The 112878-nt window shown below is 65.6% G+C and carries 104 protein-coding genes and 3 pseudogenes (1 of these 107 only partly in view); 34 read left to right on the plus strand and 73 right to left on the minus strand.

Annotated features, from left to right (window positions below):
- The first annotated feature begins 46 nt into the window (after nt 1-46).
- From AC1DZT_RS12370 to AC1DZT_RS12380, 3 genes are all read left to right on the plus strand, one after another.
- Nucleotides 47-1027, plus strand: a complete 981-nt coding sequence (locus AC1DZT_RS12370; RefSeq protein WP_478006948.1) for an adenosine deaminase — start codon at nt 47-49, stop codon at nt 1025-1027.
- Nucleotides 1028-1046: 19 nt separating this feature from the next.
- The gene (gene upp / locus AC1DZT_RS12375) at nt 1047-1682 is read left to right on the plus strand and encodes a uracil phosphoribosyltransferase (RefSeq protein WP_478007401.1); all 636 of its coding nucleotides are present in this window, start codon (nt 1047-1049) and stop codon (nt 1680-1682) included.
- Nucleotides 1683-1749: 67 nt separating this feature from the next.
- Nucleotides 1750-2952, plus strand: coding sequence for an SPOR domain-containing protein (locus AC1DZT_RS12380; protein ID WP_478006949.1), 1203 nt, complete (start codon nt 1750-1752; stop codon nt 2950-2952).
- A gap of 115 nt (nt 2953-3067) precedes the next feature.
- On the opposite strand, the gene AC1DZT_RS12385 is transcribed toward AC1DZT_RS12380, so the two are convergent.
- Both AC1DZT_RS12385 and AC1DZT_RS12390 read right to left on the minus strand, forming a co-directional pair.
- The gene (locus tag AC1DZT_RS12385; RefSeq protein WP_478006950.1) at nt 3068-3733 is read right to left on the minus strand and encodes a hypothetical protein; all 666 of its coding nucleotides are present in this window, start codon (nt 3731-3733) and stop codon (nt 3068-3070) included.
- 123 nt (nt 3734-3856) lie between these two features.
- The gene (locus AC1DZT_RS12390; RefSeq protein ID WP_478006951.1) at nt 3857-4888 is read right to left on the minus strand and encodes a hypothetical protein; all 1032 of its coding nucleotides are present in this window, start codon (nt 4886-4888) and stop codon (nt 3857-3859) included.
- A gap of 178 nt (nt 4889-5066) precedes the next feature.
- Between AC1DZT_RS12390 and AC1DZT_RS12395 the strand changes: the two genes are divergently transcribed.
- Entirely contained in the window at nt 5067-5981 is a 915-nt protein-coding gene (locus AC1DZT_RS12395; protein WP_478006952.1) for a DMT family transporter, read from the plus strand.
- 12 nt (nt 5982-5993) lie between these two features.
- Here AC1DZT_RS12395 and AC1DZT_RS12400 read toward each other — a convergent pair whose 3' ends face one another.
- Nucleotides 5994-6572, minus strand: coding sequence for a thymidine kinase (locus AC1DZT_RS12400; protein WP_478006953.1), 579 nt, complete (start codon nt 6570-6572; stop codon nt 5994-5996).
- 242 nt (nt 6573-6814) lie between these two features.
- Between AC1DZT_RS12400 and AC1DZT_RS12405 the strand changes: the two genes are divergently transcribed.
- Nucleotides 6815-7276: a hypothetical protein gene (locus tag AC1DZT_RS12405; RefSeq protein WP_478006954.1), complete on the plus strand. Its 462-nt coding sequence runs from the start codon at nt 6815-6817 to the stop codon at nt 7274-7276.
- A gap of 39 nt (nt 7277-7315) precedes the next feature.
- Here the strand turns inward: AC1DZT_RS12405 and AC1DZT_RS12410 are convergent, their stop codons facing one another.
- Together AC1DZT_RS12410 and AC1DZT_RS12415 are read right to left on the minus strand one after the other, a co-directional pair.
- Complete coding sequence (locus AC1DZT_RS12410) at nt 7316-8638, minus strand: DEAD/DEAH box helicase (RefSeq protein WP_478006955.1); 1323 nt, start codon at nt 8636-8638, stop codon at nt 7316-7318.
- Nucleotides 8639-8852: 214 nt separating this feature from the next.
- On the minus strand, nt 8853-9617 hold the full coding sequence (locus AC1DZT_RS12415) for an NAD kinase (RefSeq protein ID WP_478006956.1): 765 nt from the start codon (nt 9615-9617) through the stop codon (nt 8853-8855).
- Nucleotides 9618-9826: 209 nt separating this feature from the next.
- On the opposite strand from AC1DZT_RS12415, the gene glyA reads away from it, so the two are divergent.
- Complete coding sequence (gene glyA / locus AC1DZT_RS12420) at nt 9827-11122, plus strand: serine hydroxymethyltransferase (RefSeq protein ID WP_478006957.1); 1296 nt, start codon at nt 9827-9829, stop codon at nt 11120-11122.
- Between the two features lie 116 nt (nt 11123-11238).
- On the opposite strand, the gene AC1DZT_RS12425 is transcribed toward glyA, so the two are convergent.
- The 4 genes from AC1DZT_RS12425 to AC1DZT_RS12440 form a co-directional block, all read right to left on the minus strand.
- Nucleotides 11239-11523 (minus strand): hypothetical protein, encoded by a 285-nt coding sequence (locus AC1DZT_RS12425; RefSeq protein WP_478006958.1) that lies wholly within the window; start codon nt 11521-11523, stop codon nt 11239-11241.
- 33 nt (nt 11524-11556) lie between these two features.
- Entirely contained in the window at nt 11557-12234 is a 678-nt protein-coding gene (locus AC1DZT_RS12430; protein ID WP_478006959.1) for a PspA/IM30 family protein, read from the minus strand.
- A 106-nt stretch (nt 12235-12340) separates the two neighbouring features.
- Entirely contained in the window at nt 12341-12940 is a 600-nt protein-coding gene (locus AC1DZT_RS12435; RefSeq protein ID WP_478006960.1) for a TetR/AcrR family transcriptional regulator, read from the minus strand.
- Nucleotides 12941-12994: 54 nt separating this feature from the next.
- Nucleotides 12995-13366 (minus strand): hypothetical protein, encoded by a 372-nt coding sequence (locus AC1DZT_RS12440; protein WP_478006961.1) that lies wholly within the window; start codon nt 13364-13366, stop codon nt 12995-12997.
- Between the two features lie 92 nt (nt 13367-13458).
- Here AC1DZT_RS12440 and AC1DZT_RS12445 point away from each other — a divergent pair, with 92 nt between their 5' ends.
- Complete coding sequence (locus AC1DZT_RS12445; protein WP_478006962.1) at nt 13459-14229, plus strand: alpha/beta fold hydrolase; 771 nt, start codon at nt 13459-13461, stop codon at nt 14227-14229.
- Here the strand turns inward: AC1DZT_RS12445 and AC1DZT_RS12450 are convergent.
- From AC1DZT_RS12450 to AC1DZT_RS12530, 17 genes are all read right to left on the minus strand, one after another.
- Nucleotides 14226-14714 carry a cytochrome b gene (locus AC1DZT_RS12450; RefSeq protein WP_478006963.1) on the minus strand — a complete coding sequence of 163 codons (489 nt, stop codon included), beginning with the start codon at nt 14712-14714 and terminating at the stop codon, nt 14226-14228. The genes AC1DZT_RS12445 and AC1DZT_RS12450 overlap by 4 nt on opposite strands.
- A gap of 112 nt (nt 14715-14826) precedes the next feature.
- Nucleotides 14827-15885, minus strand: a complete 1059-nt coding sequence (locus tag AC1DZT_RS12455; protein WP_478006964.1) for a Gfo/Idh/MocA family protein — start codon at nt 15883-15885, stop codon at nt 14827-14829.
- Entirely contained in the window at nt 15885-16670 is a 786-nt protein-coding gene (locus AC1DZT_RS12460; protein ID WP_478006965.1) for a ThuA domain-containing protein, read from the minus strand. The genes AC1DZT_RS12455 and AC1DZT_RS12460 overlap by 1 nt, the downstream gene beginning before the upstream one ends.
- A gap of 71 nt (nt 16671-16741) precedes the next feature.
- Nucleotides 16742-17746: an ABC transporter ATP-binding protein gene (locus AC1DZT_RS12465; protein WP_478006966.1), complete on the minus strand. Its 1005-nt coding sequence runs from the start codon at nt 17744-17746 to the stop codon at nt 16742-16744.
- A 4-nt stretch (nt 17747-17750) separates the two neighbouring features.
- Complete coding sequence (locus AC1DZT_RS12470) at nt 17751-18584, minus strand: carbohydrate ABC transporter permease (RefSeq protein WP_478006967.1); 834 nt, start codon at nt 18582-18584, stop codon at nt 17751-17753.
- The gene (locus AC1DZT_RS12475) at nt 18581-19549 is read right to left on the minus strand and encodes a carbohydrate ABC transporter permease (RefSeq protein WP_478006968.1); all 969 of its coding nucleotides are present in this window, start codon (nt 19547-19549) and stop codon (nt 18581-18583) included. The genes AC1DZT_RS12470 and AC1DZT_RS12475 overlap by 4 nt, the downstream gene beginning before the upstream one ends.
- 99 nt (nt 19550-19648) lie before the next feature.
- Nucleotides 19649-20935: an ABC transporter substrate-binding protein gene (locus AC1DZT_RS12480; protein ID WP_478006969.1), complete on the minus strand. Its 1287-nt coding sequence runs from the start codon at nt 20933-20935 to the stop codon at nt 19649-19651.
- A gap of 329 nt (nt 20936-21264) precedes the next feature.
- On the minus strand, nt 21265-22236 hold the full coding sequence (locus tag AC1DZT_RS12485) for an ABC transporter ATP-binding protein (RefSeq protein ID WP_478006970.1): 972 nt from the start codon (nt 22234-22236) through the stop codon (nt 21265-21267).
- Nucleotides 22233-23189, minus strand: coding sequence for an ABC transporter ATP-binding protein (locus tag AC1DZT_RS12490; protein ID WP_478006971.1), 957 nt, complete (start codon nt 23187-23189; stop codon nt 22233-22235). Before AC1DZT_RS12490 ends, AC1DZT_RS12485 begins: the two co-directional genes overlap by 4 nt.
- A complete protein-coding gene (locus AC1DZT_RS12495) occupies nt 23186-24157 on the minus strand; it encodes an ABC transporter permease (RefSeq protein ID WP_478006972.1) in 972 nt (323 codons plus the stop codon). The genes AC1DZT_RS12490 and AC1DZT_RS12495 overlap by 4 nt, the downstream gene beginning before the upstream one ends.
- Nucleotides 24157-25167: an ABC transporter permease gene (locus AC1DZT_RS12500; RefSeq protein ID WP_478006973.1), complete on the minus strand. Its 1011-nt coding sequence runs from the start codon at nt 25165-25167 to the stop codon at nt 24157-24159. The genes AC1DZT_RS12495 and AC1DZT_RS12500 overlap by 1 nt, the downstream gene beginning before the upstream one ends.
- Entirely contained in the window at nt 25155-26813 is a 1659-nt protein-coding gene (locus AC1DZT_RS12505; RefSeq protein WP_478006974.1) for an ABC transporter substrate-binding protein, read from the minus strand. The genes AC1DZT_RS12500 and AC1DZT_RS12505 overlap by 13 nt, the downstream gene beginning before the upstream one ends.
- 36 nt (nt 26814-26849) lie before the next feature.
- Nucleotides 26850-27731, minus strand: coding sequence for a proline iminopeptidase-family hydrolase (locus tag AC1DZT_RS12510; protein ID WP_478007402.1), 882 nt, complete (start codon nt 27729-27731; stop codon nt 26850-26852).
- A gap of 381 nt (nt 27732-28112) precedes the next feature.
- Complete coding sequence (locus tag AC1DZT_RS12515; RefSeq protein ID WP_478006975.1) at nt 28113-29060, minus strand: GAF domain-containing protein; 948 nt, start codon at nt 29058-29060, stop codon at nt 28113-28115.
- Between the two features lie 66 nt (nt 29061-29126).
- The gene (locus AC1DZT_RS12520) at nt 29127-31169 is read right to left on the minus strand and encodes a S8/S53 family peptidase (protein WP_478006976.1); all 2043 of its coding nucleotides are present in this window, start codon (nt 31167-31169) and stop codon (nt 29127-29129) included.
- 3 nt (nt 31170-31172) lie between these two features.
- A complete protein-coding gene (locus tag AC1DZT_RS12525; RefSeq protein ID WP_478006977.1) occupies nt 31173-32147 on the minus strand; it encodes a phosphatase PAP2 family protein in 975 nt (324 codons plus the stop codon).
- A gap of 137 nt (nt 32148-32284) precedes the next feature.
- Nucleotides 32285-33928: a tetratricopeptide repeat protein gene (locus AC1DZT_RS12530; protein WP_478006978.1), complete on the minus strand. Its 1644-nt coding sequence runs from the start codon at nt 33926-33928 to the stop codon at nt 32285-32287.
- A 178-nt stretch (nt 33929-34106) separates the two neighbouring features.
- Here AC1DZT_RS12530 and AC1DZT_RS12535 point away from each other — a divergent pair, with 178 nt between their 5' ends.
- Nucleotides 34107-34331 (plus strand): hypothetical protein, encoded by a 225-nt coding sequence (locus AC1DZT_RS12535; RefSeq protein ID WP_478006979.1) that lies wholly within the window; start codon nt 34107-34109, stop codon nt 34329-34331.
- Between the two features lie 146 nt (nt 34332-34477).
- Complete coding sequence (ilvD, locus tag AC1DZT_RS12540; protein ID WP_478006980.1) at nt 34478-36319, plus strand: dihydroxy-acid dehydratase; 1842 nt, start codon at nt 34478-34480, stop codon at nt 36317-36319.
- Between the two features lie 68 nt (nt 36320-36387).
- On the opposite strand, the gene ureG is transcribed toward ilvD, so the two are convergent.
- The 25 genes and pseudogenes from ureG to AC1DZT_RS12665 all read right to left on the minus strand — a co-directional run bounded on the left by ureG (nt 36388) and on the right by AC1DZT_RS12665 (nt 64269).
- Nucleotides 36388-37020, minus strand: coding sequence for an urease accessory protein UreG (gene ureG, locus AC1DZT_RS12545; RefSeq protein WP_478006981.1), 633 nt, complete (start codon nt 37018-37020; stop codon nt 36388-36390).
- Nucleotides 37017-37640, minus strand: coding sequence for an urease accessory protein UreF (locus AC1DZT_RS12550; protein ID WP_478006982.1), 624 nt, complete (start codon nt 37638-37640; stop codon nt 37017-37019). The genes ureG and AC1DZT_RS12550 overlap by 4 nt, the downstream gene beginning before the upstream one ends.
- Nucleotides 37621-38194 (minus strand): annotated as a pseudogene (locus AC1DZT_RS12555) (urease accessory protein UreE); the annotation flags it as partial. The pseudogene AC1DZT_RS12555 and the gene AC1DZT_RS12550, both read right to left, overlap by 20 nt.
- Before the next feature lie 225 nt (nt 38195-38419).
- A complete protein-coding gene (locus tag AC1DZT_RS12560) occupies nt 38420-39055 on the minus strand; it encodes an HNH endonuclease (protein ID WP_478006983.1) in 636 nt (211 codons plus the stop codon).
- 122 nt (nt 39056-39177) lie between these two features.
- Nucleotides 39178-40887 (minus strand): urease subunit alpha, encoded by a 1710-nt coding sequence (gene ureC, locus AC1DZT_RS12565; protein ID WP_478006984.1) that lies wholly within the window; start codon nt 40885-40887, stop codon nt 39178-39180.
- A 12-nt stretch (nt 40888-40899) separates the two neighbouring features.
- On the minus strand, nt 40900-41217 hold the full coding sequence (locus AC1DZT_RS12570) for an antifreeze protein (protein ID WP_478006985.1): 318 nt from the start codon (nt 41215-41217) through the stop codon (nt 40900-40902).
- A 175-nt stretch (nt 41218-41392) separates the two neighbouring features.
- A complete protein-coding gene (locus AC1DZT_RS12575) occupies nt 41393-41698 on the minus strand; it encodes an urease subunit beta (RefSeq protein WP_478006986.1) in 306 nt (101 codons plus the stop codon).
- A 4-nt stretch (nt 41699-41702) separates the two neighbouring features.
- Nucleotides 41703-42251, minus strand: coding sequence for a HupE/UreJ family protein (locus AC1DZT_RS12580; RefSeq protein WP_478006987.1), 549 nt, complete (start codon nt 42249-42251; stop codon nt 41703-41705).
- Between the two features lie 9 nt (nt 42252-42260).
- Nucleotides 42261-42563 carry an urease subunit gamma gene (locus AC1DZT_RS12585; RefSeq protein ID WP_478006988.1) on the minus strand — a complete coding sequence of 101 codons (303 nt, stop codon included), beginning with the start codon at nt 42561-42563 and terminating at the stop codon, nt 42261-42263.
- The gene (locus tag AC1DZT_RS12590; protein WP_478007403.1) at nt 42560-43396 is read right to left on the minus strand and encodes an urease accessory protein UreD; all 837 of its coding nucleotides are present in this window, start codon (nt 43394-43396) and stop codon (nt 42560-42562) included. The genes AC1DZT_RS12585 and AC1DZT_RS12590 overlap by 4 nt, the downstream gene beginning before the upstream one ends.
- Nucleotides 43397-43643: 247 nt before the next feature.
- Entirely contained in the window at nt 43644-44246 is a 603-nt protein-coding gene (locus tag AC1DZT_RS12595) for an Isoquinoline 1-oxidoreductase subunit (protein ID WP_478006989.1), read from the minus strand.
- Nucleotide 44247: 1 nt separating this feature from the next.
- Nucleotides 44248-46515 (minus strand): xanthine dehydrogenase family protein molybdopterin-binding subunit, encoded by a 2268-nt coding sequence (locus AC1DZT_RS12600; RefSeq protein WP_478006990.1) that lies wholly within the window; start codon nt 46513-46515, stop codon nt 44248-44250.
- A complete protein-coding gene (locus tag AC1DZT_RS12605; RefSeq protein WP_478006991.1) occupies nt 46512-46994 on the minus strand; it encodes a (2Fe-2S)-binding protein in 483 nt (160 codons plus the stop codon). Before AC1DZT_RS12605 ends, AC1DZT_RS12600 begins: the two co-directional genes overlap by 4 nt.
- Nucleotides 46995-47204: 210 nt before the next feature.
- Nucleotides 47205-48440, minus strand: a complete 1236-nt coding sequence (locus AC1DZT_RS12610) for an MFS transporter (protein ID WP_478006992.1) — start codon at nt 48438-48440, stop codon at nt 47205-47207.
- A 572-nt stretch (nt 48441-49012) separates the two neighbouring features.
- Nucleotides 49013-51772 carry a winged helix-turn-helix domain-containing protein gene (locus AC1DZT_RS12615; RefSeq protein WP_478006993.1) on the minus strand — a complete coding sequence of 920 codons (2760 nt, stop codon included), beginning with the start codon at nt 51770-51772 and terminating at the stop codon, nt 49013-49015.
- Between the two features lie 172 nt (nt 51773-51944).
- Nucleotides 51945-52367, minus strand: coding sequence for a GlcG/HbpS family heme-binding protein (locus AC1DZT_RS12620; protein ID WP_478006994.1), 423 nt, complete (start codon nt 52365-52367; stop codon nt 51945-51947).
- 200 nt (nt 52368-52567) lie between these two features.
- Nucleotides 52568-54568: a hydantoinase B/oxoprolinase family protein gene (locus tag AC1DZT_RS12625; protein WP_478006995.1), complete on the minus strand. Its 2001-nt coding sequence runs from the start codon at nt 54566-54568 to the stop codon at nt 52568-52570.
- Nucleotides 54569-54572: 4 nt separating this feature from the next.
- Nucleotides 54573-56612 carry a hydantoinase/oxoprolinase family protein gene (locus AC1DZT_RS12630; RefSeq protein ID WP_478006996.1) on the minus strand — a complete coding sequence of 680 codons (2040 nt, stop codon included), beginning with the start codon at nt 56610-56612 and terminating at the stop codon, nt 54573-54575.
- Between the two features lie 164 nt (nt 56613-56776).
- Nucleotides 56777-57889: an alkene reductase gene (locus AC1DZT_RS12635; protein WP_478006997.1), complete on the minus strand. Its 1113-nt coding sequence runs from the start codon at nt 57887-57889 to the stop codon at nt 56777-56779.
- Nucleotides 57890-57983: 94 nt separating this feature from the next.
- The gene (locus AC1DZT_RS12640) at nt 57984-59438 is read right to left on the minus strand and encodes an aldehyde dehydrogenase family protein (protein WP_478007404.1); all 1455 of its coding nucleotides are present in this window, start codon (nt 59436-59438) and stop codon (nt 57984-57986) included.
- 56 nt (nt 59439-59494) lie between these two features.
- A complete protein-coding gene (locus AC1DZT_RS12645) occupies nt 59495-60784 on the minus strand; it encodes an NAD(P)/FAD-dependent oxidoreductase (protein ID WP_478006998.1) in 1290 nt (429 codons plus the stop codon).
- Nucleotides 60785-60806: 22 nt separating this feature from the next.
- Nucleotides 60807-61646 carry an ABC transporter permease gene (locus AC1DZT_RS12650; RefSeq protein ID WP_478006999.1) on the minus strand — a complete coding sequence of 280 codons (840 nt, stop codon included), beginning with the start codon at nt 61644-61646 and terminating at the stop codon, nt 60807-60809.
- Entirely contained in the window at nt 61643-62527 is an 885-nt protein-coding gene (locus tag AC1DZT_RS12655) for an ABC transporter permease (RefSeq protein WP_478007000.1), read from the minus strand. Before AC1DZT_RS12655 ends, AC1DZT_RS12650 begins: the two co-directional genes overlap by 4 nt.
- Nucleotides 62524-63558 carry an ABC transporter ATP-binding protein gene (locus AC1DZT_RS12660; RefSeq protein WP_478007001.1) on the minus strand — a complete coding sequence of 345 codons (1035 nt, stop codon included), beginning with the start codon at nt 63556-63558 and terminating at the stop codon, nt 62524-62526. The genes AC1DZT_RS12655 and AC1DZT_RS12660 overlap by 4 nt, the downstream gene beginning before the upstream one ends.
- Before the next feature lie 72 nt (nt 63559-63630).
- Nucleotides 63631-64269 carry a helix-turn-helix domain-containing protein gene (locus AC1DZT_RS12665; RefSeq protein WP_478007002.1) on the minus strand — a complete coding sequence of 213 codons (639 nt, stop codon included), beginning with the start codon at nt 64267-64269 and terminating at the stop codon, nt 63631-63633.
- 363 nt (nt 64270-64632) lie between these two features.
- Between AC1DZT_RS12665 and AC1DZT_RS12670 the strand changes: the two genes are divergently transcribed.
- The 5 genes from AC1DZT_RS12670 (at nt 64633) to AC1DZT_RS12690 (ending at nt 72064) form a co-directional block, all read left to right on the plus strand.
- Nucleotides 64633-65667: an extracellular solute-binding protein gene (locus AC1DZT_RS12670; RefSeq protein WP_478007003.1), complete on the plus strand. Its 1035-nt coding sequence runs from the start codon at nt 64633-64635 to the stop codon at nt 65665-65667.
- An 84-nt stretch (nt 65668-65751) separates the two neighbouring features.
- Nucleotides 65752-67800 (plus strand): hydantoinase/oxoprolinase family protein, encoded by a 2049-nt coding sequence (locus AC1DZT_RS12675; protein WP_478007004.1) that lies wholly within the window; start codon nt 65752-65754, stop codon nt 67798-67800.
- Complete coding sequence (locus AC1DZT_RS12680; protein ID WP_478007005.1) at nt 67797-69812, plus strand: hydantoinase B/oxoprolinase family protein; 2016 nt, start codon at nt 67797-67799, stop codon at nt 69810-69812. The genes AC1DZT_RS12675 and AC1DZT_RS12680 overlap by 4 nt, the downstream gene beginning before the upstream one ends.
- A 21-nt stretch (nt 69813-69833) precedes the next feature.
- A complete protein-coding gene (locus tag AC1DZT_RS12685; RefSeq protein ID WP_478007006.1) occupies nt 69834-71033 on the plus strand; it encodes an NADH:flavin oxidoreductase/NADH oxidase in 1200 nt (399 codons plus the stop codon).
- 122 nt (nt 71034-71155) lie between these two features.
- Entirely contained in the window at nt 71156-72064 is a 909-nt protein-coding gene (locus AC1DZT_RS12690; RefSeq protein ID WP_478007007.1) for a LysR family transcriptional regulator, read from the plus strand.
- Nucleotides 72065-72085: 21 nt separating this feature from the next.
- Here the strand turns inward: AC1DZT_RS12690 and AC1DZT_RS12695 are convergent, their stop codons facing one another.
- From AC1DZT_RS12695 to AC1DZT_RS12715, 5 genes are all read right to left on the minus strand, one after another.
- Entirely contained in the window at nt 72086-72385 is a 300-nt protein-coding gene (locus AC1DZT_RS12695; RefSeq protein ID WP_478007008.1) for a putative quinol monooxygenase, read from the minus strand.
- Nucleotides 72386-72419: 34 nt separating this feature from the next.
- The gene (locus tag AC1DZT_RS12700) at nt 72420-73103 is read right to left on the minus strand and encodes a type 1 glutamine amidotransferase domain-containing protein (protein ID WP_478007009.1); all 684 of its coding nucleotides are present in this window, start codon (nt 73101-73103) and stop codon (nt 72420-72422) included.
- A 59-nt stretch (nt 73104-73162) separates the two neighbouring features.
- Nucleotides 73163-73576 carry a GFA family protein gene (locus AC1DZT_RS12705; RefSeq protein WP_478007010.1) on the minus strand — a complete coding sequence of 138 codons (414 nt, stop codon included), beginning with the start codon at nt 73574-73576 and terminating at the stop codon, nt 73163-73165.
- A gap of 322 nt (nt 73577-73898) precedes the next feature.
- Nucleotides 73899-75788 (minus strand): Na+/H+ antiporter NhaA, encoded by a 1890-nt coding sequence (gene nhaA / locus AC1DZT_RS12710; RefSeq protein WP_478007011.1) that lies wholly within the window; start codon nt 75786-75788, stop codon nt 73899-73901.
- Nucleotides 75789-75917: 129 nt separating this feature from the next.
- Nucleotides 75918-77552: an FAD-dependent oxidoreductase gene (locus tag AC1DZT_RS12715; protein WP_478007012.1), complete on the minus strand. Its 1635-nt coding sequence runs from the start codon at nt 77550-77552 to the stop codon at nt 75918-75920.
- Between the two features lie 246 nt (nt 77553-77798).
- Here AC1DZT_RS12715 and AC1DZT_RS12720 point away from each other — a divergent pair, with 246 nt between their 5' ends.
- Nucleotides 77799-78965, plus strand: coding sequence for an alpha-hydroxy acid oxidase (locus AC1DZT_RS12720; protein WP_478007013.1), 1167 nt, complete (start codon nt 77799-77801; stop codon nt 78963-78965).
- Between the two features lie 93 nt (nt 78966-79058).
- Here AC1DZT_RS12720 and AC1DZT_RS12725 read toward each other — a convergent pair whose 3' ends face one another.
- From AC1DZT_RS12725 to AC1DZT_RS12750, 6 genes are all read right to left on the minus strand, one after another.
- Complete coding sequence (locus tag AC1DZT_RS12725; protein WP_478007014.1) at nt 79059-80054, minus strand: MDR family oxidoreductase; 996 nt, start codon at nt 80052-80054, stop codon at nt 79059-79061.
- Between the two features lie 86 nt (nt 80055-80140).
- Complete coding sequence (locus AC1DZT_RS12730; RefSeq protein ID WP_478007015.1) at nt 80141-81739, minus strand: fatty acid--CoA ligase; 1599 nt, start codon at nt 81737-81739, stop codon at nt 80141-80143.
- A gap of 45 nt (nt 81740-81784) precedes the next feature.
- Complete coding sequence (locus AC1DZT_RS12735; protein ID WP_478007016.1) at nt 81785-83803, minus strand: M3 family metallopeptidase; 2019 nt, start codon at nt 83801-83803, stop codon at nt 81785-81787.
- A 55-nt stretch (nt 83804-83858) separates the two neighbouring features.
- A complete protein-coding gene (locus tag AC1DZT_RS12740) occupies nt 83859-84650 on the minus strand; it encodes an amino acid ABC transporter permease (RefSeq protein WP_478007017.1) in 792 nt (263 codons plus the stop codon).
- Entirely contained in the window at nt 84651-85436 is a 786-nt protein-coding gene (locus tag AC1DZT_RS12745) for a transporter substrate-binding domain-containing protein (RefSeq protein ID WP_478007018.1), read from the minus strand. It abuts the gene before it with no gap.
- A 69-nt stretch (nt 85437-85505) separates the two neighbouring features.
- Nucleotides 85506-85907, minus strand: a complete 402-nt coding sequence (locus AC1DZT_RS12750; RefSeq protein WP_478007019.1) for a DUF5071 domain-containing protein — start codon at nt 85905-85907, stop codon at nt 85506-85508.
- A 158-nt stretch (nt 85908-86065) separates the two neighbouring features.
- Here AC1DZT_RS12750 and AC1DZT_RS12755 point away from each other — a divergent pair, with 158 nt between their 5' ends.
- Complete coding sequence (locus tag AC1DZT_RS12755; protein ID WP_478007020.1) at nt 86066-86860, plus strand: DODA-type extradiol aromatic ring-opening family dioxygenase; 795 nt, start codon at nt 86066-86068, stop codon at nt 86858-86860.
- A gap of 24 nt (nt 86861-86884) precedes the next feature.
- Here AC1DZT_RS12755 and AC1DZT_RS12760 read toward each other — a convergent pair whose 3' ends face one another.
- From AC1DZT_RS12760 to AC1DZT_RS12780, 5 genes are all read right to left on the minus strand, one after another.
- Nucleotides 86885-87580, minus strand: a complete 696-nt coding sequence (locus tag AC1DZT_RS12760) for a hypothetical protein (RefSeq protein WP_478007021.1) — start codon at nt 87578-87580, stop codon at nt 86885-86887.
- 132 nt (nt 87581-87712) lie between these two features.
- A complete protein-coding gene (locus AC1DZT_RS12765) occupies nt 87713-88768 on the minus strand; it encodes a HesA/MoeB/ThiF family protein (RefSeq protein ID WP_478007022.1) in 1056 nt (351 codons plus the stop codon).
- Nucleotides 88765-89238 carry a dUTP diphosphatase gene (gene dut / locus AC1DZT_RS12770; protein WP_478007023.1) on the minus strand — a complete coding sequence of 158 codons (474 nt, stop codon included), beginning with the start codon at nt 89236-89238 and terminating at the stop codon, nt 88765-88767. Before dut ends, AC1DZT_RS12765 begins: the two co-directional genes overlap by 4 nt.
- The gene (coaBC, locus tag AC1DZT_RS12775) at nt 89231-90439 is read right to left on the minus strand and encodes a bifunctional phosphopantothenoylcysteine decarboxylase/phosphopantothenate--cysteine ligase CoaBC (RefSeq protein WP_478007024.1); all 1209 of its coding nucleotides are present in this window, start codon (nt 90437-90439) and stop codon (nt 89231-89233) included. Before coaBC ends, dut begins: the two co-directional genes overlap by 8 nt.
- A 68-nt stretch (nt 90440-90507) precedes the next feature.
- Nucleotides 90508-91404 carry an RNA polymerase factor sigma-32 gene (locus AC1DZT_RS12780; RefSeq protein WP_478007025.1) on the minus strand — a complete coding sequence of 299 codons (897 nt, stop codon included), beginning with the start codon at nt 91402-91404 and terminating at the stop codon, nt 90508-90510.
- A gap of 82 nt (nt 91405-91486) precedes the next feature.
- Between AC1DZT_RS12780 and cobU the strand changes: the two genes are divergently transcribed.
- The 5 genes and pseudogenes from cobU (at nt 91487) to AC1DZT_RS12805 (ending at nt 95275) form a co-directional block, all read left to right on the plus strand.
- Complete coding sequence (cobU, locus tag AC1DZT_RS12785; protein WP_478007026.1) at nt 91487-92053, plus strand: bifunctional adenosylcobinamide kinase/adenosylcobinamide-phosphate guanylyltransferase; 567 nt, start codon at nt 91487-91489, stop codon at nt 92051-92053.
- Nucleotides 92054-92126: 73 nt separating this feature from the next.
- Complete coding sequence (locus AC1DZT_RS12790; protein ID WP_478007027.1) at nt 92127-92993, plus strand: glutathione S-transferase N-terminal domain-containing protein; 867 nt, start codon at nt 92127-92129, stop codon at nt 92991-92993.
- Between the two features lie 144 nt (nt 92994-93137).
- Nucleotides 93138-94043, plus strand: a pseudogene (locus AC1DZT_RS12795) (YifB family Mg chelatase-like AAA ATPase); the annotation flags it as partial.
- A 61-nt stretch (nt 94044-94104) separates the two neighbouring features.
- Nucleotides 94105-94572, plus strand: coding sequence for a hypothetical protein (locus AC1DZT_RS12800; RefSeq protein ID WP_478007028.1), 468 nt, complete (start codon nt 94105-94107; stop codon nt 94570-94572).
- A gap of 97 nt (nt 94573-94669) precedes the next feature.
- Entirely contained in the window at nt 94670-95275 is a 606-nt protein-coding gene (locus tag AC1DZT_RS12805; protein WP_478007029.1) for a hypothetical protein, read from the plus strand.
- Between the two features lie 254 nt (nt 95276-95529).
- Here the strand turns inward: AC1DZT_RS12805 and AC1DZT_RS12810 are convergent, their stop codons facing one another.
- The gene (locus AC1DZT_RS12810) at nt 95530-96489 is read right to left on the minus strand and encodes an IS1595 family transposase (RefSeq protein WP_478007030.1); all 960 of its coding nucleotides are present in this window, start codon (nt 96487-96489) and stop codon (nt 95530-95532) included.
- Nucleotides 96490-96583: 94 nt separating this feature from the next.
- Here AC1DZT_RS12810 and AC1DZT_RS12815 point away from each other — a divergent pair, with 94 nt between their 5' ends.
- Nucleotides 96584-96865, plus strand: a complete 282-nt coding sequence (locus tag AC1DZT_RS12815) for a DUF6471 domain-containing protein (RefSeq protein ID WP_478007031.1) — start codon at nt 96584-96586, stop codon at nt 96863-96865.
- Nucleotides 96866-97191: 326 nt separating this feature from the next.
- Here AC1DZT_RS12815 and AC1DZT_RS12820 read toward each other — a convergent pair whose 3' ends face one another.
- On the minus strand, nt 97192-97638 hold the full coding sequence (locus tag AC1DZT_RS12820; RefSeq protein ID WP_478007032.1) for a hypothetical protein: 447 nt from the start codon (nt 97636-97638) through the stop codon (nt 97192-97194).
- Nucleotides 97639-98070: 432 nt separating this feature from the next.
- On the opposite strand from AC1DZT_RS12820, the pseudogene AC1DZT_RS12825 reads away from it, so the two are divergent.
- Nucleotides 98071-98676, plus strand: a pseudogene (locus tag AC1DZT_RS12825) (ATP-binding protein); the annotation flags it as partial.
- 6 nt (nt 98677-98682) lie between these two features.
- On the opposite strand, the gene gshB reads toward AC1DZT_RS12825, so the two are convergent.
- From gshB to rsmI, 3 genes are all read right to left on the minus strand, one after another.
- Nucleotides 98683-99633 carry a glutathione synthase gene (gene gshB, locus AC1DZT_RS12830; protein ID WP_478007033.1) on the minus strand — a complete coding sequence of 317 codons (951 nt, stop codon included), beginning with the start codon at nt 99631-99633 and terminating at the stop codon, nt 98683-98685.
- A gap of 68 nt (nt 99634-99701) precedes the next feature.
- A complete protein-coding gene (locus AC1DZT_RS12835; protein ID WP_478007034.1) occupies nt 99702-100091 on the minus strand; it encodes a YraN family protein in 390 nt (129 codons plus the stop codon).
- Entirely contained in the window at nt 100088-100957 is an 870-nt protein-coding gene (gene rsmI / locus AC1DZT_RS12840) for a 16S rRNA (cytidine(1402)-2'-O)-methyltransferase (protein ID WP_478007035.1), read from the minus strand. The genes AC1DZT_RS12835 and rsmI overlap by 4 nt, the downstream gene beginning before the upstream one ends.
- Before the next feature lie 168 nt (nt 100958-101125).
- Here rsmI and AC1DZT_RS12845 point away from each other — a divergent pair, with 168 nt between their 5' ends.
- From AC1DZT_RS12845 to murJ, 3 genes are all read left to right on the plus strand, one after another.
- Entirely contained in the window at nt 101126-102304 is a 1179-nt protein-coding gene (locus tag AC1DZT_RS12845; protein WP_478007036.1) for a penicillin-binding protein activator, read from the plus strand.
- A gap of 61 nt (nt 102305-102365) precedes the next feature.
- Nucleotides 102366-105092, plus strand: coding sequence for a [protein-PII] uridylyltransferase (locus AC1DZT_RS12850; RefSeq protein ID WP_478007405.1), 2727 nt, complete (start codon nt 102366-102368; stop codon nt 105090-105092).
- Between the two features lie 64 nt (nt 105093-105156).
- Nucleotides 105157-106704, plus strand: coding sequence for a murein biosynthesis integral membrane protein MurJ (gene murJ / locus AC1DZT_RS12855; protein WP_478007037.1), 1548 nt, complete (start codon nt 105157-105159; stop codon nt 106702-106704).
- A 15-nt stretch (nt 106705-106719) separates the two neighbouring features.
- On the opposite strand, the gene AC1DZT_RS12860 is transcribed toward murJ, so the two are convergent.
- The gene (locus AC1DZT_RS12860) at nt 106720-107427 is read right to left on the minus strand and encodes a rhomboid family intramembrane serine protease (protein ID WP_478007038.1); all 708 of its coding nucleotides are present in this window, start codon (nt 107425-107427) and stop codon (nt 106720-106722) included.
- 83 nt (nt 107428-107510) lie between these two features.
- Between AC1DZT_RS12860 and trpS the strand changes: the two genes are divergently transcribed.
- The 8 genes from trpS to AC1DZT_RS12900 form a co-directional block, all read left to right on the plus strand.
- A complete protein-coding gene (gene trpS / locus AC1DZT_RS12865; protein ID WP_478007039.1) occupies nt 107511-108566 on the plus strand; it encodes a tryptophan--tRNA ligase in 1056 nt (351 codons plus the stop codon).
- Between the two features lie 311 nt (nt 108567-108877).
- Nucleotides 108878-109753, plus strand: coding sequence for a branched-chain amino acid aminotransferase (locus tag AC1DZT_RS12870; RefSeq protein ID WP_478007040.1), 876 nt, complete (start codon nt 108878-108880; stop codon nt 109751-109753).
- Nucleotides 109754-109940: 187 nt separating this feature from the next.
- Nucleotides 109941-110396: a universal stress protein gene (locus tag AC1DZT_RS12875; RefSeq protein ID WP_478007041.1), complete on the plus strand. Its 456-nt coding sequence runs from the start codon at nt 109941-109943 to the stop codon at nt 110394-110396.
- A gap of 115 nt (nt 110397-110511) precedes the next feature.
- Nucleotides 110512-110667 carry a hypothetical protein gene (locus AC1DZT_RS12880; RefSeq protein WP_478007042.1) on the plus strand — a complete coding sequence of 52 codons (156 nt, stop codon included), beginning with the start codon at nt 110512-110514 and terminating at the stop codon, nt 110665-110667.
- Between the two features lie 79 nt (nt 110668-110746).
- The gene (locus AC1DZT_RS12885; RefSeq protein ID WP_478007043.1) at nt 110747-111304 is read left to right on the plus strand and encodes a NifU family protein; all 558 of its coding nucleotides are present in this window, start codon (nt 110747-110749) and stop codon (nt 111302-111304) included.
- Entirely contained in the window at nt 111294-111908 is a 615-nt protein-coding gene (gene tsaB / locus AC1DZT_RS12890) for a tRNA (adenosine(37)-N6)-threonylcarbamoyltransferase complex dimerization subunit type 1 TsaB (protein WP_478007044.1), read from the plus strand. The genes AC1DZT_RS12885 and tsaB overlap by 11 nt, the downstream gene beginning before the upstream one ends.
- An 11-nt stretch (nt 111909-111919) precedes the next feature.
- A complete protein-coding gene (gene rimI / locus AC1DZT_RS12895; RefSeq protein ID WP_478007045.1) occupies nt 111920-112321 on the plus strand; it encodes a ribosomal protein S18-alanine N-acetyltransferase in 402 nt (133 codons plus the stop codon).
- Between the two features lie 194 nt (nt 112322-112515).
- Nucleotides 112516-112878: the beginning of a BMP family lipoprotein gene (locus AC1DZT_RS12900; protein WP_478007046.1), read on the plus strand. The gene runs 633 nt beyond the window's last position; the window shows 363 of its 996 coding nt (coding positions 1-363); the start codon lies at nt 112516-112518; the stop codon falls past the right edge of the window.

Raw genomic sequence — 112878 nt, forward strand, 5'->3', positions numbered from 1 at the left:
GGTCTGGGGGGCAGCCAGCCCCCCAGACTTTCCGCAGGTGCACCGCATGACGCCCAAGCTTGAACTTCACATCCACCTCGAAGGCGCCGCCCCGCCGCGCTTCATCGCCGCCTTGGCGAAAGAGAAACACATTGATATCGCAGGCATCTTTGCCCCCGATGGCAGCTATCGCTATCAGGGGTTCGCCGAATTCCTCAAGGTCTACGAGGCCGCCTGCACCACGCTGACCACGCCCGAGGATTACCAGCGCCTGACCCGCGCCGTGCTGGAGGCGCAGGCCGAACAGGGCGTGGTCTATACCGAGATCTTCCTCTCTCCCGATTTCTGCGGCGGGCGCGACCGCGGCGCCTGGCGCGAATACCTGCAAGCCATGCAGGAAACCGCAACGGCGCTGCAGCGCGAGGCCGGGATCACCATGAAGGCCATCGTCACCTGCATCCGCCATTTCGGCCCTGACAAGGCCCGCCAGACCGCCCTTTGCGCGGCCGAGACGGCGGGGGATTTCCTGGTCGGCTTCGGCATCGGCGGCGCGGAAACCATGGGCGAACTCAAGGACTTCCGCTGGTCTTTCGATGCGGCGCGCGAGGCGGGGCTGAAGCCCACGGTCCATGCCGGCGAATGGAAAGGCCCGTCGGAGGTGCGCGCCGCGATCCGCGATCTGGGCGCGCTGCGCATCGGTCACGGCGTGCGCGCCATCGAGGATCTGGCGCTCGTCGATGAACTGGCCGAGACCGGCGTCGTGCTGGAATGCTGCCCCGGCTCCAATGTCGCTTTGGGCATCTACGCGAGCTTCCGCAAACATCCGATTGGTGACTTGTACCACCGCGGCGTCAAGGTCACCGTCTCCACCGACGATCCGCCGTTCTTCCACACCACCCTCACCCGCGAATACGAGCTTTTGCACGAGGCCTTCGACTGGGACGACGGGGTCTTTGCCGCTTTGAACCGAACCGCGCTTGACGCGGCCTTTTGCGATGCGGATACCAAGACGAGGATCGGCCAGCTCTTGGAGGCGCAACATGTCTGAAAACCTGAATGCAGAACTCATGGCCTCCGGCCTGCTGACCGTGGTCACCCACCCTTTGGTGCAGCACAAGCTGACCCTGATGCGGGAGAAGGACACCTCCACCGCCTCGTTCCGCCAGCTTCTGCGCGAGATCAGCCTGCTTCTGGCCTATGAGGTCACCCGCAACCTGCCGATGACCACCAAGAAGATCGAAACCCCGATCTGCCCGATGGATGCCCCGGCGATCGACGGCAAGAAACTGGCGCTGATCTCGATCCTGCGGGCGGGCAACGGGCTTCTTGACGGGATTCTGGAGCTGATCCCGGCGGCGCGGGTCGGCTTTGTCGGGCTTTACCGCGATCCGGTGACGCTGCAGCCGGTGCAATATTACTACAAGGTGCCGGACCATCTGGACGAGCGGATCTCGATTGTGGTGGACCCGATGCTGGCCACCGGCAATTCCAGCGCCGCGGCGGTGACGCTTCTGAAACAATCGGGCGCGAGGAACATCCGCTTCCTCTGCCTTCTCGCCTCGCCCGAGGGGATCCGGCACATGAACGAGGTCCATCCCGACGTGCAGATCGTCACAGCATCTGTAGACACCCATCTCAATGACCATGGATATATTGTCCCGGGGCTAGGAGATGCGGGCGACCGAATGTTCGGCACCAAATAAGGGATTAGCCCTTTACTCAGAAACAATCTTGATTCATGATTCTCTCTAGCGATTGGGGAGCGTCATCATGACTGTCAAGATGTTGAGCGGGACGGTGCTGGCGCTGATGCTGACGGTCTCGGCATCCGAGGCGCAGAAGCTGTCGCAGATCGGGTCGCCGCTCAATCCGCCCCCGGCAAGCTTCAAGGGCCAGCAGTTCGTCGACAGCCGGGGCTGCCTGTTCCTGCGGGCCGGTTTCGGTGGCGTGGTGAACTGGGTGGTGCGGGTCGATCGCAGCCACAAGCCGATCTGTGGGTTGACCCCGACCGGGGGCAGCGCCGCGCAGGCGGCGGTGGTGGCCGACATGGCGCCCGATGCGCAGGCCCGGCCCGCCGCGCCGGCGCAGGTCGCGGCCGCGCCGCAGCTTGCGGCCCCGCAGCCTTCCGCCAGGGCCCCGGCCTACAACGCCAGCAACGTCGCCACCCCGATCAGCGGGGTCGGGTGCTATGCCGATGCGCCGAAGCTGGAGCAGGTGGAGATCGTCGGTGGGACGGTGCTGGTCTGCACGCGGGGCGATGGCACGGCCTCGGGCTGGCGCCCGCCGAGCTATGACGCCATGCCGGCGCCGGCCCAGACCGCTGCCTTGAAGGCGGCCCCGGTGACGCCGACGCCAATGCAGACCGCGCCGATGCAGACCGCGCCGATGCAGATGGTTCAGGTTGCAGCAGCGCAGCCGAAAGCGGCGCCGCAACCCCAGCCGGTCTATACTTCGAGGACGCTGCCCAAGCCGCCCAAGGGCTGGACCTATGCCTGGAAGGACGACCGGCTGAACCCGATGCGCGGGATCGGCACCGCCGAGGGCCAGGCCGAACAGGACAGGGTCTGGCGCCGCACGGTGCCGATGGTCCTCGTCACCGAAAAGGCCCCGCCGAAGCGCTGGATGAAGCGGCATCAAGCCGCACAGCCGGTGCTGGCCCCTGCCCCCGCCCCCGCAATGCGCACCGCGGTCGCGACCATGTCGGCACCGCAAGGCCTGCCCGTGACCCAGACCGCGCCGCAAGCTGCGGGCGGACGGATGGTGCAGATCGGCTCCTTCGGCGACCCGGCCAATGCGCAAGGCGTCATGGCGCGGGTCAGCGCCCTTGGCCTGCCCGTCTCGGTCGGCCGCGCCACAGCCAAGGGCAAGACCTTGCAGACGATCTACGCCGGCCCCTTCGCCAGCCTCACCGAGGCGCAGGCCGGCCTGGCCCACCTCCACTCCGCAGGATTTGCCGACGCATTCCTGCGCTGACCCAAGTTTTTCGAGGGCAGAACGACGCGAGCAGCACACTCCCCGGGCAACGACCCGGGGATTTTTTTATGGACAAGACAGATCGGATCGGTCGGCCTAGGGGTGGAGTGGACCGTCAAGCATCGACGATGGAATTTATGAAGGCGGTAAAGGGGTCATCTTCCGGCGCAAAGGGAAGGATGTCCGAACCTTTGGCAGGGTAAACGATCCCTGCGTCGCGACGCGCCCATTCCATAAGGTCCAAAAGACGGGCCGACCCTGGCCACGGCTCCTCGTTTCCGCCCAGCAGCCACGCCTCCATGGGGGAGCACGACAATTCCGCTCGTCCATAAATCTCGTCATATCCCATTGTGATCAAAGCAATTAGATCATGGATATTATCCGCAACCGTGAAGCACTCTCCTTCTGAGCCGAGAAAGACGAACCGCTCACCCGTTTCTTGGTCCATTGGCCACAGAGCGATGTAACTGCCGTCATCTCCGCACACGATGAAGGGGATGACTTGTCTTTCGTAGCCGGTCTTTCCCAACCACAAGTCCATGAAGTCCTTCTGCGGAAACTCGAAACGGATATAGGAGTACAGATCGCCATTCCGGTACGGGCGAGGCGCGACAAGCAGGACTTCGCCCTGGGCATACCGTGCAGTGTGCCCATTCGATTCCAACCAATCAAACAGCTTCAGGAGCAGGGGCGGGAGGTCAGCACCCAGGCCCGCCATGCGCCGCCGAATCTCCGCCCCGTAGGATTGATGCCCCGACTCCGCTTCCAGCCCTACGACCATGGCTTTTCGTTTCTCCCGACTTGTCCTTACCCGAGGATCGCACACCTTCCGAATGCCCACAATAAGCTCGGGGCGAACCAACGCAGCCCTGAGACGCAGCCTTTGTATGCCGCTGCGGGCCCCCTATTCCGCGCAAATCCCCTGCAGGCTGATCCAGTCATTGTCGGGCAGGATCGGGGCGGGCGAGGCGCCCTTGAAGGGGTCGTCCTCGATCAGGCCCACGGTGGACTCGCCGTCGGGGTCGAGCGCATGGGCATAGGCGGTGGAGGAAAGGTTGACCTGGCGGAACTTCTCCAGCAGGCGGTCGTCGGGCAGATCGGCGGGCTTGGCACTGAGGAGGCCCTCGGCATAGCCCTCCACCGCGTTTTCCGACAGATGGCCGGTCGTCAGAAGCCGGACCGTCGCGATCAGCCCGGCATGGCGCAGGATCGGGATGACCGGGTCGCTCATCTGGGCGCGCAGCATCGCGGCCAGGACATAGCCTGCGACAGGTTCCGGATCGGCAGCGCTTTCCAGAAGCTTGCCGGAGATCAGGACGATGCCGCCCGGCAGCGCCACCGCCCCCGCGACGCCATCGCGCACCACGTCGATCTCGCCCACGCCCTGCGAGGCGAGCTTCAGGGCCAGCGCCGCGGCCCCCCTTTTGCCCAGGGCGCCGGTGCAGGGCGTGCCGGTCAGGCGCGCCGCATCGGCCAGCGCCGCCTTGCCGATCTGGATCCGCGTCGCCGTCGGCAGGACCGAGGCGGTATGCCGGATCATCGCCTCGGGCAGCCAGAGGAGGCCGAAGAAGGCCAGCGCCACCGCCCCGAGACCGAGGCTCAGCTTGCGGCCCCGTCCGGCATGGGGGCGGCGGCGGATCAGGGTGGTGCGCACGGTTTCGAGCGCCGAGATCATGTCGCGGTCGTCGATCTCGACCGTTTCGGAGGGCGAGCCGTCCTCCATCCGCCCGGGGGTGAAGAGGGCGGGCATCTCGCCGGGGTTGACCCGTTCGACCGAGGGCAAGGACCAGTGCGACAGCGCCATTTCGGTGCGCGGATCGGCCAGGACGAGGGTGGTGTCGCGCAGGTTCACCACCACTTCGCGCAATTGCGCGGCGGCGGTCAGCCGCCAGAGCCCGGTGCATTCCAGCCGTTGGTATTTCGTCAGGGCGGTCATCGGGCCTTTGGGTGTCTTGTCCGTTTCAGCGACCTTAGCGGAAGCCCCCAAGCGCCACAATCCAATGCAGCCCTTCGGCCGGCCCGCAAGGGGCCAAACCACCCGCCTTCTGTCGCATTCAGACGCGAAACCCCGCAAGATCGCGGTTTGGCTGGCGCCCGAGGGCAGAGGAGCATCCATGCAGGCGGCAGGCGACAGAACCATGGCGGCGGCGGGCATGATCGTGATCTATGCCAGCCTGATCGGCTTTACCGACAATTTCGTGCGCATCATCGCGGCGGAGGGCGGGCTCTGGCAGTTCCATGTCACCCGCTCGGTCCTGGCGGTGGCGCTCTTGGTGCTGGTCGCGGGGCCTTTGAAGCTGCACCTCGGCGCGCGCAATCCCGGCGCGGTCCTGGCGCGTTCGGCCGTGCATGGCGTGGCGATGGTGATCTACTTCGGCGCCCTGGGATTTCTGCCGGTGGCGCTGGTCGCGGCGGGGCTCTTCACCGCGCCGATCTTCGTGCTGCTGATCGAGCGGTTCGCCTATGGCACGGTGATCGGCCCGTTCCGGATCATGGCGGTGGCAATCGGCTTTGCCGGGGTGATCCTGGTGCTGGGGCCAGAGGCGATGCGCGGCGCCTCCCTGCCCGCGCTTCTGCCGGTGCTGGCCGGGGCGCTTTACGCGATGGGCAATATCGCCACCCGCCGCTGGTGCCCCGAGGAAAGCGCCGAGACGCTGCTGGCGGGGTTCTTCCTTGCCCTCGGCGTGGCGGGGGTGATCGGCATGCTGGCGCTGACGATCTGGCCGCAGCCCCTGGCCGCGGGCGGGGCGGGCTTTCTGATGCGCGGGCCGGTCTGGCCCTCAAACACCTTCTGGTTCTGGTGTTTCGTGCAGGCGGCGGGCTCGCTTCTGGGGGTGGGCCTGATGGTGCGGGCCTATCAGATCGCCGATGCAACGCGGGTTTCGGTCTTTGAATATGTCATCCTGCCCGCCTCGGCCGCCTGGAGCTGGCTGCTGTGGGGCGATGTGCTGCCGCCCCTTGCGGTGCTGGGCATGGCGATGATCGTGGCGGCGGGGGTGATGATCGCACTGCGGGCGCGCCGGGCCTAGGCCACCAAAGGGTCAGGCCCCGACCGCCGCGCGCCAGTGGCGGCGGCAGAGGCTGACATAGGTCTCGTTGCCGCCGATCTGCACCTGCTCGCCCTCCTGCATCGCGCGTCCGTCGGGGCCGCGGCGGATGACCATAGTGGCCTTGCGCCCGCAGGCGCAGATGGTGCGGACTTCGCGCATCTCGTCGGCCCAGGCCAGCAGCGCCGCCGAGCCGGGGAAGAGATTGCCCTGGAAATCCACCCGCAGGCCATAGCACATGACCGGCACGCCCAGATCGTCCACGGCGCAGGCCAGCTGCCAGACCTGCTCCTTGGTGAGGAACTGCGCCTCGTCGATGAAGACGCAGGCCACCGGCCCCTCGGCCAGGCGCGCGGCCAGCTTGGCGAACATGTCCTCGCCCGGGGCGAAGGTATCGGCCGGATCGCCGATCCCGATGCGGCTGGCGATCCGCCCCTCGCCGGCGCGGGTGTCGAGCTGCGCGGTGATGAGGTAGGTCGCCATGCCGCCTTCGCGGTAGTTGTGCGCGGCTTGCAGAAGCAGGGTCGATTTGCCCGCATTCATCGTCGAATAGTGGAAGTAAAGCTTGGCCATCGGGTGATCTAGCCCAAGCACCGCGGCGACCGCAAGCCAAAGGCACAGCACCGGAAGGATTGCCAGGTCCGCCGAAACCGGTTTGCGAGACTTCTGCCCGGCGGACCCCACCCAATCCGACCCGAAGGGCCGGCCACTCGTCACTCCCCCAACATGGGGAGTTCTTTGTGCATGACAAAGTCTTGCCACAGGATTAATGGGAAAAAATGAATAAAATTCCCTTACGGAAACGGTTTGGAACGATGTCTCTGGAAAGTTATCTGAAGAAGCATACCGAGGCGCTGGTCAAAGACGTTGGAATTGAATCCGCCTGCGAATTGACCGGCAAATCCAAGGCGACGCTTGGGCGCTATTACTCGGATCAGGAGGAACATGGCGACCGCTTCATGCCGGTCGATGTGGTGGCCCAGCTGGAGGCCGCGGCGCGCTATCCGCATGTCACCGCGGCGCTGGCGGATCTGCGCGGGATCACGATGTCCTACGACGGCACGCGGCGCAATTCGACCTCGGCCGGGGTCAATCAGGACGTGGTGGCCCTGGCGCAAAGGTTCGCCCAGCTGATGGCCGAATACAACATGGCGATCGCCGATGGCGTGATCTCGGTCAACGAGGCCAAGCGGATGCTGCGCGAGACGCTGGCCATCCAGGAGGTGATCCTGCAGATGAAGCTGAACCTCGAGGAAGAGGCCGGCGAAAACCATTAGGGCGGAACCGAAGTTCCGCCCTTGGGTCGTGTCAGGGGTTCAGCGCGACTTCTGACGCTGGGGCGCCTGGACGCCCCCGGTTTTCGAGGCCGGACGCAGCGGTTTGGCCGGGCCATTGCCTGCGGGTTTGGCGGAACGCTGGCCGGGCTTGCCCTGCCCCTGCGGACGCTGACCGCCCGGACGACCGCCGCGGTTCTGCGCGGGCTTGGGCGCCGCCGCCACCTCGGACACCGACCACGGCGCACCGCCGACCACCGGAATGACCTTCTTCAGCAGCTTTTCCACCGCCTGCAGCTCGCCCATCTCGGCCGGGGCGCAGAAGGAGATCGAGTTGCCCTCGGCCCCGGCGCGCGCGGTGCGGCCGATGCGGTGGACGTAGTTTTCCGGCACGTTGGGCATGTCGAAGTTGTAGACATGGCGGACGCCGGGAATGTCGATGCCGCGGGCGGCGACGTCGGTCGCGACCAGAACGTCAAGGCTGCCCTCGCGGAATTCGGTCAGGGTGCGGTCGCGGTGGCTCTGGCTCTTGTTGCCGTGGATCGAGGAAGCCTTGAAGCCCCAGGCCACCAGAAGCTTGAACAGCTTTTCCGCGCCATGCTTGGTGCGGCTGAAGACCAGCGCCTGTTCGCCCGGATGCTTCAGGAGATAGCTTTCCAGCAGCTTGGCCTTGTCGCCGTTCGGGATGTAATGGACGCCCTGCACGATCTTCTCGGCCGGTTTGCCGGGCGGGGCCACCTGAACGCGGACCGGGTTGCGCAGATAGGTCTGGCTGATCTCTTCGATGTCTTTCGGCATCGTGGCAGAGAACAGCAGCGTCTGGCGGTGCTGCGGGATATATTTGGCAATCTTGCGCAGCGAATGGATGAAGCCCATGTCCAGCATGTGGTCGGCCTCGTCCAGCACCAGATAGCCGCAGGATTCCAGCGTCACGGCGCCACGCTCCAGAAGGTCGATCAGACGGCCGGGGGTCGCGATCAGCACATCCGAGCCCTTGGCCAGACGGTCGGCCTGCCGGTTCAGCGAGGCGCCACCGACGACCATCGTCACCTTGACGGCGGTGCCCTTGGTGAAGGTCAGGAAGTTTTCGGCGATCTGCGCCACCAGCTCGCGCGTGGGGGCCAGAACCAGGGCACGCACATGGCGCGGCGCCGGCGGATGGCCGATGTCGAGCAGGCGGTGCAGCAGGGGCAGACCGAAGGCCGCGGTCTTGCCGGTGCCGGTCTGGGCCAGACCCATCAGGTCGGCGCCCTTCATGATATGGGGAATGGCCTGGGCCTGGATCGGCGTCGGCGCGGTCATCTTGGTGTTCTCGAGCGCCTTCAGGATTTTGGGCGAAAGGCCGAGTTCGGCAAAAGTCGTCATGGAAGAATGGTCCATCAAACAAAGGGGACAATGCACCCTCGCCTGTGGCGGATACCACAAGCCGTGCACATTGCAGGTGCCCCTGCGTGATGGTGGGAACCGTGTCCGGGCCTTTTGGTGCTCACGCGGCACGGGCTTCGGACTTGGCGCAAATGGGCGCTATCGGCGCAAAAGTCAAGCGCGCGATTGCGAATACCCGGGTGGATGGGTGGCGTCAGGCGAATTGTTCGACGATCAGCCGTTCTTCCAGCCCATGGCCGGGGTCGAAGAGGATACGGTGGCGGACATTGGGTTCGGAGCGGATTTCGACCGACAGGACATCGGTGACCGGCCGTGTATCGGCATCGGCGCGGACCGGGCGCTTGGCGGGCTCCAGCACCTCGAAGCGCACCACGGCGGATTTCGGCACCAAGGCGCCCCGCCAGCGCCGCGGCCGGAAGGCGGCTACGGCGGTCAGGGTCAGAACCTCGGCCCCGATCGGCAGGATCGGCCCGTGGGCCGAGTAGTTATAGGCGGTCGAGCCGGCCGGCGTCGCCAGAAGGCAGCCGTCGCAGACCAGTTCCGGCATCCGCTCCTTGCCATCGACGAGGATGCGCAGCTTGGCCGCCTGCGGACCGGCGCGCAGCAGCGAGACCTCGTTGATCGCCAAGGCCTCGGTCACCCTTCCGTTGGTCGAAGTCGCGGTCATGGCAAGCGGGTTCAGCACCGCCTCCTCCGCCGCCGCCAGCCGTTCGGGCAGGTCATGCGGCGAATAGGTGTTCATCAGAAAGCCCACGGTGCCGCAGTTCATGCCGTAAACGGGAAGCCCGGTCCAATGCTCCTCATGCAGGGTTTGCAGCATGAAACCGTCACCCCCCAGCGCCAGGATGATGTCGGCCTGTTCCAGCGGCGTCTGGCCATAGCGCGCGGTCAGATGCGCCAAAGCCTCCTGGGCTGCGGGCGCGGGACTGGCCCGGAAGGCGATTTTGCCTGACGTCACAAGGGTTCTCCTTCGATTGCCGATACTCTTGGCAGGCTGGCGGGCAAACTCAACCCCCAAACGCCGGAGCGGTATTGCGGTTTTCCATGGGCGGTTTAAGTTTCCGATCGGAAACTTTTTTCGTCCGCGACGGGAAACCTGTCGTTTTCTGGCCTTCTATGCCGGTGAAACCCGGTCTAGATAGCGCCAGCCCCCTTTTGGAGAAAACCATGACCACCAGCCACCGCGACTCCGGATTTTTCACCGAAAGCCTGTCGACCCGCGACCCCGAGCTTTATGGCTCGATCGTCCATGAACTCGGCCGCCAGCGCGACGAGATCGAGCTGATCGCATCCGAAAACATCGTCTCCAAGGCGGTGATGGAGGCGCAGGGGTCGGTGATGACCAACAAATATGCCGAAGGGTATCCGGGAAAGCGCTACTACGGTGGCTGCGAATTCGTCGATGTGGCGGAAAACCTGGCGATCACCCGGGCCTGCCAGCTGTTCGGGGTGAGCTTTGCCAATGTGCAGCCGAACTCCGGCAGCCAGGCCAACCAGGGCGTGTTCCAGGCGCTGTTGAAGCCGGGCGACACCATTCTGGGGATGAACCTCGCCTCGGGCGGTCACCTGACCCATGGCGCGGCGCCGAACCAGTCGGGCAAGTGGTTCCATGCCGTCCAATATGGCGTGAGGAAGCAGGACAGCCGGATCGACTATGACGAGGTCGAGCGTCTCGCCGTCGAATCGCAGCCGAAGCTGATCATCGCCGGCGGTTCCGCCGTGCCGCGCCAGATCGACTTTGCGAAGTTCCGCGCGATTGCCGACAAGGTCGGCGCTTACCTGATGGTGGACATGGCCCACTTCGCGGGTCTGGTCGCCGGTGGCCAGCACCCCTCGCCCTTCCCCTATGCCGATGTCGCGACCACGACGACCCACAAGACCCTGCGCGGTCCGCGCGGCGGGATGATCCTGACCAACAACGAAGAGATCGCCAAGAAGGTCAACTCGGCCATCTTCCCGGGCATCCAGGGCGGCCCGCTGATGCATGTGATCGCCGCCAAGGCCGTGGCTTTCGGCGAGGCCTTGCGGCCCGAGTTCAAGGCCTATGCGGCCCAGGTGATCAAGAACGCCCAGGCCCTGGCGGATGAGCTGATGAAGGGCGGTCTCGACATCGTCACCGGGGGCACCGACACCCATGTGATGCTCGTCGACCTGCGCCCGAAGAATGTGAAGGGCAACGCGACCGAGAAGGCCCTGGGCCGCGCCCATATCACCTGCAACAAGAACGGCATCCCCTTCGACCCGGAAAAGCCCACCGTCACCTCGGGCGTCCGTCTCGGCACCCCGGCCGGCACGACCCGCGGCTTTGGTGAGGCGGAGTTCCGGCAGATCGGGGCCTGGATCGTTGAAGTCGTCGACGGTCTGGCCGCGAATGGCGAGGAAGGCAATGCCGAGGTCGAGGCCGCGGTGAAGGCCAAGGTCGAGGCTTTGTGCAAGGCTTTCCCGATCTATCCGGGCCTGTAAGAGGCGGGATTGCACGCGTGCAATCCTTCTGAAATGACTTAAAAACAAAGGGTTGGCAAAACTTGTCAACCCTTTGTTCATTTTTGCACGCCTTCGCACGCGGCCCCGAGCCGGGCTCAAGCCTTGGTCTTGTCGGTCACGAACTCGGCCAGCAGGCGTTCGTTATGGGCCTCTTCAAGCTGCTTGATGCGATCCACGCTGGCCTGGGCGTCGAAGCGGTATTTCACGACATTGATCAGCGAGAGGGTCAGAAGGATGATCCCCATGGCCCAGTAACCCTTGGTGGCGAGGGGGACGTCGGTCGAAAGCCAGAGCGAGATGCCCAGCAGAACATAGGCGGCCACGACGCCGGCGAGGTTGAGGGTCTGGATCAGGGCGTTGTCTTGATGGACGGGTTTCATGGTGTTCTCCTGTTGGAAATGGGGGGATTTGGGTCAGAGGCGGGATTTCAGGCGGGACAGCACCTCGGCGGCGCTGGATTTCAGCGGGGTGCCGAAGCCCTGATCGGACAGGCGTTCGGTCACCGTGTCATGGCTCAGGTCGCGGTTGATCTCGCCCAGGATCTCGGATTGTTCGTGGGGATCGTCGCGGCCCATGACCTCGGCGATCAGGGTCTCTGCCTCGTCCATCGGGCTTTGGCCGGAGAGCGTGGTGTTCAGCCGCACCTGCAGCGCCTGTTCGTCGCGCAGCGCCCGGGCCGAGACGGCGCTTTGGCGCAGGTCGATCATCCGGCGGTGCGCGGCCTCGACCGAGGCTTGCAGGCGGGTGATGCGGGCGGCGAGGCGGGATTGGGTGTCCTGGCGCTGGGACAGCTCGTTTTCCATCGCGGCGATGGCTTCGGCGGCGGGGGTGGCGAGGTCCTCGCGCCCGGCGCGCAGGGCTTCGGTGGCGCGAAGGGTCAGGTCGGCAAGGCGGGTTTCCAGCGCGGCGATCTGGCGGGCCTCGGCGCGCTGGCGCTGGATCAGGCTCGCGAGGGTGGACTTGGCCAGGGCCAGCCCCTGCCCCGCCTCGCGCAGTTTCTGGTCGATCAGGTCGATGGCATAGGCGGCGCGGAGCCTTTCCTCGGCCCGGGCTTGGCTGCCCAGCATCAGGGTCTTGAGGGTTGCGAACATCTTGCTCTCCATGAACGTTGTTCATGAGGAGAGTCATACAGGGTTTTGAACATCGTTCAAGGATTATTTTGAACGATGTTCATGAATTTGCAGTCAGGGTTTCCAGTCAGGGTTTGCGGCCGCAGATCCGCAGGATGATATCCTCGATCATCGCCTCGACCTGATCGCGCGGCACGCCCGAAAGCCGGCGTTGCAGGCCAAGGGTGACGATGCCGTGGATCGAGGAGAAGAGACCGCGCACCATGCGTTGCAGATCCTCTGCGCCAAGGTCCTGAAAAATCTCGGAAACCGGCACGGCGATATGGGCGAAAAGCTTGGACAGTTCGGCGCGGTACCAGTCGGGCACCTTGTCGTCATCGGGCAGGTCAAGGTCGAAGAGCGCGCGCCAGAGATGGGTGTTGCGGTCGGCAAAGGCGACATAGGCGCGGGCCAGAAGAATCAGGCGGCGCTCCGGCGGATCGGCCTCATGGCCGATGACGGCGCTCGCGACCTCTCCCCCGATTCGGGCGAAGGTCTCGCCATTCACGGCGAGGGTCAGGGCGGTCATGTCGGCAAAGACGTTGTAGATGGCCCCGACCGCGCAGCCGGCCTCCTGGGCGAGGTCGCGGGCGCGCAAGGTCGCCATGCCGCTTTGGGCGATCTGACTTGTGGCGAGGCGGATCAGATCGGCCCGCAAGGCGCTGCGGCGGTCTTCGACTTTGCTCATCTTCGGCTCCTTGAACTTTGTTCAAGGTAGCAAAAGCCGGGGCGGGAGGAAAGCTCAGACGAAACCGCGCCAGTAAAGCACGCCGACGGTCAGGAGGATCACCATCAGGAGGACAAAGGCGATGCGGGCGCCGATGTCGAGCAGAAGGCCACGGCGGCGGGCGGCAAGGTCCACCGATTTCAGATGCTTGATGCAGAGGTCATAGGCCTCGGCCACGGCCTCGTGGTCGATCTGCATCAGGAGCTTCGGGATCTGGGCCATTTCGGTGGCGGACACCAGCACCTCGCCCGCGTCGAGCACGCGGCGCGGCAGGCGGTGGCCGGCGCGTTTCAGTCGCGTCTCCAGCGAGTTGCCGGTGATCTTCAGACGTTCCTCGATCAGGGCGCTTACCCTGTCGGCCATCTGTTCAATGGTGATCTTGCTCATCTTCGCCCCGGAATTTCGCTGCTTTCTAGACCGCGCTTCGGGGCAATTCAACGGATATGGCATGGCGGAAAAATGCGGGGTAAGAAAAGGGCATGTTGAACACCATCCTGCATCCGGCCCAGGCGGCCAAGACCCACCCGACGCTGGTGATTGTCCATGGCCTCTTCGGCTCGGGGCGCAACTGGGGGGTGATCGCGCGCAATCTGGCGACGCACCGCGATGTGGTGGCGGTCGATCAGCGCAACCACGGATTCTCGCCGCGCGGGGCGAGCCAGAGCTATCCCGACATGGCCGCCGATCTGGCCGAGGTTCTGGAAGGGCTTGCGACACCGGTCGATCTGCTCGGCCATTCGATGGGGGGCAAGGTGGTGATGCAGCTGGCGCTGACCCAACCGGCGCTGGTGCGGCGGCTGGTGGTGGCCGATGTGGCGCCGGTGGCCTATGCCCATGACCAGAACCGCCATATCGCCTCGATGAAGGGGCTGGATCTGACCGGCCTCACCTCGCGGATGGAGGCGGACCGCCGTCTGGCCGAGGTCGAGCCTGACCCGAGCCTGCGGGCGTTTTTCCTGCAATCGCTGGACCTGAAGCAGCAGCCGCCGGTCTGGCGGCTGAACCTCGACGTGCTGGAGGCCGAGATGGCCAAGATCGTCGGCTGGCCGGGGACCGCGGGGACTTTCGGTGGCCCGGCGCTGTTCCTGTCGGGTTCGGAAAGCCATTACATGAAGCCCGAATACCGCGACGGCATCCGCGCCCAGTTTCCCCGGGCGCGCTTTGCCAAGCTGATGGGGGCGAGCCACTGGCTCCACGCCGAAAAGCCGCGCGAGTTCGAGGCGACGGTGGCGATGTTTCTGGACGCCTAATCCAGCGGCTTGCGCATCCGGTTCAGCAGCCCGTCCTTCAGGATGACATGGTGGTAGACCGCCGCCAGAACATGCGCCACGATCAGCACCCAGAGCAGGGCCTTGAGGATGCCGCCGTGGATCTCGGCCAGGCTGTCGATGCCGCCGAAGAAGGCCAGAAGCCCGGTCACCGGCAGCCCGATCATCAGGGCATAAAGGAGGCCATGGCTGACCTCTCCCGCCAGTTTGACCGCCTTGCTTTCGCCCTCGGGGGCGGCGGGCACGCCGCGGGTGAAGCGCAGGGTCAGGCGCCACAGCGCCAGGGCCAGGATCACCACGCCGACGATGATGTGCAGCCAGGCGCCGGTCGTCGTGGGCATCGGGCCGGTCTGCTGGATCTGGCGCCACAGATGGCTCATGTCGTCGCTCATGATCAGGTTGAACAGGATCAGAAGCGCCACCGCCCAGTGCAAGGCGATCTGCGTCGTGGAAAAGCCTTTGACCATCGGTCCCTCCGGTTTGGTTTCTTGTTCCACGCCAGAGAGGCGCGCTTCCGTCGCCGGGATCAAGCGGATTTTCGCAAAAGCGGCGGGGCACGCGGCGCACCCCGCCGGAAGGTCAGACCGCCAGGCTGAGCCCGCCCTTGGCCGCCGATTGTTCGGCCCGGTCGAGCATCTTCTGCAGCATCGCGCCGCGCGCGAAGTCGGGGTCGGCGACCTCTTCGCCGCGGATCGCGGCAATGAAGCGGTCGTAGACGGTGGCGACGGGCGGGCAGTCGATGTCATGCCAGGTCGCGCTTTCCATGTCGGACTCGAGACAGGCGCGCAGGGAGGAGATGCCGCGCTCGAAGCCCACCTCCAGCCCGCCCCTGGTGCCGAAAAGCCGCAAGCGCAGGTCGTTCAGATGGCCGGTGGCAAAGCGGGTGGCGGCGACGGTGCCGAGGGCGCCGTTTTCCAGCAGCAGCTGCATCGTGGCGCTGTCATTGGCGTCCAGCATGTAATCGCCGATCTGGTCGCCCGGCGCCTTGTGGAAGGTGGCGAGCCGGGCCGAGATCTCCTCGACCTTTTGGCCCGCGATGAAGGTGGCGAAATCGAGGATATGGATGCCGACATCGCCCAGCACCCCCTTGGAGCCATGCGCGGTCGACAGACGCCAGAGCCATTGCGGCTCCTTGTCCCAATGGCCCCAGGCGGGCTGGGTCAGCCAGGATTGCAGGTAGGAGGCCTCGAAATGGCGGACCTCGCCGATGGCGCCCTCGGCCACCATGACGGCGGCCTTCTGCAGGGCGGCGCCATTGCGGTAGCTGAGGTTGACCATGTTGACGACCCCGGCCTTGGCGGCGGCATTGGCCATCTCCTCGGCCTGGGCTTCGGAGGTGGCGAGGGGCTTTTCGCAGAGGATATGCTTGCCCGCGGCCAGCACCGGCAAGGTGGTGGGATAGTGGGCGGCATCGGGGGTCACGTTGGTGACGGCATCGAACTCGCCCCATTCGATCGCCTCGGCGATCGAGGTGAAGCCCTTGGCGATCTTGTACTTGTCGCAGAAGGCCTTGAGCTGCTCGGGCCTTGTGTCGATGCCGGCGGCGAGGCTGACGCCGGGGATCTTGGCGAAGGCTTCGGCATGGTTGCCAGCCATGCCCCCGGTGCCGAGGATCAGGATGCGGACGGGTTGTTTCATCAGCGGAACCCGGCCTCGCCGGCATGGTGCAGGCGCGGGCCACGCTCCACGATCGGCTCCAGCGCCTTCTCCACCGGGGTATTGGGCGCGTCGTTCGGGTTCAGGATGCGGGCGGCGGGGTTATGGGCCCATTTCACCGCGTTGGAGATGACCTTCTGGACATTGGCATCGTGGTAGGTCGGGTAAGTCTCATGCCCCGGGCGGAAGTAGAAGATATTGCCCGCGCCCCGGCGATAGGTCAGGCCGGAGCGGAAGACCTCGCCGCCCTGGAACCACGAGATGAAGACGGTTTCAAGCGGTTCCGGCACGCCGAAGGGTTCGCCGTACATCTCTTCATTCTCAAGCTCGAAATGGTCGGGCAGGCCTTGCGCGATCGGATGCTGGCGCGAGGTGACCCAGAGGCGCTCTCGTTCCCCCGCCTCACGCCAGGTCAGGTTGCAGGGCGCGCCCATCAGGCGCTTGAAGGGCTTGGCGAAATGGGCGGAGTGCAGGAAGATCACCCCCATGCCACCCCAGACGGCATCGCAGACCCGCTCGACCACGGCGTCGGAGACCTCGCCATGCGCGGCATGGCCCCACCAGATCAGCACATCGGTGTCGGCCAGCTTGGCGGCGGTCATCCCGTGTTCGGGGTCCTGCAGGGTGACGGTGGTGGCCTTGAAGGCCGGGTCGGTGTTGAGCGCGGCCGCAATCGTGCCGTGCATGGTCAGGGGGTAAACCTCTGCCACAACCTTGTTCTTGTGCTCGTGGACGTTTTCGCCCCAGACGGTGACACGGATCGTCATGCTTTCCTCTTCCTTCGGCCCGGCGCTTTGCCGGTTGGGTCTGCCCCGCCCGAGCGGGCGGGGATAGGGGTTCAGCGGATCGGCGTGCCGCTGGCGTCGAAACGATGCAGCATGCCAGGTTTGGGCGCCAGTTGCAGCGTGGCGCCGAGCTTGGTCTTCAGCTTGCCATCCTGCCGGACGATCAAGGGTTCATCGGAACCGACCTCGACGAAGAGGTAATTGTCCGAGCCGAGGTCTTCGGCATGGACGACCTGCCCGCTCCATTTGCCGCCGGTCTCGACGATGTCGATATGTTCGGAGCGGATGCCCACGGTGGTGCAGCCCTCGTCGGCGGCGAATTTGCCGGTCAGGAAGTTCATCTTGGGGCTGCCGATGAAGCCCGCGACAAAGAGCGAGTTCGGCCGGTCATACAGCTCGGCCGGGGTGCCCACCTGCATCAGGCGGCCATCGCGCAGCACGGCGATGCGGTCGGCAAGGGTCATCGCCTCCACCTGGTCGTGGGTGACATAGACCATCGTGACCTTGTCCATCGAATGGTGCAGCTTGGCGATCTCCAGCCGCGTCTGGACGCGCAGGGCGGCGTCGAGGTTCGACAGGGGCTCGTCGAACAGGAACACCCGCGGATCGCGCACGATGGCGCGGCCGATGGCGACGCGCTGGCGCTGGCCGCCCGACAGCTGTTTCGGGAGGCGGTCCAGCAGGTGTTCGATCTGCAACAGCTTGGCCGCGTCGCGGACTCGCTTGTCCATCTCCTCGGGGCTGGCTTTGGCCAGTTTCATCCCGAAGGCCATGTTGTCATAGACTTTCATATGCGGATAAAGCGCATAGGACTGGAACACCATCGCGATGCCGCGCTTGGAGGGGATCAGGTTGTTGACCCTTTCGCCATCGAACAGCATGTCGCCCGAGGTGATCTGCTCCAGCCCCGAGATCAGCCGCAGCAGGGTGGATTTGCCGCAGCCCGAGGGGCCGACAAACACCATGAACTCGCCCTTTTCGATGGTCAGGTCGATGCCCTTGATGACATCCACCGCGCCATAGGATTTCTTGACGTTCTTCAGTTCGATCTTTGCCATTTTGTCAGCCCTTCACGCCGCCCGCGGTCAGGCCCGCGACGATCTTGCGTTGGAATATGAGAACGAGCACCACCAGGGGCACGGTGACCACGACCGAGGCCGCCATGATCGGCCCCCAGGGGATTTCCTGAACCGAGGCGCCCGACAGCAGGGCGATGGCCACCGGCGTGGTGCGCTGGTCTTCCGAGATGGTGAAGGTCAGGGCGAAGAGGAACTCGTTCCAAGCCCCGATGAAGGCCAGAAGCCCGGTGGTCACGAGCGCGGGCCAGAGCAGAGGCAGGAAGACCTTGGTGATGATGACCCAAGGGGTGGCCCCGTCGACGATGGCGGCCTCCTCGATCTCGACCGGCAGGTCGCGCATGAAGGTGGTCAGCACCCAGACGGTGAAGGGCAGCGTGAAGATCGTGTAGGACAGGATCATCGCCCAGGGCGTGTTGTAGAGGCCGAGGAAGCGGACAAGCTCGTAAAGCCCGGCCAGAACCGCGATCTGCGGGAACATCGACACGCCAAGGATCGTCATCAGCAACAGCCCCCTGCCCCGGAACTTCACCCGCGCCAGGGCGTAGGAGGCGGTGACCGCCAGGAACAGCGCAAAAGCCACGGTGGTCGAGGCCACGAAGAGCGAGTTCAGGATCGAGCGCGGGAAGGTGCGGGCGAAGAGCACCGTCTCGTAATTGGTCAGATCCCAGACGGCGGGCCAGTAGTGGATCTCGAACAGGGCCGAGCCCGAGGCGAAGCTGGTGATGATCGCGTAGTAGAAGGGGAAGACCGCGTAGACCACGACGATCACGACGAAGGCGTAGAACATCACCTTCCAGAAGATGGCCTGTGCGCTCATCGCCCGCCCTCCCCGGTCAGATCGACCTTGCCGAGCCAGATGTAGAGCGAGACGAAGATCGCCAGCATCGCAAACAGCATGGTGGATTGGGTGGCGCCGTAGGAAAACTTGGCGAAGTCGATCATGTTTTCCCGGCTGATCACCGACATGGTCTTGGTGGCGGAAGAATTCGGCGTCAGCACATAGACCAGATCGAAGATGCGCAAGGCGTCCAGCATCCGGAAGATCACCGCCACCATCAGCGCGGGCCGGATCAACGGCAGGGTGATGCGGAAGAAGACCTTGACCGGGTGGATGCCGTCGATCCGCGCCGCCTCGTAGATGTCGCGCGGCACCATCTGCAGGCCGGCGAGGCAGAGAAGCGCCATGAAGGGCGTGGTTTTCCAGATATCGACCATCAGCACCGCGATCATCGCCGTATCGGGGTTCGAGGCCCAGGCGATCTTGTGGTCGATCAGGTGCAGCCGCACCATGATGTCATTGAGGATGCCGTATTGGTCGTTCAGCATCCAGGCCCACATCTTGGCCGACACGATGGTCGGGATCGCCCAGGGGATCAGGATGGCGGCGCGGACGAAGCCCCTGCCCTTGAACTCGGCATTCAGCATCAAGGCGACGCCAAGGCCGAGGATCGTCTCGCAGATGACCGAGATGAAGGAGAAGCGCACGGTGTTCCAGACCGCGTTCCACCAAGCCGGATCGAAGAGCGCGCCCTTGTACTTGACCGCACCCGAGGGCAGGGTCTGGATGTGGAAGTAATTGTAAAAGCCCACGAAATGCCCGCCGTAAAGGTCGTCCAGGCTGGTGTTGGTCAAGGAAAACCAGATCGTGCGCAGCAAGGGCCAGGCCGCCACGCAGAACAGGGCTGCCAGCATGGGGGCAAGGAACCAGAAGGCGGCCCGGGCGCGCTGCTGCTGCAGGCTGATCCCCGGGTCCGGTGCCTTTCCAAGCGATGGTGATGTCATGACGTCTCCCCTTGGGTCCGCAGCGGCGAACCCTCCCCGGTCACAGGACAAGGGCGGCGGTGAACCGCCCCTGCCGCAGGAAACTGCCCTTTCAGGGGCTTATTGCCAGTTGTTGTCGCCCTGGATATCGGCCAGATCGGATTCCAGCTTGGCGAGGTTGTCCGCCGCCGAACCGGTGCCCGAGAGCGTGTCATGCACCGCCGACCAGAACTTCGAGGAGACCTCGTTGTAATGGCTGAGGGTGGGCGCCGAGGGGCGCGGCACGGCGCTGAGGAAGACCTCTTTCCACTGCGGGATGATCGGAGATTTGGCGGCAATCTCCGGATCGTCGTAAAGCGCCTGGATGGTCGGCAGGTGGGTTTCCATCAGGGCGCGCATCTTCTGCACCTCGGGACCGCCCAGCCACATGGTCAGCGAGATCGCCGCCTCCTGATGCTTGGAATATTTCGACACGGCGAGGTTCCAGCCGCCCAGCGTCGCGGCCGACGTGTCGCCCTCGGCGCCATAGGGCAGCGGGGCGACGGCAAAAAGACCCTTCACCTTGGAATCCGCGCTGTCGCCCAGGGCATAGGCATAGGGCCAGTTGCGCATGAAGGCGGCGTTGCCGGTCTGCCAGACGCCACGCGCCTCTTCCTCCTGATAGGAGAGGACGCCTTCGGGGGCGATGGTGCCGACCCAGGATTTCGCCGTCTCCAGCGCCTTCACGGCCTTTTCATTGTTGATCGAGATGGTGCCGTCAGGCTCCACGATCTGACCGCCGCCAAAGGATTTGACCCATTCCAGCGCGTCGCAGGTCAGGCCCTCGTAAGCGTTGCCCTGAAAGACATAGCCCCAGAAATCCTTGGAACCCGCGGCGCGTTCGCCCTCCATGATGGTCTTGGCGGCGGCGGCCATCTCGTCCCAGGTCTTGGGGACCTCGAGCTTGTATTTCTCCAGAAGGTCCTTGCGGTAGTAAAGCGCCGGGGCGTCGGTGAAGATCGGCAGGGCGACCAGCTTGCCGCCCACCGTCTGCGACTGGATGATCGAGGGGAATTCGGTCGGGATCAGGTCCTTGGCGGCCTCGGTCAGGTCGACGAAATGGGTGGCAAGCTGCGGCGCCCAGATCACGTCGGTCTGGTAGATGTCGATGTCGGCATTGCCCGCGGCGAGCCAGAGCCGGTATTGCCCGAACTGGTCGGTGGTCGAAGAGGGCATCGGCACCACGGTGACCTTGTTGCCGGTCTTCTCCTCCCAGGGTTTGACCAGGGCAGGAAAGTCCTGCAGGTCCGAACCGGTGGCGCCCGAGACGATGGTGATTTCCTCTGCCAGAACCGGCGTGCCGAAAGCCGCCAGAATGGCCGCGACCGCGGTGGCCCGCAGCGCGCCTGCCCGATATCCAGTGGACATGGGTCTTCCTCCCTCTTGATTGTCATGCGCCTTTGGGCGCGAACTCCCTTGAAACGTGTCAGGCCATGGCCCGTCTGCGCAGGCTCATCCGAAACGTTAGGCAAGATTTAGCGGCAGGGCGGGTCAAAAGTCAACGATTCTCGCCTCAAAGCGCTTTCAAATGGCTTTGGATGGTGGGCGGGCTTTGGGCAAGAAGGATGATATTTCTGCGATTCAAAGCGCTTGCAGGAAAATGTGTGCAGGGCTTTGGGGCGGCGGAGGGGATGAAAAAGGGCGCTCCGGCATGCGGAACGCCCTTGGGTTGCAAAGCCTTGCCGCGCTGCGGCGGATCAGGCGGGGGTCAGGGGGAAGTGGCAGGCGACAGCACCCTTCGCGCCCGGGGTCAGGGCCGGGCGTTCGGTGCGGCAGCGGTCCTGCGCCACCGGGCAGCGCGGGTGAAAGCGGCAGCCGGCGGGCGGGTTGATCGGGCTGGGCACATCGCCGGTCAGGATAATCCGCGACCGCGCCGCGCCATTGACCGGCTTCGGGACGGCAGAGATCAGCGCCTGGGTGTAGGGGTGGCGCGGGCGCGAGAAGACATCATCGGCCTGGCCGATCTCGACGATCGAGCCGAGGTACATGACCGCGATCCTTGTGGACACCTGCCGCACCACCGAAAGGTCATGCGCGACAAAGACATAGGTGAGCTTCAGACGCTCCTGCAAATCGGCCAAGAGGTTGACGATCTGCGCCTGAACCGACACGTCAAGGGCGGAGACCGGCTCATCCAGGATCACCAGTTTCGGCTCCAGCGCAATCGCGCGGGCGATTCCGATGCGCTGGCGCTGACCACCGGAAAACTCGTGCGGGTAGCGTTGGGCGTGGTCGGAGAGAAGGCCCACCTGCTCCAGAAGCGCGGCCACCCGGGCGTTGATCTCGGCTTCGGACAGGGACAGGTGGATGCGCAGGGGTTCGGCGATCAGGTCATGCACCCGGCGCCGCGGGTTGAGCGAGGCATAGGGGTCCTGAAACACCATCTGCACCTTGCGCCGGAGAGGCCGCATCTGGCGGGTCGAAAGGGTCGAGATATCGGTGCCGTCGAAGACCAGCCTGCCCGCCGATATGTCGTAAAGCCGCGACAGGCAGCGCCCGAGGGTGGACTTGCCGCAGCCGGATTCCCCCACGAGCCCGAGGGTTTCGCCCGGCTGGATCGAAAGGGAGACGTTATCGACCGCCTGCACCACCCTTTTGCCCTGCCGTGAAAAGCGGCTGCCCACGGTGAAGCGCTTGGACAGGTCAGAAATCTCGTAAAGCGCGGTCATGTGGCACCGGTCAGGAAGCAGGCGGTTTCATGGGGGGGCTGGGTCAGGGTCGGTCGCGCCTCGCAAGCCTCGAACCGTCGCGGGCAGCGCGGGCCGAAGGCGCAGCCCTTGGGCAGGCTGAGGAGCGAGGGCGGCGCGCCGGCGATGGTCTGCAGGCGGTGCGGGCGCTCCCCCTCCAGCGGCGGGATCGAGTTCAGGAGTGCCACGGTATAGGGGTGCTGCGGGTCGGCGAAGAGGTCGTCACGCGCGGCGCGTTCGACGATGCGGCCGGCATACATCACCATGATCCGGTCGGCGAGTTCGGCCATCACGCCAAGGTCATGGGTGATGAAGACGATGGCCGAGCCATGGGTGCGCTGCAGCTTGCGCAACAGGTCGAGGATCTGCGCCTGCACCGTCACGTCCAGCGCCGTGGTCGGCTCGTCCGCCACCAGTAGGGCCGGGTTGCAGGTCAGGGCCATCGCGATCACCGCGCGTTGCCGCATGCCGCCCGACAGCTGGTGCGGATAGCGGTGGACGGCTTCCTCGGGCTTGGGGATGCCGACCTCGGCCAGAAGGTCGATGGCGCGGTCCCAGGCCTGTTTCTTCGACACCTTCTCATGCGTCAGGATCTGTTCGGCGATCTGCCAGCCGATGGTATAGACCGGGGTCAGCGCCGTCATCGGGTCCTGGAAGATCATCGCGATCTCCTTTCCCCTCAGCTGGCGCATCTCTTTCGGTTTCAGCCCCACCAGCTCGCGCCCGCGGTAGAGGATGGACCCGGTGATGACGGCATTGGGGTCGGTGATCAGGCCCATGACGGCCAGAACGGTCATGGTCTTGCCCGAACCCGACTCGCCGACGATGCCGAGGATCTCGCCCTCGCCCACGGTGAAGGAGACGTTGTCGAGCACGCGGACAAGGCCCTGTTCGCTGCGGAAGGACACGCAAAGGTCGCGGACTTGCAAAATCATGAGGTGCGTACCCTTGGGTCGAGCAGGATGTAGATGACGTCGACCACGGCATTGGCCAGCACCACGAAGAAGCTGGCGTAAAGGACCGTGGTCATGATGACCGGCAGGTCAAGGTTTTGCAGCGCGTCGAAGGTCAGTTTGCCCACCCCTTGCAGGCCGAAGACCACCTCGGTCAGCAGGGCCGACCCGCCGACCAGTGCGCCGAAGTCGAGGCCAAAGAGCGTGACGAAAGCGATGAGCGAGGTACGGAGCGCGTGGCGCAAGAGGATGCGGGTTTCCGACAGGCCCTTGGCGCGGGCGGTGCGGATGTAATCCTCTTGCAGGGCCTCGGTGATGCTGGCGCGCAGGACGCGGCCGTAAAGCCCGATGTAAAGGATCGACAGGGTGATCCAGGGGATGATCAGGGTCAGGAACCAGCCCTTGGGGTCCGTGCCGAAATCCTTGTAGCCCAGCGGCGGCACCCAGGAGAAAGCCCAGGAGTCGTGGAACCGGCTTTGGGTGATCAGGTTCATCACCTCGCCCAGCCAATAGACCGGCATCGACACGCCGATCAGGCCGAGGATCATCAACAGCTTGTCCGGCCAGCGGTCGCGGTAGGCGGCGGCGGTGACCCCGATGATGAGCGAGAAGACCACCCAGAGGATCGCAGCGCCGATCACCAGGGACAGGGTGACGGGGATGGTGTCGAGGACCGCCGGGACGACCTTCCAGCCGCGATTGACGAAGGAAGTGAGGTCGCCGGTGACGAAGATCTTCTTCATCATCGTCAGATACTGGATGTAAAACGGCTGGTCGAAGCCGAAGGAATGGCGGACGGCCTCCAACACCTCGGGCGAGGCGTTGCGGCCGGCGATCCGCGCCGCCGGGTCGACGCCGGGGGTGCCGAAGAAGATCAGGAAGACCAGAAGGCTGATGCCGACCATGACGAAGACCATCTGGGCCAGGCGTTGCAGTATGGCGTAGATCATCAACCCCTCCCCAGCTTGATTTTCGAGCGCGGGTCGAGGGCATCGCGCAACCCGTCACCGAAGACGTTCAGCGACAGGACCGAGATCACGATCATGAAGCCGGGCGCAAGGGCCACGGCGGGGCGGGTGTAAAGCAGGGTCTGGCCATCCTGGATGATCGTGCCCCAGCTGGCATCGGGGGGCTGAACGCCGATCGACAGGAACGAAAGCGCGCTTTCGGTCAGCATGTTCAGCGCCATCATGATCGGGATGAAGACGATGAGCGTGGTCGAGACATTGGGCAGGATATCCTTCCACAGAATCCGCCCCGAAGGTGCGCCCAAGCCTATGGCCGCCATGACGAAATCGCTTTGCCGCAAGGACATGACCTGCCCGCGGATCGGTCTTGCGACGTAAGGAATGTAGATCACGCCGATGATGAAGATCGGCAGCCACAGCGAGCCCGACTCCACCGTGAAAGGCCCGATGGTGATGCCCTGGGTGATCAGCACGATGGAAAGCGAGATGGCCAGCAGATAGACCGGAAAGGCCCAGAGCACATCGAGGATGCGGCTGATGACCATGTCGACCACGCCGCCGAAGAACCCGGCGGCAAGGCCGAGGGCGGTGGCGAAGAGAAGGGTGAAGGCGGTGGCCGCAGCGGCAATGATCATCGAGTTCATCCCGCCGTAAAGCAGCCGGGCCATCACGTCGCGGCCCTGATTGTCGGCCCCCAGAAAGTAGTTGCCCAGACGCCAGGTCGGGCCAATGGGCGTATAGCCCAGCGCCAGGCCGGTGGTGGGCAGTTCCATCACCGGGTGTTTCACGCCATCAATCGTCACCACGGCATCGAGGGTCGATTTGAACGGGTCCACCCCGGCCCACCACGCATAGGCGGGGGCCGACACGCAGGCCAGCACGATGAGGAGGAAGACGGCCAAGGCCACCAGGGCGGTGCGGTCGCGGCTCAGCCGGTGAAGTGCCGTGGCCCAGGGGCCACGGCTTTTCGCAGAAACGGTTACTGCACCCAAGATTGCGACACCATCCAGTAGAACTGCGCGTTGAACTGGAAGTTGCCGACGCGCTTGGAGACGAAATCGACATGTTTGGGCGTGAAGAGGGCGGCCATCGGCGCCTTGTCGGTCACGTCCTTGTCAACCTCAGCCCAAAGCTTGTTGGCGCCGTCCTGATCGGTCACGCCCAGCGCCAGGGCCTTGTCCATCTTGGCCTGGATGTCCTTGTCGCAGAAGCCCGCGATGTTGATCGAGCTGTCCGAACCGGGGGTGAAGCTCGCACAGCCGAACAGGATGTTCAGGAAGTCCGAGGCCGCCGGATAATCCTGATACCATTGGGTGATCGAGATCTGCACCTTGTTGTTGGTGTTCTGGATATAGGTGAACTGGATATTGGGCGAGATCGGCTTGACCTCGGCGTCATAGCCGATGTCGGTCAGGACCGATTGCATATAGGTGCCGATGGCTTTGGACACCGCGGTATCTTCGGCGATGATCGTGACCTTCTGGCCCTTGGTGCCGGATTCCTCGACCAGCTGCTTGGCCTTGTCGAGGTCAGGCGCCGACCACTTCTCGCCCGGGTCCTTGGTATAGGGGCAGTAATCGACATGTCCGGGGAAGCCGGGCGGCAGAACCTGGCAGACAGGCGAGGCCAGAACCGGGCCGCCGAAGAGGTTGACCAAAGCATTGCGGTCGAGCGCGAAGTTGACGGCCTGGCGCGCCTTCACATTGTCGAAGGGGGGCAGGTTCACGTTCATCGGCGCGTACCACCAGGCGGTCAGGGTGTTGAGGAACACCTGGTTCTGGAACTTGGTGCCGATCTCGCCCAGACGGTCGGTCGGCGGCTGGTCGAACATCCAGTCGGCCTCGCCGTTCTGCACCGCGGTCACCTCGGCCTCGTCGGTCAGGCCGAAATCGTACTGGATGACATCCGGGTAGCCGTCGGGCTGGGCTTCCTCGCTCCACACCTTGAAGTTGGGGTTGCGCGCCATGGTCATGCCCTTGTTCGGGTCATAAGCCGAAATGTAATAGGCCCCGGTGCCCGGGATGGGGGCCGAACCGGCATCGGTCGTCGGCGCATCGGCCGGCAGGATCGAGGCATGCGGCAGGGCGAGCTTGTCGAAGAACTCGGCATCGGGCCGGGTCAGGTTGATGGTGACGGTGCCCGCCGCCTCGTCGCCGACCACGCCGCCGTCCAGCGTGCAGGTCGCGGCCTCGGCCAGGCATTTGTCAGCCCCGACGATGACCGAATAGAAGCCGCCCGCCGTGGGCGAGGAGACCTTGAAGATGCGCTGGAACGAGGCCACCACGTCCTTGACCGTCACGTCGGCGCCATTGGAGAACTTGATCCCCTTGCGCAGCTTGAAGACATAGGTCTTGCCGTCGTTGGTGGGCTCGGGCAGCGCTTCGGCGAGGTCGGGGACCTTGGTGAAACCATCCGCCCCCGGTGCCTTCTTGAAGGCGACGAGGCCGTCATAGATGCCCTGATAGATCTGCCAGTATTGCAGCGTGTAGTTGATCATCGGATCGACAGTGCCAGCGGCGGAACGTGCCACCAGCCGCATCGTGCCGCCCCGGTGCGCCGTCTGGTATTCGGCCTGGGCCGGGGCCACGGCCCCGAGCATCAGGCCTGCGGCGGCCGTGGCCAGAAGTAGCTTTCTCATGTCAGTCTCCCGGTTGGTTTTTTATGGTTTGGTGGTTCAGTCGTGCATGTTCAGAAAGCCGCCGACGACGCCCATGCAGAATTCCTTTTCCTCGACATGCGGCATGTGGCTGCTTTCCTCGAAGATCACCCAGGTGGCGCCCTTGATCAGGTCCTTGTAGGGCTGGACGGTGGCCGGCGTCGCCTCGTCATGGCGGCCGGACAGAAGGAGGGTCGGCACCTCGATCTTGTGGAGGTCCGGCGTGATGTCCCAGTTCTTCAGCGTGCCCACCACGAAGAACTCGTTCGGGCCGTTCATCGTGTGATAGACGGTCGGGTCGGCGGCGGTCTGGGCAAAGCTGGCCGCGACCTCGGGCGGATTGGGCATCACGCGGCAGACATGGCGGGCATAGACCCAGTCAGTGGCCGCCTTGTAATCGGGGTTGTCGTAGTCGCCGGTCGCCTCGTGCTTGTTCAAGGCGTCCTGAATCTCCTGCGGCATCTCGGACCGCTGGCGCATCGCCTCCGAGGACCAAAGCGCCATCGAGGCGGGAGAGTTCGCAATGGTCAGCGATTTCAACCCCTTGGGCCGCCGGACCCCATATTCGGCGCCCAGCATCCCGCCCCAGCTTTGGCCGAGCACATGGAAACCAGCCCGCTGGCCCAGATGGTCGATCAGGTTCTCCAGCTCATCGACGAAAAGCTGCGGCGTCCAGAAATCGCCGCCCTTCTCCGGCAGATGGGTGGAATTGCCACAGCCGATCTGGTCGTAATGGATCACCGCCCGGCCATCGCGGGCCAGCAGCTTGTAGCTGTCGATGTAGTTGTGCGCGACCCCCGGCCCGCCATGCAGCAGGAAGATCGGCGGCTTGGCCGCGTTCAGATCGCCGGTGATGCGATACCAGGTCTCATAGGGACCAAAGGGCGCCCGGCCCTCCACCTGTGTCAATGATTGAGTCACCCTACCCCCTCGGGGCCGCCGCGGCCCGACGCAAGGCGCAGCTCGTCTGGCCGCGCCTGAGGCGTACGGTGGCGCAGCAATCGTGATAGTCAAGAAATTTCACGCAGAGTAGAGGCGGCCTTCGGTTGAACTTCCCGTGCGCTGCCGCAAGTTTGCTCACGCCCCCGCCCCCACACGCCCCGGGCGACGCCCCTCATGCCCCAAACCCCTTCATCCAGACCAAATATCCTCGGGGGCGGTCCGGAGGGGGCGGAAAGCCCCCTCCGCCTGAAGGGGGATGGTCCGGAAGGGGCCCCCTTGCCCCTTCCGGGCGCAGGGGCCCGGGGGGCGCGCCAGCCCCCCGGCTCCCCCGGCCAAGGCCTAGTCGCTCCGCCCGAGCTTGCGGTGAAAGGTCGCCCGCGAAATCCCGAGCGCCCGCGCCGCCGCCGAGGCATTGCCCCCCGCCCGCGCCAGGGCCCGCGCCATGACCGCCCGCTCGCCGGCTTCCAGGGTCTCGGGCGCATGCAGCCCCAGAAGATCCGCCGCCGGCACCGGCTTGCGGGTCAGATCGCCCTTCAGGCCGAAATGCAGCCGGGCGGCGCGGGTGGCGCCGATCACCAGCTCGTCGCCGTCCACCGCGAGGATCGCGCCCTGCCCGCGGTCCATCCCCGGCGCCAGCATCAGCCGCGCCTTGGGAAAGGCGTTGCGGAAGAGATCGCCCTCGATCCGCCGTGCCGCCTCGGTCACCGCATGGGCGATCAGCGCCGCCACCGCCTCGCCGGTTTCCAGCCCCGCGGTCGAGACATCCAGCACCGCCAGAAGCTGCCCCTCGGCATCATGCACCGGCGCCGAGGCGCAGGAGAGGTCGATATTGGCTGACAGGAAATGCTGCCCGCGGTGGATCACCACCGGCCGCCCCTCGGCGAGGCAAGTGCCGATGCCATTGGTCCCCGCCGCGGCCTCGGACCAGAGCGTGCCGGTCCAGAGCCCGTTTTCCTGAAACTCGCGGTCATCGGCAGGCTTGCCGCGGCGGTCGACCGGGATGCCCTCGTCATTGGCAAGGATCACGCAGCCGCCCAAGGCCCCCACCGACAAAAACAGCCGGTCCAGCGTCGGCGCCGCCGCCTCAAGCAGCGGCCCGAGCTTTTCGCGCAGCGCACGGAACTCGGCCCCGGTCAGCCGCTCGCGCCCGACGCGCTGGCCCGGGTCCAGCCCATGCACCCGCGCCGAGCGGGTCCAGGAGGCCACGACCGAGGAGCGCGCCGCCCCACCCTGGGCCAGCGCCGCCGCCACCGCGGCCTCGTGTTCCTGGTTGGGCTTCGCCGCCATCAGAGCCTCCCCGCCGCCTGTCTGCGGGGCCAGATTAGCCGCATTCGCCCAAGGGTCAAAGCCCTTTCAGACCTGCCGCAGGGCGCCCAGCCGCAGGCGCTGGGCCGGGCCGGTGGCCGGCCCCGTCCCCGGGTCCGGGTCCGGCACCGCCACGAAGCCCGGCCGCCCGACCAGGGCTGCGGCGTAATTGTCGCCCACCGGCCCCGGCGCGGGCGGGTCGGCCCGGAAGGCGGCCAGCAGCGCCGCGGCGATCTGCGGCGCTGCCGAGGAGGTGCCCTGCAGCGCCACGAAACAGCCGGTCCGGTTCCCGGCCGAGACGATGCCCGTCAGCGCCGGCGAACGGTCGGTCGCAGCCGAGGTATCGACCCCCCGCCCGAGCGCCCCCGGCCCCGCCACCACCGGCCCCGCGCTGGAATAGCGGGCGGCACGGCCAAGGCTCGCCACATGACCCCCGACGTTGAGCGAGGCGGCACCGGTCGCCAGCCCGTTCAGCCCGTCGAACCGCCGCACCATCGCCTGGGCCGCTGGATCATCCTCCTGCGCCAGGGCGCCATCGGGCGCATAGCGATCATAGGCGGGATCGACCAGCCAGGACTGCCGCGCCCCGGTATGGCCCTGTTCGTGGTCGACATCGCGCTGCACGCGCAGGAAGACCGTGCCCGACTGGCCCGCCTTGCGCTGCACGCCGATCCGCCATTCGCCCGCCGGGGCCGCGCCATGCGGGGCGGGCGGCAGGGCCTTGGGCTCGGTCGGCGCGAGGCAGATCACCACCCGCCAGCGGCCTTGCCGGTAATGGTCCAGCGTGATCTGGCCGACGATCCGCCCCGCCACCACCACATCCTGGTGCGGCACCTGGGGCGAGACCGAGGTCACCTCGCCCCCCGGCGCGGTCAGGCTGAAGACATGACCCGCAGGCTTGGCCCCCGGGCTCAGCCAAAGCTCGGCGAAGGTCGAGGTCATGTCGGCGGGCGGCGCGAACCAGCGCAAGCTCGCCTCGGCCTTCTGCCCGGCCACGGGGGCGAAATGCCCGTCCTCGATCCGCGCGGAAAGCCGGTCCTGGAACATGTTGCCCGAGGGCAGGATCAGCGCCGTCGCCGCCTGCGCCCGCCGCGCGGTGATCATCTCGGCCAGCGCCGCCTCGATCGCCGAGGCGCCGTCATGCGGCCCGCCCGACCAGCCGAGCGAGATGTTGATGACCAAGGGCACCTCGCCCCGCCCATGCGCCGCGGCAATCGCGCTGGCGCGGTCGAAGATGTAGTGAAGCCCGGCCAAAAGGAACATATCGGTGCCGAAGCCGGAGGTATCCCAAAGCGCCGTCGCCGGCAGGTCCACCGCGATGATCCGCGTCTGGGCGGCCTCCTCGGGCGCGCAGGTGGCGGCGGTCGCCAGCACATGGGTGCCATGGGCATGCGCCCGCGCGAGGGGCAGCGGCGGCTGGCCGGGACGGCCAAGCAGGCCCGCCGCGCGGTAGATCGCCTCTTCATCGCCGTGATGCGCGGCGCGCAGCGCCTCGATCCCCTCACGGGTGAACTCGCGCCCGAAAAGCACCGCGCCGGAACCATCCGCCGGTGCGGTCTGCGACCAGCAATAGTCGATCCGCGTCGCCCCTGCGGCAAGAAAGCCCTGATGGGCAAAGGCGATGCCGTCGTCGATCACGGCGAGGATGACCAGCGGCTTGGCCGGATCGACACCCGGCGCCGGGCCCTGCACCGGCTGCGGCGCGGGAAAGGCCGCGTCGATGGTCTCGGAACGGACCGGGAAGTTCAGCCGCAGATGCCGCGCGCCACCGCCGGCAAGGGCAGAAAGCTGGGTTGCCAGCCGCCCCGGGTCATGCGCGGCCAGTGCTGTGGCGCTTTCGGGCACCAGAAGCAGCGGCAGGAAATGCGGTGCTATCCCGGACCAGAGCCTTGGCAGGCGCGGCACCATCGTGATGCCATCCGCCGTCAGAAGCCCCGCCACGGCCGCGGCGGGATGAGCGACCGGGTTCGGAAACTCGGCGAGGCAAGACAGGCTGGGCGAGGCGTCCAGCTGCAATCCGGGCAGGTCATAGGCCTTGCCCGGCCCGAACATCCAGGCTTCATAGGGGCCGATCGGCGCATCCTGGGCCATGGCTCAGACCGGCTGATGCAGGGTGAACTCGGCCTTGGCCTGGGACCAGAGCCAGGCGAGCATCGGGTCCGCCGCCACCGTCACCGGGGCGCCACCCGCCTCGGCCCGGATCGCCACCTGGTCGGCATAGACGAAATCGGCCTCGGGCGTCGCATCGGGGTCATAGGGTGCCAGCGCCTGAACCGTGCCGCCTCCGGTCATCGCGGCCACCAGGATCCGGCCCATCTGCAGGCCAAGCCGGCTTCCCGCCGCCGAATCCATCGGGAAATGCACCCCCGCCACGGTGCGGTTGACCGCGATCCGATGCGCCTGCCGGTAGCAGAGGTCGATGCGTTTGGCGGCATCGCCGTAATGGTCGGGGGTGGACATCACCAGCGCCTCGATCACCCGGGCCATCGCCATGGTCTGGGTCGCATGGGCCGAGGGGAAGGAGCCATGGCTCGGCGTCACGATCAGCGGCGCGATCCGCACATCAAGCTCGGCCGGGCGGCGGCAGGCGAAGAGATGCTTGGGCAGCATGGTGATCTGCCCCGCCAGGGTCTGCACCGCATCCAGAAGCTCCAGCGTGCGCGGGTTGCGGCCATCGGTCAGGCCAAGGAACAGGGCGAAATAGCCCGAAAAGAAATCGGTCTGCGCCAGGATCTCGGCGCCGCGGTCGCTGCGCTGGTCGGCGTAGTAGCGCACCCAGTCGCATTGCCGGGCCAGCGTCGCGGGCGCCGGCGGCCGCAGCGTGGCGAAGGTGGTGCCGCCCCAGCTGACCCCGACCGCCGTCACCGCATCATCCCAGCTGTAGCCGATGCTGCGGCTGACCGAGGCCTGCAGCAGCATCTCGCGGATATCGGGCGACCAGCGCCGCATGTTCGAGGCCACGCCGGGGGTCAGAGGCTCGATCCCCGCGGCGGGAAGGGCCGCAAGGCCCGCCGCATGCAAAAGCGCCTCGGCCGAGGTCTGCAGGCCCGTGACATCATCGGGCGACACCCCTCCGGCCCCATGTGCCCCATGGGCGCCATGAGCGCCATGCGCCCCGTGGGCTCCATGCGCGCCATGCGCTCCGTGGGCGCCATGTGCCCCGTGCGCGCCGTGCATCGTACTGAAACCCGCCATGAAAAACCTCCTCAGGGAATGCCCGCCGCCGTGAAGGCCGCGGTCAGATTTTGGCCAATCTTGAAATTCGCCGCCGGATGGCTGCGGCGGTAGGATGACACCGTGAAATCGGGATGGCGCCGCAACAGATCCTTCGCCACCGCGCGCGCCTCATCCCCGCGCCCGAGGAAATGCAGCGCGCAGATCCGGGCGCGCAGGGTGGAGAGGTGGCGATCGTTCTTGCTGAGCGAGCGGTCGGCGAGGTCGAGCGCCTTCTGCCAATCCGAGGCGGAGAGATAGGCCATCGCCGCCAGGCTGTCGAAGAAATAGCCGAAAGGATCGACCGGCGACAGGCGCAGCGCCCTTTCGGTGCGCGCCACGGCATCCTCGCCCTCGTCGCGGTAGGCATGCAGCACGCCGGACAGAAGCCAAGCCATGCTTTCGTTGGGGTTGAGGTCGAGCGCCGTCTCGAACCGCTCGCTCGCCTTGTCCATCCGCATCAGGAGGTTGTTGTTGACCACGCCGTCGATGGTCAGGGCAAAGGTGTTCTCCGGCTCGATGTCCAGCGCGCGCGCCGTGCAGTCGAGCGCAATGCCGGTGTCGCGCAGCGGGTTGTTCGACCAGCTGTTGAAGATCGACATCACATACCATTCGGCGAGCCAGGCATGCGCCTCGGGGACGCGCGGGGCGCGGCGGATCACCTCTTCGATCAGATCGCGCGAGCGGGCGAAGTTCGACAGTTTCAGCTGGTGCATCATGCCGATGCCCGCGATCAGCAGCTGGTGATCGCCCAGCGCCGAAAGGCTGCGGCCCTGGGCATGGGCCAGCGCATCGGCGGCGATGGTGCGGCCGATGGTGCGCACGATCTCGGCCACGGCGGGGCTGTCGGCCATCAGGAACTCGGCCAGATCGCCGGGGAATTGCCGGGTCCACAGGATGCGGCCGGACTGGGCATCCAGGCAATCGGCATCCAGCACGACCCGGTTGCCCGAAACGCGCAGGCTGCCGGTGACACAGTAATCCACGTTCAACAGGCGGCGGACCCGGCCAAGGTCGATCCGCTGGCCGCTGATCTCGCGCGCCGAAAGATGCGAGATGACGTTGAGCAGATGGCTGCGCGACAGGGCGCGGCAGACCTCTTCGGCCAGCCAGTCGCCAAGGACGGAATGCAGATCCTCGCCCATGACGAGGCGGAAGGGCAGGACCGCGATGGCGGGCAGGACCGCAGGCGCCTGCGGGGTGATCGCCTGCCCCGTCAGCATAGCATAGAACTGTTCGGGCGCCTGGCGGATGCCCTGCAGCCAGTCGTTGAAGTCGTCGTCGCGGATGTCGATGCCTTCGAGGAACTCGCCGCTGCCCGGCGTGCCCTGCAGTTCGACCCGGCTGAGGTCCAGCGCGATATCGGTGTTGTTGACCTTGAACAGGCGTTCGAAATCCGCCCCCATCGTCGATTTGATCGCCGAAAGTGCTGTGCGCAGGCTTTGCCGCCCGCCATCATGGCAGGAGGTGCCCCAGAGCAGGTTCTGCAGATAGCTGCGCGTCCGCCGCCCCGAAGGCGCCGTCGCCAGAAGCGCCAGCATGGCGCGGTGCTTGGCGCCCTTGATCTCGTACCCGTCCGGCTGCGCCGAACGTGCGACACAGGCGCCAAAGAGATTGATCTGCAAAATCTTGGTCAAGTCTGGGCCCGGCCTGGTGAAATGTTGACGCAAGGTAACGGAACATCTCCGCCCGACAAAGCCCTTTGACGCTTTTTTAACAAGGCCGTCACAGCATTCCACATTACCGATAGTTGCATGCCGGGGCCGCGCCTCCGGGTCGCGTACCATCCAGCCCAGAAGGATCAAGGGATTTGCTATGATCGACAAGTCCGACACCACCCCCGGCCCCCGCAAGCCGTCGCCCTGCAGCGATGTGCGCGATGTGGCCGACTTTCACCTGCGCTGGCCGGAGTTTCGCCCGATCGCCAAGGGGCTCAGCCGCAACCCCACCCTCTCGCCCAGCGAGTCCGACACGCTCGCCTGGATGATCGAGCTTTTGAACCGGATCGGGCCGCAGGACCTTGAGGACGGCAATCCCTAGGCCATTGCCCGGCCGCCTCCCGGCGTTTTGCCGCGTGAGGGTGCAAAACCACTCTTGATCACGGCGGCGCTTCGGGCCATGTCAGTCCTTGGACCCGCCCCTTGCCTCCGCGCTTTCCGGGGGCGGCTTTTTGACAGGAGTCTCCCATGCCCGTTTACCGCTCCCGCACGACGACCCATGGCCGAAACATGGCCGGCGCCCGTGGCCTTTGGCGCGCGACCGGGATGAAGGATGGCGACTTCGGCAAGCCGATCATTGCGATCGTCAACTCCTTCACCCAGTTCGTGCCGGGCCACGTCCACCTCAAGGACCTCGGCCAGCTGGTCGCGCGCGAGGTCGAGGCGGCGGGCGGTGTGGCGAAAGAGTTCAACACCATCGCCGTCGATGACGGCATCGCCATGGGCCATGACGGGATGCTGTATTCCCTGCCCTCGCGCGAGCTGATCGCCGACAGTGTCGAATACATGGTCAACGCCCATTGCGCCGATGCGATGGTCTGCATCTCCAACTGCGACAAGATCACCCCCGGCATGCTGATGGCGGCCATGCGGCTGAACATCCCTTGCGTCTTCGTCTCGGGCGGGCCGATGGAGGCCGGCAAGGTCGTGATCAAAGGCAAGGAAGTGGCACTCGATCTGGTGGATGCGATGGTCTCCGCCGCCGATGGATCCTATACGGATGAGGAAGTCGAGGCGATCGAGAAGGCCTCCTGCCCGACCTGCGGCTCCTGCTCGGGCATGTTCACCGCCAATTCGATGAACTGCCTGACCGAGGCCTTGGGCCTGTCGCTGCCCGGCAACGGCTCGACCCTCGCCACCCATGCCGACCGCAAGCGCCTGTTCGTCGAGGCGGGGCATCTGATCGTCGACATCACCAAGCGGCATTACGAGCAGGACGATTATTCGGTCCTGCCGCGCAACATCGCGACCAAAGAGGCGTTCGAGAACGCCATGGCGCTGGACGTGGCGATGGGCGGATCGACCAACACGGTGCTGCACATCCTCGCCATCGCGCATGAGGGCGAGGTCGACTTCAAGATGGCCGATATCGACGCGCTGAGCCGCAAGGTGCCGGTGCTCTGCAAGGTCGCGCCCGCCAAGCAGGATGTCCATATGGAGGATGTCCACCGCGCCGGCGGGATCATGGCGATCCTCGGTCAGCTTGATGCTGCGGGTCTGTTGAACCGCGAGGTGCCGACGATCCATTCCCGCTCCATCGGGGCGGCGGTCGATCAATGGGACATCAGCCGCACCAATCAGGAATCAGTCCGCGACTTCTTCCGCGCAGCACCGGGCGGCGTGCGCACCACCACCGCCTTCACCGCGACGGGCCGCTACCCCTCGCTCGATCTTGACCGCGAACATGGCGTGATCCGCTCGCCCGCCACGCCGTTTTCGAAGGATGGCGGGTTGGCGGTGCTGACCGGCAACCTCGCCGAGGATGGCTGCATCGTGAAGACGGCGGGGGTGGATGAGAGCATCCTCGTCTTCTCCGGCCCGGCGCGGGTGTTCGAAAGCCAGAATGCCGCGGTGAACGCGATCCTTGCCAAGAAGATCAACCCCGGCGACGTGCTGGTGATCCGCTACGAAGGGCCGAAGGGCGGGCCGGGGATGCAGGAGATGCTCTACCCGACCTCGTATCTGAAGAGCATGGGTCTGGGCAAAGCCTGTGCCCTGGTCACCGATGGCCGCTTCTCGGGCGGCACTTCGGGCCTGTCGATCGGCCATGTCAGCCCCGAAGCGGCGGCGGGCGGCACGATCGGTTTGGTCCATGAGGGCGACATGGTGGATATCGACATCCCGAAACGTTCGATTTCTCTCCGCGTGTCGGAGGTTGAACTCGCTGCCCGCTGGCAGGCGCAGGAAAAGGCGGGCTGGCGTCCGGCCGAGGTGCGCTCGCGCAAGGTGAGCCAGGCGCTGCGGGCCTATGCGCTCTTTGCCGCATCGGCCGACAAGGGTGCGGTCCGGGTTCTGCCGGGCGAGGAATAAGTCCTGCGACCGGGGCGCGGGGGGATGCCTGCGCCTCCGGCGGGGATATTTGGACCAGTATGAAAGCGTCAGGCGGCGGCGGATCTAAGGATCAGGCCGCCGTTCTTTTGCAGGAAATCGACGATGGCATCGACGCCGTGGTTCTGGCGCAGGCGGGCCATGACATAGGGCCGGGCACCGCGGGCGCGCTTGGTGTCTTCCTCCAGAAGCGTGATGTCGACACCGACATAGGGCGCGAGGTCGGTCTTGTTGACCACCAGAAGGTCGGAGCGGGTGACGCCGGGGCCGCGTTTCCTCGGGATGTCCTGACCGGCGGCGGTGTCGATGACATAGATCGAGAGGTCGGCCAGTTCGGGGGAGAAGGTGGCGGCGAGGTTGTCGCCGCCGCTCTCGATCAGGATCAGGTCGAGGTCGGGGAAGTTGGCGTTGAGGTCGGCCACGGCGGCGAGGTTTATGCTGGCATCCTCGCGGATCGCGGTATGCGGGCAGCCGCCGGTCTCCACCCCGCGGATGCGGGTGGCGGGCAGGACCTGGGCGCGGGTCAGGTAATCGGCATCCTCGCGGGTGTAGATGTCATTGGTGATGACGGCCATCGAGCAGCGATGGGCAAGGGCGCGGCACAGCTGTTCGGTCAAGGTCGTCTTGCCGGCGCCGACAGGGCCGCCGATGCCGACGCGGAGGGGGCCATTGGGACTGGTCATGAGCGGAAGATCCTTACATCCATGGTTTCGTGGCGCATCGCGGCGAGGTCGGCGCCGAGCGTGGCAGTGGCGAGGTCGGTCAGCGGGGCGTCGGCATAATCTGCCGCAAGCGTGGTGATCAGCGGGGCCAGGGTGGTGAGCACCCTTTGGCCATCGGCAGCGCCCAGGGGGACAAAGCGGACGGCGGCGGAGATGAGTTGCGCCGCTAGCGCCTGCAGGAAGAGGGCGATCACCTGTTGGTCGGTCAGGTCCAGCGTGCGGCTGGCATGGGCGACGGCGAGGGCATAGGGCAGCGGCGGTTGCACCTGGCCGGTGACCGCGGCCACGACCTGCCCGAAGGCCGCGCCCTGATCGCGCATCTCGGCCTGGCGTTCGGCGGAACTGGCAAAGGCATAGGCGAGGTCGGTGAGGTTTTCGCCTGCCCTGCCATGCGCCAGGAGGATCGCGTCCATCTTGCCCGCGCCATGGGTGAGGATGCCGGTGATCCAGTCGGTGAGGCTTTCGGGGTCTTTCACCTCACCCGCCGTAATTGCTTGCTCCAGCCCCTGGGAATAGGCATAGGCGCCGACCGGGAAGGCCGGGGAGAGCCATTGCACGAGGGTCAGGAGATCGGCGCTCATCTGGGTTTCGGGGCGTGGAAATGCAGGTGGCCGTCGCCGTGGTCGTGCCAGCCGAAGGTTTCCGGGGGAGCATGCGGCGGGTTTTCGGGGCCGTGGGAATGGCCCCCATGATCGTGACCCATGGTGCGGCCGGTGCCATAGGCGCCGCCCTCGGGGGTGAAGGGCTCAGTCACGAAAGCGGTCTGGGCGCCGAGTTGGGCCAGCATGGCTTCGAGCACATGGTCGCGGCGGATCAGGAGGCGGGTGGCCTCGATCTGGCAGGGCGTGTGGCGGTTGCCGATGTGCCAGGCGAGGCGCGGCAGGTCCGGGCCGGTCACCTCGACCAGCGCCTCTTCGGCGGCCACGACCTCGATGGTGCGGCCGTCTTCCAGCTGGAAGCCCCAGAAGTCGTCGAGATTGGTGACCGAGGGGAGGTCGACCAGAAAGCCCTCGTCATGCACGGTGACAAGGCGTTTGCGGCGCATCAGACGTTCGTCATAGCCGAGCACCACCAGGTCATAGGTGGTTTCGGGGGCCTCCGTGAGGAGGATGCGGGCGGCGGGCAGGTCGGGCATGGCGGTTCCGGATGACTGGCGGCGAAGCGGGGGTTTCACACCCCCGCACCCCCGTGGGATATTTATGGACCAATGAAGGGCAATTTTAGTCGAATTGATGCGATTTCAGTAGAGGAAGTAGCGTTGGGCGAGGGGGAGTTCGCGGGCGGGTTCGCAGGTCAGAAGCTCGCCATCGGCGCGCACCTCGTAGGTTTCGGGGTTCACCTCGATGAAGGGGGAAAGAGGTCATTTTCTGAACTTCTCCCTCTCCATGCCATGATGTGCCTCACGGTGACAATTTGGGCAGAGTGCCACCGCGTTTTCAACGGTATCGGGACCACCGTCAGCCAAGCGGTGCCGATGGTGAACTTCCAGATAAGGGGTTTGGTTCGACAGGCGCATGAAAGGGGCGGTCTTGCCACACCCCTCGCAAATGTTCCCGGCGCGCAGTAGGACCGTGGCCACGACATCCGGATTGCGCAAGTAGACGGTCATGGTAACGGTTGCGGTCTTTGGCATGGGGTCGGCCGCTGCGAGACGGGCGGCGCGCTCTGCAGGCGTACTGTCAAGGGATTTGAAAAGAGCCGCAGTTTCTTGGGCGACAAGCGCAGCAAGGTCATGGGTGCCGAGGTCCGCCAGGAATTGCTCGGCCACGGCGCGGACAGCAAGCTGGGGGCCATTGCTCAGAGGCGGGCCACTCGTATCCTTTATGTGCGCAAGAACCGTTTCGGCGGCTTTCCGGCCCGCATCAGCACCAAAATCCTCAGCAATCCAAGTCAAGAACAGTTGGGTTTGTTCAACCGTCAAGGTGAGAGAGAATACTTTGCCACCCAAAATGTGCCGCAAGATATCAATCGTGATTGCTGCGTTCCCCTCGTTCATTTCAGAACTCGCGGCGACCCTTCGGATTGCGTCGCTGCGTTTGAGCGCTCCCGAAAGAACGGCTAGCGAGGCATCATAGCAAGATCGTGCCTGCGTTTTCGTCGTCTGTGCCATGTCTGAGGCTAGTACAGGAAGTAGCGTTGCGCGAGGGGGAGTTCGCGGGCGGGTTCGCAGGTCAGAAGCTCGCCATCGGCGCGGACCTCGTAGGTTTCGGGGTTGACCTCGATGAAGGGGGTGGCCGAATTGTGGATCATGTCGCTTTTGCCGATGCGGCGGGTGTTTTCCACCGCCAGGGTTTCCTTGCCCAAGCCCAGTTGGGCGCGCAGGCCATCGGCCTGGGCGGCCTGGGAGACGAAGAGAACGGCGTTGCGTTCCACGGCGCGGCCGTAGGTTCCGAACATCGGGCGGGTATAGGTCGGCTGCGGGGTCGGGATCGAGGCATTGGTGTCGCCCATCTGGGCGCAGGCGATCATGCCGCCAACGAGCACGATCTCGGGCTTGGCGGCGAAGAAGGCGGGGAACCAGAGGACCAGATCGGCGCGCTTGCCGACCTCGATGGAGCCGATATGGCGGCTCATGCCTTGGGCGATGGCGGGGTTGATCGTGTATTTGGCGACATAGCGCTTGGCGCGGACATTGTCGTTCTGGCCCGTCTCTTCCGAGAGGCGGCCGCGTTGTTGCTTCATCTTGTGAGCGGTTTGCCAGGTGCGGGTGATGACCTCGCCCACGCGTCCCATGGCCTGGCTGTCCGAGGACATGATGGAAAAGGCGCCGATGTCGTGCAGGATATCCTCGGCGGCAATCGTCTCGCGGCGGATGCGGCTTTCGGCGAAGGCCACGTCCTCGACGATGCTCTGATCCAGATGGTGGCAGACCATCAGCATGTCCAGATGCTCTTCCAGCGTGTTGACCGTATAGGGCATCGTCGGGTTGGTCGAAGAGGGGATGACGTTCTGCGAGGTCACGATCTTGATGATATCCGGCGCATGGCCGCCGCCGGCGCCTTCGGTGTGGAAGGCGTGGATCGTGCGGCCCTTGATCGCGGCCATGGTGTTCTCGACAAAGCCGCTTTCGTTCAGCGTGTCGGTATGGATCATCACCTGCACATCCATGTCATCGGCCACCGAGAGGCAGCAGTCGATGGCGGCGGGGGTGGTGCCCCAATCCTCGTGCAGTTTGAGGGCGCAGGCGCCGCCCTTGACCATCTCGATGAGCCCCTCGGGGCGTGAGGCATTGCCCTTGCCAGACAGGCCGAAGTTGATCGGGAAAGCGTCCAGAGATTGCAGCATCCGCCCAAGATGCCAGGGGCCGGGGGTGCAGGTGGTGGCCAAGGTGCCATGGGCCGGGCCGGTGCCGCCGCCGAGCATGGTCGTGATGCCGGAATGCAGCGCATCCTCGATCTGGCCGGGGGCGATGAAGTGGATATGGGCGTCGAAACCGCCAGCAGTCAGGATTTTTCCCTCACCGGCAATCACTTCCGTCGAAGGGCCGATGATGATGGTCACACCCGATTGCGTATCGGGGTTGCCAGCCTTGCCGATGGCATGGATGCGGCCGTCGCGCAGGCCGACATCGGCCTTGTAGATGCCCGAATGGTCCAAGATCAGCGCATTGGTGATCACCGTATCCACCGCCCCGCCCGAGCGCGGGATCTGGCTTTGGCCCATGCCGTCGCGGATCACCTTGCCGCCGCCGAACTTCACCTCTTCGCCATAGGTGGTCAGGTCTTTCTCCACCTCGATGATGATGTCGGTGTCGCCCAGACGCACCCGGTCGCCGGTCGTCGGGCCATACATGGCGGCATAATCGGGGCGGGAAATCCGGGTGGCCATCGGCGGCTCCTGTCAGAGGGGGGATTTGGGGCCGGCCTTGGTCAGCCGGGCCACGTTGGATTTGGTCTTGCGCTGCAGGGGACGCATACCCGCCATCGCGATCTGGTCGGGCGTGCCGCCGCGCACCAGGACCTGCGTGCTGGCGAAGAAGGACTGGGCGAAGGCCTCGGTCTTTTCGGCCACCATCCGCTCGTTCTCGCCCGCGCCGGTGTTCCACAGGCCCATCATGCCGAGGGTGCGCAGGGTGATCACGGTCTGCGCCTCGGTCGCGAGGCTCCAGAAGGTCGAGGCGGTTTTCAGGAAATCGTAGGGCGAAGCATTGCGGGCCATCTGGGGTCTTTCCGGTCTGGGTCGGCGGCGTGCCGAAGCGGAATTGCCCGGATGTCGCAGAGGATGCGCCCTGCATTGGCGGGCGTCTGTCGCACTTGGGGGCACGGCGCGGGCCAAGGCAAGACCGCTCACGCCGAAGTTCCCCGGAAACATGGCCTCCCCTGCCTGCTTCATCTTACAGATCGCCCATCACCGCGCCGTTGAAGCCGTAAACCTTGCGCAAACCGCCATAGGGGATGAGGTGCACCTCGCGACTCTGGCCCGGCTCGAACCGCACGGCGGTGCCGGCGGGGATGTCGAGCCGCATGCCGCGGGCGGCGGCGCGGTCAAAGCTGAGGCCGGGGTTGGTTTCGGCAAAGTGGTAATGGCTGCCGACCTGCACCGGGCGGTCGCCGGTATTGGCGACCAGAAGGGTGATGAAGGCACGGTCGGCGTTCAGCTCGATATCGCCCTCGGCGGTGAAGAACTCTCCCGGGATCATCGCGTCACCCTGCAAAGGCGAGGGTGACCCCCGCGAGAAGCGCCAAAGCGCCGGACAGGCGCAGCGTCACCCGGTTCAGCGTCAGGCCAAGGCCGAGGCCGAGCGCGTGGAGGGCGGCGGTCGCAGCCAGCATGCCAAGGCCGAAGCTTGCACCCGAACCCTCCATCCCGTGGGCGGCACCATGGGCCAGACCCATCAGCGCGACGAGGGGGAGTGCGAAAGCCAGCCGCATCCGCAAGGCGAGGGCCACCGCAGCACCGAGGAGCATGACCGAGGCGAGGACCATCGGCTCCACAGCGCCGGTCAGCGCGCCAAGGCCGGGGACCAGGGCCGCGCCTGCCGCCATCGCCGCCAGAAAGGCCAAGGGCAGCGCGACTTTCGCCCGCCCGCCGAGAGTGGCCGCCCAAAGGCCGACGCCGGTCATCGCCAGAAGGTGGTCGGCCCCGGTGAAGGGATGCAGGAGGCCTGCGTCAAAGCCAAAGCCGTGGCCGGGATGGGCCGCGGCCACCGAAGGCAGAAGAAGAAGGGGAAGGGTGGAGAGAATGCGCTTCATTTCAGCCTCTTATCGGATCGGATGATGGACGGTGACAAGCTTGGTCCCATCGGGGAAGGTCGCCTCGACCTGCACGGAATGGATCATCTCGGGCACGCCTTCCATGCATTGGTCGGCGGTGATCACATGCGCCCCGGCCTGCATCAGGTCGGACACCGCGCGGCCATCGCGGGCGCCCTCCACCACGAAATCGGTGATCAGGGCCACGGCCTCGGGGTGGTTCAGCTTGACGCCCCGTTGCAGCCGGCCCCGCGCCACCATGGCGGCAAGGCTGACCAGAAGTTTTTCGCGCTCACGCGGGGTCAGGTTCATAGGGTTCCTCCACTAAGCCAGACGCGGGGCAAGGGCCGCGCCGACAAGGTCTTGATCATCTGGGCCATTTCCTTGCGGAGCGAGAGGCCATCCGGCGCCAGCACCCGCACGAGGCAGCGCCCGTCCCAGCCCGAGACGGCACGGCGCACGCCCGCACCCTCGGGGATGGCGCGCAAGGCGGCCACGGCATCCTCGGCGCCCCGGGCCACGAAAGCCACGACGCCCAGGGCGCGGGCGCCGCCGAGCAGCACCGGGCTTTCGCGGCGGGCCAGAACCGCAGGGTCGATCAGCAGCGTCTCGGCCCAGACCGGGCGGCCATCGCGGCGGATCATCCGGTGGTCGTGCAGGCGGGCGTTATGGAGCACCTCCCCCATCGCGATGCGGCCAAGGATCAGGCTTTCGCAGGTCAGGCAGCTGGCATCGTCCTGCAGTTCGATCCGGGTGTCGCGGGAAAGGTTGGCGGATTCGAAAAGGATCGTCTCCTGCGGCAGCCAGTCAAGCCGGGCACCCGCGCCGACCTTGGCCTCGACAAGCACCCGGGCAGCGCCCTGGTTGCTGGCATAGGCGCGCTCGGCGGTCTGGGTCGTGGCGGCGAGGCGGACGCCGGGGGCAAGATCGAGGTTCAGGGACAGCACATCCCCACCGGTCAAACCCCCGGAGGTATTGAGGAAAACCACCTCGGGCACCGGGCCCGCCACGCGCGGCAGCAGGACCTTGGCCGAGCCTTGCTGCGCCAGATCGGCCAGCCGCACCTGTCCTACGCGCAGGCCGAAGGCCACAAAGGCACGGCCTTTGGCGCGCTGCATGACAGGCTGGGGCGGCAGGTCGAACATCAGGATTCCGGTCGGGCTTTCGCAGGTGACTCTGGCCACGACCTTGGCAGAGCCCGGTCAGGCCGCCACGCCATCAGACCGGATCAGCCCGGAAATGCGGCATTGGCCCGGATGAAATGCCCACCAAAAGAGCATGATGGCGCGAAATCGGGCAGATGAAGAACCGCCCTGCCCGAAAGCCCCGCGCATCGCCTGACCATAGCGCCGGGGGCCAGGAACGGCCCCCTTGGCCACCCGTGGCGCTGGTTCAATCCTCGGGACAGGCGGCGCCGGTATCGATCCAGGCTTGGGTCAGCTCGCTCAGCAGCTCCTGCGAGCCGGGAGCCGGGGTGCGCCCGGGGGTTGCGACCTCGAAGGCAGAGCCGACAAGATGGTCGGTGGCATGGTGCTTCTGGATATCGGCAAGCGAGCGTCCGCCATTGTGCCTGGGGTCCTTGATCCGGTTGCAGATCTCTCCCTTGGTCAGGCCGATCCATCCCATGCTGATCGGCGCCAGCCGCCAGGGTTCATGCCCCGGGATCGAGCCCTTGTTGCCAAGGAAGGCCGTCTCCTTCGGGCCGTGGCAGGAATTGCAATGCAGCCCCGGCGGGCCGAAATCCGCGTCATCCCACCGCTCGACCGGCGGGTTGTGCAGATGCATGTCGTCGCCCTGCCGGGGATGGTTGTCCACCGGATGGCAATTCATGCAGCGGGGACTGGTGATCACCTTGGCCATCTCGCCGAACAGCGCCACCGAACGCGCCTTGACATCGGCGATGCCCGCAAAGGCCGAAGGCGGGCGCAGGTCATCGGCCAGGGTCAGCTGCGGCGCGGCAGAGAGGAGGAGGGCACAGAGCCAGATCGCGCGCATGTCAGACCTCCATCGCTCTGAGGATCGCATCGGGCCTGAACGGCAGCTCGCGCAGCCGCGCCCCCGTCGCCGCAAAGATCGCATTGCCGATCGCCGGCCCCACCGTGATCACGCCGGGTTCACCCAGGCCGACCGGGACCTCATCGCTCTTGATGAACTCGACCTCGATCTCGGGCACATCCGGCATGCGCACCGGGCGATAACTGTCGAAGTTCAGATCCTTCGGCACCCCGTCGCGGATCTCGGTGCCCTCGTGCAGCGCCAGCGACAGGCCCCAGAGCATGCCGCCCTCGACCTGCGCCAGGGCCCCGTTCGGATGGACCAGAGTTCCGGCATCGACGACGCTGGTCAGCTTCCTGACCTGCACCTCGCCGGTGGCGCGGGTGACGGCGACATGGGCCACGGTCGCGCTCCAGGTCGGCATCGTGCGTTCCTGACCGCTGGCGATGGCAAGACCGAGGCCCTCGCCCTCGGGCAGGGACTTGCGCCGGGACCAGTCGGTCTTGGCGATGATGCGCTCAAGGACGGCCTTGAGCCGCGCCGCACCGCCGACATCATTGGCCCCTTCGCCGGCATTGCGCCCCTGACCGCGCAGAAGCGACAGGCGGTAGTCGGCCGGATCGCGGCCGAGCCTGTGGGCGACTTCGTCGATATGGGTTTCCAGCGCGAAGAAGACGTAGCCCGGCGCCACCGACCGCAGATAGCCGGGCAGGAACACCCCCTGCGCCACCTCGTTGCAGATGGTGCGGATCGTCTGGTTCGGCGCGTCGTACCAATGGTCGGCACCGCTGATCGCGAAGAGGTCCAGCTTCGCCTTCTTGTCGAAGGCGGGCGAAAGGTACTCCGGATGCTGGCCCTTGGTCGGCCAGGCGGCGGCTCCCCAATAGCCGAAGGACCCGAGGCTGCCATCGGCTTTGGTCGTCGTACGGACCCGCTGCACCGTCGGCGAGCGCGGCTGGAAGAACCGCGTGTCATCGGAGCGCGAGAACAGAAGCTTGACCGGGCGCCCGACCGCCTTTGCGGTCAGGGCCGCCGGCACCATGAAATCCGAATGCAGGCGGCGGCCGAATCCGCCACCGAGATAGGAGGAATGCAGGGCGATCTTTTCAGGCGCCACCTGCAGCGCCTGGGCCAGCAGCGGCGCGATGCCGGAGGGGTGCTGGTCGCTGCCATGGAGGTGCCAGATCTCGCCCTCCTGCCAGGCGACCGCGTTGAGCGGCTCCAGCGGCATCTGGACGGCGGTATGGGTGATGTAGACCGCCTCATGCACCGCCTCACCTGCGACTGCCGCCATGTCGCCGCTGGCATAGTACAGCGCGCCGGCCTCGGGGTCGTTCACCAGCCGCAGGCCTTCGGCGAGGATGGCCTCCTCGCCCTGCCGGGCAGCGGGGCTGGTCAGATAGCTGACCTCGATCAGATCGACCGCCCGCGCGGCAGCGGGCCAGGTCTCGGCCACGACGACAAGCCAGCCTTGGCAGGTCTGCGTCGGATCGTCGATGGCGACGGTCTGCAGATAGCCCGGCACCGATTTGGCCTTCGCATCGCTCCAACCGGTGATGGTGCAGCCATAGCGCGTCGGCGGCATCACGGGCCGGGCATGGACCATCCCCTCGACCTTGCGGTCGATGCCGAAGATCGCCGTGCCGTTCACCTTGGCGGGAATGTCGCTGGCCACCGTGTCGCGATTGAGCAGCCGGCGTTCGGCGGCGGGTTTGGGGCGGAGTGCGGCAAGCTCTTTCTCGGTGAAGCTGCGGGTCGCGGTGCCGGAGGCCACGATCTCGCCATAGCTGACCGATTTCGACCCGGCGTGGACCGCGCTGTTGCGCGCGGTGCAGGCCTTGGGATCGGCCTTGAGCAGGGCGGCACCCGCCTCGATCAGGGCGATCCGGCCCGCCGCCCCGGCCTGCGACATCGGAAGATAGGCGTGGTTCATCGACCAGGAACCACCGGTGATCATATAGCCGTATTTCGGGTCCAGATCGACATGGACGATGCGGACCTGGGCCCAATCGGCCTCCAGCTCCTCGGCGATGATCCGGGCCACGCCGGTGCCCACATGCTGGCCCATCTCGGCATAGGCGACATGCACCAGGATCGTGCCGTCGCTTTCGATGACAAACCAGACGGTCGGGCTGTAACCGCCGGTTGCCGCGGTGATCACCGGGACTTCGGCGCGCAGCCCGCGCGGCAGGAATCCGGTGGCGATGCCGCCGGCACTGGCCGCCAGAAACCAGCGCCGCGACAGGTCTGTCTTGGCAAGAGCGGTCATTGCCCGGCCTCCTGAAGCTTGTGCGCCGCAAGATGGATCGCCTTGCGGATGCGCAGATAGGCCATGCAGCGGCAGAGATTGCCCGCCATTCCGGCGGCGATTTCCGCATCCGAGGGCGCGGCGCTTTCGGCCAGAAGGGCCGCGGCCTGCATGATCTGGCCGGACTGGCAATAGCCGCATTGCGGGGCCTGCGCCTCGATCCATGCCTCCTGCACGGGGTGAAGTTCGGCATCCTTGCGGAAGCTCGCGGCAAGGCCCTCGATCGTGGTCACCGCGACCCCGGCAAGCTGGCTGGCTGGCGTCACGCAAGCGCGCCGCGCGGTGCCGTCGACGTGCACCGTGCAGGCGCCACATTGCGCCACCCCGCAACCGAACTTCGTGCCGGTCAGCCCCAGCTCATCGCGCAGGATCCACAGAAGTGGCGTGTCGGGCTGGGCTTCCACGTCCACGGGTCGGCCATTTACCGTGAAGGATATCACGTTACGTCTCCTTTTCCGGATGGTTGCAGAGCATATTGCGGTGGCGGCTGCGCGGGACCGGACCTTGGCCCCTTGCGCTGGATTCGAAGCGATCCCTTGGCTTCAGGATAGGCAAACCAATCGTAAATGAGGGTAATTCGTCGTAAATTCCGCCCCGAACCCGGAAGCCCGGGGATCAGATCTGCGACCGCTCGTGCCCAGGGGTGAGGGTCATGCCCGCCCTCCGACCAGCTGGGCCGGGCGCAGAAGGGTCAGAAGGAAAATCAGAAGGCCAAGCGCGGTGAGAAGGAAGCCTGACCAAGCCGTCGCAAGGAAGCCGTAGCCCGAGGCGACCGCCACCCCACCCGCCCAGGCCCCGACCGCATTGGCGACGTTGAGCGAAGCGAGGTTCATCGCACCCATCAGGCTTGGCGCCTCGGGGGCGAGCCGGGTCAGCCGGACCTGGATCGTCGGGATTGCCGTCATCATCGTGGCGCCGACGCCGAAAAGCGCGGGCAGCATCACGGCACGATGGCTGCCGAACGTCGCAAGAAGGGCCAGCACCACCAGCGCGCTGCCAAAGCCGATCACGATGCCCCGCGCCGGGTCACTGTCGGCCAGATGCCCGCCGGCGAGGTTGCCCAGCGTCATGCCGATCCCGAACAGCGCCAGCGCGAAGGGGATCGCCTTGGGGTCGAGATGCGCCACCTCGGTGACATAGGGCCCGATGAAGGTATAGACGGCAAAGATGCTGGCCACGCCAAGCGCCGCCACCAGCATCACCCCCCAGACGGCGAGGTGCCGCAGCGCCGAAAGCTCCTGGATCACCGGGCTTCCGCGCAAATCCTCGGACCGTGGCACCCAGGCCCAAAGCGCCAGCAGCGCCAGCACTCCGCCGCCCGCGACGATGAAATAGGTGTTCCGCCACCCCAGGGTCTGGCCCAGAAAGGTCGCGAGCGGCGAGCCGATGATCGTGGCCACGGTCAGGCCCGTCATCACGATGGCAAAGGCCTTGCCGCCACGGCCCGGCCCGGTGACATAGCTGGCCACCACGGCCCCGGCGCCGAAATAGGCGCCCTGCGGCAGGCCGGTGATGAAACGGGCGAGGATGAACATGCCGAGGTTTGCCGACAATCCGGACAGGAGATTGCCGATCACGAAGACCGCCAGAAGCAGGATCAGCAGCGTCCTGCGATTGAGGCGGGCCGCCGCCAATGTCATCACCGGCGCGCCGATCACCACGCCGAAGGCATAGGCCATGATCGCCCCGGTCGCGACAGGAAGGCTGACGCCAAGGCTGTCGGAAAACAGCTGCAGGATTCCCATGCTGGCGAATTCGGTCGTGCCGATGCAGAAACTGCCAAAGGCCAAGGCAAGCAGCGTCAGCCGGCGATCCCGCCGCGACATCGTTTCGGAACAGTGAACCGTGACAGAACGGCATAGCCCGTCATAAACCCGTGTCAGCATAGGTGCCCCTTGTCATGCGTGATTTTGCAATTGGCAGAAGGATTAGGCCGCGCCCGAATAAGACCCGACTCTTCAAGGCGCCGGTCCCTGTCCGGTGTCGGAAGCATCGGACGATTTTGCCTCAGATCCGAAGGGCTTCGGCCTTTTCCGGCTTTGGATTTTCGCCCGGATCAGGCCAAAGAGGTCCTGCATTAAAACCCGATGTTCCCGCACATGCGGGCACAAAGTATTCAATATCTGCGCAAACCGATCTGCGCAAACCAAGGGGTCCGTTTTAACCCAAGCGGAATTACCGCGCGATATGGCCCATAAAAACTCGGTCCCGATGCCACCGGCCAAATCAATCATCACTCCGGCTCAACGCGCAAAAGGCCGGTGGCAAAACGGAACAGGCCCGAGGGCAGAGCCTTCATCCAGCTGGATAATGGAAGTCAGAGGCGCGTGGCAGTAAATTGATGTAGCGATTGGTAATTGTCCGCATTAGCTTGGCCGCTGCTGTCAGAGCAGGCCAGAAAAACGCGCATGACGCGCGGCGTGAAGGGGCGATTCCAGACGTGTGGAAAGCAAGGCTTTCAGCGCGGCAATCTTGCGCCCAGTTCTGCCAAAAGACCTTTCGCTGACTTAAGATCGATGGTGTCGAAGCCTTCGGTGAAACCGGCCAAGGCCGGCTCCAGCACGGCATGCGCCGCCTGCAGGCGGCCTGCGTCGGACCAGAGCCTTGCCAGCGACGTCGCCGTACGCAGACTCCAGCCCTTGGCGCCGATCGCCTCGGCCAGCGCCAGCGCGTCGCCGAGCGCGCTTTCCGCCGCCTCAAGCCGACCGGACAGGGCATGGATCACCCCGCGAACCCGCAGCAGTTCCGGGAAGTAGTATTTCTCGCCAAGAGCAGCCGCCAGACCGACCGCCTCTTCGATATGCTGCGCCGCTGCGGCCAGGTGGCCCTGCTCGGCCATGGCCTCGGCCAGCGAACCCAGCGCGAAGGACAGACGCTGGCGGTGGTTGCAGGCGCGCAATTCTGCAATGGCCTGCTGCAAAAGAAGGCTGCCCTCGGCAAGGGCCCCGTCCCGCTTGCAGGCCAGCAGGCCGCGGAAATAGAGAACCAGGGGATGCCAGATCCCGATCCCGTTTTGCCGGACATGGATGTCCAGCAAGTCGAGATAGCGCTCTGCATCGGCATAGCGCCCGTTCCAGATCGCGACGGGACAGGCCGTCACGGCGAGGGCATTGCTGAGCGTCGCCCCATGGCCGATGTCCAAGGACTGTTCGACGATGGTGGCCGATGTCCGGGAGGCGCGGTCGGGAAAGCCTGCAAGCCATTCCGTGAGCCCAAGAACGATGCCGTATTCGACATTGGCGTCGAACTGGAACCGGGCCATCTTGGGTTCGTCGTGGCGCTTCAGATCCGGTCGGTAGCGGGCCGCGACCCGTTGGTGCACCGCGTCCAGCCGCCCGAGGTGAACCTCCACGATCGACAGGAGGGTCTCGCCGCTGGGCATGGCCGAAGCATCCTCGGTGGCGGCAATCGACAGATAGACCTCCATGCTCTTGAGCGCGGCGGCATAATGCCCGATCAGCGTCTCGTAGCCGCCCACGACGCGCAGGCTGCGCAGGGTGAAATCGGTATCGCCCAGCGCCACGGCGATGGCCAGGGCGCGCCGTGCCGCCTCCACGGCCTCCGGCACCGGGCCGCGTCCGAACATCAGCTCACCGGCGAGGGCCGTCTGCAGCATCATTTCGCTGGGGGAGCCGATCAGGCTGTTGGGCAGATCGGCGAGGGCCCGGGCCGTGGCGGTGGTGGATTCGTTCATCATCGAGAAGTGATTCCACAGGATGCTGCCCGCCACGGTCAGCCGGACCACCAGCGACCGGTCACCCCTGCCCTCGGCCCAGGCCAGCGCGGCCCGCAAATCGTCGATGCAGCGCGCATAGGTGGCCCCCCATTCCCGCGCCGGCCGCGTGTTCCAATCCTGCGCCGCTCGTTCCAGCACCTTGGCCAAGTATTCGGCATGGCGGCGACGGACGATCTGTTCCTCGCCCGAGGCCTGCAACCGCTCCAGACAATAGGACCCGGTCGTCTCCAACAGGCGATAGCGGAAGACGTCCGATGCGCCGCTCGGGGCGAGAAGCGATTTCGCGTAAAGCTGGGTCAGGCAATCGACCACCTCCTCGGCGGGCAGGCCAGAGACCACCGAGGCGCCCGTGATGCCGAAATCCCCGGCAAAGACCGAGACGGTCCGCAGCACGGAGGCCTCGCGCTCCGACAGAAGATTGTAGCTCCAGTCCAGGGTCGCCAGAAGCGACTGCTGCCGCAGGGGCACGCCCGGCGGTCCATGGCGCAGAAGGTGAAGCGCCCCTTCCAGCGACTCCATGATCTTCGCCGGCGAGAAGGTGGCGGTCCTTGTGGCGGCCAGTTCGATGGCAAGGGGATTGCCCCCCAGACGGCGGCAGATCTCGACCACCGCCGGCGCATCGGCATCGGCGATCTCGTATTGCGCGCGTTCCAGGGCGCGGGTGGCGAAAAGCTCTGCCGCGGGATAGGCTCTGGCCTCGATCGCCGTGGGCGCGGACCGCGGGTCACATTTCAGCCCGCCGAGCCGCAGGATCCTTTCGCTGCGCAGGCGCAACTGCTCGCGCCCGGTGGCGACGATGCGCAGACCCTCCAGCAGGCTCAACATCTGGTCGATCCTGGCGGCCACCCCGGGCATCAGATGTTCGCAATTGTCGAACAGCAGGATCAGCTTCTGCGCCCCGATCGCCTGGGCGATGTCGGCAATGATGTCGCTGCTCCCCGAAGCCAGACCGAGCGAGGCGGCAATCGCCATCGGGATATGCTGCTCTTCATGCACGGTTGCGAGGTCGATGAAGACGGCGCGGACCCGGTTTTCGCGCGCGGCGGCGCAGACGGCTGCGATGGCAACCGTCGTCTTGCCGACGCCCCCTTCGCCCACGACCGTCACCAGACGCGCGGTCTTGAGATCGGCCAGGATCGAGGCGATCGTGTCGGCGCGGCCGAAGATCGAGGTCGGGACTGCCGGAAAACCGCCCTTCACCGGCTGCATCGCCGAGGTTTCGGACCAGGGGCCGGAAAGGTCGAGGGCCTGCACCGGCGCGATGAAGCGATAGCCGCGGCCAAAGACCGAGGCGACATATTGCGGCGCATCGACCGTATCGCCAAGCGCACGTCGCAAGGCCGCGATGTTGACCTTGAGGTTGTCTTCCTCGACATAGGTGTTGGGCCAGACCCGCGACAGCAGGATGTCCTTGCTGATGATCTGCCCCGGGCTTTCAACCAGCACTTTCAGAATCTCGAAAGCGCGGCTTCCGACCCGCACGATCACGCCATCCCGGAGCAGGATTTGCCGGTCAGGGAACAATTCGAAATTGCCGAAACCAAATCCACGCGGCGCCGAATTCGAATCCTCGCCCGACACAGCCTTGCCTCCAGGAGTTGACGCTGCCCCTATGCCAAATCTCAACCTGCGATCCTTTGGTATATCATTTTTTCTATCCAGCGCCAAGCGCGGCGATTGCGGCCTCTGCCACCAGAACATCCTGTTCCACCGTGCCGGAACTTGCGCCAACCGCGCCCACGATTTGGCCCTGGGCCTTGACCGGAATACCGCCGCCAAAGATTACCACGCGGCCGGCATTTGTATTCTGAATGCCGAAAAGCGGGGCCGAGGGCTGGGCCAGTTCGGCAAGAAGCGTGGTCGGCTGGTCGAATATCCGGGCGGTGACCGCTTTGCAGATGGCCAGTTCGATACTTCCGATCAGTGCGCCGTCCTGACGGGAGAAGGCCAGAAGATGGCCGCCCGCATCGACGACGGCGATATTATAGGGGATTCCGATCCGCACCGCGGCCAACTCTGCGGCCGAGAGCATTTTCTTTGCATCCTCGAGGGTAAGGGTCAGGCAATTGCGCGGCATGGCAAAATCTCCGGTTGGAGCGATATCTGCGGCAACAACTTTCGCGGGCCGGAGATTGACCTGATCCTAAGGGCCGGGCCCGGAATGGAATAGTAAAGTTTGGTAAGACCTTGCCCGGCCTCGCCCCCTTGCACTGAGGCTGAACCCGATCCCCGGCTTGCGGAGGGGGTCCGCAGCCGGGGCAAGGGGCCACACGACGCTCACGCCGGCCTTGCAAAGGGTGCCAGTTCGGGGTGGCGGGCGGCGATCAGCGCAAAAGCCTGCCAGACCGCCTCTGCCCCGTCACGGATGGCGGGCTCGCTCAGGGCCGCGAAGATCTGGTGCTTCACATAAAAGCGCCAGGAGATCGGCAGCGCCATCAGGATCTCGGTCAGGGCCTGATAGCGCGCCTCGGTCCAGGTGGTTTCATAGGCGTCGCGCCCCGGCCCGAAGTCAAAGCGCCGCGGGGCCGTGGCCATGCGCGCCCGCGCTTCCGTGGTGGCCGCCGGATCGAGCGTGCCACCCTGGGTCAGGATCACGCCATAGTCCCGCGCCGCCCCTGCGAGGGTGACAAAGCCCGCGGTGACATCGGCAAGAACCGCGGCAATCGGGCGTTCGGCCGGGTTGCCATAGCCGCCGCCGCCCGGACCGGTGATGCGGATGACATCCCCCGGATTGCAGCGCACCACGTCGATATTGCCCAGATCCTCGCCGCCATCGGGGCTGTCGGGGTTGCGGTGGAAGGACGAGGTCTTGCCCGACCGCCCCCCGAGCACCCCCCAGGAGGCAAAGCGCGTGCGGTTGCGGTTGCGAGCCGTCACCACGGAATTGGGCGCAAAGACCTGAAACTCCATCAGCATCGCGGTGCCGCCGCGATAGTGCCCTGCCCCGCCGGAATCCGGCACCAGCCCATATTTCGCGATATGGATCGGCACCTCGACCTCGTTGATTTCGACCGGGGTGTTGCGGAGGAAGGACCGGTTGCCGCCGCTGCCTTCGACGCCGTCACGCTGGGGACCGCCACCGCCGCCACCGCTGACCGGCCCGATCGAGGCCATGATCTGCCGGCCGGCGCGGTCCAGCGTCTTGACGTTCAACAGCGAGGCCGCCCCGCCCGGCGACGCCGCAAGCCGGTCCGGCAGCGCCTGCTGGAATGCCCCGAGGATCGCCAGCTGCGACACCGCCACGATCAGGCTGCGCATGCCCACCGCCGCCGGTGCCACCGCGTTCATCACCGTGCCGGGCGGCAGGATCGCGTTGACCATTCGCGTCGTGCCAGCGTTCAGCACCAGATCGGGGTTCAAGGTCGACAGCACCAGGATCACCGCGATCGTCACCAGCGCATGCCGCGGATTGCCCCCGGTCGGCATGTTGAGCGACGAGCCCAGTTGCGGATCGGAACCGGTGAAATCCAGTGTCAGGCTCTCGCCCTTGACCGTCATGGTCACGGCCACGCGGCAAGGCACGCCGCCGTCGCTGTCCTCATCCGCGTAATCGGCGAAGGCATAGCTGCCATCGGGGATTTCGGCGATGATCTTGCGGGCCTGGGCCTCGGCATAGTTCAGAAGCTCGGACTGGCAATTGCGGATCATGTCGACGCCAAAGCGCTTGACCATCTCCAGCACCTTGGCCTCGCCGGTGTTCAGACAGGCAATCTGCGCGTTGAGGTCCCCCCAGTTCTGCGCGGGCATCCGCACATTGGTTTCGATGATGCGGATCACCGTCTTGTCGAAGACGCCGTCCTGCCAGACCTTCATCGGCGGCAGGCGCAGCCCCTCCTGCTGCACCTCGACGAGCGCGCGCGACAAGGAGGCCGGCACCGCGCCGCCCACATCGGTGTTGTGGACATGGCAGGCGACGAAGCAGAGCAGCTCCTTGTTGTAGAACACCGGCTTCCAGGCGTGGACATCGGGCGCATGGGTCGCGACATGGCCGGAATAGGGGTCCGAGGTCAGATAGATCGCGTTTTCCTCGTAGTGATCGATCATCCGCAGCGCCGGGCCGTAGTCGAGCCCGGTGAACCAGGTGGCGCCCAGCCCCTTCGGCGAGGCGAAGGTCTCGCCCTCCGGGGTCAGAAGCTGGGTGGTGAAATCCTCGGTCTCCTTGACGAAGCTGGAATGCGCGGTCCGCATCAAGGTATGGGCCATGGCCTCGGTCGTGGCGGCGCAATAATCCGCCAGCACCTGAAGCATCGCGCGATTGAGTGTCCTGGTCTGCAGCATCGGCTTAATCCTTCCTGACGCGAAGATGGCCAAAAGTGTCGACCTCGACCGCATGGTCTTCGGGCACGAAGGTCGTCGTGTCGTCCTGGGCGATCACCGCGGGGCCGGCGAACCGGTGGCCGGCGCAAAGATCCTTGCGGGCATAAAGCGAAACCGGAATCCAGCGCCCCGCGATCCAGCACGAGATGGTGCGCAGGGGCGTCGGCGCCCCGGTGGCTGTGGCGATCCGCGGCAATTCCGGCAGGTCGTGGCGACCGGCGGCCACCATCCGCAGATTGACGCATTGCACCTGCGCCCCGGGCTGGGCATGGCCATAGACCCGGGCGTGCGCCTGATGGAAGGCCGCCTCCAGCGCCGCGAGGTCCCCCGTCAGCACCGCCTCTGCCGGCAGGACCGTCTCGATCTCGTAAGACTGGCCGCGATAGCGCATGTCGGCGGAATAGGTGAAGATCGCCTCGCCCTCATAGCGCTGATCGCTGCGCAACCAGCCTTCGCCCGCCGCGCGCAATTCGGCAAAGACGGAGCGGATCTGCGGCAGATCGCCTTCCGTCAGATCGAGATAGACGGTGCGGATGAAATCGTTCTTCAGATCAGCGACCAGACCGCCGAGCGCCGAGAGCACCCCCGGCGTCGTCGGGATCACGGTTTCCGGCATGCCCATCTCGCGTGCAAGAAGGCAGCCCATCATCGGACCCGCGCCGCCGAAGGGCATCATGGCGGTGGTGCGGGGGTCGATGCCGAACCGCGTGACGAGGCCGGTGATCCTGGCATACATGCCGGAAATCGCGACATTGATGATGGCTTCGGCGGTCTCCTCGACCGACTGGCCGGTGCGGTCCGTCAAGCGCGCCACCGCGCGGCGGGCGGCTTCGACATCGACCTTGACCGCGTTGTAACCCAGATCCGCCTGGCCGATGATGCCGCAGACCGCGAAGGCATCGGTGATCGTCGGCTTTTCGCCGCCCCGGCCATAGCAGGCCGGGCCCGGGGTCGATCCTGCGCTTTCCGGGCCGATCTTCAGCACGCCGAAATCATCGACCCAGGCGACCGAGCCGCCGCCCTCGCCGATCGAGGTGACCGAGATCGAGGGCACATGGATCTGGTGGTCGCCGATATATTCGCCGCTTCCATATTGCGGCTCGCCATCGAGGATCAGCGCGACATCCGCCGAGGTGCCGCCGATGTCGAGGCTCATGCATTCGGCCAGATTGCAGATCCTGGCGACGAAACTCGCGCCGATCACACCCGAGGCGGTGCCCGAGAGGATCATCTGCACGCAGTCGGTCTTGCCCTGTTCGGCGCTCATGATGCCGCCGTTGGATTTGGTCAGCCGGGCTTCGGCCGGAACGCCCAGCTCTTTCAGCGTATCCTGCAGCGCGCCGAGGTAATGGGCGATCCTCGGCTGGACATAGCCGCCGATCACCGCCGTCGTGGTGCGCTCGTATTCGCGGATGATCGGCCAGACTTCCGCGCTGGTGAAGACCGGCAGACCCGGCGCGAAACCGGCGACGAGGCGCTTGGCCTCCAGTTCATGCGCCGGGTTGCGGTAGGCATGCAGCAGGGCGATGATGATGCCCTCGGCCCCCGCCGCCACCGCTGCCCGCGTGGCGACCTCGACGCTTTCGGGGTCCAGCGCCTGTTTCGGGCTGCCATCGGCCTGCATCCGTTCGGACAGGCCCCAGACCATGTCGCGCGTCACCAGCGGATCGGGCCTGCGCGACAGAAGGTCGAACATGGCCGGAAGTTTCAGCCGCCCCAGTTCCAGCACGTCGCTGAAATGCTCGGTGGTGAAGAGGGCAAGCTTGATGCCCTTGCGCTGGATCACCGTGTTGACCCCGACCGTGGTGCCATGGGTGAAATAGCTGATGTCTTCGGCCGCAATGCCGTAACGCTCTGCCGCCAGTCCGATCCCGGCGGCGATTTCCGCACCCGGCCGGTCGGGGCGGGAAAAGACCTTGAGCGCCCTGAGGGTTCTGGTCTCTTCGTCCACTATGGCGAAATCGGTGAAGGACCCACCGATGTCCACGCCTATACGCTGGCCCATCTTTGCTCTCCGCTTGCAGTGTCGCAGAAAGGGATAGGGGAAGGGCCGGGCCTTGGCTTCTCATAACAGGTTTCCAGAAATGGCGGGTCCGAGGGTCGGTCACCCGATGCCGCGCCCCCGCCGGTGGGCCTGCGACAGACAGGTCGGGACGCCGCGGGCGCGCCTCAGGCAAGGCTCGCTTCGGCGAGGGTCTTGTAATCGGTATAGCCCTCTGCCCCGCCGCCGTAAAAGGTGGCCTTGTCGGGGGGCGTCAGCGGGGCGTTCAGCCGCAGCCGCGCCACAAGATCAGGATTGCTGATATAGGGTTGCCCGAAAGAGACCATGTCGGCATGGCCCGACTCGATGGCCTTGATCGCCAGATCCCGGTCATAGCCATTGTTCGCGATATACTGGCCGCCAAAGGCCGCGTGCAGACGTTTGAAATCGAACAGCGCCGCGCCGTTGGGGCCGCGGGTCTGCCCTTCGATGCAATGCAGATAGCCAAGGCCCAGCTTGCCCAGCTCTGCCGCGAGATAGCCATAGGTCGCCTGCGGATCGCTGTCGAGCGGCGTGTCCCCGGTCGCCCGGGTGATCGGCGACAGCCGCACGCCGACCTGATCGGCGCCCCAGATCCCCGCCACGGCGGTCACCACCTCGATCGGCAGGCGGGCGCGGTTCTCGATCGAACCGCCGTAGCGGTCGCGGCGCAGGTTGGTGCTGTCGCGCAGGAATTGTTCCAGCAGGTAGCAATTGGCGCAGTGGACCTCGACCCCGTCGAAGCCCGCCTGCATCGCACGCCGCGCCGCGATCCGGTAATCCTCCACCAGCTGCGGGATCTCGTCCGTCTCAAGCGCGCGGGGCATCGAGGGCCGGGCCTGGGTCCGGCTTTCCAAGAAGATCAGGTCGCCGGCCTGCAGCGCGGAAGGGGCGACGGGTGCGGCGCCGTTCTCCTGCAGATCGACATGCGACATCCGGCCGACATGCCAAAGCTGGCAGACGATCTTGCCCCCCGCGTCATGCACCGCCTCGGTGACCGCGCGCCAGGCGGCCACATGCGCCTCGGTATAGATCCCCGGGGTGAAGGCATAGCCCCGCCCCTGCCGCGAGATATTGGTCGCTTCCGAGATGATCAGCCCGGCCGTGGCGCGCTGGCGGTAATATTCAACCGCCAAGGGGCTGTGCACGCCGTTCATATCCGCGCGCGAGCGGGTCAGCGGCGCCATCGCGATATGGTTGGACACCGCAATCGCGCCGATTCTGGTGGGGGAGAAGAGGGCAGGCAAAGGGGAGGGTTCCATCTGTCACACTTTCCTTGCTGGGTGTCGCATGGCCGGGGCAGGATCGTGCCGCCAAGCCGGTTTCCATCGGTGCCGCGACGTGCCGCGTCCCGGCTCATGTGTTGAAAACAATCATCTTTTCCGCCGTCATCTCGCGGATCGTGTCGGGAATGCCGCCGACGCCATAGCCCGATTGGTGCCGCCCGGCGAAGGGCATCCAGTCGGTCCGGAAGGCCGTGTGATCGTTGATCATCACCGCCGAGGCATCCAGACGCTCTGCCGCCTCCAGCGCCGTGCCAAGGTCGCGGGTGAAGATGCTGGACTGGAAGGCCATGGGCAGGCTGTTCGCCTCGGCAATGGCTGCATCGAGCGTGGTGAAGGGATAGACGCAGGTGACCGGGCCGAACACCTCCTGCGTCGAAATCCGGGCTTCCCGGGACGGGTCGAGCAGGATCGCCGGGATCAGCGTGGTGTCATTGAGCCGCCCGCCCCCAAGGCAGCGCGCCCCGCCCTGAACGGCGGCTTCGATCCATTGGCTGACGCGCAAGGTTTCAGCTGGTCGGATCAGCGGGCCGACCTCGGTGTCGGGCAGGGTCGGATCGCCCACCTTCAGCCCCGCCACTCGGGCGGCAAAACGCTCGACGAATGCGGCGGCGAGGTCGGCCTGCACATAGATCCGCTGGACCGAGACGCAGACCTGCCCCGCATGGTAATAGCCCCCCTTCACGACCGACGGGATCACGCGGTCAAGATCGGCACTGCGGTCGATGATCACCGGCGCGGCCCCGCCATGTTCCAGGGCACAGCGCGCGCCCGGGGCCAGTTTCGCGCGCAAGGACCATCCGACCCTGGCCGAGCCGATGAAGCTGAGAAAGCCCACCCGCGCATCGGTGGCCAGCGCCTCGGCCAGCGCCCGGTCCGCCGTGATCAGCGTCTGGACCCAGCCCTCCGGCATGCCGGCGTCCCGCACCAGTTCGACGAAGGCCAGACAGCTGAGCGGGGTGGCCTCGGAAGGTTTGATGATCACCGGGCAGCCGGCGGCGATGGCCGGGGCGATCTGATGCACGACAAGGTTGAGCGGGTGGTTGAAGGCCGAAATGGCGGCCACCACGCCGATCGGCTCCGGGATCGTCCAGGCCCGCCGATGCACGCTGGAGGCGGTCAGGCCCATCGGAATCTCCCGCCCGGCCCGGCTGCGCAGGCAATCCGCCGCCGTGCCCACACCGTCCACGGCGCGGTCCACCTCGACCAGGGCATCGGCAAGGGGCTTGCCGCCCTCCCGCGCGATCATCAGGGCGAAATCCGTCCGCCGGGCCTGCAGCAGGGCGGCAACCCGGCGCAGGATCGCCATCCGCTCATGGGGTTCCAACGCATCTTTTCTTGCGTCGAACAGCCGCTTGGCGGTGACGAATTTCGCCTCCAGCGCCGCGGCGTCGTCTTCTGCCAGCGCGCGGATCGGGCTGCGGTCAAAGGCTTGAACGATCTCCAGCATCCCCGTCTCCTGTGAAGCGCGCCATGGCACGCGGCCTCGCGCCGGGCGCGACACCGGCCGCAACACCCGCCGCAACATTGGCCGCAAGCTGTGAAATCATGCCAGTTTGCGGCGTGAGATAGGGTTAAATTCCGTCAAATCATGGAAAACCGGTCCTGCAGCTTCTTGGCGGCGAAGACCGCGGGCATGAACCAGGCCTTGCCGCGGAAGAAGGGAATGCCCTTGGGCGGGGCGAAATCGAACGCCGATCCGGTCCCCTTCCCGAGGATCTTCTCCGCCACCTTCTGCCCCGCCCAGCGCATCCAGACGATCCCCGACCCGCAGCAGCCGGTGGCATAGTGGATGCCCTCGTGTTCGAAGATGCGTGGCAGCATGTCGCGGTTCATCGCCACATTGCCGAACCAGCTGTGAGCAATACCGATCCCCTTCAGCTGCGGAAAGATCCGGACCATTTCCCGGCGCAGATGTTCGGTCGGCCAGGCGGCATCGCCCGAAAAGGTCCCGTCGCGCCCGCCGAACAAGAGCCGGGTGCCATCGGGCGTCGGCCGGTAGTAATAGGTCAGCTGCCGCTTGTCCGAGACCATCATGCGCCTGGGCAGGATAAGGTCCATCATCCCGGGCGGCAGGGCTTCGGTCACGATGATCCGGCTGCGCACCGGAACGATGCGCCGTTGCAGCCAGGGGTCGAGCGGGTCGACATAGCCATTGGTCGCGCTGATGACCTGCCGGGCCTGCAAGGCGCCGCGGTCGGTGCGCAGGGTGAAGGCCCCTGCCCCGCCGCTCACCCCGCGTACCGTGGTCTGCCCGATCACGGTGGCGCCGGCGGCCCGTGCCAGATCCAGCATGGCGCGGTGCAGCTTGGCGGGATGAAGCCCGCCGACATCCATCCGGACGCTGCCGCCGCGGTAGACATCGGTCCCGACATGGGAACGCGTCTCGGCCTCCGGCACGGCATAGGCCTCGATGCCCAGGGTCCGGGTCAGATGGTCGCATTCGCGGGCCAGCGCCTCGTATTGGCCCTTGCTCAGCGCCCCGGCGAAGCGCCCGGTCATCTGCAGATCGCAGGCGATGTTTTCCCGGGCGATGAAGGCGTAGAGATCCTCGCGCGCGGCTTTCGCCTCGATCAGGACGGCATCGGCCCGGCTTTGGCCGAAGCGGCGGGCGAGGTCGGCGTGGCTCAGCCGCAAATTGCCGCTGGTGATGCCGCCATTGCGGGTCGAGGCGCCCTCACCCGGGGCCGCCCTGTCCAGCACGGTGACCGAACGGCCCGCCCGTGCCAGGGTGATGGCCGCCGCAAGCCCGGCATAGCCCGCGCCGATGATCGCGACATCGCTCCTTGTGGGCAGCGGCGGCGGCGTTTCCGCCTCGGGTGCGGCATGCAGCCACCAATAGGGCAAGTCATGCCCAGCAGCGGTTCTTTCCATGGGATCGGCTCCTTCGCGCGGATCAGGCGGCTGTCAGTTTCTCGATGCCGTAAAGCTTGTTGACCACGACCAGGGCAAAGATCGCGATCAGCATCTGCACCGTCGCAATCGCGGCGATCGAGGGGTCGAACTGGTTCTGCATGTAGCTCAGCATCACCACCGGCAGGGTGCTGGTCTCGGCCCCGCCGAAGAAGAAGGACAGGGGCAGATTGTCCAGCGAGATCAGGACCGAGAACAGCGCCCCGGCAAAGATGCCCGGCTTGATCAGCGGCAGGATGACATCGACGAAGACTCGCCAGCGCGAGGCGCCCAGCACCGAGGCGGCCTCTTCATAATCGATCGGGACCGAGCGGTAGACCGCCAGGACCGTGCGCGAGATATAGGGCACCGAGACGACGGTATGGGTGATCAGCAGCGACAGGAAAGAGACCCCGAGGCTCATCGCCGACAGCATGTAGAGCAGCGAAAAGCCCAGCAGGATGGCCGGCACCGAAATCGGCGCGAGCATGAGATTGGTGAAGACCCGCGCCAGCGCGCTGTTGTCGCGCACCGCCCAGATCGCCGCCGGCACCCCGACCGCCGCCCCGATCACCGCCGACAGCAGCGCGATTTCGACGCTGACGCCCAGCGACTGCAGGAAGGGCTTGTAGGTGATGATCTGGTGATACCATTGCAGACCGTAACCCTCGATCGGGAAGGCAATGTAGCTCGAGGCCGAAAAGGACACGACGACCACGATGACGATCGGCAGCAGGAGAAAGCCGAAGAAAAGGATCACATAAAGCGCCAGCAGGCCGGTGCCCCAGTCAAGCCAGGCCTCGCGCCGCTCGATCAGAGCGGCGCTGTCGGAAATCTCGTTCATCGTGTTCCCTTTCTGCGCAGATATTTCAGCTGGATGAACATGCCGATCAGGGCGAACAGCAGCAGGACATTTCCCATCGCCGCCGCAAAACCGATGTTCTGGGTCAGGGTGAATTGCTGGAATATCAGAAGCGACAGCGTGGTGACCTTGCCGCCGCCCAGAAGCAGCATCGTCAGGAAGCTGCCATTGGTCAGGACGAAGACCAGAATGCACCCGGTCGCGATCCCGTCCACGCTGAGCGGCAGCGTGATGGTGAGGAACGTCCTCAGCCGCGACGCGCCAAGGATCTGCGCCGATTCCTCCAGATTGCGGTTCACGCCCTGCAGGACCGAGGTGATCGACAAGACCATGAACGGGGCCAGAACATGAATCAGGCCGACATAGACCATCAGTTCCGAGTTCACCATGTTGACCGGCTTCTCCAGCAGTCCGAGGTCCAGAAGCACCGAGTTCACCAGCCCGCGCCGGGCAAACAGCACCGTCCAGCCAAAGGTGCGCATGATGATCGAGGTCAAGAGCGGCGCGATCAGCAAAAAGACGATCAGCGCATTCCATCTGCCGGCATAGCGGACCATGAAGAAGGACACGGGATAGCCCATCACCAGGCAGACCAGGGTCGTGATGGCCGAGACTTTCACGGTCTGCCAGACGACGCCCAGATAGAAGGGATCGGTGAAGAGCGCCCGGTAGAAGCCCAGGGGGTCATCCTCGGGAAAACTGCGCAGCACATTGGCGGCGAGGGGGAAGAGGAAGAAGACCGTCAGAAAGATCAGCGCCGGCAGGGCCCAGGCGCTGGAGGCGATGCGGAAGGTCCGATCGGCGCGCGCCGTGCTTTGCGCCGGTTCGGCGCGTGGCAGGTCAAGAGAGACGGGCTGGCTCATGCTGCCCCCGCTTCGTTCAGCACGATGGCATAGCTGTCCGGCCAGCCGAGGCCGATCATGCCATCGGCATCCGCCGCCGTGCGCTCGTTGCTGTAGACATAGATCGGCCGCTGTGCCCCCGGCAGGTCCAGCTCATAGGCATAATAGCTGCCGCGAAACACGATGCCGCGGACCTTGGCGCGCAGGTCTTGCGCCTCGGCCCGGATCGACAGGCGCTCGGGGCGGACGGCGACGCGGATCGGCTTGCCGCCGGCATGGCCCTCGGCCGCGGCCACCCGGACCTGCGGGCCTTCGGGCAGGGACAGCCGGACATTCCACATCCCGCCCTCCGCCGGTCCGGTCAGCGTGCCGTCGAAGATATTGGCGGTGCCGAGAAATTCCGACACGAACTGCGACTGCGGCCGCTCGTAGATCTCCAGCGGGGTGCCGACCTGCACGATCTCGCCCTCGCGCATCACGGCGATCCGGTCTGACATGGTCAGGGCCTCTTCCTGGTCATGCGTCACGATGATCGAGGTGATGCCCAGCCGGCGCTGGATCTCGCGCAGTTCGAACTGCATGCTTTCGCGCAGGTTGCGATCCAGCGCCCCGAGCGGTTCGTCCAGCAGCAGGATCTTCGGGTCGGTGACCAGCGAGCGGGCCAGTGCGACGCGTTGCTGCTGGCCGCCCGACATCTGGTGGATCGCGCGGTCCTCGTAGTTGGACAGGCGCACGAGGTCGAGCATGGCCCGCACCTTGGCCGCCCGCTCGGAAGCCCCGACGCCGCGCATCTGCAGGCCATAGGCGACATTCTGGCCCACGGTCATGTGGGGAAACAGGCTGTAATTCTGGAACACCATCCCCAGGCCCCGCTTGTTGGGCGGAAGCTCGGTCACATCCACGCCGCCGATCAGGACATGGCCGGTGGTGGGCGTGGTGAACCCCGCGATGATGCGCAGCGTGGTGGTCTTGCCGCAGCCCGAGGGGCCGAGCAATGCCAGCATCTCTCCGCCTTCGACCTGCAGCGAGGTCGGCTTGAGGGCGCGGGCCATTCCATAACGCTTGCTGATGTTCTTAAGGTTGAGCGGCACAGATATAGTCATGTCGATTACCCCAGGGCTTCGCTAAAGTTGTTGATCAAGAGACACCGGCCCGATGATCCAGAAGACCGCGGCCGGGTCCTTGCCGGTGTGACGAAAACTGTGTGGCACGGAAGGCCCGATGGAAAACCCGTCGCCGGGCAAGAGATGGGCCTCTCTGGTGCCGACGCGCAGCAGGATCTCGCCTTTCAGGATCATCCCGCCCTTCTCTGCCGGATAAACCAGCGGCTGTTCGCCCGAAGATCCCCCCGGACCGATATGAAGGATCATCAGCTGCAGATTATGGGCCGAGCGCGAGGACAAGAGTTCCTTGCTCAGATGCCCCAGTTCCAGGATCGGCCGCCCTTCGGCCCGGCGCACGAAATCCGGGTCCTCGCCGCGCGGGCTGATCGGCTCGAAGAGGGCGCTCAGGGGCACGTTCAGGGCCTCGCGGATCGCCGAAAGGACGCGCACCGAAGGGCTGGAGACATTGCGTTCGGTCTGGCTGAGCATCCCGACCGAAACACCCGATCTTTCAGAGACTTGCTTCAGCGACAGCCCCTTTTCCTTGCGCAGGGCGCGAATCACGTCGCCAAGCGGCCGTTGCGGACCGCCCCCCTCTTCCGGCGGGATGTCTTGCGGGGTCTGCCCGTCGCGTCTGCGGTCAAAGGGAAGGTCTGCCATTCCTGCGTCACCCCAAGCGGCGGTTCATTGAACCGTGAAATTTCATCATAACGATCGTCGCCCTTGCGGCGCGGCAGCCATTCCCTGCGCCGTGCCGCGTCACGCCAAAGGCAATTCCCCCGAGATCAGCCAGATCGAGAATACCGCCGTCTCCCATCGTGGATTGAGCCTTCATGCTGGAGGGATCTGCGCCGCAATGGCGTCTCTATGGCCAAGCCTCACCCTCGGGGGGGCCTGCGGCAAGTGAAACCAGTTATGCGTAGCATTATGCTATAACGGAACGTAGCCTTTCATGGACTCGCCGGACGACCGGCTGGCGAGATCCTTTCGACAATCAAAATATAAGAATGGGAGCGTACCGAGATGTCGCACAAATGGATCGGGCCGCCATTGGCGGTCCTATTGGGAAGTGTTGCCCTGGCGCAATCGGCCTTCGGTGCCGATCTGACCGTGGGTGCTTTCGGCGGTCTGTGGGAGAAGTCCCTGCGGACCTGCGTGATCGAGCCGTTTGAAAAGGAAACCGGCAAGACGGTCGAGGTCGTGCTCGGCTCTCCGGTGCAATGGCTGAACCAGATCGCGGCGAACCCGACGAGCCCGCCGCTCGACGTTCTGTTCCTGCCGACCGAACAGGCCTATGAGATGATCGCCAAGGGCCTCGCCGATCCTTTCACCGCCGAGAATGTCCCGCAGCTGCCGGATCTGAACCCGGATTTCGTGAAGTTCGGCGAAGGCTATGGCGTGGTTTTCGACTATGGCGCGATGGGGGTCATCTACAACGCCAAGACCATCACCACGCCGATCGTGACCTGGGATGATTTCCTGAACGGGGCCGAGAACGGCGATTTCACCGCGACGATTCCCGGCATCAGCTATCCCAGCACGCTGAGCGCGAACCTGTGGAACGTCACCACGCTCAGCGGCGGCGATGCCAGCAACGCCCAGCCCGGCCTTGACCGGATCAAGAAGATCATGGCCTCCGGCCAGCTCGATTTCTGGAGCGATCCGAACCAGGTCCTGAACGCGCTCGCCTCGGGCGAGGTGGATGCCGCCATGTATTGGGACGGCCGCTCCTGGGGCTTCATCAAGGAGGGCAACCATCCCGAGTTCAAATTTGTCACCCCCAAGCCCGGCGGCCCCGCGGCCCTGACCTGGATCCAGAAGACCAAGGGCAGCACCGAGCTTGGCTGGAAATTCGTCGACATCGCGCTGTCGCCCGCGGGGCAAGGCTGCTTTGCCAGCAAGACCCGCTACGGTGTCGCCAACCTCAAGGCCGAGTTCGAGCCGGAGGCCGCACCCCTGATCACCAAATACGAAGACCTCGTGATCCCGCCCTACCGCGAGATCAATGACGTGCGCGACGCCTGGATCGAAGCCTGGAACAAGCAGATCGGTCGTTGAACGCCTGACGGTCCGGACGCCGCTCCCTCCTGCGTCCGGCCGCCTCCTCCTGCCCCATCCCCTGAATATTGCGGAGATCGCAACATGGCATACCGAGTCGGTGTCGACATCGGCGGATCCTTCACGGACTTCGCCCTGTTCGACGAAGAAACCAAAACATTGAAATCGCTCAAGGTTTTCTCCCGCCCCGACAGGCCCGGCAATGAAGTCATCGACGGTCTGGCCGCAGCAAAGGACCGCTACGGCATCACGCCGGATCAGATCGGCTATTTCACCCACGGCACGACGGTGGGCATCAACACGGTGATCCAGCGCCGCGGCCTGAAGCTTGCGCTTTTCACCACGGAAGGGTTCGGCGATGTGCTGGAAATCGCCCGCCTGAAGATCCCGGACATGTACAACCTCTTGTCGCGCCGCCCCGAGCCGCTGATCAGCCGCGACATGGTCTGGGGCATCCCCGGCAGGCTCAACTTCGACGGGACCGAGCGGGCGCCGCTGGACGAGGCGGCGCTGATCGCCGCGGTCCGGGCGGCGCGGGCTGCCGAGGCCGAGGGGATCGTGATCTCCTTCCTGCATGCCTATCGCAACCCCGACCATGAAAGCCGTGCCGAGGCGATCGTCCGGGCCGAGGCCCCCGGCCTGCCGGTGTTCCGCTCCTCCGCGACCTGGCCGATCATCCGCGAATATGAACGCACCATCACCTCGGTGATCGGCGGCTATGTCCAGCCGCGCGTCTCGCATTACCTGGCCGCCCTGCAGGAAGCCCTCAAATCCATCGACGTGCGTGCCGAGCCGCATCTGACCAAGTCCAACGGCGGCATCATGACGGCCGAACAGGGCAAGTCGGAATGCGTCCAGATGATCCTGTCAGGCACTGCCGCGGGGGTGATCGGTGCGGCCTATGTCGCCGAGATCGCCGGCATCGACAAATGCATGAGCCTCGACATCGGCGGCACCTCGGCGGATGTGGCCATCATCATCGACGGCCAGCCGCAATATGGCGTGGGCGAGCAGATCGGCGATTTCCAGATCTTCATTCCCTCGGTCTCGGTCGCCTCGATCGGCGAGGGCGGCGGCTCGATCGCCTGGGTCGATGGCCAGAACGTGCTGCGCGTCGGCCCCGACAGCGCCGGCTCGCGCCCCGGCCCGGCCTGCTATGGCCGCGGCGGGACCGAGGCCACGATCACCGATGCCTTCGTCGCCCTGAACCTGATCGGCCATGGCGATCTGGGCTATAACTCGGTCACCGTCGACCGCCAGAAGGCGATCGAGGCGGTTGGCAAACTGGCCACGAGGCTTGGCCGCAGCGTCGAACATACGGCGGAAGCCATCATCGATATCGCGATTTCGGGCATGTATACCGATGTCTCCGCCCTCGTCTCGCGCTTCGGCATCGACCCGCGCGAATTCTCGCTTCTGGCCTTCGGGGGTGCGGGCCCGATGAACGCCTGCCATCTGGCGCGGGAAATCCGCGCGAAAGAGGTCGTGGTGCCGCCGACGCCCGGCGTGCTTTCGGCGATGGGCGGGCTGATCGCCGACATCAAGAACGACTTCATCAAGACGGTCTATGCCGATCTGGAACCCGCAAGGCTTCCGATGATCCGCGCCGAATTTGCCGCCCTGCGTCAGGCGGCGGAAAAATGGCTGCTGGAGGATCAGGGCCACAAGGGCGCCTACAGCTTCACCTATTCGGCAGAGATGCGCTATCGCGGCCAAAGTTTCGAGATCGACACAACCTTCGATCCGGCCGCGCTTGAAAGCGGCGATGTCGGGGCGCTGGCGGCGGCCTTTCATGCCGAACATGCCCGCGTCTATGGCCATGCCGATGCCAGCGCCGCGATCCAGATGATCAGCCTGCGCCTCGTCATCATCGGCAAGACCGACAAGCCGGAGTTCCCGAAATACCCGTTGACCCCGGGCGCGGCCCTGCCCGAGCGTCAGGTCGAGGTCTATCTCAACGGCGGCTGGACGCCCGTCGACCTTTACCAGCGCGCCTCGCTGAAGCCGGGGCAAAGTCTGACGGGTCCGGCGATCATCGCCCAGGCCGATACCACCACCGTCGTGCTGCCGGGCTTTTCGGCGGTGATCGACGCCTTCTCCAATCTTCGCATTTCCGAACAGGTGGAAGCATGACCATCGACACTGCAACGTCCCTTCGGGTCCTGGCCAACTACTGCGCCGCCGCGGCCGAAAGCATGGGCTGGACCCTGATGCGCACCGCCCATTCCACCTTCGTGAAGGAGACCGAGGATTTCTCCTGCCAGGTGCTGAGCCTCGACGGCCTCACCGTCGCCTCGCCGCGCACCTTCGGCGCGACCTGGTACACCGGGCTGGACTACAGCGGTGTCCTGAACCGGTTCGACTACCGCGAGGGCGATATCTGCGTCTGCTCCGACCCCTATTCCGGCTTTGTCGCCACCCATGCCCCCGATCTGCACATGTGGAAACCGGTGTTCTGGGAGGGGGAGCTGATGTGCTTCGTCGGCAATCACATCCACAACACCGATGTGGGCGGCGCGGTGCCGGCCTCGCTGTCGCGGTCATTGACCGAGGTGCATCAGGAGGGCCTGCGCATCCCGCCGATGCGGCTGATGCGCGACGGCAAGATGAACCAGGACCTGATCGACATCATCAGGACCAACGTCCGCCTGCCCGAACAGAACTGGGGCGACCTCAACGCCCAGATCGCCTGCGTCAATGTCGGCGAGGCCAAGGTGCACGAGATCATCCGCCGCTTCGGCAAGGACAGCTTCCGCGCCGGGCTTGGCCAGCTTCTGGATTATTCCGAGGCGCAGGCCCGCCGCGTCATCGCCGACCTGCCGGATGGCGAGTATTTCTTCGCCGATTACGCCGACGAGGATCAGGCCGGCGGCTACCCGGTCCGCATGGCCGTGACGCTGCGCATCAAGGGCGACAGTCTGGAGGTCGATTTCACCGGATCGGACCCGCAGCTTGTCTCCTCGCTGAACATGCCGACCGGGGGAAATGAGCGCCACGCGCTGGTCATGGTGGGGGTGATGTATGCGCTTTACACGCTGGACCCGACGATCCTTTTGAATTCCGGCCTCGTGCGGCCGGTGCGGGCGATCCTGCCCGAGGGCACGGTGGTCAATGCCACCAGCCCGGCGGCGGTCGGGATGCGCAGCCTGATGTGCAACCTCGCCCAGACCGCCGTCATCGGCGCCTTCTGCCGCGTGGTGCCCGACCAGATGCCGGCCTCGCCCGGCAATGGCCTGTCGCTGATGAACGTCAAGACCTCGACCCGGGATGGGCGGATGGTCATGGCCTCGATCGGGCCTGTGGGCGGCGGGGCGGGCGGCGGCCCGCGTGCGGATGGGGTGGAAGGCTGCGGCGCCAACCTGTCCTTCCTGAAGAACACCCCGGTCGAGATCAACGAGGCCGAGGTGCCGGTGGCGATCCACCGCTACGGTCTGGTGCCGGATTCCGGCGGCCCGGGGCGCTATCGCGGCGGTCTGGCGCTGGAGATGGAGTTTCAGCTCTTCGCCCCGCAGTCAATGGTGACGGCGCGCAACCGCGACCGCAGCCATTTCACCGCCTGGGGCCTGCGCGGCGGCGGCGCGGGCGCGCCCTCGCGCTTTGCCAAGAACCCGGGCACCCCGGACGCGGTGGAACTCGGCTCGACCGACATCGTGCCTTGCGAGCCGGGCGACGTGATCCTGATCCAGGGGCCGGGCGCCGGCGGCTATGGCAACCCGCTGAAGCGCCCGCTCGACAAGGTCCTGTTCGATGTGCGGCGGGGCTTTGTGTCCACCGCCCGCGCCCTCAGCGATTATGGGGTGGTGATCGGCGCGGATGGCAACGTCGATCTGCAATCGACCGCGCAAACCCGGGCCGCGATGGGCCGCGCCGCACGGCCCGCGGAATTTGGCCATGGCCCGTTTCGCCAGGCTTACGAAAAGGTCTGGACCCCGGCGCGCTATGACGCGCTGACCTGCATCCTCGCCGGCCTGCCGGTCTCGTGGCGCTATTTCGTGAAACACCGCATCTTCGCAGCGGTGGGCGAGACGGAAGCCGCCGACCCGAACGATGTGACCGCGGTCCATGCGGCCTATGACGCCGTCACACGCGCCTTTCCCGATCTGCCCAAACGCGAGCAACTCTGCCTGTGCCAGGCGGCCGAATAGTCCTGAAGGAAGGAAAAAGCCATGAATGCCACCCTTGCCACCAAGGCGATCCCCGCAAGCGCCTTCAAGCTCTTCAGCCCCTTCACGCTGCGCGGGGTCACCTTTCCCAACCGCATCGTCCTGTCGCCGATGCAGATGTACAAGACGGCACCCGACGGGAAATTCACCGACTGGCACTTCCAGCACCTCGCCCGCTTTGCCATCGGCGGCGCGGGCACCGTGATGACCGAGGGGCTGATCGTCGATCCGATCGGCCGCAACACCTATGGCGATTGCGGGATCTGGAGCGATGACCACATCGCCCCCCTCGCCCGGCTGGTGGATTTCCTGCACGCCAATGACACCCTGGCCGCAGCGCAGCTGCACCATGCCGGCCCCAAATCGGCCCGCCAGCGCCCCTGGGAGGGTCTGGGCCCGCTGGGCGCGAAGGAGGCCGCGCTGGGCGAACCCGCCTGGCAGCCGGTCAGCTCTTGCGACGGCAAGACCCTCGACACCTGGCACCAGCCGCGCGGCCTGACGGTGGAGGAGATCAAGACCCTGATCCAGTCCTATGCCGATGCGGCACGCCGCTGCGATGCCGCGGGGTTCGACGTGATCGACGTGCATGCCGCGCATGGCTATCTGCTGCATGCCTTCCTCTCTCCGGTGGCCAATACCCGCACCGACGCCTATGGCGGCGATCTTCAGGGCAGGATGCGCCTCGTCCTGGAAATCGCCGAGGCGCTGCGTGCCGCCTGGCCCGCCAGCAAGCCGATCCTGTTCCGCATCTCCTGCGTCGACTGGCGCCAGGATCTCGACACCCGCGTCGATGGCTGGACGATCGAAGACAGCGTGGTGCTGGCGAAAGAGCTGGCCAGGCGCGGCATCGACGCGATCGACTGTTCGTCCGGCGGCATCCGCGCCGAGAACTCGCTGATGGATTACGCCAAGCAGCGCAAGAAGCTGAAGCGCGGCCACCAGGTGCCCTATGCCGAACAGATCCGCAAGGAGGCGGGGATACCGACCATGGCCGTCGGCGTCATTCTCGACGGGCCGCAGGCCGAGGCGATCCTGCAGGGCGGGCAGGCCGACTTGATCGCCGTTGGGCGCGAGTTTCTGACCGATCCGAACTGGGGCCTGCACGCCGCCCAGCAATTGCAGGCCGATCCGGACTGGAACCTATGGCCGCCGAGCTATGGCTGGTGGCTCAGCCTGCGCGAAAGGATCGGGATCGAGGGTTAGGCCTTTCGTCCGCTCCACCACCGCACAGGATCGGAAATCGGAGGTGATCCCCGGCCGGATTTCGGTGCTATAGTCGAAGGCTTGGCCGGGGATCACATCACAGCGCGACCGGGGGACGGTTCATGAATCTAGCGACATGCCAATATCTCATCCGCATTGCCGAACACGGCAGCCTGTCGAATGCCGCCGTCGTGCTGGGCGTCACCCAGTCGGCGCTGAGCCGGGCGATCCGCGAGATGGAGGCCGAACTGGGCGTGCCGATCTTTCACCGTGACGGGCGCGGCGTCACCCTGACCGAAGACGGCAAGGTCGTGCTCGCCGCGGCGCGGACCGTCTCGGACACGCTCAACGACCTGCGCTCGGATATCGAGACGCTGCGCGGGGCCGCGGCCCGCAAGATCACCGTCGGCATGATGCCCTCCACCGCGCGCCTGCTCACCGTGCCCCTGATGGCCAAGCTGCGCGAGGATTTTCCGGGCACCCAGATGCAGATCGCCGAGGGCTCCAGCGGGCATCTGGCCGAATGGCTGAACGATGGCCGGCTTGACCTTGCGGTGACCAACAACAGTTCCGCCCTCAAACGCTTCAACCCCGAGCCGGTGCTGACCCACAATCTGCATATTGTCACCGCCAAGGGGGCCGAGAAATTGCCGGCGACGGTGAAGTTTTCCGACCTCGGGAAGTACCCGCTGGTGGTGCAAAGCCGCAATCACTCGACCCGGCGCGAGCTGGACAACATGGCCTCCGAACAGGGCGTGAAACTGAATGTCGTGGTCGAGGCCGACAGCCTGACCGCGATCAACCAGCTGGTTGCGGCAGGCCTTGCCTGCGCACTCTTGCCGCATTTCGCGGTGGACCTGTCGGTCATGCAAAGTGCGATGGTCACCGAGCCCGAAATCGAACGCATCATCTGCCTCGTCTCGCCGTTGGTCGGGGTGCGGGCGCAGGGCCTCAACCCGTTGATCCGCAGCTTTCGCAGCGAAATCCGCAGCGTCTACAAGCGCTTCTCCGAAAACCGGGTTGCTCTTTAACCCCGTTGGCCCTGCGCGCGGTCAGGCGACGGAAACCGCCTGCAGCAGATAGGCCGCGCGTTCGGCCAGCGTCGGGACCCGCGCCAGATAGGCCCGGTAATGCGGCGAGGCACGGTGCGCCTCCACCGCCGCGGCATCGCGGTAAAGCTCGTCCAGAACATAGCGGTCGGGGATGGCCTGATCCCGCCAGACATCCCAGCGCAGATTGCCCGGCTCTGCCCGGCAGTCGGGCGCCATGTTCACAAGCAGGTCCTCAAGCTCTGCCGCCTTGCCGGGCAGGGCGGTCAGGATGGCGGTCAGCTTGACGGTCGGTGTCGGCATGGCAGGCTCCGGTTCGAGGTGTCAGGAGAGAGGGTCAGTCCGCCGCCTTCGCTGCGGTCAGGGCAGACAAGAGCGCCTCGGCCAGCGGCCCCGCCGAAGCGGGGTTCTGCCCGGTGATCAGCCGGCCATCCACCACGACATGCGGCTGCCAGTTGGTGGTGGAGGAATAGGCCGCACCCTCTGCCCGCAGCGCATCTTCAAGCTCATAGGGCACATCGGCACGCGCATAGTCGAATTCCTCCTTCTTCGAGAAGGAGGTGAGCTTCTTGCCCTGCACGAAGGGCTGGCCATCGCCCAGATCGACCCCGAGCAGTCCGCAGGGCCCGTGGCAGACCGCGCTGACCAGCTTGCCCGTGGTCCAGGCCCGCACCACGGCGCGTTGCACATCGGGATGGTGCTGGATGTCGACCATCGGCCCCAGCCCGCCGGGCAGCAGGATCGCATCATAATCGGCGGCATCGACCTCCGACAGTTTGCGGCTGCGGTTCAGGCGGCGGAAGGCCTTGCTCTCAAAAAAGGCCTTCTGGGCGGGATCGCTTTCGTCATAGGCGTCATAGGGCACCCAGCCCCCGGCGGGAGAGGCAAATTCCACCGCGATGCCGGCGCCGTTCAGCACCTCGTAAGGATGCGCGATCTCGGCAAAGAAGAAGCCGGTCTTGCGATTTTGCGGGCCGATCACGGCGGCATTGGTTGCGATGAAAAGGACATGTTGGGTCATGGGAAACTCCAGGGTCAAAGGGGGTGCATGCCGGTGCCGCAAGCAGCCGATTTGCTGCGTCAGGACGGCATCGCCTCGAACTGCGGCAGGTCGAGCGGGGTGACCCAGGGCAGCCGCCGCTTGACGTACATTTCCAGCTTCGGGGCGATCAGCGCCGGCCGGTCAAGGCTGCCGATCTGGACAAAGACCAGGCCGGGAAAACTTTCGAGGTTGCTGGTGTAAAGCCGCGACGCACAGGTCGGGCAGAAGTTGCGGTCAAGCCCTTTGCCGGAATCCGCGATGTAATGAAAGCTGTGCGTCGTGCCACTCAGCAGCGAGAAATCGTCCTCCGGCACGCCGAACCAGGTGGCGGCCTCACCGCCCGAGGCCTTCTTGCAGTCCAGACAGTGGCAGACCGCGATGAAATCCGGGTCCCTGTCGAATTCGAAGGTCACCGCGCCGCAGGCACAGCGCCCGGTGTATTTCTTGGCCATTGCCGAACTCCTATCGTCATCGCGTTGCAGAAAGAAGGGCCGCGGGCGCCTCGCGCGGGTCCGCGGTCGTGGTGGTCCGGACAGGCGGGGGATGGCACTGGCGTGGCATCCGCTGCGGCTGGTCTGCCGCAAGGACATCGCCTCGGCCCCTCCTTTGCCCTCCCCCGAAGTCGCAGCGGTTCACGTCGCGCCGCGCGAGGTAACGCGGCAGGTCGCAAGGATTCGCGCCCTGCCTTCAGCCTAGCCAAGCCCGGCGTAAATCGGGGTAGCGTGTGGTAAAGGACCGCGCCGGGCTGCCGGACCGGGCCCCTGCCCGAAAGTCTCACCCGGCCTTGCCCGCCTCTGTGACGGGGCGTCCCGTGGCGATGACCGCGGCCCCCAACGCCGCGGCCAGGACCGATCCGATCAGTACCGCGATCTTTGCGATGGCGACCGAGGTCTCGTCCGCAAAGGCCTGATCGGCCAGCAGCATCGCCATCGTATCGCCAACCCCGCAGAGGCAAGCCGCCCCGACGAAGGCCCGCAGGGGAACCCCACTCGGGCCGACACCCAGCCGCAACCGGATCGCCAGCGCCGAAGCCGCCAGGATGCCAAGCGGTTTGCCCAAGGCCAGGCCCAGCACGATGCCCAGCATGATCCGGCCGACGCCGGGGGCGGAAAAGTCGGGATGGAGCGAGACCCCGGTGGCCGAAAAGGCAAAGAGTGGCAGGATCAGATAGCTGCTCCACGGCGCGACCGCATGTTCGATCCGGTCTGCCGGCGATTGCAGCCGGTCGCTGGCGGCGGCGAGATTGCGGCTGGCCCAGTCCCAGACCGGGCTTTTGGCGACCCGGCCCAGATCCGAGCCTCCGGCGCGGACGGCGCTCTCTTCCTCCTCCAGTGCGGCCAGGGCGGTGGCCGCCTGGGCGAGCAGCGGCGCCACCAGGGGCTGCGGCCGTGTCGGCAGAAGCGCCGCCAGAAAGACGCCAGCCAGTGCCCCATGCACGCCCGCGCCATGCAGGCAGAGCCAGAGCCCGCCGGTGACGGCAAGGTAGGGCCAGCTCGCATAGACCCGCGCCCGGTTCAGCAGGACCAGCCCCAGCACCGCAGCCGCCGCCGGAAGCAGCCACAAGGGGGTGAAGTCCTTGGGATAGAAGATCGCCAAAGTCAGCACCGAGATCACATCGTCGGCCACGGCGAGGGCCGCGACAAAGACCCGCAAGGCGGCCGGAACCCGGTTGCCCAACACGGCGAGGATGCCGAGGGTGAAGGCCACATCGGTGGCCGTGGGCACCGACCAGCCCGCCCGCGCCGGCCCGCTGTTCAAGGCAAGATAGATCAAGGCCGGCGCCAGCCCGCCCCCGCAGGCCGCCAGCACCGGCAACGCCGCCGCCCTCGGGTCCGACAGATCGCCCACCGCCACCTCGCGCCGGATCTCCAGCCCCACCAGCAGGAAGAACACCGCCAGCAGCCCTTCCGAGAACCACGCCCCCACCGACATCGACAAGAGATCGCCGGGAGAGCCGATGCCGAAAGGCGCGTGGATGAAGGCGAGATAGAGCGGCGCCAGCGGGGAATTGGCGACCAGAAGCGCTGCCAGCGCCGCGATCAGCAGGGCGATCCCGCCCGAGGCGGGCAGGTTTGCAAAGGCCCGGGCAGAGCGCTCGACCCGCGAGGCGACGGGCTGCTGGATCGCCTCCAGCATCGAGTGAAAATCCCAGGCCCCGTCATAGCGCCGCCCGTCGATGAAAAGCGCCGGCGTCCCGGCCACGCCATTGCGCCGCCCGTCCTCCAGATCCTGACTGACCCGCGCCGCAACCTCGGGATCGGCGAGGCAGCTGGCAAAATGCACCGGATCAAGGCCGATCTTGTGCAGATGCGCCTGCACCTGGGGCGGATCGAGCGGCGGCTCTTGCGCGTAAAGCCAGTCGTGCATCTCCCAGAACCTGTCCTGCCGCGCCGCAGCCTCGGCCATCAGCGCGATCTGCGTGGCGCCGGGATGGGCCCGCTCGTTGGGAAAGTAGCGAAAGACGCAGGCCAGCCTCTCTCCCATCACCCCACGCAGGCGGGCCACGACCACGCGCAGCTGGCGGCAATAGGGGCAGAGGTAGTCGCTGTACATGACAAGGGTGATCACATGCGGACTGGGCAAGCCGCCGCGAATGTGGTCGCGCGCCGGATCGACGGGCCGCAACAGGCGGGCCTTGCGCGCATAGGTCTCGGCCCCGGTCATGCGCGCCCCCTGCCGATGCGGGGCTTGCCCGGACAGATCGGGCAGGTCCGGGAGACTGGCCGCATGTCATACCCTCCGATTTGGAGCCCTTGCATCCGCCCGACCGAGCTTCGGCCGGGACGCCACCGGCTAATTCCGCGCCGCGAGGCTGCCCAGCCAGGCATGCACCGCGCTGACGACGACAGAACCCTCGCCCACGCTGGAGGCCACGCGCTTGACCGAACCCGACCGGACATCGCCCACGGCAAAGACCCCCGGCAGGCTGGTGGAAAACTGCGAGATCGCCGCTTGATCGGCATGAACATAACCCGTGGTGACGAACCCCTTGTCATCCAGCGCGACACAATCGGTCAGCCAGTCGGTGTTGGGCGCGGCGCCGATCATCAGGAAGAGATGGCGCGCCGCATGGGCCGTCACGGGCGCGCCACGGCTTTGCCAATGCACCGTGGTCAGGGCCCCGTCACCGGAAAGCCCGGTGATATCGGTATAGGGATGCAGGGTGATGCGCGGCGATTCCATGATCCGGGTGATCAGATATTCCGACATCGTCGCCTTCAGCCCGCCCTTGCGCACGACAAGATGCACATGCCGCGCCAGCCCGGACAGGAAGATCGCCGCCTGCCCCGCCGAATTGCCGCCCCCCACCACGACCGCATCGCTGCCGCCGCAGAGCCGGCCCTCCAGCGAGGTGGCCGCGTAATGCACGCCCCGCCCTTCGTACCGCGCAAGCTCCGGCAGGAGCAGTTTCCGGTAGCGCGCGCCACAGGCGAGAACCACCGAGCGGGCCGCGATCACCCCGCCACCCAGAAGCCCGATCCGGTAGGGAAGGCCCGAGCAATCCAGCGAGACCGCCGTCTCGGCCACCACCATCCGCGCACCGAATTTCTGCGCCTGGGTCTGGGCGCGATCGGCAAGCTCCTGGCCCGAGACGCCGGTCGGAAAGCCGAGGTAGTTTTCGATCCGCGAACTGGTGCCCGCCTGTCCCCCCGGCCCGAGCGCCTCGATGACGATGGTATCAAGCCCCTCCGAGGCCGCATAGACCGCCGCCGCCAGCCCGGCCGGCCCTGCCCCGACGATGGCCACATCGTGGACATGGCTTGGCATGACATGTTCGGAAAAGCCGATCGCGGCGGCGAGATCGCGGTTGGAGGGCTGGCGCAGCACCGTCTCGCCGTTGAGGATGACGGCGGGCAAGGCCTCGGGCCCGAAATGGAAGGCGCTGAGCGCCGCGCAGGCCTCGTCATCGCGGTCGGTATCGAGGAAACGGTGCGGATAGCCGTTGCGGGTCAGGAACTGCTGGATGCGCAGGCTGTCATGGCTGTCCTGCGAGCCGATCACGACGGTATTGCCCGCCGCCTGCCGCTTCAGATCGGCGCGGCGCAGGATCATCGCGCGCAGGATCACCTCGCCGATATCGGGCTCGGCGCTGATCAGGTGGCGGAACTGGTTGGGGGAAAGTCTGACCGCGCTTGTCGGCACCACCGTCCGCGCGCAAAGCAGCGCCGAGCGGCCGCTGAGCTGGGCCAGCTCTCCGGTGAACTGGTTGGCGCGGTGGGTGGTGACAAGCCGGTGACCGCCACGGCCATCGCTTTCCAGGATGTCGACCTCGCCCGCGCGGATCAGGTAGACATCGACATCCTTGTCGCCGAAACGGTAGAGAAACTGCCCGCCGTCGACCTCGACCGGGACACCATAGCTCGCCATGCGGCCCGCCATCTCCTGCGACAGGGTCGGAAAGGTGGGTCCGGTATCGGTGTCCAGCACAGCGGGCTCCAGCGGTTCCTGCCCCTCTGTCATACAGACCCGGCCCTATCCTGTCACGAAACGGCGGGTAAAATCTGGTAAATCCGTACCGAGACCGGGCCTCTTGCGAGGATCCTGAGGCCATCTTCTGCGGCACCCTGGCGCAGGGCGACACGGCGCATCCAGACTGGCATGCCAGCGCGCATGGCGATAGACTGCGACCTGCCGGTCCGCCGTCAGCACCAGCCATTCCCATCGTGAGGCCCCATGCCCGTAATCACCTCGATCGAAGACCTGCGTCGCCTGCACAAGGCCCGCGTGCCGAAAATGTTCTTCGACTATTGCGAAAGCGGGTCCTACACCGAGCAGACCTTCAAGGAAAACGTCAGCGATTTCAGCAAGCTGCGGCTGCGCCAGAAGGTGGCGGTGGATATGTCCAACCGCACCATCGCCAGCACCATGCTGGGGCAGAAGGTGACCATGCCGGTCTGCCTTGCCCCGGTCGGTTTCACCGGCATGCAATCGGCCGATGGCGAGATCAAGGCGGCGCTGGCCGCCAAGGCTTTCGGCCTGCCTTACACGCTGTCGACCATGTCGATCTGCTCGATCGAGGATGTGGCGGCGGCGACCCGGGCGCCCTTCTGGTTCCAGCTCTATGTGATGAAGGACTGGGATTTCGTCGGCTCTGCACTCGACCGGGCCAAGAAGGCGGGCTGTTCGGCCCTGGTCCTGACGCTGGATCTGCAGATCCTCGGCCAAAGGCACAAGGACCTGAAGAACGGCCTCTCCGCCCCGCCGAAGCCGACGCTGATGAACATTCTCGACATCGCCACCAAATGGCGTTGGGCGGCGGGGATGGCGCAGACCAAGCGGCATTCCTTCGGCAATATCGTCGGCCATGCCAAGGGGGTGAAGGATCTGTCCTCGCTCGGCTCCTGGACGGCCGAGCAGTTCGATCCGCAGCTCGACTGGGGCAAGATCGCCCGCATCCGCGACATGTGGGGCGGCAAGCTGATCCTGAAGGGCGTGCTGGATGAGGACGATGCCCGCCGCGCCGCCGATTTCGGGGCCGATGCGATGATCGTCTCGAACCATGGCGGGCGGCAGCTGGATGGGGCCTTGTCCTCGATCCGCCGGCTGCCGGCGATTGCCCGCGCGGTCGGCGATCAGGTCGAGGTCTGGATGGATGGCGGCATCCGTTCGGGTCAGGATGTGCTGAAGGCCCTGGGCATGGGGGCCAAGGCCACGATGATCGGGCGGAGCTATATCTATGGCCTCGGCGCCATGGGTCAGGAAGGCGTCACCAAGGCGCTGGAGGTCATCGCCAAGGAGATCGACACCACGATGGCCCTGTGCGGCGAGCGTGACATCAAGAACTTCGGCGCGCATAACCTGCTGATCCCGAAGGATTTCGAAGGCGACTGGAAGGACTGAGGCCACAATTCTTCTGCGAAGAATTCGAGAAGCGATTTTTCGTCGAAAAATCGTCCCCTTCTGATTTTTCGCAGAAAAATCGTGGCCTTGCGGTCAGGCCCGCACGTCCACGACGACCCGCCCCTTGACCTCGCCCTTCAGGATCGCTGGCCCCAGCTTCGGCAGGTCGGACAGGCTGGCCATCTCCACCATGGCCTCCAGCTTCTCCATCGGCATGTCGGTCACGATCCGCGCCCAAGCGCGCTTGCGGCCCTCGAAGGGTTTCATCACCGAATCGATGCCTAGCAGATTGACCCCGCGCAGCAGGAAGGGGATGACCGAGGCCGGCAGCCCCGCCCCGCCCGCCAGCCCGACCGCGGCAACCGAGGCGCCATATTTCATCTGGCCCAGCACCCGCGCCAGCATCGGCCCGCCGACGGCGTCGATGCAGCCGGCCCAGGTCTCGGCCTCCAGCGGGCGCTTGACGGTCTCGGCCAGATCGGCGCGCGGGATGATCCGCGTGGCGCCAAGGTCGCGCAGATAGGCCTCGGTCTCGGGCCGCCCGGTCACGCCGGCCACATGATAGCCCAGATGCGCGAGGATCGCGACGGCGGTCGATCCGACCCCGCCGGCCGCGCCAGTCACCAGAACCTCGCCCATCTGCGGCGTCAGCCCATGCTCTTCCAGCGCCATCACGGCCAGCATCGAGGTCAGGCCCGCCGTCCCCACCGCCATGACCTGCCGCGCCGTCAGCCCTTCGGGGATCGGCACCAGCCAATCGGCCTTGACCCGCGCCTTCGTGGCAAAACCGCCCCACCAGATCTCACCCACCCGCCAACCGCCGAGAAGCACCCGGTCACCGGGCTTGTAGCGCGGATCAGAGCTCGCCTCGACCGTGCCCGCCAGATCGACCCCCGGCACATGCGGCCAGACCTTGACCAGACCGCCGCCGTTCGGCGACATGCAAAGCCCGTCCTTGTAATTGAGCGTCGAATATTCCACCGCCACCGTGACATCGCCGCCCTGCGGCAGGGCGCTGTCGTCAAGCTCGCGCAGATGCGCCTCTGCCAGACCCTCGGCGTTCTTTTCCATCACCAATGCGCGAAACATTCCCATCTCCCTGATAGCCCTCCGCCGCAACATGCCAGCGCAGGCCGCAGATGCAACCCTTCGCGCCGCGGCTCACCTGCGACCTTTCAGCCCGATGGAAAGAGGCCCGCCCGGATCGCCTTCTTGTCGATCTTCCCGACCGAGGTCTTGGGGATCGCCGCCACCAGCTCCACCCGCTCCGGCGCGGCCCATTTCGACAGGCGCCCGCCCGCGATGGCCGCTTCCACCGCGCCATGCACCGCACGCGCCAGCGCCTCGGCCCCCGGCTGGGCCACCACCAGAACCACCGCCCGCTCGCCCCATTGCGGATCGGGGATGCCGACCGCCGCCACCTCGGCCACCCCCGGCACGGCCGAGACGATGCTTTCCAGCTCCAGCGAGGAGATCCACTCGCCCCCCGACTTGATCACATCCTTCAACCGGTCGGTGATGCGCAACGTGCCATCGGGGCTGAGGTTGCCGACATCCCCGGTGTGCATCCAGCCGCCCCGCCAGAGGTCGTCACTGCGCGCCGCATCGCGCAGATAGCCCGCGGTCAGCCAGGGCGCCCGCGCCACGACCTCGCCGGTCGCCACCCCGTCCCGGGCCACATCCCGCATCTGAGGGTCCACCACCCGCACCTGCACCAGGGGCGCCACCTTGCCCGTCGCGGTGCGGATCGCGGTCGTATCGCCCTCGTCTTGCGTCGCCATCATGTCGGCCACGGTCAGGATCGGCCCGGTCTCCGACATGCCATAACCGGTGTGCACATCGATCCCGCGCCCCAGCGCCACCCGCGCCAGCCCCTCTGGCAGGGCCGAGCCGCCGACGATCACCTTCCATCCTGCCAGCGGCACCGCTTCGGCCCCCGGCGCGTTCAGCACCATCGCCAGCACGGTCGGCACGCAATGCGAAAAGCTCACCCCATGCCGCGCGATCAGCTGCAAAAGCTTGCCCGGCTCGTAACGCCCCGGATAGACCTGCCGCATCCCGAGCATGGTGGCGATCAGCGGAAAGCCCCAGCCATGCACATGAAACAGCGGCGTCAGCGGCATATAGACATCGTCGCGCTTGATCCCGCCCCGCCCCGGCACCGGGGCAAAGCAGGCGATCACCCCCAAAGTATGCAGGACCAGCTGCCGATGGCTATAGGTCACGCCCTTGGGATCCCCCGTCGTCCCCGTGGTGTAGAAGAGGGTGGCGCGTGTCGTCTCCTCCAAGTCGGGGAAGCCATGCGCCGGATCGCCCGAAGCCAGAAGCGCCTCATATTCCCCGGCAAAACCCTCGGGCGCCGCCGCCCCCCTGTCGGTCAAGAGGATCAGCTGCACCCTGCGGGTGAAACGTGGCACCAAGGGCAGCAGAAGCGGCAGAAAATCCTCATGCACCAGGATCGCATCATCCTCGGCATGGTTGATCGTATAAAGCACCTGCTCGGGCGAGAGGCGCACATTGACCGTGTGCAGGGTCGCCCCCAGCATCGGGACGGCAAAGAAACACTCCAGATAGCGGTGGCTGTCGTAATCCATCACCGCCACGACCGAGCCCCGCCCAAGGCCCAGTGCCGACAGGGCCGAACCCAACCGCCCGACCCTCTGGCCCAGCTCGGCATAGCTCAGTTCGACCTGGTCCTGATAGGTGATCCGCTGGCCCGGCGCCGCCGAAAGCCCCGTTGCCAGGATCTGCCCGATGACAAGCTGATAGTCCATCGCACCCCTCCCAAGGTTTCAAGCGATGATCGCCAAGCGGGCGCCTCAGGCCTCTTCCAGAAGCCCCCTGCCCTTCAGCAAAGGCTCCACCCCCGGCATCTTGCCGCGGAAGCGCGTGTAAAGCACCTCCGCCTCTTCCGACCCGCCGGCCGAGAGGATGAATTTCTCCAGCTTGCCCGCGGTCTCGGGGTCGAAGGGGTCGCCCGTCTCCTCGAAGGCCGCGAAAGCATCGGCATCCATCACTTCCGACCACATGTAGGAATAATAGCCCGAGGAATAGCCGTCGCCAGAGAAGACATGCGCGAAATGCGGCGTGGCATGGCGCATCCGGATCGCCCGCGGCATGCCAAGGCTTTCCAGCACCTCGGCCTGTTTCTGCATCGGGTCGGCAGGTGCCGCCCCCTCATGAAACGCCAGATCCACCATGGCCGAGGAGATGAACTCCACCGTCGAGAAGCCCTGATCATAGGTCCCGGCATCCAGAAGGCGCTTGAGCATATCCGCCGGCATCGGCTCGCCAGTCTGATAATGCCGCGCGTGTTTCTCCAGGACTTCGGGCACTTCCATCCAGTGTTCGTAAAGCTGGCTCGGCAGTTCGACGAAGTCCCGGGCGACCGAGGTGCCCGAGATGAAGCCATAGGTCACGTTGGACAGCATCTGGTGCAGGGCATGGCCGAATTCGTGGAAGAGCGTGCGCGCATCGTCATAGGACAGAAGGCAGGGATCGCCCTTGGCAAAGTTGCAGACATTGACCACGACGGGGCGCTGATCGCCGCCCAGCTTCCTTTGCCCGCGAATGTCCGAACACCAGGCGCCCGAGCGTTTCGAGCCCCTTGCGAAGTAATCCCCGATGAAGACCGCGATATGCTCGCCGCGTCGCGACACTTCCCAGGCCCGGCAATCGGGATGGTAGAGCGGCACGTCCAAAGGCTTGAACTCCAGCCCGAAAAGGCGGCTGGCGCAATCGAACATCGCGCCCAGCATCGCATCAAGGCTCAGATAGGGCTTCAGGATCGCTTCATCCAGATCATGTTCCGCCTTGCGCCGCTTCTCCGAATAATAGCGCCAATCCCAGGCCTCCAGCGGCCCGGCAATCCCGTCGGCGTGCAGCATCGCCTCCAGCACCTCGGCATCGGCCAGCGCCTTGCGCTTGGCCGGCTCCCAGACCCGCATCAAAAGGTCGCGCACCCTTGCCGGGGTCTTGGCCATCTCCGGCTCCAGCTTGTAATCGGCAAAGCTCTTGTAACCGAGCAAATTCGCCCGCTCCTGCCGCAGCTTCAGCGTCTCAGCCGCCACCCCCCGGTTGTCGGTGGCATTGCCATTGGCGCCGCGCAGCCCCCAGGCCTCGTAAGCCTTCTGCCGCAGATCGCGCCGGGGCGAGAATTGCAGGAAGGGCACGATGATCGACCGCGACAGCGTGACAACTGGCCCGCCCGCGCCCTTCTCTTCCCCCGCCGCCCGGGCCGCCGCCAGCACGAAATCCGGCAGGCCCGCCAGATCGGCCTCGGCCAAGGGCATGAACCATTCCCGCTCATCCGCCAGCAGGTTCTGGGAAAACTTGGTGCCCAGCACCGCCAGCCGCGATTTGACCTCGGTCAGGCGCGCGGCCGCCTCCCCCTCCAGCTGCGCGCCGGAGCGGACGAACATCCGCCGGTACAATTCCAGCACCCGCATCTGCTCATGGCTCAGGCCCAAAGCCTCGCGCTCCTGCCACAGCGTCTCGATCCGCCCGAACAACACCCGGTTGTTCGACACTTCCGAGGCATAGGCCGACAGCTTCGGCGCCATCTCGCTCTGCAAGGCCTCGCGCGCCTCGGTGCTGTCGGCGCCGACGAGGTTGTAGAACACCCCGCAAACCCGGCTCAGGCTTTCCTCGCTCAACTCCAAAGCCTCGATCACATTCTCAAACGAAGGCGCCTCGGCATTCCCGGCAATCGCCGCCACATGCGCCCGCGCCTCGGCCAAGGCCGCCTCGAAGGCCGGGGCGAAATCCTCATCCTTGATCGCCGCGAAAGGCGGCAGTCCAAACGGCGTCTCCCATGCGGTCAACAGCGGATTGCTCATCTCTTCGCCTTTCATTGGTCCATAAATATCCCGGGGGTGCGGGGGCTGGCCCCCGCTACTTCTCTTTCATCTTCAACCGCCGCTCCAGCCGCCGCAAGGCCAGGCTAAGCCCGATCGTCATCACAAGGTAGAGCAGCGCCACCATGTTGTAAGTCTCGAAATAGCGAAAGTTCCCCGCCGCCTGCACCTTGCCCAGCTGCGTGATATCCGCCACCCCAAGGATCGAGACCAGCGAGCTGTCCTTCACCATCGCCACGAAATCATTGCCCAGGGGCGGCAGGATCATCCGGAAGGCCTGGGGAAAGACCACATGGCGAAACCTTTGCCAGCCCGACAGGCCCAGCGACATCGCCGCCTCCACCTGCCCCTTGTCCACCGCCTGCAGACCGGCCCGGAAGATCTCGGCCAGAAAGGCGGAATAGGCCAGCGTCAACGCCATCACCGCCCGGGCGATGAAGGGGAAGTCGCGCGAACTGACCGGCGCGGCGCCCAACCATCCCCCGACCCAGTTCCAGGCGTAAACCAGCGCGGGCGACAAAACGAAAGCTACATAAAGCAAAAGCACCATGATCGGCACGCCGCGCACCACCTCGATCCAAAGCCGGGCGGCCTGGCGCAGCACGCGGTATTTGCTCATCCCGGCCAGCGCCAAAGCCAGCCCCATGACGCAAGCCAGACCATAGGCCACCAAGGTCACCACGACCGTGACCTGCACGCCCTTGATCAGCGTCGCCATGACCTGGGAATAGATCTCGCTGACCCAGACCTCGTAAAACAGCCAGAGGCCGGTGACCCCGAGGATCACCAGCCACCAGGGAAACTCCTCTCCCTCCTGCGCTGTCCGCACTTACTGCATCTTGTAGTCGAGGAACCATTTCTTGGTCAGCGCATCGAAGCTGCCATCCGCCTTCATGCTGGCAATCGCCGCATTGATCGGCGCCTCGAAAGCCGAGCCCTTGGGGAAGATGAAGCCGAAATCTTCTGTGCCCAAGGGCGCGCCCACCAGCTTCAGCTTGCCGCCCGAGGCCGCGACATAGCCCTCGCCCGCCGTCCGGTCGGTCAGCACGGTATCGACATCGCCCGCCTTGAGGGCTTCGACCGAGGCGCCGAAGGTCTCGAACAGCTTGATCCGCGGGTTCTGTTCGTTGCCGTCCAGCACGTCATAGACGGCGGTGTAGAAGGGCGTGGTGCCCGCCTGGGCGCCGACCAGCAGCTTGTCATTGGCCTTGAAAGAGGCGGCATCGGTAAAGCGCGTCTCGTCGCCACGCACCAGCATGATGCTTTCCGACCGCATGTAAGCGTCCGAGAAATCGACCTTTTCCTTGCGCTCGTCGGTGATGGTGATCCCGGTCATCCCCATGTCGAACTGCCCCTCGGCCACGGCGGGGATCATCGCATCCCAAGAGATATTGGCGTATTTCACCGTCATGTTCAGCCGCTTGGCCATCTCGGCCACCGCGTCATATTCCCAGCCGATCGCCTTGCCGTCCTTGTCGAGGAATTGCAGCGGCGGATAGGCGTTCTCCGTCACGATGGTGATCTCCTTGCCCGCCAGATCCGGCAAGGCATCGGCATAGGCAGAGGTGCCAAGGGCGGCCAGCGCCAACCCGGCCAAAGCTGCGGCGATTTTCATGCTGTGAACTCCCTGTCACGAAGTGATGCGGAACTAGAGCCTTTCTGCCCGGCGGGAGCAAGAGGCGCTTCAGCGGGCCGGGGTGATCCCGCGCCGATCCAGCAGCGTCCTGGCAAGGTCCGGCGTTCCGGCGGCCATTTCACCGCGCGATGGATCGGTCGCGATGCGCGCGATCTCGGGCCGAAGCACTTCAAAGCTGGCGGAGGGCAAAGCCGCCACCAATTCCGCCATCACCCAATGCTTCCACATGTCATCTTCGGTCCGCAAGACCGCCTGAAGATGCGGCACGATCGCGGGCCCGGCCTTGCGGAGCAGCCGCACCATCGGCTCCGCCACCGGCCAGTTCATGTCCTGAACCCACGAGAGCAGGGAAGCCAGAGCCGGGTCAAGCGCCGGAAACCCCACCGTTTCCGCCCGCGCCACCGTAGCCAGATCGTGCTTGTCGCGTGGGATGCAATTGGCAATGTCCAATCCCTGACCTCCCTGTCACGAAGCTTTGGCCGACTATTCCTCGCAGCGCAGGCGCACGCAAGCCCTCTGCACCGCTGCACATCACGCTTGCATCCCTGCACCTTGCGCAGGGTCGCACCGGGGCGCATCCTGACGTTACGGCATGACAGGAGGCACCCATGGCACGTCTTCCCACCTATTTCATCTCGCACGGCGGCGGGCCCTGGCCCTGGATCCCCAACATGCGCCAGATGCTGCATTCGCTGGAGCTTTCCCTCGCCCGGATGCCCGCTGAAATCGGTGTGGTGCCCAAGGCCATCTGCATGGTCTCCGGCCATTGGGAGGCGGAGAGCTTTGCCGTCATGACCTCGCCCGCGCCGGGGATGATCTATGATTACGGTGGCTTCCCGCCCGAGACCTACAAGATCGTCTATCCCGCCCCCGGCGCGCCGGAGATTGCGCTGCGGACGGCGGATCTGATCAAGGGCGCGGGCCTGCCGGTCAGCCTCGATGCCAAGCGCGGCTTTGACCATGGCACCTTCGCGCCGGCCTATGTGATGTATCCCAAGGCCGAGGTGCCGATCTATCAGGTCTCGCTGCAGCACGGCTATGATCCGGCGGCGCATTTCGCGCTGGGCCGGGCGCTGGCGCCCTTGCGCGACGAAGGCGTGCTGATCGTCGGGTCGGGCTTGTCCTACCATAACCTGCGGCTGTTCGGGCCGGGCGCCAAGGAGCCTTCCGCCGCCTTCGATGCCTGGCTGGACGAGACGCTGAACGACACCCCCGCCGCCCGAACCGAGGCGCTGATGCAGTGGGAGAAGGCCCCCTATGCCAGGGTCTGCCATGCGCAGGAGGATCACCTCGTCCCCCTCTTCACGGCGCTTGGTGCGGCCGAGGGCGAGGTTGCGACGCGGGTCTATCACGACACCAATGTCTTTGGCGGGGTGACGGCCTCCAGCTACCGGTTCGGGTAAGGGAAGATGGGCAGATTGCCCATCCTATGCGGCCTGCGCTGCGGCCCTTGACGCCAGGAAATGCGCCAGCGGCGCGCAGGGCCGGGCGTAGAAGGCCAGCCGCAGGGCAAGGCCGGGCGGGTCCTCGGCCGGATCGCTGAGGTCTTCGGGCGGGCAGCCATCGGCGAAACCCTCGATCGCATCCGCCAGCCCATGGCCCTTGTTCAGCGTGGCGAGCCCCAGAAGCAGATGCGCCGCCAAGGCAGGGTCAGGCCCGTCGATCGCCCGCGCCGCCGCATTGGCCATGGCCAGGGCATGGGTGTCAAACCAGCCGTCGAGCGCCGCCAGCACCGCCATATCCTCTGCCGTCAGCCCCTGCCCCTCGGGCAGGCCGGCCTGCCGATGCACCGAAAGGTCGAGCGAGAGGCCACGGAACCGCTCGCCCGCCTCGCGCTTGCCGGCCATCTCTTCGGGGCGAAAGGCGCAGTGGATCACCCAGGCGAGAAACCCCAGCACCGCCGCCCGCGCTTCGGGCAGATCGGCCAGATCCCAGAGCCAGGGCAAGGCGGCATAGGTGACGGGACAGAGGTCGCCCTGATGGTGCAGCTTTTCCCAGAAGAGGTCCTGCGCCGTGGCGTCATCCCAGCACTCGGTCAGGGCGGCGAGGGGGCCTGCCACCTCGGCCAGGCCATGCGGGGCGTAAAGCCTGTTCCAGAGCGGGTCGTCCAGGTCAATCTTCATCGTCGCATCCCGGGTCGCAGCACAAGGTTAACAGAGGCCTGTATCGCCGCGCGTAGAGACGCAAGGAAGACAGAAAGAAGACCGGTTCAAGACGAGTGTTTCAAGTTTTCCGGACCGGTTAAGCCCGCGCGCTCAATGGTTTGCGCCGCAGACCGGGCAATCTGCGCGGCGGGTGATCTCGATCACCCGTGTCTCGGCATAAAGCGCGTCATGGATCAGAAGCCGCCCGCGCAGGGTCTGGCCAGCGCCGGTGATGTGCTTGACCGCCTCCATCGCCATCATGGCGCCGATGACGCCGGGCAAGGGCGCCGCCACCCCCGCCTCGGCACAGGTCGGCACCATGCCGGGGGCCGGGCGGTCGGCAAAGACGCATTCGTAACAAGGCGTGCCATGGGCCGGGTCGAAGAGGGACAACTGCCCCTCCCACTGGGTGATTGCGCCGGAAATCAAGGGCTTGCGGCGCAGGGCGGCCTCGCGATTCACCAGATAGCGGGTGTCGAAATTATCCGACCCATCGAGGATCAGGTCGAAATCGGCGAGGAGACCCGCGTTCTCCGCCGTCAGACGAAGCTGGAAGGGCTGCACGATGACAAAGGGGTTGAGCGCCGTGATCGCCGCAGCCGCCGACTGGACCTTGGACAGGCCAATGCCTTGATCCTTATGGATGATCTGGCGTTGCAGGTTGCTTGCATCCACCACGTCGTCATCCACCACGCCAATCGTGCCCACCCCCGCCGCGGCCAGATACAGAAGTGCTGGCGAACCCAGGCCTCCCGCCCCGATCACCAGCACCTTGGCCGCCTTCAGGGCCTTCTGCCCCGGCCCGCCGATCTCGCGCAGCATGATGTGGCGGGCGTAGCGGTCCAGCTCGGCTTCGGTGAATTTTCCTTTGGCGAGAACGGGTTGCGGCGCGGGCGGCGCGGCCACGGGCGGCCTGGCCCGGGCCTTGACCCGCTGCAACAGCCAGAAATACCCCGCCCCGCAAGCCCCAAGCAGGCTGAGCGAGGTCCAGACCCGCAGATCACCGCCGAGGACCTGGCGCAGGCCCTGCGCCTCGGGCAGGACGGCAAGGCCGAGGCCGCAGGCCAGCCACAAAGCCCCGATCGCGATCAGCCGCACCCGGGGCTTGGTGTCGAACAGCCAGCCCAGCACCCAAAGGCCAAGGCAGAGAAGCAGGACCAGCGTCATCCGCGCCCCGTCGACCCGAAACCGCCTTCGCCGCGTTCGGTTTCTCCCAGAAGATCAACGACTTCATAGCGCGCCTGCAGGACCGGGGCGATCACCGCCTGGGCAATCCGGTCGCCATGCTGGATCGTGTAGGGCTCGGTCCCGAGGTTGATCAGCGCCACGCCCAGCGGCCCGCGATAGTCGCTGTCGATGGTGCCGGGGGTGTTGGGCAGGCTGATGCCATGTTTCACCGCAAGGCCGGAGCGGGGCCGGATCTGCATCTCGTACCCCATCGGGATTTCAACCCTGATCCCGGTCGGCACGATGGTCCGGCGCATCGGGTCGAGGGTGAAGCCGGTGGCGCGGTCCTCGGGGCGCAGATTGGCGCGCAGATCGGCCCCCGCCGATCCGGGCGTCTCGTAACGCGGCAGGGAAAGGCTTTGGTCGGCCCAGTCTTCCCACAGCACCTTGATCACGGGCAAGTCATTCATTCTCTTCATCTTTCAGCGCCTCGGCGATCCTCGTCGCCAGTTTGCGGGCCACCTCGTCCTTGGCCATTCTCGGCCAGGCCTCCTCGCCATCGGCGCGGATCAGGGTCACGGCATTCTCGACCCCGCCCATGATGCCGGTGGCGGGAGAGACGTCATTGGCGACGATCCAGTCACAGCCCTTGCGCAGCCGCTTGGCGCGGGCATGGGCGATCACATCATCCGTCTCGGCGGCAAAGCCCACGACAAGACGAGGCCGTTGCGCGCCCTTGGAGACAGTCGCCAGAATGTCGGGGTTTTCCGCGAATTGCAGCGCAGGCGGCTGGCCCGAGCCATCCTTCTTCATCTTCGAGGGCGCGGCATTGGCCACGCGCCAATCGGCCACGGCAGCGGCAAAGACCGCGGCATCGGCGGGCAGCGCGGCCTTGACCGCCGCCAGCATCTCTGCCGCCGTCTCGACCCGGCGCAGCGCCACCCCCTCGGGCGGCGGGACCGAAGCCGGGCCGGTGACAAAGGTCACCCGCGCGCCCAGATCGCGCAGGGCGGCGGCCAGCGCCGTGCCCTGCGCGCCCGAGCTGCGGTTGGCGATATAACGCACCGGATCAATGGGTTCGTGGGTCGGGCCGGAGGTCACCAGCACATGCCGCCCGGTCAGCGGCCCATCGGCAAAGGCGGCCTTGATCGCGGCGAAGATCGCCTCGGGTTCGGCCATCCGCCCGGGGCCGAACTCGCCACAGGCCATCTCGCCCTCATCAGGGCCGACAAAACGGATGCCATCGGCGCGCAGCGTCGCGAGGTTGCGCTGGGTCGCGGCATGCTGCCACATCCGCACATTCATCGCGGGGGCCAGCAGGACCGGCGTGTCGGTGGCCAGAAGCAGGGTCGCGGCGAGGTCATTGGCCTGCCCCGTCACCATCCGCGCCATGAGATCGGCGGTGGCGGGGGCCACCACGATCAGATCGGCGCTGCGCGACAGTTCGATATGGCCCATTTCGGCCTCGGCGGTCAGATCGAAGAGGGCGGAATGCACCTTCTCGCCAGCCAGGGCGCCCACCGAAAGCGGGGTGACGAACTCGGCCCCGGCCTTCGTCAGGACCGGGGTCACCGCGGCCCCTGCCCCGCGCAACAGCCTGATCAGCAACAGGGATTTATAGGCCGCGATGCCGCCGCCGATGATCAGAAGAATGCGACGCTGTGACAGCATGGTGCCCCCTTGGATGGGCCCAAGGTAGGGGGCGCTGCGGGCGAACTCAAGCGGTAGAGCGCGCGGCCTCAGGCGAGAAAGGTCGAGGGCCCGGCGCCCTGCGCCTCAAGGCAGCGGCGCAGCTTGGCGAAGGCCGCGCTTTCCAGCTGGCGGATCCGCTCTTTCGACAGGTTCAGCTCGGCCCCGAGCGATTCCAGCGTGCGTGGCGCTTCGACCATCTGGCGTTCGCGCACGATCAGCCGCTCTCGCGGGGTCAGGCTTTGCAGCGCCGAGGCGAGGTGGTGGCGCAGGACGACGCGGTCATGGGCCTGGGCGAAAAGCTCGGCGGCCTGGGCGCGGTCATCCTCGAGGCTGTCGATCCAGGCGCGGCCCTCTTCATCGGCGGCCTGGGTCGCGTTCAGCGAGGCGTCGCTGCCGGCCAGACGCCCCTCCATCATCGCGACATCCTGCAGCGAGACCCCGAGTTCGACCGCGACGGCCGCGCGCAGCGCCGCACCCTCCAGCGCCGAACCCTGCCCCGCCGCCTCGCGCATCAGCCGCGCCTCGACCCGGCGCATGTTGAAGAACAGCGATTTCTGCGCGGTGGTCGAGCCGGTCCGCACCATCGACCAGTTGCGCATGACGTAATCCTGCAGCTGGGCCTTGATCCAGAACATCGCATAGGTCGAAAAGCGCACGCCGCGATCGGGGTCGAATTTCTCGGCCGCTTTCATCAGCCCCATCGCCGCCTCTTGCGTCAGGTCCGGCATCGAGGCGCCATAGCGGCGGAACTTGGCCGCCATCGACATGGCCAGCCGCATGTAGGAGGTGATCAGCCGGTCCAGCGCCGCCTTGTCGGCCCTGTCGCGCCAAGCGCGGGCGAGCATGGTCTCTTCCTCGGCGCTCAGCAATGCGGCAGAGCGGGCGCGGGCCGAAAGCCTGCGGTCAGCCGCCAGACTGGGGTCGGAAACGTGGTCGAGAGCCATGGCATCCTCCTTTGGCGCTGGGGTCGCGCGGGGGAAACGGGACGTTTGATTGCGCTGTCTGCATCTGATACGCAGCCGGACCATGATTGGATCCCAAGAATCTTGGATTTTGCCGAAATTAACCCTCGTCGTCGGCGGGGCGCGTTCGGGCAAGTCGCGTCTGGCCGAGCGTCTGGTGACGGGAACCGGCCTGCGGCGGCACTATATCGCCACCGCCGAGGCCTGGGATGACGAGATGCGCGCCCGGATCGCGGCGCATCGGGAGGACCGCGGACAGGATTGGGTGACCCATGAGGCGCCGCGCGCGGTGGCCGGGGTTCTGGCCGGCCTGCCTGCGACGGATGTGGTCCTCCTCGATTGCGCGACGCTGTGGCTGACCAATGTCCTGCTGGCCGAGGCGGATGTGGCGGCGGAATCTGCGGCCCTGCTGGCGGCGCTGATGGCGTCTGCGGCGCCGGTCGTGGTGGTGTCGAACGAGGTGGGCTGGGGGATCGTGCCGGAGAACGCCCTCGCCCGGGCCTTTCGCGACCATCAGGGCAAGCTGAACCAGCAGATCGCCGGGGTGGCAGGACTGGTGCTGGGGGTGATGGCGGGGCTGCCCATGGTGTTGAAGGGCCAGCTGCCCGCGGGTTTTCATCACGATCTGTGATAGGTCGAGCCACAAATCACCGCTTTGCCGCGACGGCTGGCGCCTTTAGCCTTGGCGGCAAAAGGGGATGATGATGACCTATGATCTTGTGATCGGCGACCGTGGCTATTCCAGCTGGTCCCTGCGCGGCTGGCTTCTGTTCGATGCCTTCGGCATTCCAGTGAAGACCCAACTGGCCCGGCTTTACACCGATGAACTGCCGCGGATGCTGGAAGGGTATTTCCCCGCCCGGACCGCGCCGACGATGCGCACGCCTGATGGGGTCGTGGTGCCCGAGACCATCGCGATTGCCGAGGAGCTTGCCAGCCGCCATCCCGAGGCCGGGATCTGGCCCGCGGACCCCAAGGCGCGGGCCGTGGCCCGGGTTCTGGCCGCCGAGATGCATGCCGGCTTCTCGGCCCTGCGCAACCATTGCCCGATGAACCTGCGCGTCTCTTACCAGGATTGCGCCCCGCCCGAACCGGTGCTGGCCGATCTGGCGCGGCTGGAGACGATCTGGGCCTGGGCGCGGCAGCAGACCGGCGGGACCTGGCTTGCCGGTGCCTATTCCGCAGCGGATGCCTTCTTCGCCCCGGTGGCGGCGCGGATTGCCGGGTACAACCTGCCGGTCCCGGCTGCGGCGATGGACTATGTGCAGGCGCATCTGGCGCATAATTCCTTCCGGCGCTGGCGCGCGATGGGGCTGGTCGATGGTGCAGATCAGGATTTCTACGCCCGCGACTGGCCGACCCGCGCCTGGCCCGGCCCGCGCCCCCTGGCCGCGCGGGCGGTTGCGGGGACGGAGGCGCTCAACGCCGCCTGCCCCTATTCCGGCAAGCCCGTGACCCATGTGCTGGAACTGGACGGCCGGCGCTATGGCTTCTGCAACGCCTTCTGCCGCGACAAGACCGTGGCCGACCCCGAGGCCTGGCCTGCCTTCGTGGCGCTGATGGAGGCCTGAAGCCGCAGGGGGTTTCACACCCCCTGCACCCCCGTGGGATATTTGCGGACCGATGAAGGGGGGGCCGGGGGGGATTTTCGGGCGGGTTTACCTTTCAGTAACCAACAGCGGCTAACCGTTAACCGAGGTAAACGGAGGTCGGGAATGGTGGCGCGGGCCTTTACGGTGGCCTTTGAGGGGATCGATGCCCGACTGGTCGAGGTGCAATGTGCGGTGGCGCCGGGGATGCCCTATTTCGGCGTGGTCGGGCTGGCTGACAAGGCGGTGTCGGAGGCGCGCGAAAGGGTCAAGGCGGCGCTGAACGCGATGGCGATTGCGCTGCCCTCCAAGCGGATCATGGTGAACCTGTCACCGGCGGATCTGCCCAAGGAGGGCTCGCATTTCGACCTGCCGATCGCGCTGGCGGTGCTGGCGGCGATCGAGATCATCCCGAAGGAAGAGGTCGAAGCCTTTGTTACGCTGGGGGAATTGTCGCTGGACGGGCGGGTGATGCCGGTCCTCGGCGCCCTGCCCGCGGCGATGGCGGCGGCCGAGGCGGGCAAATCCCTGCTGTGCCCGAGGGCCTGCGGGGCGGAGGCGGCCTGGGTCGGCGCGGCGCAGGTCCTGTCGGCCGCGGCGCTGAGCGAAGTGGTCGCACATTTCACCGGGCGCCAGTCCCTGCCGGTGGCCGAGGCGGGCGAGGTGTTGAGCCCGCCTGCCGGGCGGGATCTGCGCGACGTGAAGGGTCAGGAGCGCGCCAAGCGGGCGCTGGAGATTGCCGCGGCCGGCCGTCATCACATGCTGATGGTGGGCTCGCCGGGATCGGGCAAGTCGATGCTGGCGGCGCGGATGGCGGGCATCTTGCCGCCCTTGTCGGCGATCGAGGCGCTGGAGACCTCGATGGTCCATTCGCTGGCCGGGCTCTTGTCGGAAGGCGGCATCAACCGGGCGCGGCCCTTTCGCGAGCCGCATCACACCGCCTCGATGGCGGCGATCGTTGGCGGCGGCAAGGGGGCCAAGCCGGGGGAGGTGAGCCTTGCGCATAACGGCGTGTTGTTTCTCCGGCATTATGGAGCAAACTCACCAAATATGGTTATAGACTAACCGCATATGGTTATATATGATCCCGCTCATGATGAGCACAAACACCCCCAAATATGACCGCCCCAACACCGTGTCTGGCCTTGTCGCCAAACACGCGGAACTCAACGCTTTGCGGGAGAAGTACAAGAGCGAGATCAAGAAACTGACCGTGGACATAGACCACCTGGACGCGGCTATCCGGCTGTTTGACCCGCAGGCAGATACCTACGCCATAAAAGAATATGTCACCAAGCACCGCGCCGCCAAAGGCAGCGTGAAGGCATTTGTGTTGGGCTGCTTCCGTGAGGCTACCGCCCCGATCACATCGCGCCAGATCACCGAACTATGGGCGGCAGATCGCGGGCTGGCGGCTGATGAGGCAACGCTTAACACGCTGCGCAAGCGTATCGGGGCCTGCATAAAGTCGTGCGTTGAGCAGGGCTTGATCGAGGACACCGGCTGGACAACGGATCACGACATGAACGGGCCGTACAAGCTTTGGCGCCTCAAAAACTAACATTTATAATGTTGACCGGACAGCATATGCGCGGCGCTTGTGCGCGCGCTATGCCTGCGGTAGTATCGGGGCAACGAATCAAACTACAGGTCGGGCCATGGATACCAGCGCACACATCATCGGGGGGCTTCTCGATGTGGCGAAGCGGAAACGCGACGCCGCATTGTTCATGGTTGAAAAGGCAAAACGCGAAGCCGAGCGGGCAGAGATTGAGATCGAAGCATTCGAGGCAGCGCTTGCAGCTGTTAGCGCATCTGACCCAGCCCCCTATAGTGCTACGCCTCCTTCGGCTTCTGCCCCCACTATTAGGCACGGCGGTATCGTGAAACGGACCAACTTTCCGCCCCCCGGGTTGCCCGTTTCTTTCACTGGCAAGTGGGTCGCAGTATTCCGCGACATGTTTAACAACGCGGTTGAACCATATAGTTATGATGATGTAGTGAGCGCAGCTGCCCGCCAAGGCAACAATAGCAGCATTGGAAGCCTGCGCGCCCAAATGATGAAGGCCGTAGACAGCGGGTTGTTTACTCGCGTGGAGGCCGGGAAATTTTCGATTACTGAACAAGGGATGGCGCTTATCGGCGCGGATGTCCCAAATGAGAATGGGCCACCCGAGGGCGGCCCAGACGCTGAGGAAGTTAGCGCTTCCTCTGAACAGCCTGCGCGGAACGAGGATGGGCCTCCGCGCAGCTTGTTTCCCTAACCCATGGGGCCAGACCGGCACTGGTAGTTGCCGGGGAAGGAGGTAGCCAGGATGCGTCCGTATCCTGTCGGGTGGGTGGCCTCATCAACCACGTCGCCCCTTCTCATATTATGAGAAAACGGGCGGGGCGAAAAGCCCCGCCCCTTGTTTTTATGTTAAATGGCCTAGACTGTCAAGGAATCCATGTGGGAATCCAGCGCGTTAAGGAAGTTAGCAGAAAATCTAGCTGCTTGTTGGGCTTATCGCCGTGTTAGTTAAGCGCGGCGCTGCCAGTAGCCGCACCAAGCCGCCGACTTCGGAGCGGCGGCAGTAGCAGCAACCAACATCGCAAACTGAGTGCCATTAGAAACGCGGTTGGCATCCTCACGCCATGCCATTTCAGCGGCATAGGCCCCAAGATACTCCCCGGCGATATGATGGTGGGTGCCGATTTCAGCGCGGCGCAGGCGAGAGAAGAAGCTTTCCGCCATGTTGGTGCAAGCGCCATCCTTGGAATAGGCCACGTCATGGTTGATACGCTTTATCGGGAAGTGAGCGGCCAGCTTGTCCCAGTGCGCAGCCTGATCCGCGTGAACGGTGGTGCCGGGGGCCACATTGGCGCGGACCAGTGCGACGCCTTCGGCCTCTGACTTGCCTACGGAGGTAACGGTGCGGCCATTGGTTTCTCGGATCACCAGCACAACTTGGCGCTTGCCGGACTGGTTCCGCTTCAAGCGGCGGTCCTTCCGGTCTGCCACTTCATTAGCAGGCTTCACATAGCCGCCAAAATAAGCGCCATCAACTTCGACATTACCCGACAGAGCGCCATCTTCACGGGCCAACTCTATTGCTTCGCGGACCTTATGCAGGAGAATGAAGGCAGTCTTGTAATCGATTGCAAGATCACGGGACAGTTGCAGGGCGCTGTAGCCCTTGGCCCCGTTCACGAAGATGGCGATGGCTGCAAGATAGTCGCGGATCGCCAACTTACGGCTGGCGAAGGTGCAGCCACTCGTGATGCTGAACTGCTTATAGCAGTCCTTGCACTTGTAAACAGGGCGGGTTTTCAGGTCATAGGAATCGCACGAGCCGCATTCCGGGCAAACAGGTTCGCCATCGGTTTCGGCCCAGCGGATTTTTCGGAACGCAGCGCGGGCTTCCTCATCCGACATACGCATGACCTTGACCAGCGAAAGGGTCTTGGCGGCGGGCGACAGGAGGAAGTGTTGCGACATGGCGTATAACCTTATATGGTTATACTGATATGCCATTGGACAACGTAGCAGTCAAGGTCTATATTCACCATATCCGGTTATTTTGGAGCCGCCCATGAATATGATCGACAAGACGCATCGACCCGCGCCGCCGACCCCGACCGCCCGCAAGGACGACCCGATAAACGTTGACTATGAGGAGCGTGCCAAGCGCCTGCTGCGTGAGGCGATGGACGCGAGGGGGTTGACTGTCGCCGAACTGACCGACCGCCTTAAGGGGATAGGCGTTGCCATGAGCCGGGGCGGTGTCGCGAACAAGATAAGCCGTGGCGGGTTCAGCGCCGCGTTCTATCTGATGTGCATGGAGGCTATCAGGACTGATCCTCTTATTGATTGATGGCCAGCACCACCATGCCAAGCCAAAGTACCTGCACCAGTAGGCTAACCGAACTGCGTAGTTAGCCGAGAACGCGATGCGTGGCCCAGTTAGCCGCGCCAAGAAGGGATACCGGAAGAAGATGGCGTGAGGTATTGATTTACCCCACGCCATCCTGTAGTGTGAGGTAACTAGATACCCCAGGAGAGATTATCATGATCGTGCGAGACGCAATAATCATCATTGGCGACACGCCAGTCCAGATGAGTGCGGACGAACTCCAAGGATTTACCGGAAACCAGGTGTTCACTAAGGACGATCAATTCTCCAAAGCAGTGATGGCAATGCTATCCGATCCGTATCCCTCCGCGCCCGATCATAACGGGAACATGGGCGACAAACCCGCCTTGCCCGCCGTGGGCTGCGATAGTTCCATCTGCGCTGTATAGGTTCACCTCAACCGTACAGGACTTGCCATTTACTTTATAGGAAAAGACCACTTCACCTCTGCTATCAAGCAATTCATATCCCTCGCTATCAAGGCGAGGGCGTTTGGTCCATCCAGTCGGTGTCGGGCCTTTTGGAAAAGTGTCAACTATGGTTCCCATGCCTTTGTCGTGTAGGTAGATCCGACCATTAAATATGTGTTCGCCATCCACGATTATCCCTTCTAGCCAAATATCATTTCCGCCCTTTTCCCCTATCTCAAAATAGTCGCAATGATTTGACATCAATAGAAATTCTGGATCGCCGGGCTGAACGTTAATCCAGTTTCCATCCAAAGTTACAGCCAAAGTGCCGCCTCCACGAATCATGGTTAAAGAGGTGCTGATTATGAGGGCCACAGCGCGTGAGTCTACACCTCAAAAATGTCTGCCCTAGCCGCCACACTACCGCCGCATGTGGTCCTTCTCGCCATCACCTCTACCGCCTTCCAGGCCAGCCCTGGCGTCACCTTATGGATACGCCGCGCGCTTTGGGCCACACGAAAGATCCCCTCTTGGCTAAGCCAGCCGAGTTAACCTTCTGTTAACCAGTCTAGGTTATCCTCTCTCCCCATAGGAGGCCATCATGCCAACAGACCCAGACACCACCGTAGAGATACACCGCGTCACGACGCGCGCGCTCCTTGAGGCACTCAAGAAGGCGCGTCGCGTGCAGGAGGAGCAGAAGGAAGCCGCTCCGGCCAAAGTTATAACCATATTTGGTGAGTTTGCTCCATAATGCCGGAGTTTCCCCGCCCCGTGCTGGAGACCCTGCGCCAGCCGATCGAGACGGGCGAGATCGTGGTGGCCCGGGCCAATGCCCATATCCGCTATCCCTGCCGCTTTCTGCTGATCGCGGCGGCGAACCCTTGCAAATGCGGCTATATGACCGATCCGGCGCAGGCCTGCGCCCGGGTGCCTCAGTGCGGCGAGGATTACCTCGGCCGGATTTCGGGCCCCTTGATGGACCGATTTGATCTGCGGATCGAGGTGCCGCCGGTGGCCCATGCCGACCTCGACCTGCCGGCCTCTGGCGATACCTCGGCCGAGGTCGCCGCCCGGGTGGCCAGGGCGCGGGGCGTGCAGACGGCGCGGTTTCGCGACCAGCCCGGCGTGCGGGTCAATGCCGAGGCCGAGGGCGGCCTGCTGGAGGAGATCGCCGCCCCGGATGCCGAAAGCCGCGACCTGCTGGCCCGGGTTGCCGAGCGCTTTGGTCTGACGGCGCGCGGCTATCACCGCGTGCTGCGGGTCGCGCGCACCATTGCCGACCTTGCGGGCGAGCGCGACCTGCGCCGCCCGCATGTGGCCGAAGCGGTCAGCTACCGGCTGACGCTGAGCAAGGGCTGAGGCGGTTCAGCCCCGGGCGGCGATCTTGGCCTCGATGACCTCCCAGATCCGGGCGGAAACATTGGTGCCATCGAAACGGTCCATCTCCTGGATGCCGGTGGGCGAGGTCACGTTGATCTCGGTCAGGTAATCGCCGATCACGTCGATACCGACGAAAACTTGGCCCTTCTCGCGCAGGGTCGGGCCGATGGCAGCGCAAATTTCCAGATCGCGCGGGGTGAGGCCGATCTTTTCCGGCCGCCCGCCGACATGCATGTTGGAGCGGGTCTCGCCGGCCTGGGGCACGCGGTTGATGGCGCCGACGGGCTCGCCGTCGACGAGGATGATCCGCTTGTCGCCCTTGGAAACGTCGGGCAGGAACTTCTGCACGATCAAGGGCTCGCGGCTCATCGAGGTGAAAAGCTCGAAGAGGCTGGAGAGGTTGCGGTCGCTCGGGTCAAGGCGGAAGACGCCGGCGCCGCCGTTGCCGTAAAGCGGCTTGAGGATGATGTCGCCGTGCCGGGCCTTGAAGGCGCGGATCGTCGCCAGGTCACGGGCGATGGCGGTGGGCGGGATGAGGTCGGGAAACTGCAAGACAAGCAGCTTTTCGGGGCAGTTCCGAACCCAGAAAGGATCGTTTACCACAAGCGTCTTGGGATGGATCATGTCCAGAAGATGGGTCGTGGTGATATAGCCCATGTCGAAGGGCGGGTCCTGGCGCAGCCAGACCACGTCGTAATCGGCGAGATCGACCTCGACCTCATCGCCATAGCTCACATGATTGCCGATCTCGCGCCGCAGCGTGATCGGGAAGCCGCGCGCGGTGACACGGCCCTCGACAAAGGCCAGACGGTCGGGCGTGTAGAAAAACAGCTCATGCCCGCGCGCCTGCGCTTCAAGCGCAATGCGGAAGGTGCTGTCTCCGTTGATGTTCACGGACCCGATCGGGTCCATCTGCAGGGCAACTTTCAGAGCCATGACCATCTCCTTGATCTGGCCCCCTTGATGACCCAGCCGCGCGCCGGATGCAATTGATCAGGCGCAGCTCACGCCGCCAAAGCATTCTCGATGATTTCGATCCGCCCCATCGCATCGACCAGCGCCACGTCAAAGCGCATCTCGGTGTTCTGGCCATTCGGCTCGCCGCCAACAAATTCCGAAGCGGTCGCCATGATCCGCTGCATTTGCCCCCAGGTCAGATGTTCAGCGGCAAGCGCGTGGCTGCTGCTTTTCTTGACCTCGATGAAGACGACGCGGTCGCCTTCGCGGGCGATGAGGTCGATTTCGCCGATGCTGCCGCGCCAGCGGCGGGCAATCACCGGGCGGCCGGAGCGGTCGTAGATCTGGCTGACCTGATCCTCGGCGGCCAGCCCCGCATGATAGGCGATCTCCCCGCGCTGCGCAGAAGCCGAAGCGCGCTTGCCCCCCGCCCTCATTTGCGCCCCTCGAGCGAGAGGGCCAGTTGATAGACCTCCCTTCGCGGCAATCCGAAAGCCTCGGCCACCTGGGTGGCGGCATCCTTGCTGGACTGGGTTTCAAGCGCCAATTTCAAAGCCTGCTCCACGGTATCGGCATCCGCCGCGACCGGTTCGGCCCGGTCCACCACCATCACGATTTCGCCCTTGAGATCGCGCCCCGCCACGCTTTCGGCCACTTCGGCCAAAGTCCCGCGCGTGACCTCTTCGAATCGTTTGGTCAGTTCTCGGCAGAGTGCGGCCTGGCGATGTTCCCCAAGTGTTTCCATCATATCACGAAGGCAGGCCTCGATGCGCCTGGGAGATTCGTAAAATACGAGCGATCCCGGCACCTGGGCGAGGTCCCTCAGGGCCGATTTGCGGGCTGCGGATTTGGGCGGCAGGAATCCGGCGAACAGGAAGCGGTCGGTCGGCAGGCCGGAGACGCTGAGCGCGCAGAGGAGCGCCGAGGGGCCGGGGGCGGCGAGGACCTTCAACCCTTCGTCGATCGCGGCGCGGGCCAGCTGGAAACCGGGGTCGGCGACCAGGGGCGTGCCCGCTTCGGAGGCATAGGCCACGGATTTGCCCGCCTTCAGCGCCTCGATCAGGCGGGGGCGCATCTGGTCGCCGTTGTGGTCGTGATAGGCAAGGACCTGCCGCCCGTTCAAGGGCACGCCGTGGATCTCCATCAGGTGGCGCAGGGTGCGGGTGTCTTCGGCGGCCAGCACATCGGCGCCGGCCAGAATGTCGAGCGCGCGCAGGGTGATGTCGCGGGCGGCGCCGATCGGCGTTGCGATGAAATGCAGGCCGGGGGCCACGCTGCCCGGGTTTGGCGTCCAGTTCCCCATGATCCGCGTCCCGCCTTTCGTTGTCCTGGTCTTCAAACCGCCCACCGGCCGAAGTTTACTTCATCTGAGGTTCCGCTTACTCTGCATCTGGTCAAGGGGCGAGGGGAGATCGGGCAGATGCCCGGGACCCTGGCCCCGCAGACCGGGTTGGGGTCACAGGAGTTTTCGATGGTTGCCTTTCTGTCACGCACGCGTGCAACACTTATTCGTCTGGCGGCCGGTTTTTGCGGCCTTGCCCTTTTGTCGGCCTGCGATACCGCTCCGGCGGTCACGGGTGGGACCGGCGCCTATGACGGCGCGCCGGTGGCGGTGGCGCTGCTGGTCCCCTCGGGGTCGGGCGAGGCCACCGATGACCTGATCGCTCAAGGTCTGGAAAATTCCGCGCGGATGGCGATTGCCGATCTGGGCAATGTGAAGATCGACCTGCGGGTCTATCAGACCGCCGCCAACCCCGACACCGCCGCCGCCATGGCCAGCAAGGCCGTGGATGAAGGCGCCAGGATCATCCTCGGCCCCTTCTATGCGCTGGAAACCAACAAGGCCGGCGCTGCCGTGGCCGGGCGCGGGGTGGATGTGCTGAGCTTCTCCAACAACCCGGGGATTGCCGGGGGCAATGTCTTCATCCTCGGGCCGACCTATGAGAATACCGCGGCGCGCCTCGCCTCCTATGCCGTCTCCAAGGGGCTGAGCCGCATCATGATCGCCTCGGACCAGAACGCCGCCGGCGATGTCGGCAAGGCCGCGATCCAGAGCGCCGTCTCCGCCGCGGGCGGCACGATCGCCGCCGTGGGCAGCTATGAGTTCAGCCAGAACGGCATCGTCCAGGCGGTGCCGCAGCTGGCGGCCTCGGCGAAATCCTCGGGCGCCAATGCGATCTTCTTCACCGCCAATACCGCGGGGGGCCTGCCGCTTCTGACCCAGCTTCTGATGGAGAATGGCATCAACCCGGCCAGCACGCAGTATATCGGCCTGACCCGTTGGGACATTCCGGCCGCCAACCTGACGCAACCGGGCGTTCAGGGCGGCTGGTTTGCCCTGCCCGACCCCGGCACGTCGCAGCAGTTCCTGGCCCGTTACCAGACCGCCTATGGCGCGGCGCCGCATTCCTCGGCCGGGCTCGCCTATGACGGCATCGCCGCCATCGGCGCGCTGATCAAGCAGGGCGGACCGGGCAGCCTGAACCCTGCCGGCCTGACGCAAGGCGCGGGTTTCGCCGGGGCCAATGGCATCTTCCGCCTGCGCAGCAATGGCACAAACCAGCGCGGCCTGGCCGTGGCGCAGATCGTCAACCAGCAAGTCACCATCATCGATCCCGCCCCGCGGGCCTTCGGCGGTGCCGGGTTCTGAGGTGCGCTTGACCGGTCAAACTCAGGTCAAACCTGGCACGCCGCGCGCCGAGCTTCTGCTGATGCCCGCGGAGACGATCCTCGACCTTGCGGCGCTGCGGCCCCTGGTCTTCGCGGCCTGCGCCACCACCTCGGACGAGCCCCGCGCCGCGCGCAGCGCGGTCGGGGCGGTCCTGTCGCAGGCCAAGGCCGCCGCCAACGAGCGGCTGGAAAAGGCCTATACCGCCGATCCGCGCAACGCCCTGCCGCTGATCCATTCGCAGGCCCGGATGACCGACGGCCTGGTCCTTCTGGCCTTCGAGGCGGCGCAGGCGCTGCATCCGCTGCAACTGGCCAGCGATGCCGAACGGCTTTCGGTGCTGGCGGTGGGCGGCTATGGGCGGCTGGAAATGGCGCCGCATTCGGATGTGGACCTGCTGTTCCTTTACCCCTGGAAGATCACCGCCCGCGCCGAAAGCGTGATCGAGACCCTGCTCTACATCCTGTGGGACCTGAAGCTGAAGGTCGGCCATTCCAGCCGCACCGTCAAAGACTGCATCCGCCTCGGGCGCGAGGATATCACCATCCGCACCGCCCTGCTGGAGCATCGCCATGTCACCGGCGATCTGGCCTTGGCGCGCGAACTGGATGACAAGCTCTGGTCCGAGCTTTTCCGCAACACCGGGCGCGAGTTCATCGAGGCCAAGCTGGTCGAACGCGCCGCCCGTCACAAGCGGCAGGGCGGCCAGCGCTATGTGCTGGAGCCGAATGTCAAAGAGGCGAAGGGGGGCCTGCGCGATCTGCAGACCCTCTACTGGATCGGCAAATACCTCAACCGCGTGCCCTCGGCCGAGGGGCTGGTGGCGGCGGGCCTGCTGACGGCCGAGGAATTCGCCATCTTCCGCCGGGCCGAGAACTTCCTTTGGGCGGCGCGCTGCCACATGCATTACATCACCGGCCGCGCCACCGATCAGCTGAACTTCGACCTTCAGGTCGAGGTGGCCGAGCGGATGAACTACCGCGACAGCGGCGGGCGCCGCGCGGTCGAGCATTTCATGCAGGATTACTTCCGCCACGCCACGCGCGTCGGCGAACTGACCCGCATCTTCCTGACCGAGCTGGAGGCGCGCCACGTCAAGCCCGCCACCAAGCTGATCGGCTTTCTCAACCGCCGCAAGGTGGGCCCGGGCTACCGGATCGAGCTGGGCCGGATCGATGTGACCGATCCCAAGCGCTTTCTCTCTGACCCTTTGAACATGCTGCGGATCTTCGAGGAATCGCTGCGCACCGGGCACAAGCTGCACCCCAATGTGATGCGGCTGGTCGCCTCGAACCTTGCGCTGATCGACGATTCCGTCCGCGACGACCCCAAGGCCGCCAAGGTCTTCCTGTCGATGCTTCTGGACCACGGCAACCCCGAACGCGCCCTGCGCCGGATGAACGAGCTTGGCGTGCTGGCCGCCTTCCTGCCCGAGTTCGAAAACATCGTCGCGATGATGCAGTTCAACGTCTACCACCACTACACGGTGGACGAGCATATCATCCAGTGCATCTCTTGCCTTGCCCAGATCGAGCGGGGCGAGCTGATCGAAGAGCTGCCGATCGCTTCTGGCATCCTGAAATCGGGCGTCAACCGCCGGGTGCTTTATGTGGCGATCCTGCTCCACGACATCGGCAAGGGAAGGCCTGAGGACCACTCGATCATCGGGGCGCAGCTGGCGCGGCGGATCTGCCCGCGGCTGGGCCTGACCGCGGAAGAGACCGAGACCGTCGAATGGCTGGTGCGCTATCACCTTCTGATGTCGGACATGGCGCAGAAGCGCGACATCGGCGACCCGCGCACGGTACGCGACTTTGCCAAGGCGGTGCAGACCCGCAAGCGGCTGGACCTTTTGACCGTGCTGACGGTCTGCGACATTCGCGGTGTCGGCCCCGGCACCTGGAACAACTGGAAGGCCATGCTGCTGCGCCAGCTTTACGGCCAGACGACCGAGGCGCTGGAAGGCGGGCTGGAAAGCTTCAACCGCGAAAAGCAGGTCGGCGAAAGCCGTGCCGCGCTGATGGCCCGCCTGACCGACTTTACCACGGCCCAGATCACCCGCGAAAGCAACCGGCATTACGACCCCTATTGGCAGGGCCTGACCACCGACACGCTGGAGGTCTTTGCCCGCCAGCTTCTGGACCTCAAGAACGACGAGATCCGCATCGACCTGCGCCCCGAGCCCGAGCGTGACGCGACCCGCGCCTGTTTCGCGCTGGTCGATCACCCCGGCATCTTCTCGCGTCTGGCCGGGGCGCTGGCGCTGGTCGGCGCCAATGTCGTCGATGCGCGGACCTATACCTCGAAGGACGGCTATGCGACCGCCGTCTTCTGGATCCAGGATTCCGAGGGCCACCCTTACGAGATCAGCCGCCTGCCCCGCCTGCGCGGCATGATCGACAAGACCCTGAAAGGCGAGGTGCGGCCGCGCACCGCGCTGGCTGATCGCGACAAGATGAAGAAACGTGAACGCCAGTTCCGCTTCCCAACCCATGTGACATTCGACAATGAAGGCTCGGAGATCTACACGATCATCGAGGTCGACACCCGTGACCGCCCGGGCCTGCTGTACGATCTGGCACGGACCCTTGCGGCCAATAACATCTACATCGCCTCGGCGGTCATCGCGACCTATGGGGCGCAGGTCGTCGATGTCTTCTACGTCAAGGACATGTTCGGATTGAAACTTTACGCCAAGCAACGCCAGGAGGGCCTCGACAAGAGGCTGCGGCAGGCCATCGCCGAAGGGGCGGAGCGGGCGCAGGGATGACAGCCGGCTGAGATCAGGGGCCCGCAGAGGCCAAACGCAAAGAACAGGCCGCAGGCAAGGACCCATGAAACCGCAATCGCTTGTCCGAAACATCCTCACCGTCGGAGGATGGACGCTCCTTTCACGCGGCACCGGCTTTGCCCGCGATGTGCTGATGGCCGCCTATCTGGGCACCGGCCCGGTGGCCGAGGCCTTCCTGGTCGCCTTCTCGCTGCCCAACATGTTCCGCCGCTTCTTCGCCGAGGGCGCCTTCAACATGGCCTTCGTGCCGATGTTCGCCAAGAAGCTGGAAGGTGGCGAGGATGCGACGGGCTTTGCCCGCGACGCCTGGAACGGGATGGTGGCGATCCTTTTGCTGGTCACGCTGATCGGCACGCTCGCCATGCCCTGGATGGTCTGGGCGATGGCCTCGGGCTTTGTCGGCGAACGCTTCGATCTGGCGGTGGAATTTGGTCGGATCTCCTTCAGCTACATCCTCTTCATCTCGCTGGTGGCCCTGCTGTCGGGGATCCTGACTACGCATGGCCATTTCTCCGAAGCCTCCTTCGTGCCGATCCTGATGAACCTGGTCTTCATCGCCGCGATGTTCCTCGCGCGGTGGGCGGGTTGGGACATGGGAAAGACCCTGTCCTGGACGGTGCCGGTGACGGGGGTGGCGCAGCTGGCCTTCACCTGGTTCTCAGCCCATCAGATCGGCTACAGTTTCAGCTTCGGCCTGCCACGCTGGACGCCGGATCTGCGCCGGCTGGCCCTGATCGCGGGGCCGGCGGTCCTGTCGGGCGGGGTCGTGCAGATCAACATGCTGGTGGGCCGTCAGGTCGCCTCCTATACCGAGGGTGCCGTGGCCTGGCTGACCTATGCCGACCGGCTCTATCAGCTGCCGTTGGGCGTGGTGGGCATCGCGATCGGCACCGTCCTTCTGCCCGACCTGTCGCGCCGCTTGCGGGCGCGCGATCACGAGGGCGGGCGCGATTCCCTCAACCGTGGGGCAGAGTTCGCCCTGGCCCTGACCCTGCCCGCCGCCGTGGCGCTGGTGGTGATCGCCATACCGCTTTGCGCCGTGCTTTACGAGCGTGGCGCCTTCACCGCCGAGGATACCCAAGCCACGGCGCTGGTGCTGGCGATCTATGGCGCGGGCCTGCCGGCCTTCGTGCTGCACAAGATCTTGCAGCCGCTGTTCTATGCCCGTGAGGACACCCGCAGCCCCTTTGTCTATGCGCTGGCCTCGATGGTCACCAATGCGGTGATGGCAATTGGCCTGATGCCATGGCTCGGCTTTTCCGCCGCCGCCTGGGCCACCACCCTGTCGGGCTGGGTCATGGTCTGGCAGCTGTGGCGCGGGTCGCGCAAGATGGGGGAGGTCGCACATTTCGACGCCCGCTTCCGCCAGCGCCTGCCGCGGATCGTCGCGGCCTCGGCCTTCATGGGGCTGGTGCTTTGGGGGGCGGCGCAGGTCATGGACCCCTGGCTGCACCTGCACCTCTGGCGCTATCTCGCGCTTCTGGCGCTGTGCTGCATCGGCATCGTGGCCTATTTCGGCAGCGGCACGCTGATCGGCGCCTTCCGCCTGTCGGATTTCACCGCCCTGCGCCGCGGGCGCCGGGCGGTCTGAGGGTCAGCGTAGGCCTCAGCGGGCGCGAACACGCATCAGAAGCTTGTTCCAGCCGCCCGGGCTGACCGCGAAGGACAGCGCGAAACCGGCGACGAAGGCCGCAAGTTCCGCGATCCAGTTCCAGCCGATGCCCGAGGTGACCCCGGCCGAAACCAGCGCCACCACGCCGAACAGAATGCGCACCCCTAAGAGAAAGCCGATCAGCCGGAAGGCACTGATCCGCGAATTGCCCAGAAGCGGCGCCTGCAGCCATTTGATATAGGTGAAGGCGCCGATCAGGCCATAGACCGGCGGATAGCCCCCGATCAGCCCGGCATGGGTATAGGGAATGGCGGTATAGGCCAGCGCCGCCGCGAGCGAAGCGCCGAAGAACACCACCAGCACTGCCCACCAGCGGAAGCTTTCGCCGACGAACTTGCCAAGCGCCAGCAGAAGGACCACGACGAACATCGCCTGGGTCACATCCTCGTGGACGAAGGGATAGGTGAAGGGCCGGTAAAGCCCGTCGAGGGGATATTGCTGCACCGTGATCATCTGGCGCAGGTAATCGGGGGCAAAGCCGAACTGCTGGATCGCCTGCGACCGCCAGCCGATGGCGGCCGGCCCGCCGACGATACCGGCTTCTCCGGCGTTGACCACCACCTCCATCGCGATCATCGGCAGGGCCAGCACCCAGACGATGGCGGGCAAGGGGTTCAGCGGTGCTTCGTTCAGATCGCTCATCAGCTTCTCTCCGGGGCTTTCATTGACGCCCATGGCGCCGAGGGATAAGGCGAAGCGTCGCATTTATCCAGATGGAGTTCCCGATGTCCGAGCCGGTCCAAACGCCTCAGACCACGCCTGCCGCCTTTCCGACCCGGATATTCTCGGGCATCCAGCCCTCGGGCGGGCTGACGCTGGGCAATTACCTTGGGGCGCTGAAACGCTTCGTGGAAAAGCAGGACGAGGGGATCGAAACGATCTACTGCCTCGTCGACATGCATGCGATCACCGTCTGGCAGGACCCGATCCGCCTGCGCCACCAGACGCGCGAGGCGGCGGCGGGTTTCATCGCATCGGGGATCGACCCCAAACGCTCGATCCTGTTCAACCAGAGCCAGGTGAGTGCCCATGCCGAGCTGGGCTGGATCTTCAACTGCATCGCGCGGATGGGCTGGATGAGCCGGATGACCCAGTTCAAGGACAAGGCGGGCAAGAACAGCGAAAACGTCTCCTTGGGTCTTTTCGCCTATCCTTCGCTGATGGCCGCCGACATCCTGGCCTACAAGGCGACCCATGTCCCGGTGGGCGAGGATCAGAAGCAGCATCTGGAGCTGTGCCGCGACATCGCGATGAAGTTCAACAATGACTATGGCGTGAATTTCTTCCCCATCGTCGAGCCGGTGATCGAAGGGGCCGCAACGCGCGTCATGTCGCTGCGCGACGGCACCTCGAAAATGTCGAAGTCGGACCCGTCGGATCAAAGCCGGATCAACCTGACCGACAGCGCCGACACGATCGCCAAGAAGATCCGCAAGGCCAAGACCGACATGGACCCCCTGCCCGATCACGTCGACGGGCTGAAGGACCGGCCCGAGGCGAAGAACCTCGTCAACATCTATGCCGCCCTCGCCGGCCATAGCCCGGCCCAGGTGATCCGCGACTATGCCGGCGCCCAGTTCGGCACCTTCAAGCCGGCGCTGGCCGACCTTGCCGTCTCCAAGCTGGAGCCGATCACCAGCGAGATGAACCGCCTGATGCAGGACCCCGGCGAGATCGACCGCATCCTCGGCGAAGGTGCCGTACGCGCCGATGCCATCGCCCGCCCGATTCTGGAGCAGGTCTATGACATCGTGGGCATGATCCGCTCGCGCCCGGTCTGAGGTGACGGCGCAAAACCCGGGCGCGGCGCACCCGCCCGGGTTGTCCACAGCTTTGTGATCCCCCGTCACGGAATCGATTCAAAGCCCCGCCATGGTGATCGGCAGAAGGCAATCGCCTCTCTCCCGGGCGCCCGCATCTGTCCCCGCAGCAGGGCCCATCGTCATCCCGGGTTGCGCCCCTGGACCTTCCCCGGCCAGGGGCGCGCTTTTTTCGCGGGGAAAACCGGCGAGGTTCCGCTTTGTCGGCGCCCTGGGTGCTTCCCTTGGCTCTATGGGCCTGCTTATCTGCGCCAAACCCCGGGGAGGATGAGATGACCATCACCACACACAGCGGCGCCACCCGCACCTTTTATGAGGGGCGCTGGCATGAGGGCGATCTTGCGGTCATGAAGGCCTCGGACCACGGGATCTGGCAGGGCTCTTCGGTGTTTGACGGCGCACGGCGGTTTGACGGGCTGGTGCCGGATCTGGACAAGCATTGCGCCCGGGTGAACCGCTCGGCCGAGGCGCTGATGATCACCCCGACTTGCACGGCCGAAGACATGATCGCGATCATCCGCGAGGGTCTGGCCGATTTCGCCCCGGGGCGCGCGGTCTATATCCGCCCGATGTACTGGGCGCTGCACGGCTCGGATCTGGGGGTGTCGCCGGAGCCGGGCGCCACCGGCTTTGCGATTGCGCTGGAAGAGATCGCGATGCCGCCGGCGAGCTTTGCCACCACCCTGACCCGGACCCGCTATCGCCGGCCGGTGCTGGAGGACAATGTCTGCAACGCCAAGGCGGGCTGCCTTTACCCCAACAACGCCCGCATGCTGGCCGAGGCCAAGGCCAAGGGTTTCGGCAATGCGCTGGTGGCCGATGCCTTGGGCAACCTCGCCGAAAGTGCGACGGCGAATATCTTCCTCGTCCGTGACGGCGTGGTCTTCACCCCGATCGCCAATGGCACTTTCCTGGCCGGCATCACCCGCGCCCGCCACATCGCCAACCTGCGCGCCGATGGGGTCGAGGTGGTCGAAACCGTCCTGACCTTCGAGGATGCCCACCGCGCCGACGAGATCTTCCTGTCGGGCAATTTCGCCAAGGTGACGGCGGTGGCCGAGTTCGACGGCACGCTTTACCCCCACCGCCCGATGACCGAACGGGCGCGGGCGCTTTACATGGACTGGGCCGCGGGCACCCGGATCTAGGAGCGGGGGCCAGCCCCCGCACCGGGCGAACAGCGGGGGCCAGCCCCCGCACCGGGCGAACAGCGGGGGCCAGCCCCCGCACCCCCGGGATATTTATGGACCAATGAAGGGGGCGGCGGGCGGCGCTGTCGGAAGGCTTGTCATCGCGGGTCGCCTTGGGCGATAAGGGCGGCGAAGGAGTGCTGCCATGCGCAAGTTTCTGGTCGTGCTGGACGATACGCGGGAATGTCTGAACGCGATGCGCTTTGCCGCGATGCGCGCCTCGCATACCGGGGGCGGGGTGCAGGTCCTGTCGATCATCCCGCCGGAAGAGTTCCAGCACTGGATGGGCGTGGCCGATCTGATGCGCGCCGAGGCGCGCGAGCGGATCGAGGCGCATTTCGAGGTCTTCGCCAAATGGATGCGCGACCGGCAGGGGGTCAACCCCGAGCTGGTGATCCGCGAGGGCGACCCGGTGGCCGAGATTCTGGCCCAGGTCCGCGAGGATGGCGAGATCGGGGTTCTGGTCCTCGGCGCCAGTTCCGAGAAGTCGGGACCGGGGCCCCTGGTCACCCATATGACCCGCAGTTCGGGCACGCTTCCGGTTCCGATGACCATCGTTCCCGGCGATATGAGCAAGGAACGGCTGGAAGCGATCACCTGACAGGAACGGACAAGCCATGCATTCCCCGCATGTCGCACTTGCGGCATGAGGTCTTTCTGCGGCGCAGCACAAGGCGCATATGGGCAGCGGGGAGGATAGCTGCAAAGGAAGTGTCATGTCCGACCAGAAGCACCGCAAATCGCCCGTGGCCGATGTCCCCGGTCTCGCTTATTTCACCGCCGAAGCCGAAAAGCCCGCCAAAGCCTCGCCCGCCCAGCCGCGTTCCGACCTTGCCGCGCTGGAGCAGATGTACGGCTATTTCGCAGCGTGATCGCAGTTTGGAATCGTTCCAACCTTGACTTGGCGACCCGCGAGGCGCATATCCGACAGGAATACTCGGGAGTTCTGCCATGTTCATCCAGACCGAATCCACGCCGAACCCGGCGACGCTGAAATTCCTGCCCGGCCTTGCCGTGCTGGACATGGGCAGCGCTGACTTCCCCTCGGAAGACAGCGCCGGCAAATCGCCGCTGGCCCGGCGGATCTTTGCGGTCAAGGGCGTCACCGGCGTCTTTTTCGGCACCGATTTCGTGACCGTCACCAAGGCGGATGGCGTCGATTGGCAGCATGTCAAGCCGGCGATCCTGGGTGCGATCATGGAGCATTACCAGTCCGGCCAGCCGGTGATCGAGGGCGAGCAGGCTGCCGCCCATGTCGCCCATGATGGCCCGGATGGCGATATCGTGAGCCAGATCAAGGAATTGCTCGACACCCGCGTGCGGCCCGCCGTGGCGCAGGACGGCGGCGACATCACCTTCCACGGCTTTGACCGGGGCGTGGTTTACCTCCACATGAAGGGCGCCTGCGCTGGTTGCCCCTCTTCGACCCTGACGCTGAAGATGGGGATCGAGAACCTTCTGCGCCACTATATCCCCGAAGTGACCGAGGTGCGCCCGGTTGCCGCCTGAACCACTCGTTCTGGCATTTGACACATCGGCGGCGCATTGCGCCGCCGCTTTGGTCTTTGGGGCAGGCCCGCAGCCGCGGATCGCCCGGAAGGTCGAGCTGATGGAGAAGGGTCAGGCCGAACGCCTGCTGCCGATGGCCGAAGAGCTTCTGGCGGCCGAGGGCAAGGCGCTGAAGGACGTGACAAGGCTGGCGGTGGGCCTTGGCCCCGGCAATTTCACCGGCATCCGGATTGCGGTCTCTCTCGTGCGGGGCCTGGCGCTTGGTCTGCGGGTTCCGGCCATTGGGGTGACGGCGTTCGAGGCGCTGGCCCATGCCGGCGGCGCAGATTTCACCGGTTGGGTGCTGATCGAGGCGCCGCGTGGCCAGTTCTATGCCCAGCACTTTCCCGATCAAGCGCCACAGATCCTTGACGCGGAGGCCGCCGCAGGCCTGCAAGGCCCGATCCTGCGCCGGTCCGATCTGGACACCCAGGCCTTCATCGCGGCGATTGCCGCCTGCGCCGTGACCAAACCCGCCGAGGGGGCCCCTCGCCCTGCCCCCTTCTACCTGCGTGGCGCCGATGCAGCCCCGCCCTCCGACCCGCCGCCGGTGATCCTGCCGTGACCGCTGCGGAGATGGCCCGGATTCACGCCGCAAGTTTCACCCTGCCCGAACCCTGGTCCGAGGCCGAGATCGCCGCGACCCTCGCCAGCCCTTATTGCTTTGCCATCACCGAAGCCGACGGTTTCCTGCTCGGTCAGGTCGTGGCGGGCGAGGCCGAGTTGATGACCGTGGCCGTGGCCCCTGCGTCCCGGGGCCAGGGTCAGGGCCGCGCGCTGGTCGAAGGCTTTCTGGCCGAGGCCCGCCGCCGCGGCGCCGAGGTGGCCTTCCTCGAGGTGGCCGAGACCAATGCCCCCGCCCGCAAGGTCTATACCGCTGCAGGGTTCGAGATCACCGGCCGGCGCAAGGGCTATTACCGGGGCGCGGGCCAGGTGATCGACGCGATTCTGATGCTCCGCCGGCTTCCGCGCGCCTGAGGCGGCAAGCCCTGCCGCCCGTTCCTTGATCGTATGATCAAAAATCAATCCCGGGTCAGAGAGATTCCTGTTGACCACCCGCGCGCGCTCCGACCTAAATCAGCCACGAATGCCCGCAACTGGCCCCTGAGTCTGGCACAGACTTGGACAGGCCACGGACAGGGCTGCACAATTTTGACAACCGGGAGATTGACATGACCGTGATGAAACGCCTGGCCGGGGCCACCGCCCTTGTGGCGCTGAGCACCGTGGCCGCGCTGGCGGAACCCGCCATCATCTATGACGTCGGCGGCAAGAACGACAAAAGCTTCAACGAGGCCGCCTTCAACGGCGCCGAGCGTTGGGCCAAGGAAACCGGCGGCACCTACAAGGAGCTGGAGATGCAGAACGAGGCGCAGCGCGAACAGGCGCTCCGCCAGCTGGCCGAGGCCGGCGCCAACCCGATCGTGATGACCGGCTTCGCCTTTGGTGACGTGCTGAACACCGTGGCGCCGGACTATCCGGACACCAAGTTTGCCATCATCGACATGGTGGTCGAACAGCCCAACGTCGAATCG

The organism is Rhodobacter sp. P1_C2 (assembly GCF_056406375.1).

What these genes read in the sequence shown, in the direction of transcription:
- AC1DZT_RS12665 (WP_478007002.1), bottom strand. Translation starts at nt 64,269, where the DNA reads ATGGCAGACCTTCCCTTTGACCGCAGACGCGACGGGCAGACCCCGCAA.
- dut (WP_478007023.1), bottom strand. Translation starts at nt 89,238, where the DNA reads ATGAATGACTTGCCCGTGATCAAGGTGCTGTGGGAAGACTGGGCCGAC.
- AC1DZT_RS12590 (WP_478007403.1), bottom strand. Translation starts at nt 43,396, where the DNA reads ATGTTCGACCTGCCGCCCCAGCCTGTCATGCAGCGCGCCAAAGGCCGT.
- AC1DZT_RS12570 (WP_478006985.1), bottom strand. Translation starts at nt 41,217, where the DNA reads ATGGCCCGCAATGCTTCGCCCTACGATTTCCTGAAAACCGCCTCGACC.
- AC1DZT_RS12520 (WP_478006976.1), bottom strand. Translation starts at nt 31,169, where the DNA reads ATGGCCCAGGATGCGCCGATCGGCCCCTATGAAGCCTGGATGTTCGGG.
- AC1DZT_RS12815 (WP_478007031.1), top strand. Translation starts at nt 96,584, where the DNA reads ATGAATATGATCGACAAGACGCATCGACCCGCGCCGCCGACCCCGACC.
- AC1DZT_RS12575 (WP_478006986.1), bottom strand. Translation starts at nt 41,698, where the DNA reads ATGATCCCGGGAGAGTTCTTCACCGCCGAGGGCGATATCGAGCTGAAC.
- rimI (WP_478007045.1), top strand. Translation starts at nt 111,920, where the DNA reads ATGGCCCGGATTCACGCCGCAAGTTTCACCCTGCCCGAACCCTGGTCC.
- AC1DZT_RS12480 (WP_478006969.1), bottom strand. Translation starts at nt 20,935, where the DNA reads ATGTCCACTGGATATCGGGCAGGCGCGCTGCGGGCCACCGCGGTCGCG.
- AC1DZT_RS12390 (WP_478006951.1), bottom strand. Translation starts at nt 4,888, where the DNA reads ATGACCGCCCTGACGAAATACCAACGGCTGGAATGCACCGGGCTCTGG.
- AC1DZT_RS12620 (WP_478006994.1), bottom strand. Translation starts at nt 52,367, where the DNA reads ATGCCGCGCAATTGCCTGACCCTTACCCTCGAGGATGCAAAGAAAATG.
- AC1DZT_RS12700 (WP_478007009.1), bottom strand. Translation starts at nt 73,103, where the DNA reads ATGACCCAACATGTCCTTTTCATCGCAACCAATGCCGCCGTGATCGGC.
- gshB (WP_478007033.1), bottom strand. Translation starts at nt 99,633, where the DNA reads ATGGCTCTGAAAGTTGCCCTGCAGATGGACCCGATCGGGTCCGTGAAC.
- AC1DZT_RS12485 (WP_478006970.1), bottom strand. Translation starts at nt 22,236, where the DNA reads ATGACCGCGCTTTACGAGATTTCTGACCTGTCCAAGCGCTTCACCGTG.
- AC1DZT_RS12370 (WP_478006948.1), top strand. Translation starts at nt 47, where the DNA reads ATGACGCCCAAGCTTGAACTTCACATCCACCTCGAAGGCGCCGCCCCG.
- AC1DZT_RS12465 (WP_478006966.1), bottom strand. Translation starts at nt 17,746, where the DNA reads ATGGCAAAGATCGAACTGAAGAACGTCAAGAAATCCTATGGCGCGGTG.
- AC1DZT_RS12805 (WP_478007029.1), top strand. Translation starts at nt 94,670, where the DNA reads ATGGATACCAGCGCACACATCATCGGGGGGCTTCTCGATGTGGCGAAG.
- AC1DZT_RS12695 (WP_478007008.1), bottom strand. Translation starts at nt 72,385, where the DNA reads ATGCCGACACCGACCGTCAAGCTGACCGCCATCCTGACCGCCCTGCCC.
- AC1DZT_RS12660 (WP_478007001.1), bottom strand. Translation starts at nt 63,558, where the DNA reads ATGGCCCGCGCCCTCAAGCCGACCTCGCTGCAGGTCGAAGGCGGAGAG.
- AC1DZT_RS12490 (WP_478006971.1), bottom strand. Translation starts at nt 23,189, where the DNA reads ATGATTTTGCAAGTCCGCGACCTTTGCGTGTCCTTCCGCAGCGAACAG.
- AC1DZT_RS12580 (WP_478006987.1), bottom strand. Translation starts at nt 42,251, where the DNA reads ATGAAGCGCATTCTCTCCACCCTTCCCCTTCTTCTTCTGCCTTCGGTG.
- AC1DZT_RS12610 (WP_478006992.1), bottom strand. Translation starts at nt 48,440, where the DNA reads ATGCTGACACGGGTTTATGACGGGCTATGCCGTTCTGTCACGGTTCAC.
- AC1DZT_RS12650 (WP_478006999.1), bottom strand. Translation starts at nt 61,646, where the DNA reads ATGAACGAGATTTCCGACAGCGCCGCTCTGATCGAGCGGCGCGAGGCC.
- AC1DZT_RS12515 (WP_478006975.1), bottom strand. Translation starts at nt 29,060, where the DNA reads ATGGCGGCGAAGCCCAACCAGGAACACGAGGCCGCGGTGGCGGCGGCG.
- AC1DZT_RS12450 (WP_478006963.1), bottom strand. Translation starts at nt 14,714, where the DNA reads ATGGTCAAAGGCTTTTCCACGACGCAGATCGCCTTGCACTGGGCGGTG.
- AC1DZT_RS12760 (WP_478007021.1), bottom strand. Translation starts at nt 87,580, where the DNA reads ATGAAGATTGACCTGGACGACCCGCTCTGGAACAGGCTTTACGCCCCG.
- AC1DZT_RS12845 (WP_478007036.1), top strand. Translation starts at nt 101,126, where the DNA reads ATGGTTGCCTTTCTGTCACGCACGCGTGCAACACTTATTCGTCTGGCG.
- AC1DZT_RS12835 (WP_478007034.1), bottom strand. Translation starts at nt 100,091, where the DNA reads ATGAGGGCGGGGGGCAAGCGCGCTTCGGCTTCTGCGCAGCGCGGGGAG.
- AC1DZT_RS12505 (WP_478006974.1), bottom strand. Translation starts at nt 26,813, where the DNA reads ATGAGAAAGCTACTTCTGGCCACGGCCGCCGCAGGCCTGATGCTCGGG.
- cobU (WP_478007026.1), top strand. Translation starts at nt 91,487, where the DNA reads ATGATTGGATCCCAAGAATCTTGGATTTTGCCGAAATTAACCCTCGTC.
- glyA (WP_478006957.1), top strand. Translation starts at nt 9,827, where the DNA reads ATGACCACCAGCCACCGCGACTCCGGATTTTTCACCGAAAGCCTGTCG.
- AC1DZT_RS12410 (WP_478006955.1), bottom strand. Translation starts at nt 8,638, where the DNA reads ATGACGACTTTTGCCGAACTCGGCCTTTCGCCCAAAATCCTGAAGGCG.
- AC1DZT_RS12440 (WP_478006961.1), bottom strand. Translation starts at nt 13,366, where the DNA reads ATGAGCAAGATCACCATTGAACAGATGGCCGACAGGGTAAGCGCCCTG.
- AC1DZT_RS12810 (WP_478007030.1), bottom strand. Translation starts at nt 96,489, where the DNA reads ATGTCGCAACACTTCCTCCTGTCGCCCGCCGCCAAGACCCTTTCGCTG.
- AC1DZT_RS12595 (WP_478006989.1), bottom strand. Translation starts at nt 44,246, where the DNA reads ATGCGCGCGATCTGGCTCTGTGCCCTCCTCCTCTCTGCCGCGCCGCAG.
- AC1DZT_RS12860 (WP_478007038.1), bottom strand. Translation starts at nt 107,427, where the DNA reads ATGAGCGATCTGAACGAAGCACCGCTGAACCCCTTGCCCGCCATCGTC.
- ureG (WP_478006981.1), bottom strand. Translation starts at nt 37,020, where the DNA reads ATGACCAGTCCCAATGGCCCCCTCCGCGTCGGCATCGGCGGCCCTGTC.
- trpS (WP_478007039.1), top strand. Translation starts at nt 107,511, where the DNA reads ATGTCCGAGCCGGTCCAAACGCCTCAGACCACGCCTGCCGCCTTTCCG.
- AC1DZT_RS12400 (WP_478006953.1), bottom strand. Translation starts at nt 6,572, where the DNA reads ATGGCCAAGCTTTACTTCCACTATTCGACGATGAATGCGGGCAAATCG.
- AC1DZT_RS12725 (WP_478007014.1), bottom strand. Translation starts at nt 80,054, where the DNA reads ATGTTTCGCGCATTGGTGATGGAAAAGAACGCCGAGGGTCTGGCAGAG.
- murJ (WP_478007037.1), top strand. Translation starts at nt 105,157, where the DNA reads ATGAAACCGCAATCGCTTGTCCGAAACATCCTCACCGTCGGAGGATGG.
- AC1DZT_RS12455 (WP_478006964.1), bottom strand. Translation starts at nt 15,885, where the DNA reads ATGAAACAACCCGTCCGCATCCTGATCCTCGGCACCGGGGGCATGGCT.
- AC1DZT_RS12690 (WP_478007007.1), top strand. Translation starts at nt 71,156, where the DNA reads ATGAATCTAGCGACATGCCAATATCTCATCCGCATTGCCGAACACGGC.
- AC1DZT_RS12850 (WP_478007405.1), top strand. Translation starts at nt 102,366, where the DNA reads ATGCCCGCGGAGACGATCCTCGACCTTGCGGCGCTGCGGCCCCTGGTC.
- AC1DZT_RS12435 (WP_478006960.1), bottom strand. Translation starts at nt 12,940, where the DNA reads ATGAGCAAAGTCGAAGACCGCCGCAGCGCCTTGCGGGCCGATCTGATC.
- AC1DZT_RS12685 (WP_478007006.1), top strand. Translation starts at nt 69,834, where the DNA reads ATGAATGCCACCCTTGCCACCAAGGCGATCCCCGCAAGCGCCTTCAAG.
- AC1DZT_RS12885 (WP_478007043.1), top strand. Translation starts at nt 110,747, where the DNA reads ATGTTCATCCAGACCGAATCCACGCCGAACCCGGCGACGCTGAAATTC.
- AC1DZT_RS12730 (WP_478007015.1), bottom strand. Translation starts at nt 81,739, where the DNA reads ATGGACTATCAGCTTGTCATCGGGCAGATCCTGGCAACGGGGCTTTCG.
- AC1DZT_RS12535 (WP_478006979.1), top strand. Translation starts at nt 34,107, where the DNA reads ATGATCGACAAGTCCGACACCACCCCCGGCCCCCGCAAGCCGTCGCCC.
- AC1DZT_RS12495 (WP_478006972.1), bottom strand. Translation starts at nt 24,157, where the DNA reads ATGATCTACGCCATACTGCAACGCCTGGCCCAGATGGTCTTCGTCATG.
- AC1DZT_RS12630 (WP_478006996.1), bottom strand. Translation starts at nt 56,612, where the DNA reads ATGGGCCAGCGTATAGGCGTGGACATCGGTGGGTCCTTCACCGATTTC.
- AC1DZT_RS12705 (WP_478007010.1), bottom strand. Translation starts at nt 73,576, where the DNA reads ATGGCCAAGAAATACACCGGGCGCTGTGCCTGCGGCGCGGTGACCTTC.
- AC1DZT_RS12405 (WP_478006954.1), top strand. Translation starts at nt 6,815, where the DNA reads ATGTCTCTGGAAAGTTATCTGAAGAAGCATACCGAGGCGCTGGTCAAA.
- AC1DZT_RS12635 (WP_478006997.1), bottom strand. Translation starts at nt 57,889, where the DNA reads ATGGAACCCTCCCCTTTGCCTGCCCTCTTCTCCCCCACCAGAATCGGC.
- AC1DZT_RS12880 (WP_478007042.1), top strand. Translation starts at nt 110,512, where the DNA reads ATGTCCGACCAGAAGCACCGCAAATCGCCCGTGGCCGATGTCCCCGGT.
- rsmI (WP_478007035.1), bottom strand. Translation starts at nt 100,957, where the DNA reads ATGGGGAACTGGACGCCAAACCCGGGCAGCGTGGCCCCCGGCCTGCAT.
- AC1DZT_RS12655 (WP_478007000.1), bottom strand. Translation starts at nt 62,527, where the DNA reads ATGAGCCAGCCCGTCTCTCTTGACCTGCCACGCGCCGAACCGGCGCAA.
- AC1DZT_RS12445 (WP_478006962.1), top strand. Translation starts at nt 13,459, where the DNA reads ATGTTGAACACCATCCTGCATCCGGCCCAGGCGGCCAAGACCCACCCG.
- AC1DZT_RS12625 (WP_478006995.1), bottom strand. Translation starts at nt 54,568, where the DNA reads ATGCTGCAGACCAGGACACTCAATCGCGCGATGCTTCAGGTGCTGGCG.
- AC1DZT_RS12470 (WP_478006967.1), bottom strand. Translation starts at nt 18,584, where the DNA reads ATGAGCGCACAGGCCATCTTCTGGAAGGTGATGTTCTACGCCTTCGTC.
- AC1DZT_RS12755 (WP_478007020.1), top strand. Translation starts at nt 86,066, where the DNA reads ATGGCACGTCTTCCCACCTATTTCATCTCGCACGGCGGCGGGCCCTGG.
- AC1DZT_RS12600 (WP_478006990.1), bottom strand. Translation starts at nt 46,515, where the DNA reads ATGACCGCTCTTGCCAAGACAGACCTGTCGCGGCGCTGGTTTCTGGCG.
- AC1DZT_RS12870 (WP_478007040.1), top strand. Translation starts at nt 108,878, where the DNA reads ATGACCATCACCACACACAGCGGCGCCACCCGCACCTTTTATGAGGGG.
- AC1DZT_RS12550 (WP_478006982.1), bottom strand. Translation starts at nt 37,640, where the DNA reads ATGAGCGCCGATCTCCTGACCCTCGTGCAATGGCTCTCCCCGGCCTTC.
- AC1DZT_RS12585 (WP_478006988.1), bottom strand. Translation starts at nt 42,563, where the DNA reads ATGAACCTGACCCCGCGTGAGCGCGAAAAACTTCTGGTCAGCCTTGCC.
- AC1DZT_RS12385 (WP_478006950.1), bottom strand. Translation starts at nt 3,733, where the DNA reads ATGGTCGTAGGGCTGGAAGCGGAGTCGGGGCATCAATCCTACGGGGCG.
- AC1DZT_RS12745 (WP_478007018.1), bottom strand. Translation starts at nt 85,436, where the DNA reads ATGAAAATCGCCGCAGCTTTGGCCGGGTTGGCGCTGGCCGCCCTTGGC.
- coaBC (WP_478007024.1), bottom strand. Translation starts at nt 90,439, where the DNA reads ATGCTGTCACAGCGTCGCATTCTTCTGATCATCGGCGGCGGCATCGCG.
- AC1DZT_RS12380 (WP_478006949.1), top strand. Translation starts at nt 1,750, where the DNA reads ATGACTGTCAAGATGTTGAGCGGGACGGTGCTGGCGCTGATGCTGACG.
- ureC (WP_478006984.1), bottom strand. Translation starts at nt 40,887, where the DNA reads ATGGCCACCCGGATTTCCCGCCCCGATTATGCCGCCATGTATGGCCCG.
- AC1DZT_RS12735 (WP_478007016.1), bottom strand. Translation starts at nt 83,803, where the DNA reads ATGAGCAATCCGCTGTTGACCGCATGGGAGACGCCGTTTGGACTGCCG.
- AC1DZT_RS12800 (WP_478007028.1), top strand. Translation starts at nt 94,105, where the DNA reads ATGATGAGCACAAACACCCCCAAATATGACCGCCCCAACACCGTGTCT.
- AC1DZT_RS12780 (WP_478007025.1), bottom strand. Translation starts at nt 91,404, where the DNA reads ATGGCTCTCGACCACGTTTCCGACCCCAGTCTGGCGGCTGACCGCAGG.
- upp (WP_478007401.1), top strand. Translation starts at nt 1,047, where the DNA reads ATGGCCTCCGGCCTGCTGACCGTGGTCACCCACCCTTTGGTGCAGCAC.
- AC1DZT_RS12765 (WP_478007022.1), bottom strand. Translation starts at nt 88,768, where the DNA reads ATGACGCTGGTCCTGCTTCTCTGCCTTGGCCTTTGGGTGCTGGGCTGG.
- AC1DZT_RS12675 (WP_478007004.1), top strand. Translation starts at nt 65,752, where the DNA reads ATGGCATACCGAGTCGGTGTCGACATCGGCGGATCCTTCACGGACTTC.
- AC1DZT_RS12430 (WP_478006959.1), bottom strand. Translation starts at nt 12,234, where the DNA reads ATGTTCGCAACCCTCAAGACCCTGATGCTGGGCAGCCAAGCCCGGGCC.
- AC1DZT_RS12460 (WP_478006965.1), bottom strand. Translation starts at nt 16,670, where the DNA reads ATGACGATCCGTGTCACCGTCTGGGGCGAAAACGTCCACGAGCACAAG.
- AC1DZT_RS12680 (WP_478007005.1), top strand. Translation starts at nt 67,797, where the DNA reads ATGACCATCGACACTGCAACGTCCCTTCGGGTCCTGGCCAACTACTGC.
- nhaA (WP_478007011.1), bottom strand. Translation starts at nt 75,788, where the DNA reads ATGACCGGGGCCGAGACCTATGCGCGCAAGGCCCGCCTGTTGCGGCCC.
- AC1DZT_RS12670 (WP_478007003.1), top strand. Translation starts at nt 64,633, where the DNA reads ATGTCGCACAAATGGATCGGGCCGCCATTGGCGGTCCTATTGGGAAGT.
- ilvD (WP_478006980.1), top strand. Translation starts at nt 34,478, where the DNA reads ATGCCCGTTTACCGCTCCCGCACGACGACCCATGGCCGAAACATGGCC.
- AC1DZT_RS12395 (WP_478006952.1), top strand. Translation starts at nt 5,067, where the DNA reads ATGCAGGCGGCAGGCGACAGAACCATGGCGGCGGCGGGCATGATCGTG.
- AC1DZT_RS12425 (WP_478006958.1), bottom strand. Translation starts at nt 11,523, where the DNA reads ATGAAACCCGTCCATCAAGACAACGCCCTGATCCAGACCCTCAACCTC.
- AC1DZT_RS12560 (WP_478006983.1), bottom strand. Translation starts at nt 39,055, where the DNA reads ATGAACGAGGGGAACGCAGCAATCACGATTGATATCTTGCGGCACATT.
- AC1DZT_RS12640 (WP_478007404.1), bottom strand. Translation starts at nt 59,438, where the DNA reads ATGTTGCGGCGGGTGTTGCGGCCGGTGTCGCGCCCGGCGCGAGGCCGC.
- AC1DZT_RS12790 (WP_478007027.1), top strand. Translation starts at nt 92,127, where the DNA reads ATGACCTATGATCTTGTGATCGGCGACCGTGGCTATTCCAGCTGGTCC.
- AC1DZT_RS12645 (WP_478006998.1), bottom strand. Translation starts at nt 60,784, where the DNA reads ATGGAAAGAACCGCTGCTGGGCATGACTTGCCCTATTGGTGGCTGCAT.
- AC1DZT_RS12475 (WP_478006968.1), bottom strand. Translation starts at nt 19,549, where the DNA reads ATGACATCACCATCGCTTGGAAAGGCACCGGACCCGGGGATCAGCCTG.
- AC1DZT_RS12875 (WP_478007041.1), top strand. Translation starts at nt 109,941, where the DNA reads ATGCGCAAGTTTCTGGTCGTGCTGGACGATACGCGGGAATGTCTGAAC.
- AC1DZT_RS12720 (WP_478007013.1), top strand. Translation starts at nt 77,799, where the DNA reads ATGCCCGTAATCACCTCGATCGAAGACCTGCGTCGCCTGCACAAGGCC.